This is a genomic window from Serratia sp. H402Y, assembly GCF_051172415.1.
GTDB classification, from domain to species: domain Bacteria; phylum Pseudomonadota; class Gammaproteobacteria; order Enterobacterales; family Enterobacteriaceae; genus Serratia; species Serratia ureilytica.
The window spans coordinates 171,304-285,627 of the sequence record NZ_JBPIYZ010000005.1 but is presented as its reverse complement, the minus strand read 5'-3'; the positions used below and the strand labels follow the sequence as shown (position 1 = coordinate 285,627).

Here is a 114,324-nt window from a genome sequence, read left to right as displayed (position 1 = left end):
CTTCACGCGCGCGTTTTTGCAGTTCTGCCAGGTGGTCGTTATACAAAGAAGCCAGCGTTTCCATCACAGTACCCTTATGCCTTAGCACGAAAGAAGCCATCTTAACACAGCGCTCCGACGCACCAACCTCATCGCGTTGGGCATGCGGAGCAGCTCGCAATTCCCTGCAAATGCCGTTACATCCGCAGCTTAACCATTAACCAGCCGCCCAAACCGAGCAGCGCTATCGCCAGCGCCCACAGGCCATGGTGTTCCAACAACACCGCGCCGGCCGCGGCGACGCCCGCCAGACACTGCTGCAGAAAGCCACACAGCGCCATCGCATAAGCGCCGTACTCTTTGGCATCGCTGACCGCCATCGCCATGCTGTTGGGAAACAGCACCGCCTGGCCAAAAATGGTCAGGCAATACAGCGCGATGAACAGCGCCATGCCGGGAAGGCCGGCCAGGACGCCGCTCCACCACAGCAGCAGGATCGCCGCCGTCGCCAGCGCCACGATGCCGCTGCCGGCCTGCATCAGTTTTTTCCCGCCGAGACGCGCCACCGTACGGTTCACCGTCAGCGCCCCGCTGAAGTAGGCGACGCCGATCACCAGCCCCAGGGCGCCGAACGCCGTGACGTTGAGACCAAACTCCTGCTGCATGACGAACGGACTCACTTCCTGCAGTGTCACCGTGGTGGCAAACCCCAGCCCGCCGACGCAGGCCGGCCAAAAGAACCCAGGCCGCCGCAGGATGGCAAAGTAGGTTGCCGCCATCGCCGGGCGCACGCCCCCAGCCCGTCCCGCCTCCAGCGGCAGCGTCGCCATCAGCGCCAGAATGATCAAACCGGTGGCGCCCATCAGGACGAAGCCCATCTGCCAGTGCGCATATTGGCTCAGCAGGCCACCGATAAACTGACCGCCGCCCAGCGCGGTGATAAAGGCGATGGAGAGCACCGACAGACGCCGCGCCAGTTCGTCCCCGCTCCAGTTATCCCGCACGATGATGCGCGCGATGATCGCCGCACCGCCGGCACCCACGCCCTGCAGCGCACGCAGCGTCAGCAATTGGGCGCCGTTGCTGCACAGCGCCAACAGCCCGCTGCAGCCAATGAAAAGAAATAAAGACAGCGTCAGGGGCGCGCGGCGGCCAAAGCGATCGGCGGCCGCGCCCCAGAACAGCACCGGCAAGGCAGCGCCGATGACGAAGATTGAAATGGACAACTCGGTAGCGCGCCGGCTCATCGCCAGCTCCCGCATCACCGTCGGCAGCGAAGGCAAGTACACGGTCGTCGCCATTTGCGCCATAAACACCAACAGACACGCCAGCGTCATGGTTCTGGCGGGAATGCTCCATAAGCCGCTGCGTTTAACACAAGCCGCCTTAGTCATGCGTAACCTCGTCTGAATGTTCATTCGCTGCGAGCAAGTGTATGAGGGCCGACAAGCTCCGGCAAATGCCGATAGCACATAAAATATAACTTCGTTTCAAATCAAAAAACTAACTTGGCGACATGTGATCAGACCAGCAAAAATGCAATCTCTCATTTGCATATTGTTAACATAAAAACCACACTCCTCTTCATCTGGTCATACCAGATCATACGCTGATTCAGGAGATAGACATGCTCTACCAAGGCGAAACATTACAACTGCACTGGCTCGATAACGGCATCGCCGAGCTGGTGTTCAACGCACCGGGCTCGGTCAACAAGCTGGACACCCGCACCGTCGCCAGCCTGGGCGAAGCGCTCACCGTGCTGGAAAACCAGCCAGAGCTCAAGGGGCTGCTGCTGCGCTCCACCAAAGCCGCATTTATCGTCGGCGCCGATATCACCGAATTCCTTTCTCTGTTCGCCGCGCCGGCTGAAAAGCTGCAGGAGTGGCTGGTATTCGCCAACAACGTCTTTAACCGGCTGGAAGATTTGCCGGTGCCGACCATTTCGGCCATTAACGGCTATGCGCTCGGCGGCGGTTGCGAATGCATTTTGGCGACCGATTTCCGCGTCGCCTCACCGGACGCGCGCATCGGCCTGCCTGAAACCAAATTGGGCATCATGCCGGGCTTCGGCGGCTCCGTCCGCCTGCCGCGCCTGCTGGGTAACGACAGCGCGCTGGAAATCATCGCCGCCGGCAAAGACGTCAGCGCCAAAGACGCGTTGAAAGTCGGCCTGGTCGATGCGGTAGTGGCGCCGGAAAAACTGGCCGAAGCCGCGCTCAACATGCTGCAACAGGCGATCGACGGCAAGCTGAACTGGCGCGCCGCGCGTCAACCGAAGCTGGAGCCGCTGAAGCTCAGCCCGATCGAGGCGGCAATGAGCTTCACCACCGCCAAAGGCATGGTGCTGCAGACCGCCGGCAAACATTACCCGGCGCCGATGACCGCGGTGAAAACCATTGAAGCCGCCGCCAAGCTGGGCCGCGATGAAGCGCTGAAACTGGAAACCGCCAGCTTCGTGCCGTTGGCGCGCTCCAACGAAGCGCGTGCGCTGGTCGGCATCTTCCTTAACGATCAGTTCGTGAAAGGCCAGGCGAAAAAGCTGGCCAAGAATGTGGACGCGCCGAAACAGGCGGCGGTGTTGGGCGCCGGCATCATGGGCGGCGGCATTGCTTACCAATCGGCGTTGAAAGGCGTGCCGGTGATCATGAAGGACATCAGCGACAAATCGCTGACGTTGGGCATGAACGAAGCGGCCAAGCTGCTCAATAAGCAGTTGGAACGCGGCAAGCTGGATGGCCTGAAAATGGCGCAGGTGCTGTCGACCATTCAGCCGACGCTGGACTACGCCGGCATCGAGCGCGCGCAGGTGATCGTCGAAGCGGTCGTGGAGAACCCGAAGGTCAAAGCCGCCGTGCTGTCGGAAGTGGAAAACCTGATCGGCGAAGACACCGTTCTGGCGTCGAACACCTCGACCATTCCGATTAATCATCTGGCAAAATCGTTGAAGCGTCCGCAAAACTTCTGCGGCATGCACTTCTTTAACCCGGTACACCGTATGCCGCTGGTCGAAATCATCCGCGGCGAACAAACCAGCGACGAGACCATCGCCAAAGTGGTGGCCTACGCCAGCCGCATGGGCAAAACGCCGATCGTGGTGAACGACTGCCCGGGTTTCTTCGTCAACCGCGTGCTGTTCCCATACTTCGCCGGCTTCAGCCTGCTGCTGCGCGACGGCGCCGACTTCCGTCAGATCGATAAAGTGATGGAAAAACAGTTCGGTTGGCCGATGGGCCCGGCCTACCTGCTCGACGTGGTGGGCATCGACACCGCACACCACGCGCAAGCGGTAATGGCGGCCGGCTTCCCGGAGCGCATGAGCAAAGACTATCGCGACGCCATTGACGTGATGTTCGACAACCAGCGCTTCGGTCAGAAAAACCAGCTGGGCTTCTACCGCTACAGCCAGGATAGCAAAGGTAAGCCGCGCAAGGACAACGACGAGCAGACCGATGCGCTGCTGGCAGAAGTGAGCCAACCGCGCCAGACCATCAGCGACGAAGAGATCGTTGCGCGCATGATGATCCCAATGATCAACGAAGTGGTGCGTTGCCTGGAAGAGAAGATCGTCGCCAGCCCGGCCGAAGCCGATATGGCGTTGGTCTACGGCATCGGTTTCCCTCCGTTCCACGGCGGCGCGTTCCGCTACCTGGATACGCTCGGCACCGCCAACTACGTTGAGCTGGCCCAGCGTTACGCACACCTCGGCGCCCTGTATCAGGTGCCGGCCGGTCTGCGCGCCAAGGCCGAACGCAATGAAAGCTACTACCCGGTGGCGACACCGCTGTCCGACGTCGCAACCCGCCAACCGGCATGAGGTCATAAAGATGGAAAACGTAGTTATTGTTGATGCCGTACGCACGCCGATGGGCCGCTCCAAGGGCGGCGCCTTCCGCCAGGTGCGCGCCGAAGATCTCTCCGCTCATCTGATGCGTGAAGTGCTGAGCCGCAACCCGGCGCTGAACGCCGACGAGATCGATGACATTTACTGGGGCTGCGTGCAGCAGACGCTGGAACAAGGCTTCAACATCGCCCGCAACGCCGCGCTGCTGGCCGAGATCCCGCACCGTGTGCCGGCGGTGACCGTCAACCGCCTGTGCGGCTCTTCGATGCAGGCGCTGCACGACGCGGCGCGCGCCATCATGGTTGGCGACGCGCACATCAGCCTGATCGGCGGCGTGGAACACATGGGCCATGTGCCGATGAACCACGGCGTGGATTTCCATCCGGGCCTGAGCCGCAGCGTAGCCAAGGCCGCCGGGATGATGGGGCTGACCGCTGAAATGCTGGCCAAGATGCACAACATCAGCCGCCAGATGCAGGATGAGTTCGCCGCGCGCTCCCACCAACGCGCACATGCGGCGACGCTGGCGGGTTACTTCAAAAACGAGATCATTCCGACCAACGGCCACGACGCCGACGGCGTGCTGACCCGTTATGATTTTGATGAAGTCATCCGCCCGGAAACCACCGTCGAAAGCCTGTCGGCCCTGCGTCCAGCGTTCGATCCGGTCAACGGCACCGTCACCGCCGGCAGTTCTTCTGCCCTGTCGGACGGCGCTTCCGCCATGCTGCTGATGAGCGAATCACGCGCCAAAGCGCTCGGTTTGAAAGCCCGCGCCCGCATCCGCTCGATGGCGGTCGTCGGCTGCGATCCTTCCATCATGGGCTACGGCCCGGTGCCGGCCAGCAAGCTGGCGCTGAAACGCGCCGGTCTGAGCGTGCAGGACATCGATCTGTTCGAGCTGAACGAAGCGTTCGCCGCCCAGTCACTGCCGTGCATCAAAGATCTGGGGCTGATGGACAGCATCGACGACAAGATTAACCTGAACGGCGGCGCCATCGCGCTCGGCCACCCGCTGGGCTGTTCCGGCTCCCGCATCTCGACCACCTTGTTGAACAACATGGAACGTCGCGACGCGCAGTTCGGCCTGGCGACCATGTGCATCGGCCTGGGCCAGGGTATCGCCACCGTGTTTGAACGCGTTTAGCTGTGTCTATCTTGGGATGACCGCGTCACCACTTCAAATCGCGGCATCCCGCCAAGTTTAGTTGCCGTTCTTCCCGCCTGTCAGGGGCGGGTTTTTTATGCCTGAAATTTGCCGACGCCCAAATAAAAACGGGGCGACCCTCGGCCACCCCGTTCACTGCGCATCGCCTCTGTCAGATAAACGAAAACGCGTCGCCAAACATATGCGCTTCCTGCGCGCCGCGCTCGGCGCAGAAACGCTCGCGGGCGATTTTCGCCATCTCGAAACGCCCGGCGATGTAGATGTCATGCTCCGCCAACGTGCCGAAATCCTGCAACACCGCGCTGAGCACGGTGCCGCTGCGGCCACGCCATTCCGCCTCCGGCTGCTCGACCACCGGGATCACCTTCAGGTTCGGGTGTTGCACCGACAGCGCTTCCAGCTCGCTCAGATCGTACAGGTGCTTCAGCTCACGCCCGCCCCAGTAGATGGAAATGTCGCGATCGGGCTGCTGCTCCAACGCGGTCAACAGGATTGAGCGCGCATAGGAGAAGCCGGTGCCGCCGGCGATCAGCACCAGCGGACGGCTGCCCTCTTCCCGCAGCCAGGCGTCGCCGTGCGGCATATCGACGGTGATCGCCTGCTCTTTCAGAATGCGATCCATCACCGCCATGGCGTACAGATTCAGCTCCGAAGCACCGATATGCAGCTCGATATAATCTTGCTGCGTCGGGGTTGATGCCAGCGAGAACGGACGTTTGTCGCGCTCGTCCATCACCACCATCAGATATTGCCCTGCCTTGAAAGAAAACGGCTGCTCGGGCACCAGACGTACCCGATAAACCGTATCGGTAATGGCCTCTACCGAGGTCACTTTACAGCTCAATATTGTCATGCGTTCCCTCTGTCGGGTCATCAATGCAAAGCTGAGAACAGGGCCTGACGCTATAACGTCGGTTCCCTGTCACTGAAAATTGCGAGCTCATCCCAGATTTCGTCGACGCGCGCACGTACCTTTTCATCCATCTGAATCGGACGGCCCCATTCGCGATCGGTTTCACCCGGCCATTTGTTGGTGGCGTCCAGCCCCATCTTCGAACCCAGTCCGGAAACCGGCGAGGCGAAGTCCAGATAGTCGATCGGCGTATTCTCCACCAGAACCGTATCCCTTGCCGGATCCATTCGTGTGGTAATCGCCCAAATCACGTCATTCCAGTCGCGCGCATTGACGTCATCGTCACAGACGATAACAAATTTGGTGTACATAAACTGCCGCAGGAACGACCAGACGCCCATCATCACGCGTTTCGCGTGGCCGGCGTACTGTTTTTTCATGGTCACCACCGCCAGGCGATACGAGCACCCTTCCGGCGGCAGATAAAAATCAACGATTTCCGGGAACTGTTTTTGCAGGATCGGCACGAACACTTCATTCAGCGCCACGCCCAGGATCGCCGGCTCATCCGGCGGCCGACCGGTGTAGGTCGAGTGGTAAATCGCGTTGCGACGCTGGGTGATGTGCGTGACGGTGAATACCGGGAACTGGTCGATTTCATTGTAGTAACCGGTGTGGTCACCGTAGGGGCCTTCCGGCGCCATTTCACCCGGCTCGATATAGCCTTCCAGCACGATTTCGGCACTGGCGGGCACTTCCAGATCGTTGGAAAGGCACTTGACCACTTCGGTTTTATTGCCGCGCAGCAGCCCGGCAAAGGCATATTCAGATAGGGTATCCGGCACCGGCGTCACCGCGCCGAGGATAGTGGCGGGATCGGCGCCCAGCGCCACCGCAACCGGGAAACGCTCGCCGGGGTGCGCCTGGCACCACTCCTGGTAATCCAGCGCGCCGCCGCGGTGCGACAGCCAGCGCATGATCACTTTATTCTTGCCCAGCACCTGCTGACGATAGATACCGAGGTTTTGCCGTTCCTTATGCGGGCCGCGGGTCACCGTCAGCCCCCAGGTGATCAGCGGCGCGGCGTCTTCCGGCCAGCAGTGCATCACCGGAATGCGGCCCAGATCGACATCATCGCCCTGCCATACCTGCTCCTGACAAGGCGCGGATCCCAGCACCTTGGTCGGCATGTTCAGCACCTGCTTGAACTTCGGTATTTTGTCGAACAGATCGCGGAAACCTTTCGGCGGCTCCGGCTCTTTGAGGAAAGCCAGCAGTTTGCCGACTTCGCGCAGCGCGCTGATGTCTTCCTGCCCCATGCCCATCGCCACGCGATTGGCGGTGCCGAACAGGTTGCACAGCACCGGCATGTCGTACCCTTTCGGGTTTTCAAACAGCAGTGCCGGGCCGCCCGCCCGCAGGGTGCGATCGGCAATTTCCGTCATTTCCAGGTAAGGATCGATCGGCTGGCTGATGCGTTTTAGTTCCCCTCTCTTCTCCAGCAACGAGAGGAAATCGCGTAAGTCACGGTATTTCATGCTGATCATTATAGCGGCCAGTGGGGAGGGCATTATAAGCCCTCTTCAAGGTTGTTGCTGCAATTTTGTTAACGCCGCCCGCTGCCGGGTGGCTCTCAGCCGCAGTTGAACGGCACCAGCGCAGCCAGTGCGCGCGTATCCTGATATTCGCGCGTCTCTTCGCCGTGGCGGAACACCTTAAAGCCCTGCCCGTTGGCGCTGAAATAATGCAGCGCATTGCCTTCAACGTGCAACAGACTGCCTTCACGCAACGCCACTACCGATTCGCTCGGGTTGATCGCGCAGAACTCCGCGAGACGCTCGTCACGGGTTTCGCCCATGTGGCCGCTGATGTGCGCATCGATGTAATGCGGGTTAATCTGCACCGGGAACAACCCCAGCGCCGGCAACACCACGCTGCAGCGCACCGGCATGTCATTGGTGGTGCGAATGCTCGGCGTCGCCACGTTGCAACCTGCGCTCCAGCCGACGTAGGGCACTTCACGCTCGCGCACCGCGCGCTGGATAGGCACGATCAGGCTTTGTTCGTGCAGCATCTGGTTCAGCAACCAGGTGTTGCCGCCGCTGACCAAAATGCATTCGGCCTGCGCGATCGCCGCCGCCGGTGAAGCGGCGTGGTGAATGCTGGTGACTTCAATGCCCAATGTTTGTGCCAGCTCCTGCGCGCGCCGATCGTAGTCGTAACGGATCAGCGCGTAAGGGATAAAGACGGCGGATTTGATGCCGCGGCGCGCAATCATCGCCAGCAGTTGGCTTTTGGCGTACCCCAGCAGCTCGGCTTCGCCAGACAGCTTGCCGTTGCTCAACAGAAACAGCTCCATTTTTCTCCCCTCGGTCAAAAACGATGAATAGCGTCACAGCCGGCGGCGCAACGCCTTGCCATACTGTGACGGTAACAAATTTTTAGCCCTCTGTTATACCAGCGCCGTATCGATAAGTGTGTGACCCCTCGCTAATAGCCGTAGATTCAGAAAGATAGGCGATGTTACATGCTGAAACTTGCATCACTATGTATCCGGAATAGCTTTTGATATGCTTACCGGCTGGCAGAAAGGCATGTGAAATTATGGAATCCTGGTATCTACTTTATTGCAAACGCGGTCAGCTGTTGCGAGCGCAGGAACATCTGGAGCGGCAGCAGGTAAACTGCCTCAGCCCGATCATCACGCTGGAAAAAATCGTGCGTGGCAAGCGCATCGCGGTCAGCGAACCCCTGTTTCCCAATTATCTGTTTGTGGAATTCGACCCGGAGCGCATTCACACCACCACCATCAGCGCCACCCGCGGCGTCAGCCACTTCGTGCGTTTCGGCGCGCTGCCGAGCGTCATCCCGAGCAAGGTGATCGATGAGCTGCGCACGCACACCAGCGAGACCTACGTCGATCCGGAAACCCCGCAGCCGGGCGATACCGTTCTGATCGTCGACGGCGTATTCGAAGGGCTGCAGGCGATCTACACCGAGCCGGACGGCGAGGCCCGCTCGATGCTGTTGCTCAACCTGATCAACAAACAGGTCAGTCAAAGCATCGACAATCGGCAATTCCAGAAAATGTAATGCAAAAAGGCGCCCTCAGGCGCCTTTTTTACGGTATCGCGCTTAGCGGCGCAGCGCTTCTTCATGCAGCCATTGGGCGACACGTTTGGCGAAGTAGGTCAGCACGCCGTCGGCGCCGGCGCGTTTAAAGCACATCAACGACTCCATCACCGCAGGCTGCTCCTGCAGCCAGCCGTTCTGAATCGCCGCCATGTGCATGGCGTACTCGCCGGACACCTGATAAGCGAAAGTCGGCACACCGAAGGTATCCTTCACCCGGCGCACCACATCCAGGTAAGGCATGCCCGGTTTCACCATCACCATGTCCGCGCCTTCCTGCAGATCCTGCGCAATCTCTTGCAGCGCTTCATCGCTGTTGGCCGGATCCATCTGATAGGTCTTTTTGTTGCCGCCTTTCAGGTTGCCGCTGGAACCCAGCGCATCGCGGAACGGACCGTAATAGCAGGAAGCGTACTTGGCGGAGTAGGCCATGATCTGGGTATTCACCAGGCCCTGCAGTTCCAGACGATCGCGGATCGCCCCGATACGGCCGTCCATCATGTCGCTCGGCGCCACGATTTCCGCGCCCGCTTCGGCATGAGACAGCGCCTGACGCACCAGAATGTCTTTGGTCACGTCGTTAATCACGTAGCCCTGCTCATCGATCACCCCGTCCTGACCGTGGGTCGTGTAGGGATCGAGCGCTACGTCGGTCAGAATGCCCAACTCAGGCACCGCGTCTTTCAGCGCGCGCACCGTGCGCTGCACCAGCCCTTCCGGGTTGTAGGCTTCTTCCGCATGCAGCGACTTCAAGCCCGGTTCAATCACCGGGAACAGGGAGATCACCGGCACGCCGAGTTTGGCGATGGTTTCCGCTTCCTTGACCAGCAGATCGATCGTCATGCGCGATACGCCCGGCATCGAGGCCACTTCTTCCTGGCGGTTGCTGCCTTCCATGACGAACACCGGATAAATCAGGTCATTGACCGTCAGTTGGTTTTCGGCGACCAGACGGCGGCTGAAGTCATGACGGCGCACGCGGCGCATACGGCGACCAGGAAAGGTGCCCGGGAATGCATAGCTCATAGTTTTCTCCTAGCTCAAACCAGCCGGAATAGCCGGCGGGCGTTCTCATCGGTTTTTTGCCCCAGCCATTGCGGCTCTTCCTGCCGCCAGACGGCGACCTGATGCACGATGTGGGGCAGGAAACAGGGTTCGTTGCGGCGAGATGCGGGTTTAGGCTGTAAATCCCGGGGCAACAGATAAGGGGCGTCAGTTTCCAGCAGCAGACGCTCGGCCGGGATCTGCGGCAGCAGGGCGCGCAATTCCAGACCGCGCCGCTCGTCGCATACCCAACCGGTAATCCCGATCGACAGGCCCAGCGACAGGCAGCTTGCTAATTCTTCGGCGGTGCCGGTGAAGCAGTGCACCACGGCCGCGGGCAGTTTATCCAACCACGGCGTCAGTAGCTCGGCAAAACGTGCGTGTGCGTCGCGACAGTGAAGAAACACCGGCAGCGCCAACTCCGCCGCCAGCGCCAGTTGCGCGCTGAACGCAGCTTCCTGCTGCTCCGGCGTCGAGAAGTTGCGGTTGAAATCCAGACCGCATTCACCGATCGCCACCACTTCTGGGCCGGCGGCCAAGGCATAAATCTGCTCAGCGCTGCGTTCATCCCAGCTGCCGGCGTTATGCGGATGCACACCGGCGGTGGACCAGCAATAGCCCGCATGCTGCTGCGCCAGTTTGGCGGCCTCGCGGCTCTCCGGCAGATCGGTACCGGTAATCAACATCCCGGTAACGCCCGCCGCGCGGGCGCGCTCCACCACGGTCTCGCGGTCTTTGGCGAATTGGCTGCTGGTGAGGTTAACGCCGATATCAAACATGGTTTTTTCCAAAGCAAAAGCCGCCCTATGGGCGGCTTCGCAATCAATGTGGATCAGGGCGCTGGGGGTTCGTCACCCTCGTCGTCGTCTTCCGCCTGCGGACGGCGTTTGCCGGTATAGAAGCGAGCGAAGAATACCCCCACTTCAAACAGCAGATACATCGGTATCGCCAGCAGGGTTTGCGAGAACACGTCCGGCGGGGTCAACAACATGCCGACCACAAACGCGCCGACCAACACATACGGCCGTTTCTTCTTCAGGTCTTCCGGCGAAGTGACGCCGCTCCAGCACAGCAGAATGATGGCGACCGGCACTTCGAAGGCGACGCCAAACGCCATAAACAGCGCCATGACGAAATCGAGGTAGTTTTTAATGTCGGTCGCAATGGTCACCCCCATCGGCGCGGTCTTGGCGAAGAAGCCGAAGGCCAGCGGGAACACGATGAAGTAGGCGAAGGCCATGCCGAGGTAAAACAACAGGCTGCTGGACACCAGCAACGGCATCATCAGGCGGCGTTCATGCTTGTACAGCGCAGGCGCGATAAACGCCCATACCTGATACAGGATCATCGGCGCGGAGACGAACACCGAAACGATCATGGTCAGCTTGATCGGGGTGAAAAACGGTGACGCCACGTCGGTGGCGATCATGCTCGCGCCGGCCGGCAACTGCTTGAGCAGCGGCGCAGAAACCAGCTGGTAGATGTCGTTGGCGAAAAACACCAGCACCACGAACACCGCCAGTACGCAAATAATCGAGTTCAACAGCCGCTTGCGCAGTTCTATCAGATGACTGATAAGGGGTTGGGTATCTTCAACAGCCATGTATTAACGATCGCCACTAGGTTGGTGAGACGCTGGGGTTTTATCCGCAACAGGTTCGACAGGAGCAGGCGCGGTTTCCACCGGCGCTTTAGCGGGTTGCGCCGCCACTGGCGCAGCCACGACGGCTTCAGGTTCCACTGCCGGTTTTGGCACGGCGGCGGGCGCGCTGGCGCTGGTTGCCGCTTCCGCCGGCGTCACGCCGTCGTGCAAGGCTTCCGGATCGATGGCCTGCGGGTTATGGATGGTGTTCGCCAGCTCTTCTTTCTCGCCCCGGTAGGTGCGTTTCAAGGATTCCGCCGCGTCTTTCAGCTCATCCATCGACGCCTTCAACTCCGGCGTCAGGTTCTGCAGGCCGGCCTGTTCGGCTTTCTTCAGGCTGTCCTGCAGCTCCTGCAGCTTCAGCTCCTGAGACAGTTCGTGCTGCACCGAGGCCGCCAGCGAGCGCAGCGCGCGGATCCAGCCCGATACCGTTCTGACCGCAACCGGCAAGCGTTCCGGCCCCAGAACAACCAGGCCGATCACCAGCACCAGCAGCAGCTCACTAAACCCAATGTCAAACACGGTTTATACCTGCTCTTTGTTCTTCGACTCTTCCGGTTTCACTTCCGGCTGCTTATCGGTAATAGGCTTGGCCGAGAAATCAGCGTCATCCAGGCTGCTTTTTTCAGCCGTGTTGGGGGTCGACGGCGTATCGTCACCGATCGCTTTTTTGAAGCCCTTGATCGAGGCGCCGAGATCGGAACCCAGCGTGCGCAGTTTTTTGGTACCGAACAGCAGCACCACGATCACTGCGATGATCAACAATTGCGTAATACTAATACCGCCCATTTTAATTACCTCTATTTTAAAGGGTCTTTTAAAGCCAGCCCGCATTATAGAGCCGACTTTACCAGAGTAACGAATTAAATCAGGTGGTTCGCTTCCAGCCAATCACCCAGCATACGATGCCGGCGGCCATCATCCAGGCAGGGAACACCTCGATTTGCCCCAGCAGCAACAGCGTGCCGCTTACCAACAGTGTAGCGCCAACGCCGAACAAATAACGTGACTGCCCCTGACGAACCCGCTGAGCCTGCATCTGGTTGGTCAGCTTATCAACGCTTTGTTGCAACAGTTTATGCTGCTGCAGGCTGTCGTAAAACAGCTCGGGCAGTTCGGGCAGTTTCTCCGCCCAGAACGGCGCTTTCTCTTTCAGCGCGCGCACCACGGCGGGAATGCCGACCTGATCGCGCAGCCAACTCTCGAGGAACGGCTTGGCGGTGGTCCACAGATCCAACTGCGGGTAAAGCTGACGCCCCAGCCCTTCAACATACAGCAAGGTCTTCTGCAATAACACCAGCTGCGGCTGCACTTCCATATTGAAGCGGCGCGCGGTGTTGAACAGGTTCAGCAGCACGTTGCCGAAGGAGATCTCCGCCAGCGGCTTCTCGAAAATCGGTTCGCACACGGTACGGATGGCGAATTCGAAGTCTTCCACGTTGGTGTCGCGCGGCACCCAGCCGGAGTCGACGTGCAGTTCAGCCACCTTGCGGTAATCGCGGTTGAAGAAAGCGATGAAGTTTTCCGCCAGATAGCGTTTGTCATCCTTGTTCAACGAACCGACGATGCCGCAGTCGATGCCGATGTAGCAAGGATCTTCCGGATGTTCGTAGCTGACGAAAATATTACCGGGATGCATGTCCGCATGGAAGAAGCTGTCGCGGAATACCTGGGTAAAGAACACCTGAACGCCGCGTTCCGCCAACAGTTTCATGTTGGTGCCCTGCTGCTCCAGCGTGGCGATGTCCGAGACCGGAATGCCGTAGATACGCTCCATCACCAACACGCTTTCGCGGCAGTAGTCGGAGTAGACCTCCGGCACGTACAGCATCGGGCTGCCGTCGAAATTGCGACGCAGCTGAATGGCGTTGGCCGCTTCGCGCAGCAGGTTCAATTCGTCCAGCAGGGTTTTTTCGTACTCGCGCACCACTTCGCGCGGACGCAGGCGGCGGCCGTCCGGCAACAGCTTCGGCACCCAGCCTGCCAGCCGGTACATCAAGCGCACGTCGGCTTTGATAATCGGCCCGATATCCGGCCGGATCACCTTCAGCACCACTTCCTGGCCGGTGGTTTTCAGCCGCGCGGTATGCACCTGCGCGATCGAGGCGGACGCCAGCGGCTGCTGCTCGAAGTCGTCGAACCAGGTTTCCAGCGGGCCGCCCATCGCCAGCTCGATATGCTTGCGCGCCAGCGCACCGTCGAAAGGCGCCACCCGATCCTGCAGCAGCGTCAGCTGATCGGCAATGTGCGGCGGGAACAGATCGCGGCGGGTCGACATCATCTGGCCGAACTTGATCCAGACCGGCCCCAATTCCTGCAGCGCCAGCCGCAGACGTTCGCCCAGCGGTTTGTCCTTGTGCCGATTAGGCATCCAGAACAGCAGCCGGCGGCCGAAGCGCAGCGGCAGCGTCAAACGCATTGTCGGGATCAGCTCGTCCAGCCCATAGCTGAGAAAAACGCGGACGATAAAATACAAACGACGCAGTTCGCCTGGGGTCATCGCTTGCCCTCCAACTTATCCATGCGGGCAATCAGCGCTTCCGCGCTGCGGGCGAGCGCATCCACTTCTTCATTGAACCACACCACTTCCAGCGGCCCCGGCGCCAGACGCCACTCTTCCGTCAGCGCCTCAGCCATGTCTTGCTGCCGACGCATCAATCCGGCCTTGAGTAACGAAGCACCTTTGCCCAGCGCCTGCGTAATGCCTTGAGCGGCGATATCGCCGATATAGGGCGCCAGCCATTCCGCCGGATCCCACTCCGCCAGATCGAGCAGGCCAACCAGCTGTTGCACCACCTGAATATCCCCTTCCACCGTCAATTCGCCGCTGCGCATCAGCACCGGCAACTGCTGGCGATCGCGCAGCTTCAGTAAGGAGGGAATGCGGCTGCGCACCGTGCAATCGGCGCTGTCTTCAGACTGCCCCAGCACATCCACGCGCAGTTCGCTGAACACCAGCACCAGCGGTGAAGCCAACTCTTCCAGTTCGATGCGCAGCACCTTGCCCGCCAGGCGTTGGCGAGCGGCTTTCATGCTGCGATCGCGAAACAGCAGGTTATTCAGCGAGGTTTCCAGCGCACCGGTCAGCAGAGGGGTAAACAGCATCGGCATCTCCCTCTCAGAACTTGAAGCCGCGATGCAGGGCGACAATCCCACCGGTCAGGTTGAAATAGGTGACGTTTTCAAAACCGGCGTTGCCCATCATGCCCTTCAGGGTTTCCTGATCGGGGTGCATACGGATCGATTCCGCCAGATAGCGATAGCTGTCCGGATCTTTCACTACCAGCTCGCCGATCTTCGGCAGCACGTGGAAAGAGTATGCGTCGTAAGCTTTGCTCAGCGGCGCCAGCAGCGGTTTGGAGAACTCCAGCACCAACAGGCGGCCTCCCGGCTTCAGCACGCGGAACATCGAACGCAGCGCTTTGTCTTTGTCGGTGACGTTACGCAGGCCAAAGGAGATGGTGATGCAATCGAAGTAATTGTCCGGGAACGGCAGCGCTTCGGCGTTGGCCTGCACGTAATTGATGTTGCCGACGATGCCGCGATCGCGCAGCTTCTCGCGCCCCATCTTCAGCATCGAATCGTTGATGTCCGCCAGCACCACCTGCCCCTGCTCGCCAACCATGCGGGAGAACTTGGCGGCCAGGTCGCCGGTGCCACCGGCCAGATCCAGCACGCGCTGCCCGCGGCGCACGCCGCTGCAGTCAATGGTGAAACGCTTCCAGATACGGTGGATGCCGAACGACATCAGGTCGTTCATCACGTCATACTTTGCCGCTACCGAATGAAAAACGTCCGCCACCATGGCCTGTTTTTCGTCTCTAGCGACGGTGCGAAAACCGAAATCGGTGGTTTCCTGCGATTGATCTGCCATTGTCCTGCCTGCTATTCAGTCAATTTTGTGTGGATGAGTGTACCAGAAGCCCGAGGAATACCCCACCTCGCCACGGCCTCAGCCGTGCGAAACGAAGCCCGGTTCCCCGGTGGTATCATCATCGTCGTTCGTCTGCGGCAGCGCGGCGACCTCGTCGTCGTTCGCCTCTTCCGCTTCATCGTGTTGCGCGCCGGCTTGCTGCGCCAGCAGCGGGTTTATCGGCCGCTTGACCTCAACCCCCAGCGCGCGGAAACCTTCAATTTGGCCGATAAGATTACCACGGCCTTCGCTCAGTTTGTTCATCGCCTGACGATAACTGCCCTGCGCCTTGTCCAGGCTCTGTCCCAGCGCAGACATATCGTCCACGAACAGCCGCATCTTGTCATACAGTTTCGCCGCGCGCTCGGCGATGCGCTGGGCATTCTGGCTCTGATGCTCATAGCGCCACAGGTTGGTTATGGTACGCAGCGCCACCAGCAACGTGGTCGGGCTGACCAGCATGATGTTGTGCTTGAGCGCTTCGCTGATCAGCTCCGGCTCGCGATCGATAGCCAGCAGGAAGGCCGGCTCGACCGGAATGAACATCAGCACATAGTCCAGCGAACGCAGCCCCGGCAGCTGCTGGTAGTCCTTGCGGCCCAGCATGCGAATGTGGCCGCGCAGCGAAGCGATATGTTCGCTCAGCGCCGCTTCGCGCTCCGCCTCGTCTTCACCGTTGAAATAGCGCTCGTAGGCGATCAGCGACATCTTGGCGTCGATCACGACATCCTTGCCCTGCGGCAGGCGCACGATCACATCGGGCTGCATGCGACTCTGATGATCTACCCGCACGTTGACCTGCGTTTCATACTCGTGCCCTTCGCGCAGGCCGGAGGCCTCCAGCACCCGGCTCAGCACCACTTCACCCCAGTTGCCCTGGGTCTTGTTGTCGCCTTTCAGCGCCTTGGTGAGGTTGATGGCCTCGCGCGCCATCTGCGCATTCAACTGCTGCAGATTGCGTATCTCGTGCGTCAGCGTATGGCGCTCACGCGCCTCCTGGCCAAAGCTGTCCTGCACCTGCCGGCGGAAACCGTCCAGCTGTTCGCGCAGCGGCAGCAGTAACCGATCCAAACTTTGCTTATTTTGCTCGTCCACCTTGCGGCCGCTGTGTTCAAAAATGCGGTTGGCGAGGTTTTCAAACTGGGTGGTGAGGCGCTGTTCGCTGTTGATCAGCAGACGCTGCTTCTCCTCCGCCGCCATGCGCGTCTCTTCCAGACGGATGGTGACTTCGCGCAGCTCGGCCTCCTGCGCGCTGTTCACCTCGCGCTGGGCGCGCAGCTCTTGGTTGAGCAGCTCGCATTCGTTGCGCCAATGGTTGAGCTGTTGCAGTTTTTCATGTCCGGCCGCCAGCTGGCTGTGCAGGTTGCGCAGCTCCAGCTCGTTCTGGCGCGACTGCTGTTCGTGGCGCTGCAGGGCCTCCTGCCGCACGGCCGTCTCCTGCTGCGCCTGCTGCAACGCTTGCTCCAGCAACCGCAGTTCGGTTTCATGTTGCGCGTTCGTCTGCTGCACTCGCAGACTGGCGATCAGCCACCCTAACAGCATGCCGATCGCGACGCCGCCAATCCCATAAATCAGACTGGTATCCACCCTGCCTCCTGTTGCACCTTGCCGTTCCGGCGTTTCGCACGCCCATTGCCCGTCACGTTAAGGGGAGGCTGTATGGATGTCCAGCCTGATTTTGCCCGCCGCGCACAATATTGCGCGGCGCTGCGCAATTTAGCGAGAAATCAGCCCAGCCACTGGCTGAGCCACTTGATGCCGAACGCCCCCGGCGCCAGAATGCCGAACGCCCAGATCATCGCCGACGTGACGTTGGCCAACTGGAAGTAGCGCTGCGGCATGCCGCAAATGCCCCCCACCAGCGGCACCACGGCGCGCAGCGGGCCGAAGAAGCGGCCAATGAAAATGCCCAGCACGCCCCAGCGCTCAAAGAAGGCGTGGCCGCGCGCCAGCAGCTGCGGATTGCGCGACAGCGGCCACATATGGGCCACCCGATCCTGATAGTGGTAGCCGATCCAGTACGAGAGCCAGTCGCCGAAAAACGCCCCGGCGGCGGCGGCGGCCCAAATCGGCCAAAAGGCGATGCCGCTTTCGCCGATCAGCGCGCCCAGCGCCAGCAGGATCACCGTGGCCGGCAGCAGCAGCGACAAAAACGCCAGCGACTCGCCGAACGCCAGGAAGAAGATGATGGGAATGGCCCAGCCTTCGTGCTGACGCACGACGTCGCTGACCCAGTTAATAACGTCATTGAGGCTCAATGCGGGGCTCCTGATACGCGATGGTTCGCCGCCTAGGATAAGCCGGGGCGAGTTAAACCCCGGCTAAACACGCGGCAATTTACTCGAGGTAGAACGCCCGCAGCACTTCGCGCTGGGCCGCGCCCAGGCCGTATTCCGCTTCCAGCCAGCGGTCGGTGGAGCCGTATTGTTGGCGGATGCAGCCCAGCGCCGTCATCAGGAACTCCTCGCGCGCGCTGAGCACGTAGGCGAATTGCTCCAGCGCCGCCGCATTCAACTTGATAGACAGCTGATCCAGCATCTGCTCGCGGAAAGCGGCCAGCGTGGTTTCGGTCAGCAGATAGTCTTCCAGCACCGTCGCTTCGTCGGCCCCCAGCGCGAACAGCACCAGCGCCGAACCGACCCCGGTGCGATCCTTGCCGACCGCGCAGTGTTGCACGATTGCGCCGCCGCCGGGGTTGCTCAACAGCTGCGCCAACCGCTGATAGGCCGCATTGCCGAACGGCAGGCGGCGATACAGCTCCAGCATGAACGCCCGGGCGTCGAAAGCGGCCAGCGTTTCGTTGGTGAGCTTTTCCAGGTTGGCGTTGACTTCGCTGCTCAGCGGGTTGGCCGGCACGTGGTGATAGTCGGCGCCATTCCACAGAATATCCGGTTTGGCCTGCACTTCGTCGGCATCGCGGTAGTCCAGCACCGAACGCACCGGCACCCCAGCGAGGAAAGTGCAGTCGTTTTCCGTCAGCCGCTCGAGAGAACCGGAGCGGAACAGCAGGCCGCGTTTGATGCGGCGCCCGTCGGCCACGCCGTTGCCGCCGAAGTCACGGAAGTTAATGCCGCCGTCGAGCGGCGCAAGCGAAGGATGAAGCAGGATCTGGGCGGTCATAAACGTCCTCGTTGTTTTTGTTCTGACAACGCGCGGCAGCCATCGGCGCAGCGCTGAGGAGTATCACCGTAACAGATTAGCCGCGAATGGAAAAACGGACCGCGTCGGCGGCCCGTTCAGTCCGTTGACAAAGGAGGAAAAAGCGTGGTTTTTCCTCCTTTGTGGTTATCCGCCGAAAATCAATAAATTGATTTTCCCTGTTTGTTATCCGCTGCTTTCTGCAAACCGGGCAATGGCATGAGGTTTGTCATCAATCTCAACGGACCGCGTCGGCGGCCCGTTGAGGGAAGGCGATTACAGCAGACGGCGGGCGGCGTCCACCACGATCTGCACCGCTTTGCTTTCGGTGTTTTTCATGGTCTCGGCGTTCGGGATCTCTTGCTGGGTGCGGTTAACGATCACCCCGGCCACCATGCCGGCGCGCAGGCCCTGGCTGGCGCACATGGTCAGCAGCGTGGCGGATTCCATTTCATAGTTCATCACGCCCATCGCCTGCCATTCTTCCATCGAGCCTTTGAAACGGCTGACCACGCGGCCAGAGTAGGTATCGTAACGTTCCTGGCCCGGATAGAAGGTATCGGAAGAAGCCGTCACGCCAATGTGGGTGGTGGCGCCGCTGGCTTTGGCCGCTTCCACCAGCGCGGTGGTGCAGGCGAAGTCCGCGACCGCCGGGAACTCCATCGGCGCAAAGTGCAGGCTGGCGCCGTCGAGGCGTACCGCTGCCGTAGTCACCAGTACGTCGCCGACGTTGATGTTCGCCTGAATGGCGCCGGTGGTGCCGATACGCAGGAAGGTGCGGATGCCCAGCTGCGCCAGCTCTTCCACCGCGATAGAGGTAGACGGGCCGCCGATGCCGGTGGAGCAGACGATCACCGCCTTGCCATCCAGCTCTGCGCGCCAGGTGGTGAATTCACGATGGGAGGCCAGATGCACCGGATTTTCCATCAGCTTGGCAATTTTCTCTACGCGCTGCGGATCGCCCGGCACGATGGCAAGCTGGGCCCCTTGTAAATCGTTCTTGGTGAGGCCGAGATGAAAAACATCAGACTGAGACATACGAGACTCCTCATGGATCATGTTTATTGGGAGGAACAAAAAAGCACTCTACTGAAAATCGCCGCTTAATTTCGTGACGATAGTCACTATGAAAAGAGAAACAAATTACATGCTACATATTTTTTGTGATTTTTATCACAAAAAAAGCACTATAAGGCATCCAGAACGCACCGCTAAACCTCAGTCTAGCCGACAAACCTTGCAGCTCCCTGACCGTTGATTGCCGGCTGAAACTATTTAGCTCATCAATTCGAAATACCCCCATCTTATCGGTTGCTTAGGGACAAAAAAGCCCTCTAACGCACCTTATGGCACTTACGCGGGCCAAAACGCGTAATAACATGATAAAAAGCGCTTAAAAATGCCGTAAAGCCAGATAATTAGCCGTTTTTTATCGACTTGTCCGAAAGTGCGCCACGCAGCGCCAATAATGGGTAATCTTTCCTATAGTTAATCTCAGCGCTTTTTTCTATTGCACGGAGACCGCAATGAAAACCGAACATGTGATGACATTAGAACAGGCTCAGGGAGGATTCGCCCCGGCCGCCGCGCCGGTAGCCGCCTCCGCGATTATCACCGATGAACAGGGCATTCACGCCGGGCAAACGACTATTCCTTCCCAGGGAGACGCGCTGCCGGCCTACGTCGCCAAACCCGCCGACCACAACGGCCCCTTCCCCATCGTGCTGGTGGTGCAGGAAATCTTCGGCGTCCATGAACATATTCAGGATCTGTGCCGCCGCCTGGCCAAACAGGGCTATCTGGCGATTGCCCCCGAGCTCTATTTCCGCCAGGGCGACGCCAACGACTACACCGATATCGGCGAGCTGTTCCAGCAGCTGGTGACCAAGGTGCCGGATCGTCAGGTGCTGTCGGATCTGGATCACGCCGCGCACTGGGCTATCCGCCACGGCGGCGACGCCGGCAAGCTGGCGATCACCGGTTTTTGCTGGGGCGGCCGCATTACCTGGCTGTACGCGGCGCACAACCCGCAGTTAAAAGCGGCCGTCGCCTGGTACGGCAAACTGGTGGGTGAAAAAACGCTGAATTCGCCGAAGCATCCGGTCGATGTCGCCACACACTTGTCAACGCCGGTGCTGGGGCTGTATGGCGGGCAGGACAGCGGCATTCCGCTGGATACGGTGGAAAACATGCGTCAGGCGATCCGCGCCGCCAACGCCGATGCCGAAATCGTGGTGTATCCTGGCGTCGGGCACGCATTCAACGCCGACTATCGCCCCAGCTACAACGCCGAAGCGGCGGAAGACGGCTGGCAGCGCATGCTGGCGTGGTTCGCCCAGCACGGCGTCAATTAATTTTTCTCATCCCATCAACCGGTACACTGTAATATTTGAGCTGTACCGGTTTTTTTGCAATACAACACTTTTTAAAATCGAATTATTCGAGCTGAATTATTAACATAGGTTAGCATCAGAATAATCAATAAAAAAATACAAGCGGACATACTTCGGAGAAGATAGAAACGCTGAACAAAAGAGAAACTCTACCACTTACTAAAATCAGGTGCTCATGACTCTTGTCTATCCCCCATCATCCAAGTTTGACCAAATACATATTACTAATATATACAGTAAGATAGAATCATCGTATCATGTCGAGACTTCGTTATTGCTATGACACTCAGGAGTGATTAATTATGAATATAACCCATCTAAAATTAAGGAACTGGAGAAATTTCAGGGAGTTAGACATGCCACTAAAGGAAACTACCTGGCTATTGGGTCCAAATGCTTCCGGTAAATCTAACTTACTTGATGTTTTCCGTTTTTTAAGGGATATCTGTAAGGCTCAAGGTGGGGGATTACAAAAAGCTATTGCTGAGCGTGGAGGGATTCCTAAACTCAGATGCTTACATGCTCGACGCCCACCAGAGGTAAGAATTGATATATCCCTCTCTGAGAATATTGATGACTTAGTCCCAACCTGGAGATACGTCCTTTCATTTATGCCAGAGGGTAAAGGTGCACAAAGGACTTTAATAAAAGAGGAGCAAGTATTCCATAAAGGGAAAAGAATCGTTAATCGCCCTACAGCAGCAGATGAGAAAGACAAAGTTAGATTGACGCAAACATACCTTGAACAAATTCAAACAAATGCTGACTTTAGAGAAATATCAGACTACCTAAGTAATACGACTTACTTACATCTAGTTCCACAATTATTGAAATTCGGAGATCTGATTGGTGGAAAAATTATCGAAGATGATCCGTTTGGACAAGGTTTTCTAGAAAGGCTAGCAAAAACGACGCCGAGAACTCGAGATAGCCGATTACGTAAAATTGAAAGCGCTCTGAGTCTTGCTGTTCCTCAATTTAAACAGTTGAGATTTTCTCAAGACTCTATTACTGGAAGGCCTCATCTTGAAGCTTTGTATACACATCATAGGCCTAACGCTGGCTGGCAGCGAGAGGAGCACTTCTCTGATGGTACATTAAGACTACTTGGGTTATTTTGGTCTATATTAGATGGCAACTCATTATTACTACTTGAAGAGCCAGAATTATCTCTGAATGATGCTATAGTAAGAGAAATTCCCGCTATTTTGCAACGGATGCAAAAAGATAAAAAAAGGAAGCGTCAGCTAATTATAAGTACGCACAGTGAAGCTTTACTTAGCAATCAAGGTATTGATGCCAGTGGAGTAATGATCCTCGAACCTAGTGCCGAAGGGACAAGCATAAGGCAATTGAATCCAACAGAAAAAGATGCGATTAAAAGTGGTTTCTCTGTTGCAGAAGTAGTACTGCCAAAAACTCGTCCACAATTTGCTGAACAACTAGGATTGTGGTAATGAATAGCCAAAATCTTGTGTTAGGAACCGAAGATGAGCTAAGCGAAGCTATTGGTGAAAAACTAGTCTCACTTACAAATGGGAAATTGATAGTAAATCAAAAGCTCCGGCAAAATGGTTTTGGATACTTAAAGAAGAGAATTCATAACTTCTGTCAACTCGCAGAGCGACATCCCGTATTGCTAATCACTGACTTGGATAATGCTGCATGTCCCGAGAAACTTAAATTATCTTGGTTAAAAGAAAGAAAAGAGCCCGACAGTTTTATATTTAGGGTAGCAGTCAGAGAAATTGAATCATGGATACTAGCCGACCACTCTGGATTGAATACTCTTTTCGGTAAGAAAGCAGGTAAATTCCCTGATAACCCTGACCTATTGCCTAATCCAAAAGCGACTTTACTTTCACTCGCAGGAAAAGCACCAAGAGATGTAAAAGAAGCATTAGTAGCAAAAAAAGGGAGTACTGCCATACAAGGGATACAATATAATTCATTGCTATGCGACTTTGTTAAACGGAACTGGAATCCTGAAGAAGCATCTTTGCGTTCAAAAAGTTTAGCTTTGACAATTAATAGTCTAAATAAATTAGCAGAGAATATTTAATTCATCCCAAGCAAAAAAGGGCGCCGAAGCGCCCAATCATCACACCAGTAAATCTATCTGCGGCGGTTTACCCGCCGCACGGCATCACGCGTGCTCGCGCAGGCGCTGCGCCGCCAATACCATGTTGGCCAGCGACTGCCGGGTTTCCGGCCAACCGCGAGTTTTCAGGCCGCAATCGGGGTTGACCCACAGGCGTTCCGCCGGGATGTTCTGCGCCGCTTTACGCAGCAGCGCTTCGATCCATTCCACGCTCGGCACGTTCGGCGAGTGGATATCGTAGACGCCCGGCCCGATTTCGTTCGGGTATTCGAACTCTTTGAAGGCTTCCAGCAGATCCATATCGGAACGCGAGGTCTCGATGGTGATCACGTCGGCGTCCAGCGCGGCGATGGAGTCCATAATGTCGTTGAACTCGCAGTAACACATGTGGGTGTGGATCTGGGTGTCATCCTGCGCCACGGCGGCGTTCAATTTGAAGGCGTCCACCGCCCAGTTCAGGTAGGCGGCCCAGTCGGATTGTCGCAGCGGCAGCCCCTCGCGCAGCGCAGGTTCGTCGATCTGAATGATGCCGATGCCGGCTTTTTCCAAATCCTCCACCTCGTCGCGCAGCGCCAGCGCAATCTGCTTGGCGATCACTTCGCGGGTCACGTCTTCACGCGGGAACGACCAGCACAGGATGGTCACCGGCCCGGTCAACATGCCTTTCACCGGCTTGTCGGTCAACGACTGGGCGAATTTGGCCCATTCGACGGTAATGGCTTCCGGGCGGCTGACGTCACCGATGATCACCGGCGGCTTCACGCAGCGGGAACCGTAGCTCTGCACCCAACCATTCTGGGTAAACACGAAGCCGTCGAGGTTCTCACCGAAATATTCCACCATGTCGTTGCGCTCGGCTTCACCGTGCACCAGTACGTCCAGCCCGAGGCGCTCCTGCTCGACGATCGCCTGTTTGATGTGCTCACCGATGCTGGTGCGGTAGTTGCTGCCGTCCAAACGGCCCTGTTTGAAGTCCAGACGCAGGCCGCGGATTTCGGTGGTCTGTGGGAACGAACCGATGGTCGTCGTCGGCCAGGCCGGCAGCTTGAAACGCTCGCGCTGCGCCCTGGCGCGCTCGGCGTACGCGCTGCGGCGTTCGCAGTCCTGCGCGGTGATCGCGGCCAGACGGCGCTCAACCTGTGGGTTATGCACGCGGTTCGACTGGCGACGGGCGCGGATCGGCGCGCTGTAGGCGTCCAGCTCGGCCTGTTTCGTCGCGTCAGGCGCGTTCAGCGCCGAGCTCAACAGCGCCAGCTCGGCGCATTTTTGCAGGGCGAAGGCGAACCAGCTTTTCACTTCTTCGTCCAGACGGCTTTCCACGCTCAGATCGATCGGGCTGTGCAGCAGTGAACAGGAGGTGCCGATCCACAGCGGGCGCTGCCCCACCAGCGGCTGCAGACGTTCGAACCATCGGCTCAGATCGGCGCGCCAAACGTTGCGGCCGTTGATCACGCCCAGCGACAGCAGCCAGTCTTGCGGCAATGCGGCGCTCAGCGCGGCGATATCGTCATGGCCGGCGACCAGATCGACGTGCAGCCCCTGCACCGGCAGCGTGCGTATGGTGTCGAGGTTGTGGCCGACGCTGTCGAAATACGTGGTCAACAGCAACTTAACCTGCCCCTGCAACGCGTCATACGCCGGTTTGAAGGCGTCCAGCCAGGCTTGCGGCAGCTCCAGCACCAGCGCAGGTTCGTCGATTTGCACCCATTCGACGCCGCGCTTCGCCAGCTCCGCCAGCACCTGCTGGTAAACCGGCAGGATCTCTTTCAGCAGCGACAGGCGGTGGAACGGCTCGCCCTTCACTTTACCCAGCCACAGATAAGTCACCGGGCCAAGCAGCACCGGCTTGATGTGATGCCCCAGCGCCAGCGCTTCGTCCACTTCGTCCAGCAGTTGGGTCCAGCCCAGCTTGAACTGCTGGCCTTGCTGGAATTCGGGCACCATGTAGTGATAGTTGGTGTTAAACCATTTGGTCATTTCCGCCGCGGCCGCCGGCTCGCCGGTCGGTGCGCGGCCACGGCCGATGCGGAACAGCGTGTCCAGATCAATAGAGCCATCCGCATTCTGATGGCGCGCCGGCACGTTGCCCAGCAGCAGGCTGGTGGTCAACACATGATCGTACCAGGCGAAATCGCCGACCGGCACCAAATCCACCCCGGCCTGCCGTTGCTGCTGCCAATGACGAGCGCGCAGCTCGCGGCCAACCGCCAACAGCTCTTCCTGCGTTGAGTTGCCGGCCCAGTAGCTTTCCTGAGCTTTTTTCAGCTCACGTCGTAGCCCAACGCGAGGAAAACCCAGTGTGTGATTCAAAATTGCCATCGTCATATTCCCCATTTAGCCGTCCAGATGTTTACACATCCATAATCAGCAGGTACTGTATTAACCACAAGCGCAATTTATTCACTGTCAATGTGAAGGACTCTCATGATCGAACTGAAACATTTACGGACGCTGCAGGCTCTGCGCAACAGCGGTTCGTTGGCGGGGGCGGCGGCCCAACTTCATCAGACGCAGTCTGCCCTGTCGCACCAGTTCAGCGATCTTGAGCAACGTCTGGGCTTCAAGCTGTTCGTGCGCAAAAGCCAGCCCCTGCGCTTCACCGCCCAGGGCGAGATCCTGCTGCAGCTGGCGGAACAGGTGCTGCCGCAGATCCAGCAGGCGCTGCAGGCCTGCCACGAGCCGCATCAAACCACGCTACGCATCGCCATCGAATGCCACAGCTGCATTCAGTGGCTAACGCCGGCGCTGGACAACTTCCGCCAGCGTTTCCCGCAGGTAGTGATGGACTTCACCTCCGGCGTCACTTTCGACCCGCAGCCGGCCCTGCAACAGGGCGAGCTGGATCTGGTGATGACGTCGGATATCCTGCCGCGCAGCGGCCTGCACTATTCGCCGATGTTCGATTTTGAGGTGCGTCTGGTGCTGGCGCCGGATCATCCGCTGGCCGGCAAGCCGCACATCGAGCCGGAAGACTTGAGCGATGAAACGCTGTTGATTTACCCGGTGCAGCGCCAGCGGCTAGATATCTGGCGGCATTTCCTGCAGCCGGCGGGCGTCAACCCGGCGTTGAAGAACGTCGATAACACGCTGCTGCTGATCCAGATGGTCTCGGCGCGGATGGGGATTGCGGCGCTGCCGCATTGGGTGGTGGAAAGTTTCGAACGGCAGGGGCTGGTGGTGACCAAAACCCTGGGTGACGGCCTGTGGAGCCGCCTGTACGCCGCCGTGCGCGACGGTGAACAGCGCCAGGCGGTGACCGAAGCCTTTATCCGCTCGGCCCGCCAGCACGCCTGCGATCATCTGCCGTTCGTGCGCGACGCGGCACGCCCCGGCGCGACCGGCGCCAAAGCGTTGGCGGCCGGCGTATAAACTGCCGGCCCCCGTTTAGCCGAGCTGTTTCGGCGCCACCCAGCGGCGGTGCACCCACAGCGAAGCGACGATCACCGCCCCGCCGAGGATAAAGCTCGGCCAGTGCGGCTGCTGCTGCCAAATGGCCAGGTTGACCAATAAGCCGGCCGGCACATGCATGTTGTTCATGATGCCGAGCGTGCCCGCATCGACCTGCGTCGCGCCGTAGTTCCACATGAAGTAACCCAACCCCGACGCCACCACGCCCAGCCAGATCAGCACGCCCCACTGCAGATTGGTGGTTGGCAGCTGCTGCGGATTGCCCCACAGGAACCAGGCCACTACCGCCACCGCCGCCGCCCCCAGGTAGAACCAGGAAAAGGCGGTGTGCTGCGGCAAGGGGTGCACTTCCATCAGGCGCTTATAGCCGACCATGCCGATGGCGAAGCTGATGTTCGCCGCCTGCACCAGCAACAACCCCCACCAGAAGTGTTCGCTCAGTTGGTGATAGCGAATGATCGCCGCGCCCAGCACCGCCAGCAGCGCGCTGAAGGCGTAGCCCCAGCGCAGGCGACGGCCGCTCAGCAAGTCGTAGATCAGCGTGATGTACAATGGCGTCAGCACGGTGAACAACAGGAACTCCGGCACCGTCAGATAGAGATAAGCGCGGAAGCTGATGAGGTACATGATGCCCAGCTGGAAGGCGCCCACCAGCATATACAGCAGGATCACCTTGAGTTTGATGTTGCGCCAGCGCAGGAACGGCAGGAACACCAGCGCCGCCAGCCCGATGCGCATCAGCACCGAGAACCAGCTGTCGACATGGCCCGCCAAATATTCGCCGATCAGGCTGAAAGAGAACGCCCACAGAATGGTGGTGATAACCAAGAGCAGCACGATGGGTTCATCCTAGCAATTCATAAACCGCGATTGTAACGGAAGATGGACGCATAAGGGGATGAAAGGCGGTTTACGTCTGAACAAAATACAAACTACCAGCAAAATTTCAGCGCTGAGTTAGGCTTAATAAAAAGGCGAGGTAACCATCATGAAAACTTCTCACATTCTGTTCGCTCTGCTGTTGCTGCCTGGGTTGGCGGCGGCCAACGGCGTAACCGACCTGCGCTCACAGCAGCAGTTACTCAACCAAAACAGCCAGCAGGCGCAACAACAGCGCTTGTTGAACAACCGGCAGATGGATCAACGCCGCCTGCAGCAGCAGCGACAGTTCGACAATCAACGGCAACAGCTGTTGCAAACCGCGCCGAACGGCGGGCAACTGCTGCCTAACGGCAACCAGCCGCGCGATCCGTTCAATCGCACCGCGCCGGCGGTGCCGCAGGCGCCGATGCCGGCTACGCCCGCACGCCCATAACGGTGAGGATCAGCGGCGTGGTGATCGCCGCCAGCACGGTGGACATCACCAGGCTGGTGGCGGCCGGGCCGGTGAGCGTATTGAACTGGCGCGACATCAGGTAGACGTTCACCCCCACCGCCATCGACCCAAGCAGCACCACAACCCGGGTCTCCATCGGCGGCAGATCCATCATCCAGGCCAGCAGCCAAATCACCAACGGCTGTACCAGCAACTTCAGCACGCAGATGGCGCTGCTCAGCTGCCAGCCTTCGCTGATGCGGTACTCGGCGAGCCCCATGCCAAGCACCACCAGCGACAGCGGCGCCGCCACCTGGCCGAGCATGCTGACCGGTCGATCGACGAAGTCCGGCAGCGGCAGGCCGGTCAGGCTAAACAGCGTACCGGACAAAATGCCGACGATCAGCGGGTTGGTCAGCACGCTGCGCGCGGTTTTGGCAAAGCCCCCCAGCGTCGGCGAGCCGTTGCGCGCCCATTCGATCGATACCGTGACCAGCGTCCACAGGATCAGGCCGTTGAACACCAGCACCAGCGCCACCGACGGGATCGCCGCCTGCCCCAGCATTACGCTGGCGATCGGTAAACCGAGCATCACGTTATTGGAGAAAATACCGCCCAGCGCAAACACCGATCCGGCGACGCCATCCAGCCGGAAGAGGTGCCGGGCGACCAGGCGGCCAAGCACGAACACGATCAGGCAACTGCCGAAGAACGCGATCAACAGCCGGGCGTCGACCGCCGGGCGCTGCGAGAAGTCGCACATCATGCGAAACAGCATGGCGGGCAAGGCGAGGGAAAACACGAAACGCGTCAGGCCATCGGTGATGCTGGAGGGCCATTTCCCCCAGCGAATCAGCCCATAACCCAACGCGATCAGGGCGAACAGCGGTAAAGACAGCACGATCTGGTGCCACAGTGACATCATAAAGCCTGGCATCGCATTCCTTCCGTTGGCGCGGCGGCAAGGCTTGTCGTCGCGGGATTTATCGGCGCCGGATTAAAAATCCGAGCCAATCAAATCTATCCGGTCGGTGCAAATGCAGTCAACGCCCCAGTCGAGCAGCAGGCGCGCGCGATCCGGTTGGTTGACGGTATACACCAGAATGCGCAGCCCGGCGTCTTTCAACGCGTTCACCCGCTCGGCGGTCAGCGCTTTGTGGTCGATATGCAGCGAGACGCAGTCCAGACGCTCCGTCAGCTCGCGCCAGTTGTCGTCCCACTCCTCCAGCAGCAGGCCACGCGGCAAATCCGGCACGGTGCGCTGCGCCGCCGCCAACGCTTCCACCGAGAAGGAGGAGAGCAGCGGGTCGGTCTGCCCTTGCCACAGCAACCGCGCCGCCAGCGCCACCACCCGGCCGGTTTCATCGTCGCTGCCGGTGGTCGGTTTGATCTCGATATTGGCCATCAGGCCATGTTCCCGGCAGCGTTCCGCCACCTCCGACAGCAGCGGCAGCCGCTCGCCCTTGAAGGCCGAGCTGTACCAGTTGCCGGCGTCCAGCTGCACCAGTTTATCCCACGGCAGTTCGCCCGCCACGCCCCAGCCGTTGCTGGTGCGATCCAGCGTATCGTCATGCAGCAGGAAAATTTGTCCGTCCTGCGCCAGCTTGGCGTCGAACTCGATCATCTTGTGGCCGTGGCGCGCGCCGACGTCGATCGCCGCCAGAGTGTTTTCCGGCGCCAGAGAACCGCCGCCGCGGTGGGCGACAATATGAGGGTAAGGCCAGGGTCTCGTCATCAATCCATCCGTAATCCGCTGTGGGTGTCAAAGAAGTGCAGCGCCTGAGCAGGCAGCTGCAAATATAGCGTACTGCCCGCCGCCGGCAAGGTTTCATGCGACAACCGCGCGATCACCCCGTGACCGCCCCACTGGCCGTGCGCCAGATTGTCGGCTCCCAGCAGTTCCAGCGTCTGCAGTTGCAGCGGCACGCCCTGGCCTTGCGCCACCAGCTGAATATGCTCCGGCCGAATGCCCAGCGTCAACGGCCGCCCCGCCCACTGCGGCTTGGCCGCCGGCAACGGCAGCGCCATGCCGTCCGCCAGCAGCAGCTGGCCGCCGTCGGCGCTCAGGGTGCCGGGCAACAGGTTCATCGCCGGCGAGCCGATAAAGCCGGCGACGAACAGCGAAGCCGGCCGTTGGTACACTTCGCTCGGGGTGCCGATCTGCTCCGCCACGCCCTTGTTCATTACGATCACCCGCTGCGCCAGCGTCATCGCCTCCACTTGGTCGTGAGTCACGTACAGGCTGGTGGTTTTCAGGCGTCGGTGCAGCTGTTGCAGCTCCAGGCGCATCTGCACCCGCAGCTTGGCGTCCAGGTTGGACAGCGGTTCATCGAACAGGAACACCGCCGGTTCGCGCACGATGGCGCGCCCCATCGCCACGCGCTGGCGCTGGCCGCCGGAAAGTTCGCGCGGTTTACGCTTGAGCAGCGGCTCCAGCTCCAGGATGCGCGCCGCTTCCTCCACTCGCTGGCGGATATGCTCCTTGCCGAAACCGCGGATCTTGAGGCCGTAAGCCATGTTGTCGTACACGCTCATGTGCGGATAGAGCGCGTAGTTCTGGAACACCATCGCGATGCCGCGATCCTTGGGCTCCAGATCGGTCACGCGCCGGGTATCGATATAGATATCGCCGCTGGTGGTGCGCTCCAGTCCGGCCACCATCCGCAGCAGCGTGGATTTGCCGCAGCCGGACGGGCCGACCATCACGATGAATTCACCGTCCGCCACGTCGAGGTCGATCTGTTTGATCACCGGCGTTTTACCGTCGTAAGACTTGGTGACCGCCTGTAGTTTTAATCCTGCCATCGTCGTTATTTCTCGCTATCAACCAGACCGCGCACAAACCAGCGCTGCATCAGAAGCACCACCGCCAGCGGTGGCAATAAAGTCAGAATCATCGCCGCCATCACCTGGTTCCACTGGGTCGGCGCGCCGGAAGTGGAGATCATGCTCTTGATGCCCGCCACCGCGGTGCCCATCGAAGCGTCGCTGGTGATCAGGATCGGCCACAGGTATTGGTTCCAGCCGTAGATAAAGGTGATGACGAACAGCGCCGCCAGATTGGTTTTCGACAGCGGCAACACGATGTCCCAGAAGAAACGCATCGGCCCGGCGCCGTCGATGCGCGCCGCCTCCAGCAGCTCATCCGGCAACGTCATGAAGAACTGGCGCAGCAGGAAGGTGGCGGTGGCCGAGGCCATCAGCGGTAGCGTCAGGCCGGTATAGCTGTCCAGCAGGTTGAGGTTGGAGATCACCTCCACCGTCGGGAAAATACGCACTTCCACCGGCAGCATCAGGGTGAGGAAAATCAGCCAAAAAAACAGGCTGCGCAGCGGGAAACGGAAATACACGATGGCGTAAGCCGACAGCACCGACACCGCGATCTTGCCGCAGGTGATCGCCAGCGCCATGATCACGCTGTTGAGCAGCAGCAGCGAGAACGGCACCTTGAGGTTGCCCACGCCGCCCTGCCAGATATTGCGGATGTTCTCCCACAGGTGCCCGCCGGGCACCAGCGTCATCGGCACCTGAAACACCTGCTTGTCGTCCAGCGTGGCGGCGACAAAGGCCACGTACAGCGGGAACAGCACCACCAGCACGCCGATAATCAGCATCACATGGCTGAAGACATCCAGCCCGCGTCGATTCTCAATCATTGGTAGCGCACCTTACGTTCAACGAAGCGGAACTGGATCACCGTCAGGCCGATCACCAGCAACATCAGGATCACCGACTGCGCGGCGGAACTGGAGAGATCCAGCCCGGCGAAGCCTTCGCGGTAGATCTTGTAGATCAACGTGGTGGTGGACTGCACCGGCCCGCCGCCGGTGGCGGCGTCGATCACCGGGAAGGTATCGAAGAAGGCGTACACCAGATTGACCACCAGCAGGAAGAAGCTCACCGGCGCGATCAGCGGCAGCACCAGATGGAAGAAACGCCGCACCGGGCCGGCGCCGTCGATGGCCGCCGCTTCCACCAGCGAACGCGGGATCGACTGCAGCGCCGCGAGGAAAAACAGGAAGTTATAGCTTATCTGCTGCCATACCGAGGCCAGCACCACCAGGAACATCGCCTGGCCGCTGTTTTGCGCATGATTCCAGTTATAGCCCAGACCATTGAGGAAATGGGTGATCAACCCCAGACCGGGGTTGAACAGAAAGATCCACAGCACCGCCGCCACCGCCGGCGCCACCGCGTAGGGCAGGATCATCAGCGTGCGATAGAGGCGGCTGCCGCGCAGCACGTAGTCCACCAGCGCAGCGAAGAACAGCGAAACCGCCAGCCCGATGCCCGCCACCAGGAAGCTGAAGATCAGCGTGGTGTAGAACGAGTCGAGGTAGTAAGGATCCTGGAACAGCTGTTTAAAGTTATCCAGCCCGACAAACTGGCTGGACAGGCCGAACGGATCGAGGCTCTGCACCGAATACCACAGCGCTTCGCCGGCGGGCCATAAAAAGAAGACGGCGGTAATCAGCAGCTGCGGCAGCACCAGCGCATAGGGCAACCAGCTGCAGCCGAAACCGGGACGGTAAGATGACATAGCAGTTAAACCATTAATCGGGTACGGAAGGAACGGCGTGAAGATGCGAGCCCGGTCTGTCGGGCTCGCGACGCAGGGTTACTTGGTCGATGCTTCGAAGCGGCGCAGCAGCACGTCACCGCGCTGTACGGCGGCGTCCAACGCCTGCTGTGGCGTTTTCTTGCCGGTCCACACGCCTTCCAGCTCCTCATCCACCACGCTGCGGATCTGCGGCATGTTGCCCAGGCGCAGGCCCTTGGTGAACGGCAACGGCGGCTTGTTCAGCATCTGGCGAGTGGCGACGTCGGCACCCGGGTTCTTGTCGTAGAAGCCCTGCTGCTTGGTCAGATCGTAAGCCGCGGTGGTAATCGGCAGATAGCCGGTCTTCTGGTGCCATTCGGCCGCGATTTCCGGCTGCGCCAGGTACTGCAGGAATTCGGCCACGCCCTTGTAGGTGGCGGCGTCTTTGCCGTTCATCACCCACAGGCTGGCCCCGCCGATGATGGCGTTTTGCGGCGCATTTTTCGCGTCGGCGTCGTACGGCATCATGCCGACGCCGTAGTTGAATTTGGCGTAGTGCTTGATGTCCGCCAGCGAACCGGATGAGGCGGTGGTGATGGCGCAGTCGCCGTTATAGAACTTCTCGGTGGATTCGTCTTTGCGGCCGAAATAGGTGAAGTCGCCCTTCTTGTTCATCGCTTCGAGCAGCGCAATATGTTTGACCTGCAGCGGTTGGTTGAACTCCAGCTTGGCGCTGGTGCCGCCAAAGCCGTTGTTTTCACTGGCGAACGGCACGCCATGCCAGGCGCTGAAGTTCTCCAGTTGGATCCAGCCCTGCCAGCCGCTGGCGTAACCGCACTTCATGCCGGCTTCGCGCAGTTTGGCGGTATCCGCCGCCAGTTCCTGCCAGGTTTTCGGCGGTTGATCCGGGTTCAGGCCGGCCTTTTTGAAGGCGTCTTTGTTGTAGTACAGCACCGGCGTGGAGCTGTTGAACGGCTGCGACAGCAGATGGCCGCTCTTGTTGTCGGTGTAATAGCCGGCCACCGTCGGCACGAACACCGACTCGTCGAAGTTGATGCCGGCCTCTTTAAACACTTCATAGACCGGCTTGATGGCTTTGCTGGCCATCATGGTGGCGGTGCCCACCTCGTAAACCTGCAGGATCGCCGGCGCCTTGCCGGAGCGGTAAGCGGCGATGCCCGCCGCCAGGCTCTGTTCGTAGTTGCCTTTATAAACCGGCACAATCTTGACGTCGCTGTGCGACTGGTTGAAGCGATCCGCCAGAGAGTCCACTTCTTTACCCAGTTCGCCTTCCATCGAATGCCAGAACGGGATTTCTGTCGCCGCCAGCGCCTGTGCGCTGACCGCCAGGGTCAATGCGACGCACAGCGTGGTTTTGCGAATAGCGTAGGTGAGCATGCCTAACTCCTGAAAAAGCTGGTGTAAAAGCGCGTGAGCGAAAAGAATCAGTTTTTTGTTCGGAAGCTAACATGCCATGCGCGGATGACAGAAAAATAACCGTTAGATGACAGCCACATGACGGCAAGGTGAAGTGAAGATGGCGGTTTGATGTCGGCGGCGGGCATGGGCTCCGCCGCCGCGAGGATTACAGCGAACGGCGCAGGCGCGCGACCGCTTCTTGCATCTGCTGCTCGGTGGCGGTGGCGAACGACAGGCGGAAGGTCGAACGATCCGGGTTGTCGGAGAAGAAGTATTCCCCCGGCACGAACACCACGCCCTGCTGCAGCGTGGTGTTCAGCCATTCGGTGGCGTTGAACGGCTGGCGGAAACGCGCCCACAGGAACATGCCGCCCTTCGGTTTATCGAAGGTGATGTAGTCGCCCAGCTCCTGCTCCACCAAACCGGCCAGGATCTCGCCCTTCTGTTTGTAGGCGGCGCGGATCTTGTCGATCTGCGCCGGCAGGCGATCCAGGCCAAGGTAGCATTCGACGATGCTTTGCGACAGGGCGCTGGCGTGCAGATCCGCCGCCTGTTTGATGATCGCCACTTTATGCAGCAGGAACGGCGGCAGGATCGCCCAGCCCAAACGCAGGCCCGGCGCCAGGATCTTGGAAAAGGTCGAGGTATAGATGATGTGGTCGGTGTTGCCCAGCACCTGCTGCGACACCTGATGCAGCGTCGGGTGGCGCTCTTCGGTGAAACGCAGCTCGCCGTACGGATCGTCTTCGATGATCAGGAAGTTATGTTCGGCGGCCAGCTTCACCAGCAGTTCGCGGCGCGCGGCGCTGAGGGTGATGCCGCTGGGGTTGCCGAAGTTCGGCACCACGTACACGCCCTTGATGCGCTGGGTTTTCAGCAGCTCGGCCAGCTCTTCCACCACCATGCCGTCGCTGTCGGACGAGACCGACATGATGTTGGCCTCCGCCAGTTCCAGCGTTTGCAGCGCCGCCAGGTAGGTCGGGCGCTCCACCACGAACACGTCGCCCGGGTTGACGATGGCGCGCATCACCAAATCCAGGGCCTGCTGAGAGCCGGCGGTGACCATCACCTCTTCTGCGCGCGCGGTGACGCCGCGCTCGGCGCACAGCGCGCAAATGCGCTCACGCAGCAGCGGGCTGCCCTCGGTCAGGCCATACTGGAATGCGCTTTTCGGCTGTTCGGTGATCGCCTGCTGGGTGGCGATGCTCAATCCTTCGAAATCGAACAGCGCATCAGAGGGGATGCCGCCCGCCAGCGAAATGACGTGTTCCATCTTGCTGTGCTTAAGCAATTCACGGATGGCCGAACTTTTTACGTTAACGATGCGCTGCGCGAGTAACCCTTCTGTCTTCATTTCTTCTTCTCGTACCTGATTATTTTAATTCGTAGGGGGCGGATTAACCGCCCAGATACGCCGACCTCACTGCTTCGTTGGCTAACAATGCAGCCCCCGTATCTTCCAACACCACGCGGCCGTTTTCCAGCACATAACCGCGGTCCGCCAATTTCAGCGCCTGATTGGCGTTTTGCTCCACCAGGAAGATGGTCATGCCCTCTTCCCGCAGCTGCTGAATGATGTCGAAAATCTGCTGGATGATGATGGGCGCCAGCCCAAGCGAAGGTTCGTCGAGCAGCAGCAGCTTCGGCTGGCTCATCAGCGCGCGGCCGATGGCCAACATCTGCTGTTCGCCGCCGGACATGGTGCCGGCACGCTGGCTTCGGCGCTCCAGCAGGCGCGGGAACAGCGTGAACACCCGTTCGATGCGCTGCTGATATTGGTGACGATCGGCGAAGAAGCCGCCCATCGCCAGATTTTCTTCCACCGTCATGCGCGAGAAGACGCGCCGCCCTTCCGGCACGATCGCCACCGCTTCGCGCATGATGCGCGAGGTTTGCCACTGGGTGATGTCCTGCCCCTGGAAGACGATGCTGCCTTCGCTGGCGCGCGGTTCGCCGCACAGGGTGCCGAGCAGCGTGGTTTTACCGGCGCCGTTGGCGCCGATTAACGTCACGATTTCGCCCTGACTAATCGTGAGACTGACCTGATGCAGCGCCTGGATTTTGCCGTAATGGGCGGATACCTGATTGAATGACAACATATTATTATTCGCCCAAATAAGCCCGGATCACGTCCGGATTGTTGCGGATCTCCGCCGGTGTGCCCTGCGCCAGCGGCGTGCCCTGATTCACCACGTAAATGCGATCGGAGATGCCCATCACCAGCTTCATGTCGTGCTCGATCAGCAACACCGAGACCTTATGCCGATCGCGCAGCTCGACGATCAGATGATCCAGCTCGTCGGTCTCTTTCGGGTTCAGACCGGCGGCCGGTTCGTCCAGCATCAGCAACTCCGGCCGGGTCACCATGCAGCGGGCGATCTCCAGCCGACGCTGCTGCCCGTAGGCCAGATTGCCCGCCGAACGGTTGGCCATCGATAGCAGGCCGACGCGCTCCAGCCACTCCGCTGCGTGCGCCAGTGCCTCGGCTTCGGCGCGGCGGAAGGCCGGGGTTTTCAGCAGCCCGGCGAACACGCCGCTTTTCAGGTGCTGATGCTGCGCCACCAACAGGTTCTCAATCACCGTCATTTCACGGAACAGCCGCACATGCTGGAAGGTGCGCACTACGCCCATACGGGCGATGGCCTGCCCCGCCAGCCCTTCCAGATGGCGATCGCGCAATTTGATGGTGCCGCCGCTCGGGCGGTAGAAACCGGTCAGGCAGTTAAACACCGTGGTTTTACCGGCGCCGTTGGGGCCGATCAGCGACACGATTTCGCCTTCATTGAGCGTCAACGCGACATTGTTGACCGCCAGCAGCCCGCCAAAACGCATTGACAGGCCTTCCACCTGCAGTAAAGGTTGAACGCTCATGCCTGTTCCCCCTTGCCCGCGTGAATGTCCGCCGCCTGCAGCTTCAGCTGCGGCCGTTTCATCGGCAACAGCCCCTGCGGCCGCCAAATCATCATCAGCACCATCAGAGCGCCCAGCAGCAGCATGCTGTATTCATTCAGATCGCGCATCAGCTCGCGCGACACCACCAACAGGATCGCCGCCAGAATGACCGCGAACTGCGATCCCATGCCCCCCAGTACGACGATCGCCAACACGAAGGCCGACTCGACGAAGGTGAAGGATTCCGGGCTGACGAAACCCTGGCGCGCGGCAAACAGCGTGCCGGCAAACCCGGCGAACGCGGCGCTGATGGTAAAGGCGGTCAGCTTGATGCGCGTCGGGCTGAGGCCCAGCGAGCGGCAGGCGATCTCATCTTCGCGCAACGCTTCCCAGGCGCGCCCGAGCGGCATGCGCAGCAGGCGGTTGATGACGAACAGCGTCAGCACTACCAGCAGCAACGCCACCAGGTACAGAAATACGATGCGATCGCTCGGATCATATTTCAGGCCGAAGACGTTATGGAAGGTATCCCAGCCGCCGTCGCGCACGCTGCGGTTAAACTCCAGGCCGAAGAAGGTCGGTTTCGGGATCTGGCTGATGCCGTTCGGCCCGCCGGTGATCTCGGTATTGTTCAGCAGCAGGATGCGCACGATCTCACCGAAGCCGAGCGTCACGATCGCCAGATAGTCGCCGCGCAGCCGCAGCACCGGGAAACCGAGCAGGAAGCCGAAGGCGGCGGTGACGATGCCCGCCAGCGGCAGGCTCTCCCAAAAGCCGAGGCCGTAATAATGATTCAGCAGCGCATAAGTGTAGGCGCCGATGGCGTAGAAACCGCCGTAGCCGAGCACCAGCAGACCGGACAGGCCCACCACCACGTTGAGGCCGAGGCCCAGCATCACGTAGATCAGCGTCAGGGTGGCGATATCCACCGTGCCGCGCGACACCAGGAACGGCCAGGCGACCGCCGCGACGAGCAGCAGAGCCGCCAGCAGCTTTTGCCGCGGCGTGGTGCCGTCGAAGCTCGGCAGCACGAACGCCGGGCCGGAGACCTTTTTCAGGCCCTGCTGCAGCAGCGGGCGCAACAGCTGGAAGAAAAAGACGATGACGCAGCCGATGCCGATCCACATCCAGCGCACTTCCGCCGCGCCGTGCACCACCAGTTTGGTGCCGTCCAGGCTGAGCTGCATGCCCATCAGGAACGACGCCATCACGAACAGCACCGCCGTGGCGATCAGCGCATCGAGCAGATTGAGTTTCATACTTTCTCAACCTCCGGACGCCCGAGGATGCCGGTCGGCATGATCAGCAGCACCACGATCAGCAGCGCGAACGACACCACGTCTTTGTATTCGGTGCTCAGGTAGGCGGAGGTCAGCGCTTCCGCCACGCCCAGCACCAGGCCGCCGATCATCGCGCCCGGAATGCTGCCGATGCCGCCCAGAACTGCGGCGGTGAAGGCTTTCATACCGGCCATAAAGCCGATGTAAGGGTTGATGACGCCGTAGAACTGGCCGAGCAACACCCCGGCCACCGCCGCCATCACCGCACCAATGACGAAGGTCAGCGAGATCACCCGGTCCGTGTTGATGCCCAGCAGGCTGGCCATCTTCAGATCTTCCGCACAGGCGCGGCAGGCACGGCCCATGCGCGAATAGCGGATAAACAGCGTCAGCGCCAGCATCGCCAGGAAGGTCACGAGCCAGATGGTCAGCTGCATGGTGCTGATGGTGGCGGCGAAGCCGTTGCTTTCCCCCAGCACCCACTGGCCGGTGACCAGGCTGGGCAGCGCCAGATCGCGTGAGCCCTGCGTCAGGCTGACGTAGTTTTGCAGGAATATCGACATGCCGATGGCCGAGATCAGCGCAATCAGGCGCTTGGAGTTGCGCACCGGCTTGTAGGCCACCCGCTCGATGCTCCAGCCGTAGGCGCTGGCGATGACAATAGAGACCAGGAACGCGGCGCCGATCAGCAGCCAGCCGACGTCGATGCCGAGCATCATCAGGGCGGCGATAACGATAAAGGAGACATAGCTGCCGATCATGTACACCTCGCCGTGGGCGAAGTTGATCATGCCGATGATGCCGTAAACCATGGTGTAACCGATGGCGATCAATGCATAGGTGCTGCCCAACGTTAAGCCGTTGAACATCTGCTGCAGAAAATAGAGGAGCTGCTCTGACATACTCTGAACCCTTGGCTGCGAAACCCGCCGGCGGAGAACCGGCGGGTAAAGGGAGACGGGGCCGACAAGCCGACCCGCCGGGCGCAGCGGGCTGCGCCCCACCCTAATCATTATGGCTTATTTGATCGGTGTGGACGTGCCGTTGGCATGCCACTCGAACACGCCGAACTCGAAGCCTTTCAGATCGCCCTTGTCATCCCAGGTCAGCGGCCCCATCACGGTCTCCACCGGCTTGCCGGTTTTCAGATCCTTGACGATGTCCGCCGGCTCCTGGCTGCCGCTGCGCTCCATGCCGGTGGTCAGCGACTGCAGCGCGGCATAGGTGGTCCAGACGAACGGGCCGGTCGGATCCAGCTTCTTGGCTTTCAGCGCATCGACGATCGGCTGGTTGGCTGGCACCTGATCGTAGCGTTTCGGCAGCGTCACCAGCATGCCTTCCGAAGCGGCGCCGGCGATGTTGGACAGTGAGGAGTTGCCCACGCCTTCCGGCCCCATGAAGCGGGTAGTCAACCCGGCCTGTTTGGCCTGACGCAGGATCTGGCCCATTTCCGGGTAGTAACCGCCGAAGTACACGAAGTCGATATTCTCTTTCTTCAGGCGCGCCACCAGGGTGGAGAAGTCTTTGTCGCCGGCGGTGATGCCTTCGAACATCGCCACTTCGGTGCCCTGTTTTTTCAGGCTGTCGCGCACCGAGCGCGCCAGGCCTTCGCCGTATTGCTGCTTGTCGTGCACCACGGCGATGCGCTTCGGCTTGATGTCGCTGAGAATGTATTTGGCAGCGGTCGGGCCCTGATCCGAATCCAGACCGGTGGTGCGCAGGATCATCTTGTAGCCGCGGGTGGTCAGATCGGCGTTGGTGGCCGCCGGGGTAATCATGATCACGCCTTCGTCTTCATAGATATCGGACGCCGGCTGGGTGGAAGAGGAGCACAGGTGGCCGATCACGTAGCGAATGCCGTCGTTGATCACCTTGTTGGCGACCGCAACCGCCTGTTTCGGGTCGCAGGCGTCGTCGTATTCCACGCCGACCAGCTTGTCGCCCTTGATGCCGCCCTTGGCATTAATGTCGGCAATCGCCTGGCGCGCGCCGGTAAATTCCATGTCGCCATACTGCGCGACCGGGCCGGACATTGCCCCGACGATCGCCACCTTGATGTCTTTCGCCATGGCCGCCTGGCTCATGGCCATCGCAATACAACCCGCCAGCAGTGCCTTACCTGTTGTTAATTTCATCCGCAAATCCCCATCTGTCGTTGTGAACGTACCTGTTGTGTTTGCCTGCGCCCGATCGTTATTGACCGCTTTTGTTATAAGTAATAATGATTTAGGCGTTTTGTTGGCATTATTTTCTAATAAGACTTTATTTTTCATACCATTAAACAGGAATTTTCTGCTGCAAATCAACTTCATCCGGCAGAAACAAGCGGTGTAAACAGGATAAAATTCGAATTAAATCTGCGCTGTTTACCTTGAGGCGTAGCGCGTTGTGCTGGTTAACAATCCGTTTACTAACTATTTACTCGGAAAATGCCCCGTGCAAAAAACATATTGCACAGTAATCGTACAGAAAAACTTACACAACGCTCTGCACAAGATCTATTACACTGTCGGCATCATTTAGCTGCGCGGAAATTCTGCATGAAACTGACCATCGAGCGCCTGACCGCGCTGTCCCCGCAAGACCTTATCGACCTCGGTAAAATTTGGCCGCACCAGCAGCCGGAACAGTGGCAGAGCTGGCTGAGCGGCGGCAAGGCGCTGTTCGCCGCCCGCTTCAACGAGCGTCTGCTGGGCGCGGTGAAAATTGCGCTGCAGGACGACCGCGCCGAACTGCAGGATCTGCTGGTACGCGAAGTGACGCGCCGCCGCGGCGTCGGTCTTTACCTGGTGCAAGATGCACAGCGTCAGCTGCCGCAGGTCGCCCATTGGCAGCTGTCGACCGCCGGTCTGGCGCCGCGCGAACGTGGGGAAGTCGATAACTTCATGCGCGCCTGCGGCTTCGCGCCGCAGGGCGATCTCTGGCAAAAATGAAACGCCGGCTGGCGGCGCTGGTCTTGATTGCGCTGGGGTTGGCGGCCTGGTTCGCCGGGCGTCAGCAGGCGCTGCGCCAGGCCTCAGGCGGGGATCAGCAGGTTTACGTTTGGCAGCGGGTTTGGACGCCGCAACACGCCGATGCGCTGGCGCGCAGCCGCGATCTGTTCGCCGGGCTGCGGGTGTTGGCGCTGCAGGTGCATCCACGCGAGGGCTGGCGGGAAATCCCGGCCGATCTCAGCCTGCTGAAGCAGGACGGCCGCCCGCTCTGGCTGGTAGCGCGCCTCGACGGCCAGCTGGCGCAGCTGGACCAAGAAGCCATTATCCAGCGTCTGCTGGCGATCACCCAGCGCTGGCAGGCGGCCGGGCTGCCCGTCACCGGCGTCGAGATCGATCATGACGCCGCCACGGCTCGCCTGCCTGATTACCAACGTTTTCTGCAGCGGCTGCGCCAACGGCTGCCCGCCGCTTTGCAACTCGGCATCACCGCCCTGCCTGCCTGGATCGGCTCGCCCAACTTGCCCGGCGTACTGCAACAGGTCGACAGTTCCGTTCTGCAAGTGCATGCGGTGCTCTCGCCGCAGCAGGGGCTGTTTGACGGCTCCTTGGCGCTACGCTGGGTGCGGCAGTACGCCGCCGTCACACCGAAACCGTTTCGCGTCGCGCTGCCGGCCTATGGCATGGCACTGCTGGGTTTTGATGCACAGGGCGCGCAGGTGGAGAGCGAATCCTCGCTGCGCGTGGCCGGCAACGGCCGCGAACTGACGGTCGCGCCGCAGCAGATCGCCGATTTTCTGCAAACGCTGGCGCAGCAAACGCCGCCCCGGCTGCGCGGCATTATCTGGTTCCGCTTGCCGCTGGCGGACGATCGGCGCGCCTGGTCGCTCGCCACGCTGCGAGCGGTGATCGAACGGCGGCCGCTGAATGTCGACTGGCAGGTAAAATTTAGGCCTCAGCCACAGCAAAACGGGCTGTATGATCTGATAATTCATAACAACGGGCCGGTGGACGCCCCGCTGCCGCAAGAAGTCATCATCCGCGCCGACGACTGCCTGGCGGCGGACGCGGTCGGCAACTACCGGCTGGAATCCGCACCGCAACGGCAACGCTTTATTCGCATCAGCAGCGACCAGCTGCGAGCCGGGCAATCCCGGCCGTTGGGCTGGCTGCGCTGCCAACAACTGACGCCAGGAGGCACCCTTGTCACACCTTGATTCGCGCGCGGCACGGAACACCCGCCGCCTTCTTCCGCTGGCCATGCTGATCGGCGCCGCACTGCCGCTGGGCGGCTATGCCTGCGGCCCGGATTTTCCTAACCGGCTGCTGATCGATCGCAACGGCACCCTGCTGTATATGCCGGAGGGCAATTTCGCCTTCGAAGCCGGCCGGCTGGTGCCGACGGATAAACAGTTGCCGCACTGGCAAGCCCCGCCGCCGCCGATGCCGCCGAAACCGATGCCGCAATCGCCGGAAACGATAGCGATAGGCAAAATGCGCGCCGCCAAAACGGTGGAAGAGGCTGACGCCGTCAATACGCAGGGGTTGTCCAACGCCGCGCGTCTCTATCAACTGGGCGCCGTGGCTTTCGCCAGCCACGATCCGCGCGCCGCAGACTATTTCCAGCAGGTGCTGAAGCTACCGGCCGCCGAACAGGGCGACTGGGGACTGCGGGCGCAGTATTCGCTTGGCCGCGTACTGATGGCTGACCACGGGACGCCGGTAAACGAATCCGGTGAAGCGGCCCCCGCCGCCGAGCACCCGCCAAAAGCCGCGCTTGAACAGGCGCTGACGGCATTCCAGCAGGTGATCGACCGGGTGAAAAGCGGCGCCGCCGATCCCGATCAGTTGGCGCTGAGCAGCCTTGGGCAGCAGGCGCGCATCCACCTGTGGCTGGGTGACGTCGCCCCCGCCGCCCATCTGTACGCGCAACAGGCGGCGCAGGGCGATCCGAGCGGCGGGCAGTCGCTGCAGTACGTCTCCAGCTTCCTGGTCAATCCCGACCATTTGGACACGCTGAAACAGATTATCGGCGATCCGTTGATCCAGCAGCTGGTGACCATTGAGCTGTTCGCCCGCAGCGGCAACCTGCAAATGGCGGATACCGACGGCAACGGCCGCTCCGCGCAAATCATCAACCAGATCCTGACGCTGCTGGACGGCTCAGTGAAAAGCGGCTTCGCCGGCAGCGATCGGCTGGCGGCGCTGGCTTACCGTTCGGGGCAGTACCCGATGGCGGCGAGCCTGCTGAAAAACGCCGGCGACAGCGGCCTGGCGTGGTGGCTGCGCGCCAAAATGGCGCTGCGCGACGGTGACGTGAAAGCCGCCACCGCCGCCTACGCCAAGGCGGCAAGCGCGTTCCCCGCCGACGAAAGCTGGGGTGAACAGCGCAACGCCGACTTCGTCGCGGAAACCATCGTGCCCGAGTGCCGGGTGGCCGGCGAACAGGCCATCCTGGCGCTGAACCGAGGCGACTATCTGCAGGCGATGGACCTGCTGTATCGCGGCAAAGCGCTCTACTGGGCCGACGTGGCCGACGTGGCGGAACGGGTGCTGACCGTCGATGAGTTGAAAGGCTTTGTCGATAAGCACGCCCCGGCGCCGACGACGCCGCTCAAGCCGGTTAATCCGGACGATTACGGCGGCCAGCAGATCACGCCGGAGGTGCAGCTGCGCGAACTGCTGGCGCGGCGGCTGATGCGCGTCGGGCGAGCGCCGGAGGCGCTGGCCTACTTCGATATCCCCAACTACCGGCAAGCGGCGCAGCAGTTCACCGACGAGCTGAAGGCCGCCAAGGACAAATCCGCTGCGCCGCTGGCGCGCGCGCAGGCTTACTATCGCGCCGCCAACCTGCTGCGCGCCCAGGGGCTGGAGTTTACCGGCTATGAGATGACGCCGGATTACGCCATCTATGGCGCCGGCTATTCCTATCTGGGGGATGCGTTCGATACCCGCGAACTGAAGCATAAAAGCTGGATCGACAGCGCAGAAGCGGCGCGCGCCAAGGCGGCGCTACCGGAGGAAGACAACCGTTTCCTGCACTATCGCTGGCAGGCGGTGGGACTGGCGCAACAGGCGGCCGATCTGCTGCCGCCGAAGAGCCAGGCCTATGCCGCCGTGCTGTGTAACGCCGCCAGCTGGGTTATCAAACGCGATGCCAAAACCGGCCGGGCGCTTTATCAGCGCTATATCAACACCGGCACCCGTTATCCGTGGGCGACGAAATTCGGCTACGACTGCCCGGCGCCGGACTTCGCCGCCGTGGCGCCATAACGCCGAATTTCAGGCACTAAAAAGCCCGGCTTGCCGGGCTTTTTTTATCGAATCTCGCATCGACTCAGGCTTCGATCGCCATTTTCAGTTTCTTCATGGCGTTCTTTTCCAGCTGGCGCACGCGTTCGGCGGAAACGCCGTACTGATCGGCCAGCTCCTGCAGCGTCGACTTGTTGTCGTCATCCAGCCAGCGGGCACGGATGATATGCTGGCTGCGCTCGTCCAGACCTTCCAGCGCATAGGCCAGTTTGTCTGCGGCGTTGCTTTCCCAGTTATCTTCCTCGATGCCTTCGGCGAAGTCCGAGCTCTTGTCCTGCAGGTACAGCACCGGCGCCATCGACTGGCCATCGCGGGCCTCGTCGTCCGGAGTCGGATCGAACGTCATGTCCTGCGCCGCCATGCGCGATTCCATCTCGCGCACGTCTTTGCTGGTGACGCCCAGCTCACGGGCCACCAGTTCCACTTCGTCCTGGTTGAACCAGCCCAAACGCTGTTTGGTTTTGCGCAGGTTAAAGAACAGCTTGCGCTGCGCTTTGGTGGTCGCCACTTTCACGATGCGCCAGTTGCGCAATACGTACTCGTGGATTTCCGCCTTAATCCAATGCACCGCAAAGGAAACCAGACGCACGCCGACTTCCGGGTTGAAGCGGCGAACGGCTTTCATCAGGCCGATGTTGCCTTCCTGAATCAGATCCGCCTGCGGCAGACCGTAGCCTGAATAGTTGCGGGCAATATGAGCGACAAAGCGCAGGTGAGACAGGATGAGCTGCTTAGCGGCATCCAGATCGCCCTGATAATGCAGCCGTTCAGCCAGCTCCCGCTCTTCCTCTGCCGTCAGCATCGGATAGGCGTTGGCTGCCCGGATATAGGCTTCCAAGCTACCTTGGGGTACTAAGGCTAAAGTTTGCATTTCTTTGGTCATTCAAACCCTCTCTATGAGAATACAAAATCATGCAGGTGATTATTACAGCGGGGAAATGATTGATTCTACGGCAGTTGCTGAAGCAAAAGCGGTTCCACACGCCGGGCACCTTAACATTTGCTGCAATTTTTGACCGTACTCCGCCCTAAAAGTTCACCCTTTTTTGCAAGCATTGTTGCTGACAATACGTGACGAGGGTGCAGGCCGATAGGGAATTTGTGCGCTAAGAAGAGAGGGATGGTGCTGACTTCGCTTGAGGTCACTCTTCTCCCGCAACGCGATCAAAAGCAGCAGGAGAAGAGTATACCAAAAAAATCTTACTGTGGTGTAAATCGGCGTAAATGTTGCACCGTCGCCAGCCAGGCGGCGATCCAGCCGATCATCGCGGAGATGATCAGCAGCAGCAGCGCCTCATCCCAGCCCAGCCCGTGCAAGGTGAAGGTGGTGCCGAATACCTTGGCCACCCCGGCGACCACCGACTCCAGCTGCCACACCAGCGCGCCGGACAACACCAGCGACAGCAGCGCGCCGGCAAAACCCAGCATCGCCCCGCCGTTGAGGAACGGCCGCAGAATAAAGCCGTCGGTGGCACCGATCAGCTTCATCACGTTAATGGTGTCGCGGCGGCTGAAGATGCTCAGACGCACGCTGTTGCCGATCACCAGGAACACCGCCACGATCATCAGCACGCCGATGATCGCCGCGATCTGACCCGCCAGCCCGGTCAGCGCCGCCAGGCGGGCAAACCAGCTGTCATCCATACGCACTTCTTCCACGCCCTGCACCGCCGCTACGCGATCGCGCAGGGTGTTGAGGGTATCCGAACTCTGGAAGCTCATCTTCGGCGTGACGATCGCCACCGCCGGCAGCGGGTTCTCTTCCAGCATGTCCAGCGCGCCGCCAAAGCCCGACCAGTTGCGGAACTCGCCGCGCGCTTCTTCACGCGACAGGTAATTGACCTTCTCCACGCCGGCTTCCGCCTTGATGGCGTCGAGCACTTTCAGCGCGGCGTCGTCATCGAGCGATTTATCCAGATAAACGGTCAGCTGCGGCGTTGGATACCACTGGCTGGCCGCGGTGCTGACGTTTTTCCACACGATGTAGCACACGCTCGGCAGCGTCAGGGAAATGGCGATCACCATCACCGTCAGCAGCGTCGCCAACGGCTGACGCAGCATGTCTTTGATGGCGTTCATCCAGGCGTAACGCCACTGTTCGCGCCAGCCGCCGCGCAGCGCCTTGCTCTTGGCGGTTTTTGCGTTATTGGCCATGGTGAGCGCCCCCTTGCATGCGGCCCTGGCTCAGCGTCAGGATGCGGTAATTGCGGCGGGCGATAAGCCCGGTGTCGTGCGTCGCCATCAGTACGGTCACGCCGACGCGGTTGAATTCTTCAAACAGGCGCAGAATGCCTTCCGACAGCGCATCATCCAGGTTACCGGTCGGTTCATCCGCCAGCAGCACCGCCGGCTTGTTCACCACCGCACGGGCGATGCCCACGCGCTGCTGCTCACCGCCGGACAGCTGAATCGGGAAGTTTTTCGCTTTATCCAGCAAACCGACCTTGTCCAGCGCGGCGGAAACGCGGCGGCGGATATCTTCGGTGCTGGCGCCGGCGATGATCAGCGGCATCGCCACGTTGTCATACACCGTGCGATCCAGCAGCAGGTGGTGATCCTGGAAGATCATGCCGATCTGCCGACGCAGGAACGGCACCTCGCGGTTTTTCAAGCGACTGATGTCGTGACCGCCAAACCAGATGTGGCCGGCGCTGGGCCGTTCGATACCGCAAATCAGTTTCAGCAGGGTACTTTTCCCCGCGCCGGAATGGCCGGTCAGAAACGCCATCTCCGCTGGGCGCAGATGGAAATCAACCCCCTGCAGCGCTTGCCGTCCGCCCAGATAAGCTTTACTGACCTGTTCAAAGCGAATCATCCGTATTAATCCTCTCGGGCAAAAAGTGCCTCAATAAAATCGTCAGCCTTAAACGGCCGCAAATCTTCGATGCCTTCCCCGACGCCGATATAGCGGATCGGGATACCGAACTGATCGGCGATGGCGAAGATCACCCCGCCCTTGGCGGTACCGTCCAGTTTAGTCAGCGTGATGCCGGTTAAGCCCACGGCCTCATTAAATAATTTCGCCTGACTGACCGCATTCTGGCCGGTGCTGGCATCGAGCGTCAGCATAACCTCATGGGGGGCCTGGTCGTCCAGTTTTTTCATGACGCGGACGATCTTCTTCAGCTCTTCCATCAGGTGCGATTTGTTCTGCAGACGGCCGGCGGTATCGGCGATCAACACATCAATGCCGCGCGCCTTGGCGGCCTGCACTGCATCGAAGATCACCGAAGCGGAATCCGCGCCGGTATGCTGCGCCACCACCGGAATGCGGTTGCGTTCACCCCACACCTGCAGCTGCTCCACCGCGGCGGCGCGGAAGGTATCCCCCGCCGCCAGCATCACCGACTTGCCTTCCGCCTGGAATTGACGCGCCAGCTTGCCGATGGTGGTGGTTTTACCCACGCCGTTCACGCCGACCATCAAGATGACATACGGGGTTTTCCCGCTGACATCCAGCGGCTGATCGACCTTGGCCAGAATTTCGGACATTTCCTCCTTCAGCTTGCCGTACAGCGCTTCGGCATCTTTCAGCTGCTTGCGGCTGGCGTGCTGGGTCAGGGAGGTGATGATTTTGCGCGTGGTATCCACGCCGACGTCAGCGATCAGCAGCTGTTCTTCCAGCTCGTCGAACAGATCGTCGTCGATCTTTTTACCGCGGAACAGCCCCATAAAGCCGGAGCCGAGGTTTTGTTTGGTCTTCAGCAGGCTGCGTTTCAGGCGGGCGAAGAAGCCTTCTTTGGTCGGCCTTTCCTGTTCTTGCGCCGCGGCCGGCACCACCGGCTCAAGCGGTTCTTCTTCCACTTCCGGCACGGATTCAGGTTCAACGACCGGCTCAGGCTCGACGACCAGCTCAGGTTCAACGACCGGCTCAGGCTCAACAACCGGCTCAGGCTCGACGACCGGCTCGGGTTCAACCACCGGCTCGGGTTCAACCACCGGCTCAGGCTCAACGACCGGCTCAGGCTCGACGACCGGCTCGGGTTCAACCACCGGCTCGGGTTCAACCACCGGCTCAGGCTCAACGACCGGCTCAGGCTCGACGACCGGCTCAGGTTCAACGACCGGCTCAGGCTCAACGACCGGCTCAGGCTCAACGACCGGTTGCTGTTGCACCGCCACCTGTTCGGTGACGCTGACGATCTCTTCGGCCAGCGCTTGCGCCGCCGGCTGTTCAGCCGCCGCCGGCAGGTTTTCCGCGATTTGCTCGCCGGCCTGACCGTTATCCCACTCTCCCGGGGTGTCGACGGAGGCGGCAGGTTCAGATTCCTGGGCGGGGAGCTTGTCGTCCAGCTTGGCGGCGGCCGGTGCAGCCGGCGTCTCCGCGGCCTGAGCTTCCGCCTGCTCTACCGGCTGCTCAGGTTGCTGTTGCTCTTCTTCCTTTTCCTTCTGGCCAAAGCCCAGCCAGGAGAAAAACCCACGTTTCTTATCTTTTGCCATGTTATGACTCTACTCCGTACCGAAGGCTCGCTTACCCTACATACCTGAAGGATATATGCTGACAATAATCCGCCGAGTCTATCACTTTCCCTCGCGCAGCAACACGCATCCGGCATGCTTTCCGGTGTGAAAGCAGACAACAAAGTTTTACCGTTCCCCCCGACGCCCGTCACCGGTAGAATAGGGACAACTTTTCGTTAACCTCTGCGGCCCCGCGCCGCAAAAGAAATCAAACAACGCTTATGACAAGACTCTCGCCACGGGCGGCGGCCAAAAAACCGCCCCAGGCCGCAGCCGGACAGATCCGCATCATCGGCGGCCAATGGCGCGGCCGTAAGCTCCCGGTGCCGAACAGCCCGGGGCTGCGCCCCACGACCGATCGGGTACGCGAAACCCTGTTCAACTGGCTGGCGCCGGTGATTCAGGGCGCGCGCTGCCTGGACTGCTTCGCCGGCAGCGGCGCATTAGGGCTGGAAGCGCTGTCGCGCTATGCCGGCAGCGCCACGCTGTTGGAATTCGAGCGGCCGGTGGCGCAGCAGCTGGAAAAAAATCTGGCGCTGCTGCAGGGCAAAGGGGTGGTTATCAACACCAACGCGCTGAGCTGGCTGGCGGGCGACGGTCAACCGTTCGACGTGGTGTTCCTCGATCCGCCGTTTCGCAAAGGCCTGCTGGCGGAGACCGTCTTGTTGCTGGAGCAGCGGGGCTGGCTGGCCGACGAGGCCTGGATCTATGTAGAAGCCGAGGCGGAAAGCGCCGCGGCAGACGTGCCTGCCAGCTGGCAGTTGCACCGGGAGAAGGTCGCCGGCCAGGTGGCTTATCGCCTTTATCTTCGTTCGCAAGAGAAAACCGATCATGCTGATTAATCTGGGCCGCCTGCTGATGCTGTGCGTATGGGGCTTCCTGCTCTCTAACCTGTTCCATCCGTTTCCCAAGCCGCTGAAGTATTTCATCGACGTGGCGCTGTTCTTTATGGTGGTGATGCACGGCCTGCAGCTGGTGCTGTTGAAATCCACCCAGCCGAAGGATCAGCCGATCAGCTACTGGCAAGAGGCCAAGATCTTTATCTTTGGCGTGTTCGAGCTGCTGGCCTGGCAAAAGAAACAGCCGCCCATCAAGAAAAAGTGACCGCTACGGCTGAACGGTGAACGAGACGAAGCGCGTGCCCTGCATGTTTAACGTGCCCTGCGCGCCTTTTTCTATCGGGTTGTACTGCCATTGCTTCAGCCGCAGCGTAATGTTTTCACCGCCCTGGTTAGGGCTGAACACCACCTCGTAATACATCGGCTCGTTGACCAACGGCTCGCGCTGCGGCGCACGGGTCTTGGCGACCGGGAAGCTCCGCTTGTCACTCACCGTCACCTGCAGACTGCGCATCGGCGCGCGATCGTTTTCCGCCTCCTGCTGGCGCTGTTTGAAGTAACGTTGCGTGGCCAGCACGGCGATCAACGCAATGACGGCGACAAAAAATAACGGTGGCTTACTCATCGGTTTCCCATTTCCTTCACGGTCAAATCGGCGTAAACATAGCATTCTCAAGAAAGCATTGTCGATCGTCGGCAGGCTACCTACACTGAAATGAAGAAGTGACATGGGTGACAGTTTGGAGCCGGTGGTTGCGGCTCCCTCCTACATAAGGAAGACATAAATGAGTTGGCCGTTCCTTGCCGTATTCTTTTCCGGTTGGCTGTTCGTCGACGCCTCTTACCGTGGGCCGCGCTGGCAGCGTTGGGTGTTCAAACCCGTCACGCTGCTGCTGCTGTTGCTGTTGGCCTGGCAGGCGCCGGTGCTCAGCGCCGCGGGCTATCTGATCGTACTCGGCCTGCTGGCGACACTGATCGGCGATGCGCTGCTTCTGTTGCCGCGCGAGCGGGTGCTGTACGCCATCGGCGCCTTTTTCCTGTCCCACTTGCTGTACACCCTGAGTTTCGCCAGCCAGATGACGTTCAGTCTGTTCTGGCCGCTGCCGCTGGCGCTGCTGGCGATCGGCGCATTGCTGCTGGCCGCCCTTTGGACCCGGTTGGAAGAGATGCGTTGGCCGATCGTCACCTATGTGGCGATGACGCTGCTGATGGTCTGGCTGGCGGGCGAGCAATATTTCCTGCGCAGCACCGATTTCGGCTTCTCGCTGCTGACCGGCACCTCGCTGCTGCTGCTGGCCAACGTGGTTTGGCTGCTCAACCGCTACCGCTTCACCTTCCGCGCGGCGGACGCCATCGTGGCTTTCTGTTACTTCTCCGGCCACTTCCTGATCGTGCGTTCGCTCTACCTGTAGAGACCTGCCGCGGGTTCGGCGCGCCGAACCCGTTTCTTCATCAAGCCAGCGCTTTCAACGTCAGGGCATCACCCGCACCCAGCTGATTGCGGTACAGATCGCCGTCGCGCGAGAAGAACGCCAGCGTGCTGCCATCCGCCTGCAGCAGGGCGATGCCGTCCGGCGCCGGGCGCCAGCCCACCACCTCGGCCGCAAATACGCTTTGCAGACAACGCTGCCGATCCACCAGCTGGTAGCCGTTGGTCTCGCTTTGCTCATTGGCCAGAAACTCGATTTGGCATTGCCGTTCGCTGTCGGCTACCTGCCATTGCCCCGCCAGCGACTGCGCGGTCGGCAGCGCCAGACTGCCGGCCATCACCGCACTCGTCACCATCATGCCTCCCGCCGCCAGGGCGGCGCGCGTTAAAGTACCTTTCATACCGGCTCCCACATCACGCCCGGCCGAGACTGCGCCGGGCGCTCCGTTGCTGCGTTACACGATAAAGTCAGTGGCGACGTCTACCTGACCGACGATTTTCACCAGGAAGTCCGGCGCCTGATGACCCCCGATGTTCACCGACAAATCGGTCACGTTGTTGGACGCGTTGTAGCTCAGCAGCGCTTCACCCGCCGCGCCGCTGAAGTGATCGACGAAGTGAATGAAATCGCTGCTCTGCGCCTCTTTGTTGAAGAACGACAGATCAATCTTGTCGATCCCTTTCTGGAAGTCGCGGATCCAGTCTGAAGCGCCCGGCGCGGAATCGCTGGCGGCAGAGAACACGAAGATGTCTTTACCGGCACCGCCCCACAGCTCATCCGCCCCGCCGCCGCCGAACAGCACGTCGTTACCCGCGCCGCCTTTCAGCACGTTATTGGCCGCGTTGCCGACGATCACGTCGTTGCCGGAACCGCCAATGGCGTTCTCGATGGTCACACCGGCGGCGATCGAGACGTTGCCTTTCAGGCCGCCCACGTCGGAGAACGACTTCTCGTTCAGGTTGATGCGCTGGTTAGCGGTATAACCGGAGAAGTCGAAGGTATCGTTGCCGCCCGCATCCCACACCGCAAAGATCAGTTTTTGCGCGTTGCTGGTGGTGCTGAGGAAGTCACGACCGGTGTTGGAGTTAAAACCGTACACGGTGTCGCCGGTGCGGGTCGACAGGTTGGCGCCATACAGATGTTGAATGGCGGCAATGTCATCCAGCAGCGGAGCGGCGGCGTAATGACCGCCGTTATCGCCACCGGTGTTGGTTTCGCTCCAGTAGCTCATCAGGCTGAACTGGCGGGTGTCTTCCGCATAAGTGACGTCGCGATAGGTCGGGTTGCCTTCACCGGCGTTGTAATCGCCCGGGTGGCTCAGACCCAGCGCATGGCCAATCTCATGGGTGAACGTCTGGCGGCCGTAGTCTTCGGTCGCCGGATGCTTCACGTTGGACTGGTTGACGTTGTACCAGGTCTGGCCTCCCAGATCCTGCCCCTGCCAAATGGTGTTCGGCAGGAAGGCGTAGGCCTGGGTGCCGTAATCATAGTGGCCGGGACGATCCTGGCTGTAGTTACCGAAGGTGATGTTGGCCTTTTGTCCGGCCGCCACTTCGGTAAAGGTGATATTGGCGACGTCGGCCCAGGACTGCAGCGACAGCTTAGCCTGCTGCTGCTGTTCCGCGCTGAACTTGCTCAGCCCGGTGTCGCCGGCGACGTTGGTGGAAGAGAACTTATAGTCCGGGAAGGAGAAGGTTAATTTGACCGGCTGGCCAAATACCTTGTAACCGTTCCAGGTTTGGTTCTCACGGGTAATAAACAGCCCAGCTTGCTCGTTAGAAAATGAATCCTTGCCATTAATCTGAATCCCGTTGCCCCGCTCATGATAATGCAACAGGTCGTCTACAGCATCGTAGCCGGTTGTGGCGGCCGCGAAGTTGGATTCAGTAATTTCAATTGCCTTTTTAGTAGATTGCATTGGTTCGATTCCACTCATTACCTGATTGATATCAATCAGACAGATAGACATAACCTCCCCGTAAGCCACGGTTAATGAACCTTAAGCTTGCTGGAAGGGGCTTATGCGCCGTTGCCGGCAGTGTGTTTGGTAGAATTAATGCATATATATCAGCAAATAAGATCACCATTAAAAATGGTAATCGATTCCAATTATAGGCAGGACCGCAAAACTGCACATAAAATAATCAACCATTTATTATCGCAACGAAAGTTTGTTATGCTACTTTTTGCGCTTATTTACAAAACAAATGAAACTTAGAGAGGAGAAGTTGGCACCAAACTTCAATAGCAATGCGGCTTGCAGACACAAGCGAATCATGCTGGCTAATTAGGCGCCAAAAGATAAATTTTGCTAACGCGTCATAGATAAATAACTCTTTATTATTAGACCGGGCGACTTTTTAGTTTCTATAGGAATATTATTTTCTTATTTAAACTAACGGCGGCGAGACTTTTTCTCGAAATAGGTAATAAGAAAAAGCAATAGATTAAAATTCGCATTATTCATTATTGAATGAATCCCCCCATAACGCCTGAACGCCGTTAGCAATAATTCTCATCCGGCGCTTGACTCTGGAGTGGACTCCAGGGTGTAGAGTCAGCTGAGCAAACCCGGTTAACTGCCCGAAGGGGGACGTTATGCACAATCAGCAAAATCATAATCATCAGGAACATCACCACGCCGAAGGCGGATGCGGCTGCAACCACAGCCACAGCAAAACCCAGCATGGCTGCAGCAGCGAGCCGAAAAACGCCGCTGCGCAGACCGAACACGCCCATCACCATCACGATCATGGCGAGAGCGGCTGCTGCGCCGCCGCCCACGACGATCCGGACGAGGAAAGCGACAGGCTGGCCGCCGCTCCCCCTTCCGGCAGCCAACGTTTCAGCTGGAAAGTCACCGGTATGGACTGCCCCAGCTGCGCCAAGAAAATCGAAAATGCCGTCACCGCGCTCCCCGGCGTTGACAGCGCACGCGTATTGTTCGCCACCGAAAAACTGGTGGTCGACGCACAGTCCGATATCAGCCTGCGGATCCAGGACGCGGTCGCCCAGGCCGGTTTTACCCTGCTCGGCGCTCAGACAGCCAAAGATGCCGCGCCAAAAGCCTCGCGCTTCGGCGAATTTGCGCCGCTGCTGTTGTTAACCACCCTGATGGTGGTCAGCTGGGTGCTGGATCGGATTAACCCGGAGCTGGGTCGCATCGCCTTTATCGCCACCACACTGGTCGGGTTGGCGCCGGTCGCCGCCAAGGCGCTGCGTCTGATTCGCTCCGGCACGCCGTTCGCCATCGAAACGCTGATGAGCGTGGCGGCCATCGGCGCGCTGTTCATTGGCGCCACCGCCGAGGCGGCGATGGTGCTGCTGCTGTTTATGGTTGGCGAGCTGCTGGAATCCTACGCCGCCAACCGTGCGCGGCGCGGGGTGAAGGCGCTGATGGAGCTGGTGCCGGAAGATGCGCTGCTGCTGCAAGGCACGGAACGCAAACGCGTGCCGGTCGCCAGCCTGCGCCCCGGCGACGTGATTGAAATCGCGCCCGGCGGGCGTCTGCCGGCCGACGCCGAGCTGCTCAATCCGTTCGCCAGCTTCGACGAAAGCGCCCTGACCGGCGAATCGGTGCCGGTCGAGCGTCAACGGGGGGAAAAAGTGGCCGCCGGCAGCCTGTCCGTCGATCAGGCGGCACAGATGAAGGTGATCTCAGAGCCCGGCAAAAACGCCATCGACCGCATTCTGCAATTGATTGAAGAGGCCGAAGAGCGCCGCGCGCCGATCGAACGCTTCCTCGATCGCTTCAGCCGCTACTACACCCCGGCCATCATGCTGCTGGCCGTCGCGGTGATCCTGGTGCCGCCGCTGCTGTTCTCGCAGCCGTGGGAGACCTGGATCTATCGCGGCCTGACGCTGCTGCTGATCGGCTGTCCATGCGCGCTGGTGATCTCGACGCCGGCGGCCATCACATCTGGGCTGGCCGCCGCCACGCGGCGCGGCGCGCTGATTAAAGGCGGTGCGGCGCTGGAGCAACTGGGCCAGATTCAAACCATCGCCTTCGATAAAACCGGCACCCTGACCGAAGGCAAGCCGACGGTCACCGACGTGCTGCCCATCGGCGCGCTGACCGAACAACGGCTGTTGCAGCTTGCCGCCGCGGTAGAGGCCGGTTCGCATCACCCGCTGGCGCAAGCGATCATTAACCGCGCCGCCGCCAGCGGGGCCGAGCTGCCGCTGGCGCAGGCGCGCCGCGCGCTGGCCGGCGTCGGTGTGGAAGGGATCGTGGACGGCAAGACCGTGCTGATCAGCGCGCCGGGCAAGCTGGCGCCGGGCCTGCTCGCCACCCAATGGCAGAGCCAGGTAGACAAGCTGGAAAACGCCGGTAAAACGGCGGTGGTGGTGCTGGAAGACGGCGCGCCCATCGGCTTGCTGGCGCTGCGTGATACGCTACGCAGCGACGCCAAACAGGCGATAGCCGAACTGAACGCGCTGGGTATTCGCGGCGTGATGCTGACCGGGGACAACCCGCGCGCCGCCGCGGCGATCGCCGGCGAGCTGGGCCTCGACTATCGCGCCGGTCTGTTGCCGGAAGATAAGGTCGCCGCGGTTACCGAGCTGAACGAACTGCGCCCGACGGCGATGATCGGCGACGGCATCAACGACGCCCCGGCGATGAAAGCCTCCAACATCGGCATCGCCATGGGCAGCGGCACCGATGTGGCGCTGGAGACCGCCGACGCCGCCCTGACCCACAACCGGCTGGTGGGCGTCGCGGAAATGATCCGCATCTCGCGCGCCACCCACGCCAATATCCGGCAAAACATCACCATCGCGCTGGGATTGAAAGGGGTCTTTCTGATCACCAGCCTGCTGGGGTTAACCGGGCTGTGGCTGGCAGTGCTGGCGGACTCCGGCGCCACCGCGCTGGTCACCGCCAACGCGCTGCGGCTGTTGAGAAAGCGCCAATAACGTGACGCCAGGCCGGGTTCCTCAATGGGAACCCGCCATTATCGATTGCAGCGAAGATACTAAGGATATTGTCGGCGCGTATGTAATACCCGCAACACCCGGATGTGAGTTTCCAGCACCTGGTAAATCAGGAGATAATGGGGATGCAAGGGGATTTCATGCGTGCCGTCCACTCTGCCACGCCGGAAAATTCGAGGATGCCTGGCGGCGGGAGTGACGGCCTCCATGATGAGAACCTTCATTTTTCTGGCCGCCAGAGGGTTATCGTTGGCGATGAATCCCACAATCTCCGCCAGATCCTGACGTGCGGCTCGAGTCCATTCGATGTTGAGCATTATGCCTGCTTCGCGTTGATCCTGGCTTCTGCAGCAGCGATAACAGCATCCATTTCAGCCATCACGTCATCATGAGGAATACCGGGCCACGGCTCATCCATGGCTTCCTGAACTCTTTCAAGAAACCAGCGCTCATAGCCCTGTGTGTGTTCCTCATTTTCCATCTTGGCAACCGTAGGTAGTAGTAAAATACTCATCATCGTTTGTCCCTTTCGAACGCTCCCCAATCGCAGGGAGCTTATCTTACGAGACGATTAAAAACTATACACCTTTACGTAACAGATAACGGTATGGCGCCTGCTCGGTCTCCTGCGCCACCAGCGTGTGCTCCATAAAGCGGCAGAACCCCGGGATATCGCGGGTAGTGGCCGGATCGTCGGCGATAATCAGCAGCGTTTCGCCGTTGTCCATATGGCGCACGGTTTTGCGCACCATCATCACCGGTTCCGGGCAACGCAGCCCCAGCGCGTCGAGCGTCTGGTCTGCCTGGGCAAATAAGTCAGTCATGCAATTTTTCTCGTTCAAAAACGATCGGCGAACGCTCGCCGCATCTCATTAGCGCCTAGTTTACGCCGGTAGTTTTTCTGCGCAAGATGCGTTAACGTTTGCGTTAAATTTAACCATTGCATTGGTTGCGCAAACGCGTATCATGCCGCCGCGCAGCGTTTTTTGCTGTTTTGACAAGACACACTGGGTTCCCTCACCCCACTGCTAAAAAGGCTACAAGTATGTATTCGTTTACCGCACAGCAGCGCTTCACGGCGTTGGTCTGGCTTTCGCTGTTTCATATCGCCATCATTACCTCCAGCAACTACCTGGTGCAGCTGCCGATCAGCGTTTTCGGCTTCCATACCACCTGGGGCGCCTTTACCTTCCCGTTTATCTTCCTGGCGACCGATCTGACCGTGCGCATCTTCGGCGCGCCGCTGGCGCGGCGCATCATCCTGGCGGTGATGGTGCCGGCGCTGTTCATCTCCTACGTGATCTCCACCGTCACCTATCAGGGAGAATGGCAGGGCTTCGCCGCGCTGAGCAGTTTTAACCTGTTCGTGGCGCGCATCGCGGTGGCCAGCTTTATGGCCTATGTGCTCGGCCAGATCCTCGACGTACACGTCTTCAACCGCCTGCGTCAACGCAGCGCCTGGTGGGTGGCGCCGGCGGCGGCGATGTTCCTCGGCAACATCAGCGATACGCTGGCGTTCTTCTTCATCGCCTTCTATAAGAGCAGCGATCCCTTCATGGCCAACAACTGGGTGGAGATCGCGCTGGTGGATTACAGCTTCAAGGTGATGATCTGCCTGCTGTTCTTCCTGCCGATGTACGGCGTGTTGCTGAACATGCTGCTCAAACGCATCGCGGCGCGCAGCGGCAGCCTGCAGCCGGGCTGAGTCGTGTTATTCTGGGCGGCCCTATCCTTTGGAGGCCGCTCATGACCCCAATCGTCCGCACCGCCACGCTCGAAGAAATCCACCGCCTTTACCAACGCATCCCCGAATTCGGCGGCCTGCACAGCCTGGCCGATCTGCAGCAACGTATCGGCGCCGCCCCCGCCAGCCTGTTGATCGCCGAGATAGGCGGGCAGCCGGCCGGTTTCAAACTCGGTTATCAACGGCAGGAAACGGTGTTTTACAGCTGGCTGGGCGGCGTGCTGCCGGCATTCCGTCGCCACGGCGTGGCGCAGGCCTTGTTGGCCGAACAAGAGCGCTGGGCGCGGGCGCAGGGCTATCGCCAACTGACGGTCAAAACCCGTAACCGGTTCCGCGCCATGCTGACGATGCTGCTCGCCCATCACTATCAGATTGTTCATCTGGAAAAGAAAGGCGAAGTGGCTGATTATCGGCTATTACTGGAAAAAAACTTGTGACAACATCTGCCTTGCATTTCAACCTGGAATAGGTTGCGATACGACAGTGAATCCCTACCGGAAAGGAAGAAGGAAGCCCGATGCGTAAAGTAGCGAAATTGATGGGTATCAGCCTGCTGGCGCTTGGCCTCGCGGCCTGCGACGGCAACACCAAAGACACCAAGGCAGCGCCAGATGGCGCGGCGGCCAGCGCGCCGGCCGGGCAGCAAGTCAGCCTGCTGGACGGTAAACTGGCGTTCACCCTGCCGGTCGGCATGGCGGATCAGACCAGCAAGTTGGAAAAACCGGCCAACAACATGCACGCATATGCTGACAGCACCAGCCAGCGCCTAGTGGTTGTGATCCTCGGCGACAAGACCGCCGACAGTCTGGAAACCCTGGCCCAACGGTTGGAAAACAACCAACGCGCGAACGACGCCAATCTGCAGCTGATTACCAACAAGGCTATCGAAGTAGACGGCGTGCCGCTGCGTCAGCTGGACAGCATCGTCACCAACAGTGGCAAGAAAGCTTACTCTTCCATTCTGGTTGGCGCACTGAACAACAACTTGCTGACCATCCAGATCTCGCTACCGGCGGACAATCAGCAGCAGGCGCAGACCGAAGCCGAAGGCATCATCTCCACCCTGAAACTGAAGCAGTAATCCCGCAGGGGCCGGTTCGCCGGCCCCTGAGTCTTTATGCCAACGCCTGCGCCAGCAGGGTGATCGGGTGTTCGCAGCGTTTGCTGGTGGACATTTCGATCTGCCACTTGCAGGTCTCGCAGTCGGTCACCACCAGATCCACTCCGCTCTCTTCTATCTGCCGGAACAGCGGCGCGCCAATGCCTTGCGACGTGGCGTAGTTCTCCGATTTGAACCCGTAAGTGCCGGCGATGCCGCAGCACTGCGAATCCAGCACCACCAGCTCCAGCCCCGGTATCTGCCGCAGCAGCTCCAGGGTATAGGCGGTCCAGCCCATCTTCTCCATATGGCAAGGCGTGTGATAAGCCACCCGCAGCGGCGTGCGCTTGAGCGGCAGGCTGCGCCCCTGATTGATCAGGCGATAGAGATAGCGCGTCGCCAGCTCCACCCGATCGCGCACCGCAGTGGTGTCTACGTCCAGCAGATGAGGGTATTCGTCACGCAGGGTGAAGGTGCAGCTCGATGAGGTCGCCACCACCGGAATGCCGCGCTCCAGCACCGTTTCATGCAGCGATTCGGCATTGACCCTGGCCTGCTTTTTAGCCTGCTCGATAAATCCGTTGGCGATCAGCGGCACGCCGCAGCATTTCTCGCGTTTCAGCAGTTGCACGCCGATATCCAGCGCGTTGAACACCCGGACCAAATCCTTGCCCAGCTGCGGGTGGTTATAGTTGACGAAGCAACCGTGGAAAAATGCCACCTGCTCGGCGTAACGCTGCTGAGCCTGCGCCTGTTGCCGGTACCAGCGGCGGAAGGTGCCGAAGGAATATTTCGGCAGTTCGCGCCGGTGGTCGATCTTCAGCGCCTTGTCCAGCAGCTTGCGCACCGGTTTCAACCCGGTGGCGGCGTTGACGATCGGCGCAAACGGCGTCGACAGCGATCCCATGATATCGGTATGGCTGAGGATGGCATCGCGCAGCGTCGGCTTGCTCTGGGCGAAGTCGGCGCGGGCGCGCTGAATGATGTCGCCGATTTTGACGTCGGACGGGCAGGCCACTTCACAACGCTTGCAGTTGGTGCAGTATTTCAGCGCTTCGTCGTACAGCGCCGGGTCTTTCAGCCGCAGCCGCTCACCGTCCGGCCCCGCCTGTTTCGGTCCCGGGTAAAGCGGGTTCACTTTGGCGACCGGGCAGTAAGTGGTGCAGACGGTGCATTTGATGCAGCTTTCAAAGCTGTGGTCCCGATGCAGGCTCATACGTTCTCCTCCGCGGCGATCTGCTGCGCGACGTGCAGCGCGCCGATCAATGACACGCCGGCGCCGCAGCCCTGCTGCAGCGGGTCGTAGCCGCCGGCGACCGCGCCGATGGCGTACAGGTTGTCGAACGGCACTCCCTGCTTCATCGCCCGCAACCTGCCGTCGGTACGCACGCCGAACTGCAGGTAAGGCTGCGGCGCGAACAGCTCGCGTCGGCTCCAGTCGGCGCGATCCGCCCGACTGTGTACGTCCAGCCCGAAGATCGGTTCGCGCACCCCGTCGAAATCGGCCACCAGTCCATTGCTGAAGAAGCTGCCGCTGGCCAGCACCACCTGCTGCGCCCGCAGCGGAATATCGCCGTGGTTGCGGGTGTACAAACCGGTGACGCGGCCGGCCTCGCTCTCGGCGCGCAGCACGCTGTCGCCCGGCATGAAAACGCCGCCCAACTGCTGGAAACGCCGCCGCAGCGCCTGATGCAAGCGCATGCCGGGCACCGAAGGCGGCAACGTCGGCAGCAGTCGGATCGGCTTGCCGACCGCATCCTGCAGCACCGCCAGCGACGCGTCGTCCTCCAGACCCAGACAGGCCGGCAGGAAGAGCGCCTCGGCCTCGCCCGCCAGCCGCCGCAGCTCTTCGGCCATCGGCGGCAGGCTTTCCATCAAATCCAGTACCCGGGCGATGTTCACCGCGCGGAACTCGCTGGGATTATTGCGCAATCTGTCCAGCGCCGGCATGTGCAGATAGGCCACGTCCGTCTGCACGCCGAGCTCGCGGCTCAGGGCGTCGGCGGCCATCTGCGGTTGGAAGTCGAGGAACCCTTCGATGCCGATCACCGCAATACGCCGCCACGGCAGTTGGCCGGTCAGCGGCAGCGTCGGGATCGCCTGCGGGCTGAGCCAGGTGGCGCGGCGCGTGCCGAGCGGCGTGATGCGCAGATGGTTGTTCACCCCCTCGCCCTGCAGATTCAACCCGCAGCGTTCCAGCAGCCGCTGCGCGGCGGCGGACAGCGCCGCCACCCGGCCGGGCCCGATCAGGGCGTACGGATGCTGCGGCGCCTGTTGCGCCAGCTGCGGCAACGCCGCCAGCGGCATCTCGACCGGCGTGCCGTCCGGCAATCTCGCCAGCAGATCGAGCGAGCCGGAGGAGAAGTAGAGCGCGCTCTGGCCAGAACTAACCACCGCGCAGCGCTTGCCCTGTTCGGCCACGGCAATGGCGCAGCTCAGGCCCGCCAGACCACCGCCAATCACCACAACGTCAAATCGCATCATCCGCCTCCTGCTCCTGGTCGGCCTGGGCTTCAAGCCCGCATAATCCCTGGTAAACCCAACTGGTGAATTCGCTCTCGCGCAGCGCATCGCCCCAGGCGATCGGCCGTACGCCTTTCCAGCGTTCGTTGAGGAACTGCGACAGCTGCGCGATGGATTGCTGCGGCGTGCTGACGTTAAAGCGCGTCAACAGCCCGGCGGCGCGGCAGGCGCAGAGTTCGCCCTGGCAGGTGCCCATGCCGACACGGGTGCGGCGGCGCAGATCCACCAGGTTATTGACGGTCAGCGAGTTGACCGCATAGCGCACTTCCCCGGCGGTCACCGCCTCGCATTCGCACACCAGGCTGGTGTCGAGCCGATCGGCCGCCGGCACCTGGCTGGCGCGATCGCCGTGCCGATAGATCGCCGAGCCGCGAATGCTGGCGGGCAGAGAAACCACGCTGCGCACCGTTTCCTCCGCCGACTGACGGGATCCGGGCAGCGCGTCCTGCGCGGTGGTGCACGGACTATTTACGCCGAGCTTTTCGCATACCTTGTCGGTGGCCCACTCCGCCATCAGGCGGTAGGTCATCAGCTTGCCGCCGGTAATGGTGATAAACCCTTCCAGCCCGTCGCGGGCGGCGTGATCGAGCAGCACGATGCCGCGGCTGACGTTGCGCCCGCTGGGATCGTCGTCGCTGGCCACCAGCGGCCGCACCCCGGCATAGGCGCGCAAAATGCGGGTCTGCGCCAGGGTGGGCGCCAACAGCGCCCCTTCGCGGATCAGAATGTCCACCTCCTGCGGGGTCACCAGCATGTTGTCAATTTGGTCGTAGTCGATATGGGTCGAGGTCGTGCCGATCAGCGAGATGGTGTCGCCTGGCACCAGGATGTCGGCGTCCGCCGGTTTGCGGCAGCGGTTGATCACCATGTTGTTGATGCGATGGCCGAGGATCAGCAGCGCTCCCTTGGCCGGGAACATACGGATGCGCAAATCGGCGTATTCGGCGATCTGCTGGCCCCAGATACCGGCGGCGTTGACCACCACCGGCGCGTGCAGCTCATAGCGCCGCTGATTCTGATGGTCGTAAACGCGCACGCCCGTCACCCGATCGCCGCTGCGCAGCAACCCCACCACCTGATGGTAGGTCAGGATCTGCGCGCCGTGCTCGCGCGCGTCCAGCATATTGGCGGCGGTCAGCCGGAAGGGATCGACGGTGCCGTCCGGCACCCGCACCGCGCCGATCAGCGCCGGGTTAGCCGCCGGCTCCAGCCGCAGCGCCAGCTGCGGGTCTATCGCTTCGGCGTCGATGTCGGCCTGGCGACAGGCGGCGATAAACTGCTGCTGATAGTCCAGCGAGTCTTGCGGCAAGGTGATGAACAGCCCGTCGGTGCGCTCGATACAGTGATGCGCGATGCGTTTCAGGATGCGGTTCTCTTCTATGCATTCGCGCGCCGACTCGCCGTCGGTCACCGCATAGCGCGCGCCGCTGTGCAGCAAACCGTGGTTGCGGCCGGTGGCGCCGGTGGCGATGTCGTGGCGCTCCAGCAAAATGCATCGCAAGCCGCGCCGCGCACAGTCGCGGGCAATGCCTGCGCCGGTGGCGCCGCCGCCGATGATGATCACATCCGTTTCGCCGCCGTCAAAATAGCTGCTCATGTCGCTCCCTCAGGATCGGTAGTTATGAGCCTATTGAGCCACGGTTATTGGGGTCTTTGTTTGATAAGGAACAATAACGAACATGAAACGAAATAAAAATGTCCACAAAAAACCATCAATGTGATCATAATCACGATTTTTGGACGTTTTTCTATTTCATAACGTTAACGAATCGCTCAAAATCCGCCGTGGTTTCATGAAAGTGTAACAATTGCGCCATTCGTCACAGCGACACCAGGCGTATTTGATGACAATGGCGCTCGTTATGGAACACAAAAACACCACATTCGATATCCGCTCAATCATCAAATGAACGTAAAAGGTCATATTGATGTGATAACAGATAAAGCCATCGGAGGCGCTCATGTTGAGTATTTTTAAGCCGGCCGCACACATCGCCCGTGTGCCGAGCGATAAGGTAGACCCGCTCTACCGTAAGCTGCGCTGGCAAATTTTCCTGGGGATCTTCTTCGGTTACGCCGCCTACTATCTGGTGCGTAAGAACTTCACCCTGGCCATGCCTTACCTGATCGAACAAGGCTTCAGCCGCGGTGACCTCGGCTTCGCGCTGTCGGGCATCTCCATCGCCTACGGCTTCTCCAAATTCATCATGGGTTCGGTCTCCGACCGTTCCAACCCGCGAGTGTTCCTGCCTGCCGGCCTGATCCTGGCGGCGGCGGTGATGTTGTTCATGGGCTTCGTGCCGTGGGCAACCTCCAGCATCGCCATCATGTTCGTCCTGCTGTTCCTGTGCGGCTGGTTCCAGGGCATGGGCTGGCCGCCGTGCGGCCGCACCATGGTGCACTGGTGGTCGCAGAAAGAACGCGGCGGCATCGTCTCCATCTGGAACTGCGCCCACAACGTGGGCGGCGGCCTGCCGCCGCTGCTGTTCCTGCTGGGCATGGCCTGGTTCAACGACTGGCACGCGGCGCTGTACATGCCGGCCTTCGGCGCCATCCTGGTAGCCCTGATCGCCTTCGGCCTGATGCGCGACACCCCGCAATCCTGCGGCCTGCCGCCGATTGAAGAGTACAAAAACGACTACCCGGACGACTACAGCGAAAAAGACGAAGAAGAGCTGACCGCCAAGCAGATCTTCATGCAGTACATCCTGCCGAACAAGCTGCTGTGGTACATCGCGGTCGCCAACGTGTTCGTCTACCTGCTGCGTTACGGCATTCTGGACTGGTCGCCGACCTACCTGAAAGAAGTGAAGCACTTCGCGCTGGACAAGTCTTCCTGGGCCTACTTCCTGTATGAATACGCCGGTATCCCGGGCACCCTGCTGTGCGGCTGGATGTCGGACAAAGTGTTCAAAGGCAACCGCGGCGCCACCGGCGTGTTCTTCATGACGCTGGTGACCATCGCCACCGTGGTGTTCTGGATGAACCCGGCCGGTAACCCGACCGTGGACATGATCTGTATGCTGGTCATCGGCTTCCTGATCTACGGTCCGGTGATGCTGATCGGCCTGCACGCGCTGGAGCTGGCGCCGAAGAAAGCCGCCGGCACCGCCGCGGGCTTCACCGGCCTGTTCGGCTACCTGGGCGGCTCGGTTGCGGCCAGCGCCATCGTCGGTTACACCGTAGACTTCTTCGGTTGGGACGGCGGCTTCATGGTGATGATCGGCGGCGGCGTGCTGGCGGTTATCCTGCTGCTGCTGACCATGCTGAACGAGAAGAAACACCACGCGGAAATCGCTGCCGGCAAGCGCAGCTAACCGTCACACGACTTTTGCATGATTTAAAGGCCGCCCTGCGGCCTTTTTACTACCCTGCCCCCAACAACACGGAGAAAACGGAATGCGGACTCAAGTCAAAGCCCTGCTGACAGGGATCATTCTCGCCACCTCAATGGTCAGCGCCGCACAGGCGACGGACAAAGTGGTGATCGCCCACCGCGGCGCCAGCGGCTACCTGCCGGAACACACCCTGCCGGCGAAGGCGATGGCCTACGCGCAAGGCGCCGATTACCTCGAGCAGGATCTGGTAATGACCAAGGACAACGAGCTGGTGGTGCTGCACGACCATTACCTCGATCGCGTCACCGACGTCGCCGAACGTTTCCCGAACCGCGCACGCAAAGACGGCCGTTATTACGCCATCGACTTTACGCTGGCGGAGATCAAATCGCTGAAGTTCACCGAAGGCTTTGACATCGAAAACGGCAAGAAGGTACAGGGCTACCCTGGCCGCTTCCCGATGGGCAAATCCGACTTCCGCGTCCACACCTTCCAGGAAGAGATCGAGTTCGTACAGGGTCTGAACCATTCGACCGGCAAAAACATCGGCATCTATCCTGAAATCAAAGCGCCTTGGTTCCACAAGCAGGAAGGCAAAGACATCTCCAGCAAAGTGCTGGCGGTGCTCAAGCAGTACGGCTACACCGGCAAAAACGACAACGTCTACCTGCAGTGCTTCGACGCCAACGAGCTCAAACGCATCAAGAACGAGCTGGAGCCGAAGCTGGGCATGGATCTGAAGCTGGTGCAGCTGATCGCCTACAACGACTGGCAGGAAACCTACGAGCAGAAAGCCGACGGCAAGTGGGTGGAATACGACTATGACTGGATGTTCAAACCGGGCGCGATGAAGAAAATCGCTCAGTATGCCGACGGCATCGGGCCGGACTACCACATGCTGGTGGTGGCGGATCAATCCAAACCGGGCCACATCGTGCTGACCGACATGGTGAAAGAAGCGCACGCCAGCAAGCTGGCGGTGCATCCGTTCACCATCCGCGCCGATGCGCTGCCAAAGTACGTGACCGACGTGAACCAACTGTATGACGTGATTTACAACCAGGCCGGCGTCGACGGCGTGTTCACCGACTTCCCGGACAAGGGCGTGCAGTTCCTGCAGAAGCAGGGCCAGCACAAGTAATGCCAAGGGCGCCGCAAGGCGCCCTTGTTATTTCAGAGGAACATCTTGCGCAGGTAGTGCGGTACCGCGTTGTCGGCATTGGAACCGATCACCTCCAGCTCCGGCAGCATATCCTTCAGGCGCTGATGCGCATCGCGCATGATGCAGCCCTTGCCGGCCATCGACAGCATCTCCAGATCGTTCATGCCGTCGCCGAAGGCGATGCACTCTTGCAGCGTATAACCGATGATCTTGGCCACTTCTTCCAGCGCATGCCCTTTCGACACGCCGCCCGCCATCACTTCCAGGCAGGTCGGGAACGAGAAGCTGACGTTGACCCGATCGCCCCAGCGGGCGTTGATGGCGTCTTCCACCTGCAGCAACCGCTCGTGGTCTTCACAGGTGAAGTAAACCTTGCAGACGCCGTCGGTTTCCAGCAGGCCCGGCTCAAACAGCTGATATTTGAACACCGACTCCTGGAAGTACTCTTCCTGCTCCGGGCTTTCGCGGTTGGTAAACCAATCGTCGTTGCGGTAGACGTTAGTGGTGATCTGCGGATCGTCGTGCAGCATGCCGTACAGATCGCGGGCGATATCCCCATCCAGATTATGGCTGAAGATCAGCTCGCCGGCCGTGTTGTGCACCCGCGCGCCGTTGGAGGTGATCATAAAGGCGCTGATTTCCAGGCTGTCGCGGATCTGCGCCACGTCGATGTGGTGGCGGCCGGTGGCGAACACGAAATGCACGCCTCGCTGGGTCAGCAACTTCAGCGTTTCTTTGGCGTACGGCGACAGGGTATGGTCGGGAGACAGCAGCGTGCCATCTAAATCGGAAGCGACGACGTGATACATAGCGTTATGTTCTAACCTCTGATGGAGTTGTCGGCGGCAGCGCGCCGCCTAAGTGTTGAGCAAAGAAGCGCAGGATTGCGTTCAGTGCTTCGGCGCGCATCGCGTCCCGCTCGAACAGGATCTCATGGCGTGCGCCGTTGATAACCCACGGAAGCCCCCCTTCGCAAGGGCGCCCCGCGTCTGACAGAGCCTGACAAAAAGCCTGGTGCGAACGGTTGTCAACCACCCGTTCTTCACCGGCCTGCAAAAGCAACAGCGGCGTTGTGATTTTCCCGGCCTGCGCGATGATCTGCCGGCCGGCGCGGATGCTCTCACGCACCCAATGGTAAGTCGGCCCGCCCACCTGCAGCTCGGGATAGTCGGCGTAATAACGCAGGCTGCGCCGGTAGCGCTCGCGGCTGTGGGTCAACACGTTGACCACATAGGGCAGCGGACGCCACTGGCCGGTGCCCACCGCGTAATAATCACGGATCGCCGGGCGTGTCTCCACCCAGTCGAGAATGCGGTCGGCCAGCCAGCCCGGCATCGGCAGCTGGATGCCGAACATCGGCGCGCAAAACGCCGCCGCGTCGAACGCCTGCGGCCGGCGCTGCAGGAACTGCGCCAGGATCGCGCCGCCCATCGAATGCGCCAGCGCGAAACGCTGCCGGTAACCGCGCGACTCGACCTCGCGCAGCCACAGCTGCTCGAAATCGTCCACGTAGTCGGCAAAGTTTACCACATGACCGCGGTGCGTATCCGCCAGTAAACGCCCGGAGCGCCCCTGGCCGCGATGATCGACGATCACCACGTCGTAACCGCAGTGGAACAGGTCGTAGGCCACCTCAGGGTATTTCACGTAGCTTTCGATGCGGCCGGGGCTGACCACCACCACCCGCTGATGCCGCGCGGAACGGAAACGCACAAAGCGGATCGGCACGCCGTCCACGCCGCTGAACTCGCCTTCTTCGCGCTGCCGCCAGAAATCCAGCAGCGGCCCGGTGGCGAAGGCAGCGAACTGCGTTTCACGCGTTAACCAGTCATCGGAGCTGAGAGTGAACGAGGTCATCGAGAGCGTTTTCCCTGTGGAGCCGGCGGAAAATGTGACCGCTGGCACAAGAAATCATACTAGCGTATTGTGATTCAATTCTGACAAAAAACGGCGCCGCCTCGGCGCATTGTGGCACAAAACGACACTTTCAGGGAGCCGAGAACCATGACCTTGGACTGGTGGTTAACCTACCTGCTGACCACGCTTATCCTTAGCCTCTCCCCCGGATCCGGCGCCATCAACACCATGAGCACCGGCATCAGCCACGGCTATCGCGGCGCCGCCGCGTCGATCGCCGGGCTGCAGGTCGGGCTGAGCGCGCACATCGTGCTGGTGGGCATCGGCCTCGGCGCGCTGATATCGCAATCGCTGCTGGCGTTCGAGCTGCTGAAATGGCTGGGCGCCGCCTACCTGGTGTGGCTCGGCATCCAGCAATGGCGCGCCGCCGGCGCGCTGGATCTGCATGCGCTGGCGGGCAGCATGCCGCGCCGCCGCCTGTTCCGCCGCGCGGTGCTGGTCAACCTGACCAACCCGAAAAGCATCGTGTTCCTCGCCGCGCTGTTCCCGCAGTTCATCTTGCCCCATCAGCCGCAGGCCGAACAGTATCTGGTGCTCGGCGTCACCACCGTGGTGGTGGATATTCTGGTGATGATCGGTTACGCCACCCTGGCGACGCGCATCGCCGGCTGGCTGAAGACCCCGCGTCAAATGCAGCTGCTCAACCGGGTGTTCGGTTCGCTGTTCATTTTGGTGGCGGGGCTGCTGGCGACCGCCCGCAAAGCCTGACAAAAAAGGCCGGGCATCGCTGCTCGGCCTTGGGCATTTCACTGCCGGTTAGCGGGTAAAGATCAGGTGTAACCCGAAGCCGGTAAACAGCACGCCCGCCATCCCGTCTATCCACTTGGCCAACCGCTGATAACCGCGGCGCATCGCCGGCAGCGCGAACACCACCGCCACCAGGCTGAACCAGACGAAGGTCTCGGCGACGATCAGCAAGAACAGCCCCCAGCGCGCCCCGGCGCCGACGCTGTCACCGACGAACAGCGAGAACACGCTGCCGAAATAGATCACCGCTTTCGGGTTGGACAGGTTGGTCAAGAAGCCGCGAATAAAGCTGCGCCCGGCCTTCGGCAACGCCACCTGGGCCTCTGCCGCCGGCGGAGCTTGCTGCGCCCGCGCGGAACGCAGCAGTTGCCACCCCATCCAGCACAGGTAAATGCCGCCGCCGACCATGATTATCTGATGCAGCCAGGCCATCTTCTGCAGGATCAGATGCAGCCCCATCAACGCCACGCCGGCCCATACCACGATGCCGAGCGAAATGCCGACCACGCCCATCATCGCCTCGCGGCGCGAGCGGCTGGCGGCGGTCTGCGACACGAAAAAGAAGTCCGGCCCCGGGCTCATCAGCGCAATCAGATGCACCAGCGCCACGGTGAGAAACAGCATCAGCATGATTTATCGCCCTCAGTCTTCGTCATTGTCGAGATGGTCGCGGATCATCGCCATAAAGGGCGCGCCGAAACGCTCCAGTTTGCGCTGCCCCACGCCGTTGACGCTCAGCAGATCGCCGGCCTTGATCGGCATCTGTTCGGCCATTTCCAGCAGCGTGGCGTCGTTGAACACCACGTAGGGTGGAATGTTTTCTTCGTCGGCGATCGACTTGCGCAGTTTGCGCAGCTTGGCGAACAGCTTGCGATCGTAATTGCCGCCGTAGGATTTCTGGTTGGCGCTGCTGCGCGACTTCAGGCTCTGAATGCGCGGCACCGCCAGCTGCAGCGCCACCTCGCCGCGCAACACCGGACGCGCCGCCTCGGTCAATTGCAGCGCCGAGTGCATGGCGATGTTCTGGGTGATAAAGCCCAGGTGGATCAGCTGACGCAGCACGCTGGTCCAGTGCTCCGTGGTTTGATCGCGGCCGATGCCGTACACCGGCAGCTTGTCGTGACCGTATTCGCGAATGCGCTGATTGTTGGAGCCGCGCAGCACTTCCACGATGTACCCGAGGCCGAAGCGCTGGCCGACACGGTACACGCAAGACAGCGCCTTGCGCGCGTCCTCCAGCCCGTCGTAGCGCTTGGGCGGATCGAGGCAGATATCGCAGTTGCCGCAGTTTTCGTGCTTGCCTTCGCCGAAGTAGTTGAGCAGCACCAGGCGACGGCAGGTTTGCGCCTCGGCGAAAGCGCCCATGGCGTTCAGCTTGTGACGCTCGATGTCCAGCTGTTGCCCGGCGGGTTTCTCCTCCAGACAGCGGCGCAGCCAGGCCATGTCGGCCGGATCGTACAGCAGGATGGCTTCGGCCGGCAGGCCGTCGCGCCCGGCGCGGCCGGTCTCCTGATAATAGGATTCGATATTGCGCGGGATGTCGAAATGCACCACGAAACGCACGTTGGGTTTGTTGATGCCCATGCCGAAGGCGACGGTGGCCACCACCACCTGCAGATCGTCACGCTGGAACGCCTCCTGCACCTGGGCGCGGCGATCGTTGTCCAGCCCCGCGTGGTAAGCGCCGACGCTCAGCCCGCGGCTTTGCAGGCGCGCGGCGGTGTCTTCCACCTTGGCGCGGCTGTTGCAATAGATAATGCCGCTCTTGCCGCGCTGATCCTGCACGAAGCGCCACAGCTGGTCGAGCGGTTTGAATTTTTCCACCAGCGTGTAGCGGATGTTCGGTCGGTCGAAGCTGCTGACCTGCACCAGCGGATCCTGCAGCGACAGCAGACGCACGATATCGCCGCGCGTGGCTTCGTCGGCAGTGGCGGTCAACGCGATCACCGGCATCGACGGGAAGCGCTGTTTCAACTGCCCCAGCGCGCGGTATTCCGGCCGGAAGTCGTGGCCCCATTGGGAGATGCAGTGCGCCTCATCCACCGCCAGCATCGCCGGCGGGCAGTGATCGAGCAGGTTGAGGAAGCTTTCCATCATCAGCCGCTCCGGCGCGATGTACAGCATCTTGATGGTGCCGTTGCGGCAGCCGGCCATGACGTCCAACTGCTCCTCGCGGGTTTGCGTCGAGTTGTAGCAGGCGGCGGAAACGCCGTAGGCCAACAGTTGGTCGACCTGATCCTTCATCAGCGAGATCAGCGGAGAAACGACCAGCGTCAGGCCGTCCATCACCAGCGCAGGGATTTGGTAACACAACGACTTGCCGCCGCCGGTCGGCATCACCACCAGGCAATCCTGCCCGCCGATCGCGGCATTGATAATCGTTTGCTGCCCCGGACGGAATTGCTGGTAGCCGAAGGTATCGCGCAATACCTGCTCGGCCAGCAACTCTCTGTTAATCACTGCTGCGGTTGACACACACTTCCCCATTTTTTCATCGGTACACACCCACCGGGTATGATTACACAATATCGTTCAGCATGACACCAACGCGCGCGTGACTCTTTTGCCTAAACGGGCTGGTAAGCAACAAAGGTTAAGCATAAAATCAACATTCCATTAACCTGGACTGACCAGTTAGCTCCCTTAAAACGCAAAAGAAAAACGGAAACCCGCTATGTCGACAACACCACTGACCCTGGAAGCCGCCCGCCGCAAGATCGGCGAAATTTTTGTCTACCACATGCCGTTCAACCGCGAGCTTGGCCTGGAGCTGCGCCGCTTCGACGATGACTACGTCGAGCTGAGCTTCACCAACCAGCGCAAGCTGGTCGGCAACGCCGCGCAGGAAATTCTGCATGGCGGCGTGATCGCCGCCGTGCTTGACGTCGCCGCCGGGCTGGCCTGCGCCGGCGGCGTGCTGACGCGCCTGGAGCCGCTGGTCGAAGAGGAGATCGCCGCCAAGCTGTCGCGCATGGGCACCATCGACCTGCGCGTCGACTACCTGCGCCCCGGCCGCGGCGAGCACTTCGTCGCCTCCGCCAGCGTGCTGCGCAGCGGCAACAAAGTCGCCGTCGCGCGCGTAGAACTGCATAACCACGACGGCCTGCATATCGCGACCGCCACCGCCACCTACCTGGTCGGCTGATGATTGTGTGCGGTGAGCGTCTTCAGTACACTCACCGCATCTTAAGTTCCCCACCAGAGTGACGTCATGGACGCAAAGCAAACGCGTCAGGGCATTTTCTTTGCCCTGGCCGCCTATTTTATGTGGGGCATCGCCCCGGCTTATTTCAAACTGATCCAGCAAGTGTCCGCGGATGAGATCCTCACCCACCGGATCATCTGGTCGTTTTTCTTCATGCTGGCGCTGATCACGCTGGGCCGCAACTGGCCTAAAGTGCGCGCCGCCTGCCAAAATCGCAAACGGCTGCTGTTGCTGGCGGTCACCGCGCTGTTGATCGGCGGCAACTGGCTGCTGTTCATCTGGGCGGTGAACAATCACCATATGCTGGAAGCCAGCCTGGGCTACTTCATCAACCCGCTGGTTAACGTGCTGTTGGGGATGCTGTTTCTCGGCGAACGTTTCCGCCGCATGCAGTGGGTGGCGGTGGCGCTGGCGTTCACCGGGGTGCTGGTGCAGCTCTGGCAGTTCGGGTCGTTGCCGATCATCGGTCTGGGGCTGGCGTTCAGCTTTGCCTTCTACGGCCTGCTGCGCAAGAAAATCGCCATCGACGCGCAGACCGGCATGCTGATTGAGACGCTGTGGCTGCTGCCGGTGGCGGCGGCCTATCTGTTCCTGTTCGCCGACAGCCCCACCAGCCACCTGAGCGCCAACCCGTGGTCGCTGAACCTGCTGCTGGTCGCCGCCGGCATCGTCACCACCGTGCCGCTGCTGTGCTTCACCGCGGCGGCTACCCGGCTGCGCCTGTCGACGCTCGGTTTCTTCCAGTATCTCGGCCCGACGCTGATGTTCCTGCTGGCGGTCACCTTCTACGGCGAGACCGTCGGCCAGGACAAGCTGGTGACCTTCGGCTTTATCTGGGCGGCGCTGATCCTGTTCACCCTCGACGCGCTCTATACCCAGCGCAAGCTGCGCTGAGCCCGGCGTCGCCGGGTTACAGCCAGTTCTTGCGCTTGAAGTACAGGTAAGGGGCCAGGCCCGCCAGGATCATCAGCGTGATCGCGCCCGGGTAGCCGAACGACCATTTCAGTTCCGGCATGAATTCGAAGTTCATGCCGTAGCTGGAAGCCACCAGCGTAGGCGGCAGGAACACCACCGACACTACCGAGAAGATCTTGATAATACGGTTCTGTTCGATGTTGATGAAGCCCATCGCCGCCTGCATCAGGAAGTTCACCTTCTGGAACAGCGATTCGTTGTGCGGCAGCAGGGATTCGATGTCGCGCAGCACTTCACGCGCCTGCTCCAGCTGGCCGGTCGGCAAACGCGCCTTGCGCACCAGGAAGTTGAGCGCACGCTGGGTATCCATCAGGCACAAACGCACCTTCCAGCCGATATCTTCCAGCTCCGCCAGCGTCGAGAGCGCGGCGTCGTATTCGTCGCCCTGATGCCCTTCCATGATCACCCGGCTGAGCTGTTCCAGATCGCTGTAGATATTCTCTATCTCGTCCGCCAGCTGTTCAATCTTGGTCTCGAACAGATCCAGCAGCAGTTCGTAAGCGTTGCCTTCGAGCATCGTCTGGTTGCGGGCGCGCATGCGGTACAGGCGGAACGCCGGCAGTTCACGCTCACGCAGGGTATACAGGCGGCCGTCGCGGATGGTGAACGCCACCGTGGAGTTGCCGGCGTGATCTTCCGCATCTTCAAAGTAGAAGAAAGAGTGGATATGCAGACCGTCTTCGTCTTCGAAGAAACGGGCGGAGGCTTCGATGTCGTCCAGTTCAGGACGCGTCGCCAGGCTTTGTCCCAGCTCATTCTGCACGCGCTCACGCTCGCCCTCTTCCGGCTCGACCAGATCAACCCACAGCGATGACGTGAGATCATCTGAGTCGTCCAGTTCCAGACGGGACAAGCGGCGGTTATCTAATTTAAAAGCGCTCAGCATGTGCCAAAACTCCGTGAAGGTAACGGGTGCGGACAACGCGTTGAAGCACAGAAACAGAGGGAGATGCGTATCACCGATTTGTTTCAGACCATGAAGAGATCTGACTCATAGCGACACTTTGCGGGGTCGCCGACAACCACGAAGGCTATCAGCAAAAACGGAGAGCCTTAGAAGTTATACCTGCGGCGCAGGTCAGTGAGCCAGTATCTACTGGGTGTGTCCAAGGCGTCTGTCCTCAATGATAATAGTGCGCGCATGTTACGCCGAGAAGAAAAAGCCTGTCAACACGTTAGGCGGGATAATTGCGCAACAAATCATCACGATGATCAATAGCAGAAATGGGGCTTAAACCGTACTGAAAAAGTCGCGGCGATCGCTTACCGCCACCAAGAATGTTGCTAAGATGACATCACCCTAATGGTACGACAAGCATGCGGATTTAAATGATGAAACAGATTACCGCCCATGAACTGACCGCGATGAGCGAACAGGCCGCCAGCGTGGCCCGCCTGCGCGCGCACCGCACCTTACACGAAGAGCTGAGCGACCCGGTGCAACGCCTGGCTATCGCCATGGAACCCGGCACCTATATCCGCCCGCACCGCCACCCGCAAACCTGGGAGCTGCTGACGCCGCTGCGCGGCCGCTTTGTGGTGCTGCAGTTCAACGATGACGGCGTCGTAACACAGCGCACCCTGCTTGGCGAAGAAACCAAAGTGCTGGAGATGCCGGCCTTTACCTGGCATGCGGTGCTGTCGGTCGATGCCGGCGGCGTAGTGTTCGAAGTGAAGCAGGGCCCGTATCAGGCGCTGACCGAAGAAGACTGCATGCAGTGGGCGCCACAGGAAGGCGGTGAAGGCACCGAAGCGGTGATGCGCTGGTATGCCACCGCACAGGTCGGCGACCGGTACCCTCACTGATCGTGAAAGGTTGCAGGGGCTGGCCCCTGCAACGCCTCTCTCTTTATACCGTTTCCAAACGCGCGTAGGCCGCCACCAGCCATTTGATGCCTTCACCCGGGAAGGCGATCTGCAGCCGGCTGTGCTCGCCGCTGCCCTCCAGATTGACGATGGTGCCTTCGCCAAACTTGGGATGACGCACGCGCTGGCCCAGCTTGTAACCGGTGTCGTTCTCGCTGATCGGCGTGCCCATGCGGCGGTGATTGACCGGGCGCGATACGCTGGCGCGCAGGCGCACTTCTTCCACGCACTCCTCCGGCAATTCGCCGATAAAGCGCGACGGCCGGTGATAAACCTCTTTGCCGTACAGACGGCGCGTTTCGGCATAGGTCAGCGTCAGTTTCTGCATGGCGCGCGTCACGCCCACATAGGCCAGACGGCGCTCCTCCTCCAGACGGCCGCCTTCGTCCAGCGACATCTGGCTCGGGAACATGCCTTCTTCCATGCCGACGATAAACACCAGCGGGAACTCCAACCCCTTGGCCGAGTGCAGGGTCATCAGCTGCACCGCGTCCTGATAGGCGTCGGCCTGGCCCTCGCCCGCTTCCAGCGCCGCATGCGACAGGAATGCCTGCAGCGGCATCAGATCCTGATCTTCTTCCTGATAGCTGAACTGGCGCGTCGCCGTCACCAGTTCCTCAAGGTTTTCGATGCGCGCCTGTCCCTTCTCGCCCTTTTCCTGCTCATACATGATGAACAGCCCGGAATCGCGGATCACCCGATCGGTCTGCACGTGCAGCGGCATATCGGCGGTTTCATGCGCCAGCGACTCCACCAGCTCGATGAAGCGCTGCAGCGCCGACGCGGCGCGGCCGGCCAGAACCTTGTCCTGCATCAGTTCGCGCGTCGCCTGCCACAGCGTCAGCTGGCGATCGCGCGCCGCCTGGCGCACTACGTCGAGGGTTCGATCGCCGATGCCGCGCGTCGGGGTGTTGACCACGCGCTCGAAGGCAGCGTCGTCGTTGCGGTTGGAGATCAGGCGCAGGTAAGCCAGCGCATCCTTGATTTCCTGACGTTCGAAGAACCGCTGGCCGCCGTAGATGCGGTACGGCATCGCCGTCTGCAGCAGCGCCTCTTCCAGCACGCGCGACTGGGCGTTGCTGCGGTACAAAATGGCGCAATCGTTCAGCGCGCCGCCGTTGTCTTGCCAGGTCTTGATGCGGTTGACCACAAAGCGCGCTTCGTCGAGTTCGTTGAAGGCGCAGTAGAGGGAAATCGGCTCGCCTTCGCCGCCTTCGGTCCACAGGTTTTTACCCATGCGCCCGTCGTTGTTGGCGATCAGGGTGTTGGCCGCTTTCAGGATGTTGCTGGTGGAACGGTAGTTCTGCTCCAGGCGGATGGTTTCCGCGCCGGGGAAATCCTTCAGGAAGCGCTGGATGTTTTCCACCTGCGCGCCGCGCCAGCCGTAGATCGACTGGTCATCGTCGCCGACGATCATCACGTTGCTGTTGCCGCCCGCCAGCAGGCGGATCCAGGCGTACTGGATACTGTTGGTATCCTGGAATTCGTCCACCAGCACGTTGGTGAAACGTTCGCGATAGTGGTTGAGGATATGCGGCTTGTTCAGCCACAGCTCGTGCGCGCGCAGCAGCAGCTCGGCGAAATCCACCAGCCCCGCGCGATCGCAGGCTTCCTGATAGGCCTGGTAGATGCGCAGCCAGGTGGCCTCTACCGGGTTGTTGTAGGTCTCGACGTGCTGCGGGCGCAGGCCTTCGTCTTTCTTGCCGTTGATGTACCACATCGCCTGACGCGGCGGCCACTGTTTCTCGTCGACGTTCAGCGCCTTGATGATGCGCTTGAGCAACCGCAGCTGGTCGTCGCTGTCGAGGATCTGGAAATCCTGCGGCAGGTTGGCTTCCAGATGATGAGCGCGCAGCAGGCGGTGCGCCAGACCGTGGAAAGTGCCGATCCACATGCCGCCCTGGCTGGTGCCGATCAGATGTTCGATACGGTGGCGCATTTCCGCCGCCGCCTTGTTGGTGAAGGTCACCGCCATGATCGAATACGGTGAGCAGTTCTCCACCGACAGCAGCCAGGCGATGCGATGCACCAGCACCCGCGTCTTGCCGCTGCCCGCTCCGGCCAGAACCAACAGGTTGCTGCGCGGCGCCGCCACGGCTTCACGTTGTTTTTCATTCAGGCTGTCGAGCAGATCGGAGACGTCCATAGGCACCACTAATGGTTAAGGAAAAACCCGCCGGCGACGGGTTTTTCACTGGAAATTTATACAGAGTTCTGGCAGGGATTATAACAATGCTGTCAGCGATGCCAACTGCGAAATCTCAATATGCGGCAGCAGGCGGCTGTCGGCGGCCTGCATCAGGCTGCGTTGCCGATCGTTGATCCAACAGGCCTGCAGCCCCGCGCGCAGCGCGCCGGCCACGTCGGTGGTCAGATCGTCGCCCACGTGCAGGATCTGCTCGGGCGCCACGCCCAGCCGCTCGACGGCCAGGTGATACATGTCCTGATACGGCTTGGCGCGCCCGTCCGGCCCGGAACGCAGCACAAACTGAAAGTAGCCGTCCAGGCCGCACTGCGCCGGATCGGCGTTGCCGTTGGTGATCGCCACCAGCGGGTAGCGCGCCGCCAGCGCCTTCAGCGTGGCATGGGTCGCTTCCGGCACCTCGATACGGCTGCGCCACAGCGCGAAATTCTGCATCGCCGCATCGGCCCCGATCGCCGCTTCGGCGTCGCGCAGCCCCTGCCGGCTCAACGCCAGATGAATGGCGCGCCAGCGCCACTGGGTGACGTCGTGGTAGATCTCCGGATCCTGCTCGCGCAGTTCCTGGCGCAGGCGGTGGAAATCCGCCGACTGGAAGCCGTTCAGGCCGGGATGGTAGCTCTGCAGGAAGGCCACCGACTGCTGCTCGGTTTGCCGGATCACCGGACGGTTGTCATACAGCGTGTCGTCCAGATCGAAAGTCAGCGCCGCCAGCGGGCGCAGCGGGCGATAAAAATGCATCAGGATTTCCCCCGTTTGGCGCGCGGATGTGCGGCATCGTACACGTTCGCCAGATGTTGAAAGTCGAGGTGGGTATAAATTTGCGTGGTGGTCAGGTTGGCGTGGCCGAGCAGCTCCTGCACCGCGCGCAGATCGCCACTGGACTCCAGCATATGGGTGGCGAAGGAGTGGCGCAGCTTGTGCGGATGGATATGGCTATTGACGCCCTGCTTCACGCCCCATTCGGCGAAGCGTTTTTGCACGTTGCGCGTCGAGATGCGTCGCCCCTGATTGGACAGGAACATGGCGTCGTCCTGCGGCCCAAACAGATCGCGCATCGCCAGCCAGTGTTCCAGCCAGGTGACGGCGGTGCGCCCAATCGGCAGTTTGCGTTCTTTGCTGCCTTTCCCCATCACCCACACCTCGCCCGCCGCCATATCGACATGGCGGCAATCCAGCCCCACCAGCTCGGAGAGGCGCAGGCCGGCGCCGTACATCACCTCGAGCATGGCGCGATCGCGCACCGCCAGCGGATCGTTGAGATCGATCTCCAGCAGCTGGTTCATTTCATCGACGTCGATGTTTTTCGGCAGATGGCGGCCGCTGCGCGGCGTGCGGATGCCCTTGGCGGGGTTGGCGTGCAGCACGCCCTGGCTGACCAGCCAATCGAGGAAGCTACGCAACGAAGAGAGCCGCAGCGCCAGGCTGGCGGACTGCAGACCGGCGCGTTTGCTGCGCGCCGCCAGCATGCGCACCCGGGCGGCGTCCAGCGTCGTCCAGTCGGTGACGCCGATCTCCTGCGCCAGGCGCATCAGCGCCGTCAGCTGGCGTGAATAGCTGAGCTGCGTCAGCGGGCTGAGTTGCCGTTCTACCTTGAGATAACGCAGAAAAGCGTCCACCGGCTGCTGCAGGCTGGGCGCAATCGGCGTCATGCGCGTTCGATCCAGCGTTCCAGCAGCGCCGGCAGCATGCGCGCCAGCTGATTGAGCATCACCGTGCCCATGCCCTGCTGATAATGTTGCGTATCGCGGCTGCTGAAGATCACCATGCCCAGCTCGCCGTCGTCGCCCAACATCGACAGCGCCACCGAGCCAATTTGGCCAATCTGTTTGGCCTGCGGCAACAGCAGCAGCAGCTCGGGGCCGTTCAGGCTGCCGAGATAGTGTTGTTCGCTGCCCAGCCGCTGAATGCGGAACGGCTCGAACGCCGAACGCGTCAGCGCCAGGTGGGTGAAATCGGAAGGCGCGCCGATATTCCAGCGCTCGGCGAACAGCCGAACCGTGGCGCCGGCCAAACCGAAGCCGCGCGCCCAGCGCTGCAGCCGGTTTAGCATGTCCTGCAGGCTGTCGGCGGTGGCCAGATCGGCCTGCAGGTGCAGCAGCCTGGCGAACAGCCCTTCGTTGGCGCTGGCCTGCTCCATCAACAGCGTGATCTCTTCTTCCAGCCGTTCGATGTGATTGCGCTGGCGAGCCAGATGCCATTCCACCAGCGAAACGGTGCCGCGCACCGGGTGAGGCACGCGCATCTGCTCAACCTGGCGCGCGTTGCGAATAAAGAAATCCGGGTTCTGCAGCAGGTACTGCATCACGGCGTCGTCATCCAGCGCCAGGCCGGCGACGCTCTGTTCTTCTACGCTTTTCATAGATGAATAAATCCGTCATAGACATGGGTTGCCGGACCGGTCATAAACAGCGGATTGCCCGGCCCTTTCCAGCGAATATGCAGGCTGCCGCCCGGCAGTTCTACATGCACCTCTTCTGACAGCAATTCCTGTTGGATCCCGACCGCCACCGCCGCACAGGCGCCGCTGCCGCAGGCCTGCGTTTCACCGGCGCCGCGCTCGTAAACGCGCAGCTTGATGTGATCGCGGCTGACCACTTGCATAAAGCCGATGTTGGCCCGTTCCGGGAAGCGCTCGTGCCCTTCCAGCACCGGCCCAAGCAGCTCCACCTTGGCGGTTTTTACATCATCCACCTGCAAAACACAATGCGGGTTGCCCATCGACACCACACCGCACAGCACGGTATGTTCCGCCGCGCGCATGATGTAGGTCTTTTCCGCCTTGGCGGCGCGGAACGGCACCGCCTGCGGATCGAAATTCGGCTCGCCCATATTGACGCACACCAGATCGTCGTCGGTGACGCTGAGCACCATGCGCCCGGTTTGGGTGCTGACGCGGATATCGCGCTTGTTGGTCAGCCCTTTCAGCCGCACAAAGCGCGCAAAACAGCGCGCGCCGTTGCCGCACTGCGCCACTTCGCTGCCGTCGGCGTTAAAAATTCGGTAGTGAAAATCCAGCTCGGGATCGTAAGGCGGTTCTACCACCAGCATCTGGTCAAAGCCGACGCCCAGGTGCCGATCGGCCAGCCGGCGGATCAGCTCAGGTGAAAAATAGACATTCTGTGTAACGGCATCGACCACCATAAAGTCGTTGCCCAGACCGTGCATTTTGGAGAACTGCATATCATACTCCGCTATCTGGACGCGCTATCCGTCTTGATTTTGCGGCGGCGCTCGCCACCGCAAACCGGGTGTTACTGGGCAACCATCGACGGTTTTTGCTGAGAGCCAGACTGCTCCTGCTGGTTCTTTTGCACCTGATCGCCCGTTTGCACCGGCGGTTTGGCCGGTTTTTGGCCGGCGGAGTCGGCAGGTGGGAAGTAAAGCGGGCCTTTCAGACCACAGCCGGCGAGGCCGGTAACCAGAACGGCCATCAGCGCATAGCGTAGTTGTTTTTTCATTTGCATTAATGCCTGTAATTCATGCGTCCAAGGTCTCTATAATCGCAGGTGGATCATGAAAAGCAATAGGAATTGAATATGAACGACAGTGAGTTTCACCAGTTGGCCGACCAGCTGATGCTGAATATTGAAGAGACACTGGACGATTTTGACGGCGATGCGGATATCGATTACGAAACCAATGGCGGCGTGATGACGCTGAGCTTCGAAAACGGCACCAAAATCGTCATCAACCGCCAGGAGCCGCTGCACCAGGTGTGGCTCGCCACCAAGGCCGGCGGTTACCACTTCAACTACCGCGACGGCGTCTGGGTATGCGATCGCAGCGGGCAGCCGTTTTACCAACTGCTCAGCGAAGCGGCCAGCGCGCAGGCCGGCGAGGAACTGAGTTTTTCCTGAGGCTAAGCAGGGCTCGGCAACCGAGCCCTTGCGGCGTCAATGCAGCTGGAACTGCTGCTTCAGCGGCTGAGCGGCGCCGTCGGCCACCGTTACGCACAGGCTGGACAGCACGTTGCTGCGGAACGGGATCACCTGCGTGCGCCCGTCGAGCTGCACGATTTGATAGAACTGCGGCAGGTTGAAGTTGATGAAGCTGGAGCCGTAGGTAAAGCGGTCGTGCGACGAGGAATAGAAGCGGCTGACGTCGCGCACCAGCTCCTCTTTGCTGCCCTCGCAGTGGTGATACACCTCCACCCGATTCGACTCATCCAGAATATAGATGTTGAAGCCCTTGTCGTCTGAGGTGTCTTCGAAGAAGAACTGGATGATCCCTTCGCTGGCGAAGCCGTCCACCACCGGCGGCAGATGCACCTGATCGGTTTCCACCTTGATAGACAGGCCGTGCAGCTTGTTGTTGGAGATGGCGCCGTAAAACTCCACCGCGTTTTCCAGCTTCTGCACCGACACGCTCAGGCGCTCGAAGAACAGCCCCCAGGTTTGCCCGGCGACGCGCACCGCCTTGAAGCGGCCGGGTTCCAGCCGGGTGCTGGACAGGCGCAGCTCGATGCACTCCGACACCAGCTGCTGAATGCGGGTGCGAATAAGGCCGCGCAGGTGCTGACTGTAGCAGAACACTTCCACCGACTCCGGCGGCGCGGCGTCCTGGTGCATTTTGCCGAGAATGGTTTTCAATGCTTCCAGCACCGACTGCTCGCCGCTGAAATGCAGGGTGCGCACTTCGTTCCAGGAGTTGCGGTACAGCAGATCGATGCTGCCGACCAGGCATTGCTGTTGCTGACCAAAGCTGAACACGTCCAGCTTGCGGAAATCGAAGTGCACCACCTGATTGCGGAAGGCGGCGGTCGGATCGTTTTCCAGATTGACGATGATCGCCAGATGGCGAATCTCGCACGGGCTGTACAACGCTTTCGGCGTCGGCGCCGGCAGGCGCAGCGGGAAGTGATGGGAAACGTCGGCCACCAGCTCCTGCAGCTTGGCGGTGTCACACAGATTGCCGCTCTTGATGTGCAGGCGGGTCTGCGGCGTCAGCAGGCCGTTGAAATAGGCCCAGGCCACCAGCTTGTTCAGGTAGCGGTTATATTCCAGCGGCTGATGGCTGACGATCGAATCCATGGCCGGCGCCTGATTGTACAGGTACCAGCCGGTGCGGTTGGCGCGGCCAACCGGCACATGAATAAAGGTTAAATCGTTTTCCGACAGGTCCGGCGAGATCTGCGGGTTCACCAACGTCACCTTGCCGGGCAGCGCTTCGAACGCCGCATACAGTTTGCGGGTCAGCACGCCGATATCCTGCGGGCTGGCGCTGACGCTGAGGTTGTTGCGGCGGGCGAAACGGATCAGGTTGCGGTAGCTCTGCATCATCGCGTCAAGCAGTTCGTTGTGCGCTTCGCGCACTCGCTCGATCTTCCAGTTGGCGCGGTTGTCCAGCATCGCCAGACGCTCTTCGCTCCAGCCCCACTCGCTGACCAATTGGCTGAGGATCTCGCGCCGCCAGCCGACGCAGGCCTTGGCCAGCGACAGCTTTTCACACACTTTCAGGTAGAAACAGCGACGGGCCAAATCGAGGCGGGTGGTGTCGTTGATGTCGGTCAGGTAGCGGGTGACGCGCTCGAGCATCATGCAGTAGGCGTCGAGCCCGAAGCTGACGATCTCGCCCTGGTGCAGGCGATGTTTGATGTCCGTCGCCAGCAGTTGGGTATTGGGGTATTCCCAGGAATAGGCTTCCAGCAGCAGTGTTTTCAGCACCGCCTTGTAAGGCGAATCGATGCTCTTGTACAGCTGCCACAGGCTGGCGCCGAAGTACTCTTCCGCCGACAGCGAACTCAGGCCGCCGAGATCCAGCCACTCGTTCGGCGTCAGCGCGCCCTGCGCGTACAGCGACAGCACGTATTCATCGTAGTGCGCTTCTTCTTCGCCCGGCACCATGTTCCACAGGATGCGTTTGCCGGCCAGGCGCACTGCGGTGCGGTAGAACTCGTCCAGCAACAGGATGTGCTGCGTCGAGCCGCAGTCTTCGCCGCCCAGGCTGCCGCTTTCATTATGGCGGAAGCGGTTTTCGTCGATCAGGAAGAAGCTGACTTCCACCCCCATCGACGCGGCCCACTTCTCAAGCAGGCTGCATTTTTGCTGCAGGCGGGTGCGTTCTTCGTTGTCCAGCCAGGACTGGTGGCAGACCCAGATATCGAGATCCGAGCTGCAGCTTTGGCCGATAGACGAGGTGCTGCCCATCGAATAGACGCCGGTGATCGGCAGCTCGCCGCTGGCCGGTTTGTCAAACGGGCTGCCCCATTTGTCTTCTAAATCGTTCAGGTAATCTTGTTGAGTTTCATCAGGCGTGTAGAGGCAAATGCCGTGGGGAACGTTACCGTTCAGGTAACCCGGCATCAGCGGGTGGTGGTGGTGCAGTAAGGTGGGCAGCAGACTGTATACCCGTTGAAACGCGGGCTTCATAGCCGCCAGGGCGCGATCGACGCGTAGCTGATTGATCGCATCCAGTCTCTGCTTCAATGTCTCGATGTAGAGGTACAAGACGTCTCGCCTGATTATCCCGGTGTTTAGAAAAAAACCCGTATTCCATAAGCGCCGTTAGTGTAAGAAGAATATTTGGCGACTTATTGCTGGAAACGTGATCAATTTAACACCTTGCTGATTGACCGTAAAGGAGGTAACGCTTCACAATTATTGTAGCGCTTCCCTAAACGATTTACCCGCAGTGTTAACTGCCCCAAAGCACATCACACGTCCCTTTGATTCCGTTGTCCTTTTTCCGCCTCCGGCTTCTTGCACTGACAGTATTGACTCTCAGTGGTAGGATGGATGGCGAAATATAAAAACGGTAACAAGCATGTTAGACAAAATTATTCGAATTGCCACCCGACAAAGCCCGCTTGCACTTTGGCAAGCACATTATGTGCAGCAACGTCTGATGGCCTGCCATCCCGGCCTGCAGGTCGAGTTGGTGCCGATGGTCACCCGCGGCGACGTTATTCTGGATACGCCGTTGGCGAAAGTCGGCGGTAAAGGCCTGTTTGTTAAAGAACTCGAGCTCGCGCTGCTGGAAGGCCGCGCCGACATCGCCGTGCATTCGATGAAAGACGTGCCGGTCGATTTCCCTGCCGGGCTCGGTTTGACCACCATTTGCGAACGCGAAGATCCGCGCGACGCTTTTGTTTCCAATCGTTTCGCCTCGCTCGATCAGCTGCCGCTGGGCAGCGTGGTCGGCACCTCCAGCCTGCGCCGTCAGTGCCAGCTGCGTGAACGCCGCCCGGATCTTGTCGTGCGTGACCTGCGCGGTAACGTCGGCACTCGCCTGGCCAAGCTGGACAACGGCGACTACGACGCGATTATCCTGGCGGTGGCCGGCCTGAAGCGTTTAGGCCTGGAGCAACGCATCCGCAGCCCACTGAGCGCCGAAGAGTGCCTGCCGGCGGTCGGCCAGGGTGCGGTCGGCATTGAATGCCGTCTCGACGACAGCGTCACCCGCTCGCTGCTGGCGCCGCTGAACCATGCGGCCACCGAAACCCGCGTGCGCGCCGAGCGGGCGATGAACACCCGCCTGGAAGGCGGCTGCCAGGTGCCGATCGGCAGCTATGCCGAACTGGATGGCGACAGCCTGTGGCTGCGCGCCCTGGTCGGCGCGCCGGACGGCAGCCAGATGGTGCGCGGCGAACGCCGCGGCCCGGCCGCCGAGGCCGAACGGATGGGCGTTGAGCTGGCGGAAGAGTTGCTGGCGCGCGGCGCGCGCGAGATCCTGCGCGAGGTTTATCAGGGAAATCCGCCGGCATGACGATCCTGGTAACCCGCCCATCGCCTTCGGGGGAGCGGTTAGTGAGCCGGCTGCGCGCACTCGGCCGGGTTGCCTATCATGCACCGCTGATCGACTTCGCGCCGGGCGGCGATCTGCCGAAGCTGCCGCAGGCGTTGCAGCAGCTTAGCGCCGGCGATCTGGTCTTCGTGCTGTCGCAACATTCGGTGAGTTATGCCGATTCGGTTATCGGCCGCGCCGGGTTGAGCTGGCCCGCTCACCTGGCTTATTACGCCATCGGCCGCACCACCGGGCTGGCGCTGCACCGCATCAGCAGTTTGCCGGTGGAATACCCGCGCGAACGCGAGATCAGCGAAACGCTGCTGTTGCTGCCGGCGCTGCAAAAATTGGCGGGCAAACGCGCGCTGATTTTACGCGGCAACGGCGGCCGCGAACTGTTGGGGTCGACGCTGAGCGAGCGCGGCGCCGACGTCAGCTATTATGAATGTTATCAACGCAGCCCGGTGCACTACGACGGCAGCGAGCAAAGCGCCCACTGGCAGCGCGCCGGTGTGGATACGCTGGTGGTGACCAGCGGTGAAATGTTACAACAGCTCTATACTTTAGTTCCTGATTACTATCGTTCTTCATGGCTGCTGCGTTGCCGCCTGGTAGTAGTGAGCGAACGCCTGGCTACCCTCGCCCGGGAATTGGGCTGGCGTACGATTCGGGTAGCTGACAACGCCGATAATGACGCGCTGATCCGCGCGCTACAATAATCTGACTATGGGATGTGCCACTATGACGGAACAAAATACCCCAGCCGCCCCGGTTGAAGAACCCACCACCGCGGTTGAGAGCTCCCAGCAGCCAGCCGCTGCCAGCCGCAAAGGCAAGAACACCGGCCCGGTGCTCGGCGCGATCGCTATCGTGCTGGTCATCGCCCTCGGCGCGGGCGGTTATTACCATACGCACAAGCAGGCACAACAGCTGATCGCCGCCAATCAGGCGCTGCAGCAGCAGCTTGACGGCGTGAAGCAGAGCCAGCAGCAGGAAAGAAATGCGCTGGAAGGCTTGTTGCAACAGCAGGGTAAAACCCTGGACGCCGCCGATCGCGAGCAGGCGAACCTGGCGCGCCAACTGAGCGAGCTGCAGGAAAAAGTGGCGACCATCTCCGGCAGCGACGCCAAAACCTGGCTGCTGGCGCAGGCCGATTTCCTGGTGAAAATGGCCGGCCGCAAGCTATGGAGCGATCAGGACGTGACCAGCGCCGCCGCGCTGCTGAAAAGCGCCGACGCCAGCCTGGCGGACATGAACGATCCGAGCCTGCTCGACGTGCGCCGCGCCATTACCGAAGACATCAGCACGCTTTCTACGCTGACCCAGGTCGATTACGACGGCATCATCCTCAAGGTCAATCAGCTGTCCAATCAGGTGGATAACCTGCGCCTGGCCGATAACGACACCGACGAAGCGCCGATGGATCAAAACAGCAGCGAGCTCTCCGGCTCGATCGGCGAATGGCGGCAGAACCTGGCCAAGAGCTGGCGCAATTTCATGGCCGACTTCATCACCATCCGCCGTCGCGATACCAGCGCCGAACCGCTGCTGGCCCCGAATCAGGACATCTACCTGCGCGAAAACATCCGTTCGCGCCTGCTGGTGGCCGCACAGGCCATTCCGCGTCACCAGAACGAGACCTACAAGCAGTCGCTGGAAACCGTCTCCACCTGGGTGCGCGCCTATTTCGACACCACCGATCCGGCGACCAAGGCCTTCCTTGAAGAGCTGGACAGCCTGAGCCAACAGTCGATCTCGATGGACGTGCCGGATCAGCTGAAAAGCCAGCCGCTGCTCGAAAAAGTGATGCAGACCCGGGTGCGCAACCTGATGACCCAGTCCCCTGCCGCTCATCAGGAGGGTTAAGCCATGTTACGCGTGCTATTTCTGTTCCTGGTGGTGATCGCCAGCGTGGTGCTCGGGCCGATGTTGGCCGGGCATCAGGGCTATGTGCTGATCCAGACCGATAACTACAATATTGAAACCAGCGTCACCGGCCTGGTGATCATGTTGGTGCTGCTGTTCGTGGTTCTGCTGGCGATCGAGTGGATCCTGCGCCGCATCTTCCGTACCGGCGCCCGCACGCGCGGTTGGTTTATCGGCCGCAAGCGCACCCGCGCGCGTCAGCAAACCAAAGCCGCGCTGATCAAACTGGCGGAGGGCGACTACAAGCAGGTTGAAAAGCTGATGACGCGCAACGCCGATCACGCCGAACAGCCGGTGGTGAACTATCTGCTGGCCGCCGAGGCTGCGCAGCAACGCGGCGATGACTTCCGCACCAACCAATATCTGGAGCGGGCCGCCGAAGCCGCCGATACCGATCAGCTGCCGGTGGATATCACCCGGGTTCGCATCCAGCTGGCGCAGGGCGAGAACCACGCCGCGCGCCACGGCGTCGATCGCCTGCTGAACCAGGCGCCGCGCCATCCGGAAGTGTTGCGCCTGGCGGAACAAGCCTATCTGCGCACCGGCGCCTATGCGTCGCTGCTGGAAGTGCTGCCGTCGATGCGTAAAATCGAACTGCACAGCGAAGAGCAGCTGCAGGCGTTGCAGCAACAGGCTTACATCGGGCTGATGAATCAGGCGATGGCGGACGAAGGCAGCGAAGGCCTGAAGCGCTGGTGGAAAGATCAGAGCCGCAAGACGCGTCACGAAGTGCCGCTGCAAATCGCGATGGTGGAGCACCTGATCGAATGCAACGACCACGAACTGGCGCAGGAGATTGTGCTCGACGGCCTGAAACGCCAATATGACGAGCGCCTGGTGCTGTTGCTGCCACGGCTGAAGTCCGGCAACCCCGAGCAGCTTGAGAAAGCGCTGCGTCAGCAGATGAAGCAGCACGGCGCGACGCCGCTGTTGAACAGCACGCTGGGGCAGTTGCTGATGAAGCACGGCGAGTGGCAGCAGGCGGCCGACGCCTTCCGCGAAGCGCTGAAACAGCGTCCGGACGCCTACGATTACGCCTGGCTGGCCGATACGCTGGAGAAACTGCATCGTTCGGATGAAGCGGCGCAGATGCGGCGTGAAGGACTGATGTTGACGCTGAAACAGAACGGCGGCGAATAACCGCCCGCCCGGCAGAGAAAGCGTGGCCTCGGTGCCGCGCTTTTTTTTGCCCGTTAGCTTGCTGAAGCGCAAAAAAAAAAACACTTGCCGCATGGCAAGTGTATAAAGAAGCAATCAGGTCTAGGACAACAGGGGCGGTGCCTCACTCAACGTTTTGCCCTGAGCGTGATGACGGGTTAGTCATCGTTCTCGTGGGCGATAGGCACCCTAAATCGGCTCTGCGTCATTCCCAGGGTTTATGAAGCCTAAGGCGAACATAAGAAATGGAATGAGCATCTACGCTGTAGGTATTGCACTTGGCGTGCCAACTTTCAGATTCAGGAAAGTCGCTATAAAAAATAGCATTCAATTGATTGAAAATATTGAATTTTTATTTACGCCTAACTTTCTCTCAGCATGCCGTCCCCTGTCGTTCTTTACCCACGGCCGATCTGACGCTGTCGCCGCAAAACGACGACTTAAGCCAAAGCCACTTTTAATGTTTAAAATCAATGCATTATGTGTCTCAAACTGGCGACAACGTCGAACCACATTGTCGCTGAAAACCTACACACGTGCCGGTTGAAACAAAATGCCAATGTTCAGATACGCAAAAACCCGTGCAATGCTGCACGGGTTGGTCGCTATGCGTTTCGTCGCGGCGGGAAGGACTTACCCTCATAAACAGCGGACGTAAAAAAACCGACTTACGTCGGTTTCTTTGAAACTGGTCAGCGAGAGAAAGATGACGCGCGCCCCAGGATGTAACGCCCTGCGGGCCGTTGCTAAAGCAACGTCGTCTCGCTTCGCGAGGCTCGAACCTCCTGCGGAGGTGCTCATCCTCATAAACCGCAGGCGAAAAAAAACCTGCTTTAAAAGCAGGTTTTTCGAATGGTGGTCGGCGAGAGAGGATTCGAACCTCCGACCCACTGGTCCCAAACCAGTTGCGCTACCAAGCTGCGCTACTCGCCGATTTGTGTTGCTCATACTACCCGATTTATCAGACCGTTGTCCATATAAATCTTATATTTATCAGATATTTTGCGTGGTGCGAAGAGAGGGACTTGAACCCTCACGTCCGTAAGAACACTAACACCTGAAGCTAGCGCGTCTACCAATTCCGCCACCTTCGCACTGTCACAAAATACTGCTAAATCTTCACTTCGCTTAGGAAGTGGGGTGGCTAATGGGACTCGAACCCACGACAACTGGAATCACAATCCAGGGCTCTACCAACTGAGCTATAGCCACCATTGCTACTTCTTCTTACTCACGCGGTAATATTACCACCGCAGCTCCTGCGCACAAACTTAATGGCGCGCCCGACAGGATTCGAACCTGAGACCTCTGCCTCCGGAGGGCAGCGCTCTATCCAGCTGAGCTACGGGCGCGTAGCGCCGTTGCGGGAGGGGATACTACGGATTTACGCCAATCCTGTCTAGTGCTTTTTCGCAGAAATGTTGCGTTTGATTACGCTTTGCTCACTCCTGCGCAGGAAAGCGCACTCCGTAGCCCCTTTTCACCGTTTATTGCCGCGTTTCTACCCGATTTTCAGCCGGATGATGTTTCTTATGCATGCCGAAAGCGAAGTAGCACAGGCTGACGCCCGCTAAGAAAATCGCCCCGACCAGCAGGGAAATTCGCGTATCCGGGTTGATTCCCATGCCGACCAGCACGCAAACCAGAAAAGCGATGGTCAGATAGTTCACATACGGGAACATGATCGACTTAAAGCTGTGGTTTTTGATCGCTTCCTTGTGCGCGCGGCGGAAATAGAGTTGGCTTATCAGCACCACGAACCACGGCACCATGCCCGGCAACACGCTGGCGCTGTAGACATAGACGAACACCTGCTCCGGATTGGGGATGATGTAGTTCAGCGCGGAGCCCACCAACAGGCAGCCGATGGTGACGGCGATGCAGTTGACCGGCACGCCGCTGGCGGAAAGCTTGGTCAGCGCCGCCGGCAGTTGGCGATTCTTGGCCAGGGCGTACAGCATGCGGCCGCCGCTGTACATGCCGCTGTTGCAACCGGAAAGCGCGGCGGTCAGTACCACAAAGTTAATGATGCCGGCAGCGGCGACGATGCCGATCTTGGCGAAGGTCAGCACGAACGGGCTGCCGGTAGTGCCGATGCCGTTCCACGGGAAGATGGTCACGATGACGAAGATCGCGCCGACATAGAAGATCAGGATGCGCCACAGGATATTGTTGATCGCGCGTTTCAGCGTCACCTGCGGGTTTTTGGCTTCACCGGCGGTGATGCCCACCAGCTCAACCCCCTGATAGGACGCCACCACGATGCACAGCGCAAACAGGAAGCCCTTCCAGCCGCCGGCAAAGAAGCCGCCGTGCGCCGTCAGATTGGCGAAACCGATAGGTTCACCGCCGTTGCCGAAACCGAAGAAGATCACCCCCAGCCCCACCAGAATCATCACGATGATGGTGGTGACCTTGATCATGGCGAACCAGAACTCCAGCTCACCGTACAGGCGCACCGCCGCCAGGTTGGCCAGCGCCACCATCGCCACGGCGATCAGCGCGGGGACCCACTGCGGTATTTCCGGGAACCAGAACTGCACATACACCCCGATGGCGGTGATCTCCGAAATGCCGACGGCGATCCACATAAACCAGTACCCCCAGGCGGTGAGGTAGCCGAAATAGGGATTCATGTATTTATGCGCGTAAACGGCGAACGACCCGGCGACCGGCTCGAGGAACAGCATCTCCCCCATCGAACGCATAATGAAGAACACGAACAGCCCGGCGATGATGTAAGCCAGCAGTACCGACGGCCCGGCCCATTTCAGCGTACTGGCCGATCCCATAAACAGGCCGACACCAATGGTGCCCCCGAGAGCGATAAGCTCGATGTGCCGGGCCTCAAGGCCTCGGTGTAGCCCTTGCGGTTTCTCTTTGTGTGCCATAAATCCTCAATAATTTTTCTCGGGTTGTGTTTGCCTGCCGGCCGCTGCCGGTCGTTATTGTCATTATTAAAAGAATAAATCATCCCCTGCCGTTCGGGTTGGCATCAACGGGTAGTCGGAGCGAAGTTACCGTGAGAAGAACATCGTTCAGCGCTGTCGCATCAGGCTTCAGCGGCCAGGGATAATTTCCGGGCGGTATCGTTTCGCATTTCGTCGCTATAAGCAAACCGCAATTTAAAACTTTATGGAATAAATGCGGCGACGTTTAGGGCTGGGGGTTATAGATATGCGGGAGAAATAGGCAAAAGCAGATTATTGGTACAGCAGACCGGGGCGAACCGACACATTCCCCCCCGGATAAGCGATTACATTTTGCCGCTGTAGTAGTAGCCGACAAACTTCAACAGCTTCAGCTGCCGGCCGATGCGGCTGGGCTGGCTAAGCAGGCGGTAAAGCCACTCCAGACCGAGGTTCTGCCACACCTTGGGCGCACGCTTCACATGGCCGGTAAACACGTCGTAGGTGCCGCCCACGCCCATATACAGCGCCTGCGGATGCACCTTGCGGCAGTCGCGCATTAGGATCTCCTGCTTCGGCGATCCCATCGCCACCGTCACGATGGCGGCGCCGCTGGCGCGAATACGCTCGAATAGCGCCTCTCGCTGCTCCGGTTTGAAATAGCCGTCCTGGCTGCCCACCAGGTTAACGTTCCACTGGCTGCGCAGCTTCCGTTCGGTTTCCGCCAGCACCTCCGGCTTGCCGCCGACCAGGAAGACCGGCGTGCCTTCACGGCCGGCGCGCTGCATCAAGGCTTCCCAAAGATCGGCGCCCGCGACGCGCGAAACGTCCGCCGCCGGGTATTTGCGGCGAATCGAGCGCACCATGCTGATGCCGTCGGCGTACTTGTACTCCGCTTCATCCAGCAACGCATGCAGCGCCGGGTCCTCTTCCGCCTTCAGGATCTTTTCCGCATTCATGGCCACCAACGTGCCCTGTTTGACCCGGCCGCCGTCGAACAGAAAGTCCATGCAGTGCGCCATATCGCGAAAGCCCCACAGGCTGAAACCGCGCAGCTCATACTGCGGCACCGAAATCTTTGTTTCCATCGTCGTCATTACCCTTACAAAAGACCGTCCGCCCGTGGGGGAGAGGCCAGCGCGCGGGCGCGCGTCACTCTGGCCTTGATGAGCCCGGCGGTATCGAACAGCCAATACAGCAACTTCGCCAGCACCAGACAGGCGCCGAAAATAATGCAGAAGAACACCACGCGCGAAACGAATGAGTCCACCCCTTCGCGCGCCAACACGATCATGTTGAACACCGCGCCGAAGCAGAATCCTTGCAGGATAGCCGCCTTATAGCGGTTCGGTTCGGTTTTGCCCAACTCATACAGCCAGTCGAACCACTTGATGATCATGCCCACCAGAATCGCGCCGAGCGGGATGAACAGCGCGCCGCCCATCACCACCAGCGAACCGATCAGCGTCGGGGATATCGCCAGCCCGGAGTGGTTGTTCAGCACTTCCCAGGTGAAATAGTTGGCCGAGTTCAGCACCACGTCCGGCCGGCCCGGCCATAGCCACGTTGGGATAAAGACGTAGAAATCACGCAGGATCGGCGCCAGGCCCTGGAAATCGATCTTGTCGTAATTTTGCAGCAGCAGCGCCAGATTTTCCCACGGCGAGAAGGTGTCTCGGGTCAGATAGAGGAAGGTATAAAACGCTTCCGCGCCGCTGACGTCCAGGCTGTAGCGCTTCAACGCCAGCCAGAACATGCCGACCACGCCGAATATGCCGGCCGCCGCCAACATCCACAGCGTGATCCAGCCGCGCACGATACCGATAAACAGGAACAGCGCGAAGGCGATGATGATATTGGCGCGGGTGCCGCCGACGATCACGTAGGTCAAAATGCCGAACGCCACCGTCGCCACCAGGAACAAGAACCAGGCGCGCAGATCCTGCCGCAGGAAATAGACCACCAGCATCGCCGGAATGAAGAAGTAGAAGAACCGTTTGAGCGCCACGCCGGACACGTCGCTGGAGAAGATCTGGCTGTAGGAATTGAGCTTGAACAGCAGGAAGCCGTTCTGCATGAAGAAGATACCCACGGTCCCGATCGCCACCAGCGCCAGCAGCACCCAGGTCATATGGGTTTCCACCCGGTTCATGGTGAACAGCGCCGCGCGCGGCTGAGAGCGGCGCTTGCGCAGCCGGGTCTTGTAGGTGACGTAATAGATGGCGTAAAACGCCGTCGCCGACAGCAAGGCGTACAGCAGAAACTCCACCGGCACCACCTCGACGTCAAACTGAAACACCAGCAGACAGGTCAGCGGGAAGCCGAAATAAAACGTCAGCAAATACAGCAGCGAGAAGAAGACGTTGAAGTTAAAGCGCACGCGCCGAAACTCCTGGTAGGTCAGCGTCAGAATAAACGTCAGGCTGACCAGGTAGACGACGAACAGGCCGCCGAATTGCGCCAACGTCATGAGTGCTCTCCCGCCGCCAGCGCCAGGGCTTGCTGCCAGCCATCGACATAGTTCGGATTAAAGAAGGCGATCGTCTGCTTGTCCACCGCCGCCAGCTGACGCTGCGCTTCGCGCACCACCGCCTCGTCGAGCGAGTCGCCGTAGAACAGCACCGGCAGGTGCTGTTCCGCCAAATCCTGCCAGAACGGGTTCTGCCGGCTGAGCACGAAAGGCACGCCAAACTGAATCAGCAGACACAGGGTGCCTATCCCCTGCTGGCGATTGAAAATGAAATAACCCAGATCGCAGGCGCGCAGGATGTTGAGGTAGTCCTCAAACGCCACCTGCTGCGTGAGCAGCTGCAGGTTTTTCTCGCCGAACAGCGGCAACCCGGCGGCGCGCACCTGCTCGATGTAGGCGTCGTTATGGGCCGGATAGCCCATCGGCAGGATCACGCGCACGTCGGCGCCGAACTGCTGATGTATCGCCTGCAGCGCTTCGATATGCCGGTTGCTGCGATCGCCGGAGTTGCCCACCAGAATCGTCATCGGCCCGGCCAGATTTTTCTCGACGTGAACGTCGGTCAGCGCCGGATCCATCCGCGTCGGGAAGTACAACAACGAGGCCGGCACCCGCGCATGGCGCTGCTGATAGTGGATCACGTCGCCGCGGGTGGCGAACACGTTCCCCACTCGCCCCTGCGCAATGCGGCGCAGCAGGTAAAACAGCCGAAATTTCCAGCTGGTGGCGTCTTCGTACAGATCGGCACCCCAAATATGCCAACTGACCTGATGCGCCTTGATCTTGCCGCTCAGCAGCGCCAGCCACAGCCCCGGGTTAAACTGACCGTGCAGGAAGAAGCGCGCATCGCGATCGGCCTGGGCGCGGGCGATCACCGCCGCCGCCAGGCTCTTCTTGTCGGCGTAAGGCTCAATGTTCAGGGCGGGGAAATCCCCCAGTGCCGCCACATCCTTGGCCGCCACCATAAAATGCCGCGTCTGCTCAGCCGGCAAACGCGGCGCCAGCACGTCGTTGAAGAAGCGCAGCACCGTCTGGTTATGATGCGGGATATCGGATCCCAGAACGTGAATCAGTGTGGTCATACTCGTCTACGATAAATAAGAAACACGCAGCTACAGAGCGCGAAATACACGATGTAGGTTGCCATATAGGCCTGAGCCGCCCCCAGCGCGCCGCGCAGCGGGATCAGCCAGTGCGAGAACAGCGTCAGCAGCAGAAACTGGCTGACTTCCGTCAGGATATAAAAGCGCAGCGACGCTTTGGCGATCACCAAATAGCCGAACACATAGGCCCCGACTTTCAGCACGTCGCCCACCAGCTGCCAGGCAAACAGATCGCGCATGGCGACGAACTTGTCCGAGAACAGCAGCCAGATGGCGAAATCACGCAGCAACCACACCGTAAAGCTCGCCGCCGCTACCGCCGGCAGCACGAATTTCAGCGAGCGCACGATCTCCCGCGAGATGGCGCCCTTGTCCGTCAACCGCGACAGCGTCGGCAGCAGATAGACGGTAAACGAGGCGGTGATAAACTGCAGATAGGCATCGGAAATGCTGCTGACGCCTTGCCAGATCCCCACCTCATCCCAACCGTAATGCGCGGCCAACAGGTTACGCATCATCACGTAGGCCACCGGCAGCGTCACCGAGGTGATCAACGCCATGAGGGTGAATTTGCCGAGGTTGCCGGCCACCCCTTTGTCCCAGCGCGGAGTCAGGTAGCGCAGCGGCAACGTTTTGCGCCGCCACAGCATCAGCCCGGCCGGCACCACCACCAACGCCGGCACCAACGCCAGCCCTGCCAGCGCGCCTTCATAGCCGCCCAGCGTGAAGCACAGATAATAAGCCACCACGCCGATCAGGCTGCCGCCGATCACCGCCAGCGCGTTGCCCATCGCGTCGCGATAGCCTTTCAGCACCGCCATGAACAGGTTGGCGTAGGCGATGCCCATCTGAATGAAGGCGACGGCGCGCACCACGCCGACGTAATCGGCATGCCCGAACAGCCCGATGCTGATCGGCTCGGCGGCGAACAAAAACACCAGCGCCAGCAAGGTCGAAAAGCCCAGCACGATGCTCGACGCGGTGCCGACCGCCAGACGCAGACGCTGCGAGTCCTGGTGGTACTCCGCCACGTATTTGGTGATGCCGTTAAAAATGCCCGCGCCGGACAGCACGCCCAGCACGGTGATCAACTGGCGAAAGTTACCCGCCTGCCCCACGCCGCTGGGGCCAAACGCCACCGCCAGCAATTTCACCACCAATAGCCCCACGCCAATTTTGATCAGCGTAGAGCCGGCGGTCCATATCGATGCTTTTGCCAACGACATATCAGGCGAAGAAGCTCAGAATGGTATTGATTACCGTACGCTGATTGACATCGGACATATTGTAGAACAGCGGCAAGCGCACCAGACGCGCACTTTCCTGCGTGGTGTAACGGTCTTCGCCGGCAAAGCGGCCAAACTGTTCGCCGGCCGGGCAGTCATGCAGCGGGATATAGTGGAACACGGCCATGATTTCGGCTTCCTTCAGGTAGTCGATAAAGGCCGTGCGCTCTTCGATATCGCGCAGCTTGATATAGAACATGTGCGCGTTATGCACGCAGTCCGCCGGAATGCTCGGCAACTCGATACGGCCTGACCGAACCAACGGCAGGAAACTGTCGTAGTACTTCTGCCACAGCGACAGGCGGCGCTGGTTGATGCGCTCCGCCACTTCCAGCTGCCCCCACAGGTAGGCGGCCTGCAGGTCAGACATCAAGTAGCTGGAGCCGATGTCGCGCCAGGTATATTTGTCGACCTGGCCACGGAAGAACTGGCTGCGGTTGGTGCCTTTCTCGCGGATGACTTCCGCCCGATCGATCAGGGCCGGATCGTTCACCAGCGTCGCGCCGCCTTCGCCGCCGGCGGTATAGTTTTTGGTTTCATGGAAGCTGAAGCAGCCGATATGGCCGATGGTGCCCAATGCCTTGCCTTTATAGGTCGACATCACGCCCTGCGCGGCGTCTTCCACCACGAACAGGTTATATTTCTTCGCCAGCGCCATGATGGTATCCATCTCGCAGGCGACGCCGGCGTAGTGTACCGGCACGATCGCGCGGGTTTTATCGGTAATCGCCGCTTCGATTTTGGTTTCGTCGATGTTCATGGTGTCCGGACGCAGATCAACGAACACCACTTTGGCGCCGCGCAGCACAAAGGCGTTGGCGGTTGAAACGAAGGTAAAGCTCGGCATGATCACTTCGTCGCCCGGCTGAATATCCAGCAGGATGGCGGCCATTTCCAACGACGCGGTGCAGGAAGGCGTCAACAGCACTTTCGCGCTGCCGAAATGCTGTTCCATCCACTGCTGGCAGCGACGGGTAAAACCGCCGTCGCCGCACAACTTGCCGCTGCCCATGGCAGCCTGCATATATTCCAGTTCAGTGCCAACAACCGGTGGTGCGTTAAATGGAATCATGTCTACCTCTGTATAACCAGTACGCGGTGCTTTCAATCACGGCACCCTGTCGTTGATAGAGTCGTAATGCGGCGATATTGCCTATCTGGGTCGCGACCCGCAGGTGCTGCATCCCCTGACGCCGGGATTCGGCGATCGCCGCCGCCATCAGCCTGGAACCAATCCCCCGGCCGGATGCGCCGGGGAAAGCTGCCAGCAGGCCGATGCGTGTTTCCCGTTCGCCCAAATTGCGCAGGCTGACGAATCCTTCTGGGTGCCCCTGTTCGTCCAGCGCCAACAGGCACTGATGATCGAAGGTGCCCAAAACGGCCTTTTCGATCCACAAAGCATAAAACCGGCCGCTGTCATCAGGTTGATACCAGGGCGCACGAAAGCGGCTGGCGGCGAATGCCTGAGCCGCCGCGCTACGCAATGCGGGGATATCGGCCTCGGTCGCAAAGCGTATCGCCTGTACGCGGTCACCAAATTCAAGCATCGGTCTGTTATCAAGCGCCAAAACCAAATCGACCTCGCCCTCAACCAGGCGGAAGCCTAAATCGGCCAGGCCATCCGCCAAGGCCAATTGCTGTGCGGAAACTTTGGCCTGCACCAGGGCATAAGCCGCCACGTCGGCCTCAGCCAGAACCGGGGCTGAGGAGGAGAAGATGAGTTTCGCGCTGTCCAGCGCGAAAAACTCACTTTCCCATGACAAAGGCTCAATAATGGCGTGGACGCACATGCAGCAAATCCAGCAAATACTTGCCATAGCCGGTTTTGGACAAGGAGTGGGCGGCACGTTTGACGCCCTCATCATCCAGCCAACCGTTGCGCCAGGCGATCTCTTCCAGACAGGCGATTTTAAATCCCTGACGTTTCTCGACCGTCTGCACGAAGCTACTGGCTTCCAGCAGGCTGTCGTGAGTCCCGGTGTCCAACCAGGCAAAACCGCGCCCCAGCAGCTCGACGGTCAGATCACCGCGCTCCAGATACATCTGGTTGATGCTGGTAATTTCCAGCTCGCCGCGCTCGGAAGGCTTCACCTGCTTGGCGAACTCCACCACCTGGCTATCGTAGAAATACAAGCCGGTTACCGCCCAATCGGATTTCGGTTTTTTCGGTTTTTCTTCGATCGACAGCGCGCGGAAATTGTCGTCAAACTCCACAACGCCAAAGCGCTCAGAATCCATCACCTGATAACCAAACACGGTGGCGCCCTCGGTTCGGGCCGCAACGGTTTTTAATTTCGGGCTGAAAGACTGGCCGAAGAAGATGTTATCTCCCAACACCAGGCAGCAAGAATCGCCGTTGATGAACTCCTCGCCGATCAGGAACGCCTGGGCCAGGCCTTCCGGCTTAGGTTGCGCGGCGTAGCTGAGATTGACGCCAAACTGTTCGCCATTACCCAGCAAACGTTCGAATGACGGCAAATCCGCTGGGGTCGAGATGATTAAAATGTCGCGAATCCCCGCCAACATCAGCACCGACATCGGATAATAAATCATCGGTTTGTCATAGATCGGCAACAGCTGTTTGGACACGCCGCGCGTGATCGGATGCAAACGCGTGCCGGAACCGCCGGCCAGAATAATACCTTTCATACTAGCTCCCAAATCCGCAGCACCTTATAAGGACAGCACTGCGCTACATTCAATCGGACAGCCCCAAACGCTCGCCGGCATAAGAACCGTCTTGCACCCGGCGCCACCAGACTTCGTTATTCAGGTACCAAACCACGGTTTTGCGAATGCCGCTTTCGAACGTTTCCTGCGGCCGCCACCCCAACTCACGGTCGATCTTGCCAGCGTCGATGGCGTAACGCATATCGTGGCCCGGACGATCCTTGACGTAAGTGATCAGATCGCGGTAGTGCGCCACGCCCTGCGGTTTGTTCGGCGCCAGTTCTTCCAGCAGGTCACAGATGGTCTGCACCACTTCGATATTCTTGCGCTCGTTATGGCCGCCGATATTGTAAGTTTCGCCCACCACGCCTTCGGTCACCACCTGATAGAGCGCACGCGCGTGATCCTCGACATACAGCCAGTCGCGCACCTGCGCGCCGTTGCCGTATACCGGCAGCGGTTTACCGGCGACGGCATTCAGGATAACCAGCGGGATCAGCTTCTCCGGGAAGTGATAAGGGCCGTAGTTGTTCGAACAGTTAGTCACAAGGGTCGGCAAACCGTAGGTGCGCAACCAGGCACGCACCAGATGATCGCTCGACGCCTTGGAGGCGGAATACGGACTGCTCGGCGCATAGGGCGTGGTTTCGGTGAACAGATCGTCGGTGCCGTGCAGGTCGCCGTACACTTCGTCGGTGGAGATATGATGGAAACGGAAAGCCTGCTTCTTCTCCGCCGCCAACGGCTGCCAATAGTGGCGCGCCGCTTCCAGCAGGGTGTAAGTGCCGACCACGTTGGTCTCGATAAATGCCGCCGGGCCGTCGATAGAGCGATCGACGTGACTTTCCGCCGCCAGGTGCATCACCACATCCGGCTGATAGCGGGCAAACACCCGATCCAACCCGACGCGATCGCAGATGTCGATCTGCTCGAAGGCATAACGATCGCTGTCGGCCACTACCGCCAGCGACTCCAGGTTACCGGCATAGGTCAGCTTATCCACCACCACTACGCTGTCGCCGGTGGCCTCGATGATATGTCGCACGACCGCAGAACCGATAAATCCGGCGCCACCGGTGACTAAGATACGCTTCAACGCCAAACTCCTTTGGTATCCACCACCCAGCTTTGCTTAATCTCTTCCGGCCGGATGGCCTTGAACTGCTGATGATCGACCAACATCACGATCACATCGGCCTGCTGCAACGCCTCAGCGATCGTTTTCAACGCCACATGACCCACCAACGATGCCGGCAGGTGTTCGACGTTAGGTTCCACGACCAGCGTTTCCCCCGAATGCCAATCAGCAATCAAATGGGCAACTTCCACCGCCGGGCTTTCACGCAGATCGTCGATATTCGGCTTGAACGCCAGGCCGAAGCAGGCGATTCTCAACTCGGACGCGCGCTTGTTAGTCGCGGCCAGGCAATCGGCTACCGCCGCTTTCACACGGTCGACTACCCACAGCGGTTTACCGTCGTTTACCAGGCGCGCGGTGTGGATCAGACGCGCCTGCTGCGGATTTTGCGCCACGATAAACCACGGATCGACGGCGATGCAGTGGCCGCCGACGCCCGGGCCAGGCTGCAGAATATTCACTCGCGGATGACGGTTCGCCAAACGAATCAGTTCCCAGACGTTGATCCCCTGCTCGGCGCAAATCAACGACAGCTCGTTGGCAAAGGCAATGTTCACATCACGGAAGCTGTTTTCCGTCAGCTTGCACATCTCGGCGGTTCGCGCATTAGTCAGTACGCATTCACCCTCGAGAAAAATCTTGTATAGCGCACTGGCGCGCGCCGAGCACTTCGGCGTCATACCGCCGATCACACGGTCGTTTTTAATCAGCTCCACCATCACCTGCCCCGGCAACACGCGTTCCGGGCAGTAGGCAATATTCACGTCCGCCGCTTCGCCCGCTTGCTGCGGGAAGCTGAGATCGCTGCGCGTTTCAGCCAACCATTCCGCCACCTGCTCAGTGGCGCCCACCGGCGAAGTGGACTCAAGGATCACCAGATCGCCTTTTTTCAGCACCGGTGCCAGCGACTTCGCCGCTGTCTCGACATAGCTCAGGTCGGGTTCATGATCGCCCTTGAACGGCGTGGGCACCGCGATCAGAAACGCATCGGCCGGCTGCGGTTTGGTCACCGCCCGCAGATAACCGCCCTCAACGGCGTCCTTGACCACTTTATCCAGATCCGGTTCGACGATGTGGATCGCGCCACGGTTAATGGTATCTACCGCATGTTGGTTTACATCAACGCCCACCACTTTTTTCTTGCGTGAGGCAAACGCCGCCGCCGTTGGCAAGCCGATATAACCCAGACCAATGACAGAAATAGTGTCAAAGCTCATAGTGTCACCTGATGATTCTTTAAGGCTTCGAGGATACGCTGGCAGGCATGTCCGTCACCGTATGGGTTATGCGCCCGGCTCATCGCTTGATATTCGCTTTCGTCCGTCAACAACCGAGTTACCGTATCAACGATTTTGGTCACATCGGTCCCAACCAGACGCACCGTTCCCGCATCCACCGCCTCCGGACGCTCGGTGGTATCGCGCATCACCAGCACCGGCTTGCCTAACGAGGGCGCCTCTTCCTGAATGCCGCCGGAATCGGTCAGGATCAGGTGCGCTTTGGTCATCAGATAAATAAACGGCAGATAATCCTGCGGTTCGATCAACATGATGTTATCGATACCTTTCAGAATACGGTTGACCGGCTCGCTGACATTCGGGTTCAGGTGCACCGGATATACTACCTGCGCCTCCGGGTGGTTGCGGGCTATTTGAGCCAACGCGCTGCAGATCCGCTCAAAACCGCCGCCGAAACTTTCCCGGCGATGGCCGGTGACCAGAATCAGTTTTTTGTCGGCGTCGAGGAACGGGTAACGCTGCGCCAGGCTAGCCTGCAGAGCGGCATCGCTCATCACCCGATCGCGCACCCAAAACAGCGCGTCGATTACCGTATTGCCGGTCACGAAAATCTGATTATCCGGCAGTGTTTCGCGCAGCAGGTTTTGACGTGAATTTTCGGTCGGCGCGAAATGGAATTTCGCCAAATGCCCCGTCAGAGTTCGGTTGGCTTCTTCAGGCCAAGGGGAGTACAGATCGCCAGTACGCAATCCGGCTTCCACATGCCCGACAGGAATTCGCTGATAGAACGCCGCCAGGCTGGTCGCCAGCGTGGTGGTGGTATCGCCGTGCACCAGTACCACATCAGGTTTGAACTCTTCCAACACCCCTTTCAGCCCTTCCAGGATGCGACAGGTGATTTCCGTTAGCCCCTGGCCAGGTTTCATGATGTTCAGGTCGTAATCCGGTGTAATCTCAAACAACCGCAATACTTGATCCAACATCTCACGATGCTGCGCCGTTACACAGACCTTTGCGTCAAAGGCCTCATCCTGAGCCAAAGCATGTACCAGCGGCGCCATTTTAATGGCTTCAGGTCTGGTGCCGAAAACAGTCAACACTTTCACAGAGAATCTCTTTTTGGTCAGTTAAGCGCAGGCGTACCTGCGAACCGAGCGCACTAAGCGCCCATCGGTAAGTTAAATCTATGGTTACTTCGGCTGCCGACGCGCCAAGGCCACACCGGCGCCAACCAACGCGCCCATCGCGCCCCACAAAATCAGCCAGAAGACCCGGCGTGGGCTGTCGCGTTTTACCGGCTCTTCCGGCGTGCGCAAATAGCGATAGGTCTGGAACTTCTCATCCAACGTCGGGCCAACGTTCAGCGTCGCCAGCATTGCGCGGTTCTGATCGTAATCCAGATCGTAGGTCGGGCCGGAGGCCTGCAGGCCTTCCAGACGCGCCTGCAGCATTGGCCGGCCCAGCAAGAACAGATCCGAATCCGGCAACTGTTCGGCCGGAGTGTCGGTTTGCGTACGGCTGATCCCCTGGCTCTCGGCAATTTTCAACGCCTGTTGCGTGGTGTTCAGCTCGCGCTTGTAAACCGACTCCGCGACCGCTTCCTGACGCTTGACCTGTGCCTTCATCGAGGTGGTGCGAGCGGCCCACGCGCCCTGGATCTCTTCGTTCAGGTGCAGGGCTGCGCGGTGGCTGGCGAAGGCCACGTATTGGCGCAGCAGGCGGTTGGCGTCCGCGGCGGTTTCCGCCGTCAGCTTCACGCCGTCGTTCGGGACTTTTTTGTCGTCGCGCGGCGTGAACAGGATGTTATTGATCAGCTCGTCGAGCAATGCCGCATCGGCACGCGCATCCCCTTCCTGACGCTGTTTGTAGTAATCGCTCTGCAGCCAGAAATCGCGACGCGTGTCGTAAGCCGCCAGCTGCATGATGAATTCATTGTACGCTTCATCCGCGATGCTCGGCTGATCGCCGGCCGCCGCCGCCGGCAGCGTGCGCACATCCAGATTGCGCAGGAACTGCTGCTGGGAGTAATAACCGCCCAGCGCATTCACCGTCGGCCTGTCGGTGATCGCGGTGGCGCTCCACTCTTGCTTAACCAGGTAAGAAACGATCAGCGCGACCGCCGCGAACAGCACCGCAATGCCGATAATCCACGGTTTGCCGCGCCACAGGGTGCAGCACAGGCCGCGGATATCGAGTTCGTTATCCACCGCCGGGGTATGCTTGTCAGACGTTGTTTCTGGATTCATCACAGCCAAAAAGCCTCTGGTCTCTGGTTAAGGTACTTGCTTGTTATCGCCCGAACGCCGCAGCCGGCGCTTGATACGCTTAATGTACCGCGCAACCCGCCAGGCGCGCTTGATGCAGTAACCGTACAGGAAGAAGGCAAGCAAGAATAATGCCAACATAACCCACTCAGGGATAAAAGTCAGGCGTTCGCCGATCACGCCCACCGCAGCCAGCAACGCGGCCGCCAGGGTGATCAGCACGAAAGCCTGCCGCGGCGTAAAGCCGGCGCGCATGATCAGGTGGTGAATATGTTGACGATCGGGAGAGAAGGGGCTCATCCCCTTGCGTAAACGACGATACATGATTGCTATCATGTCCATCAGCGGAATAGCGATGATCCACAGCGCGGTCACCGGGTTGATCGAGTGCGCCTTTCCCTGTGAACTTTGCAGCAGCAGCCAAATGGCGGTAAAACCGATCAGGGTGCTGCCGGCATCCCCCATAAACACCTTATAACGGCGGCCGAGGATGCCGAGATTGAGCAAAATATAGGGAACGATAGTGGCGATCATCGCAAAGCACCAGAACGCCAGCTCATGATGGCCGCTCAGGTACAGCAGCAGGCCCAGCGCCCCGAAGGAGACGCACGACAAACCGCCCAGCAGACCATCGATGCCGTCGACCATATTGAAAGCGTTGATCGCCGCCCATACCGCGAACAGCGTCACCAGATAGCCGAACGGCCCCAGCAGCATCTCCCAGTCACCCAGCACATGGCCGAAGCTGCGCAGATACAGACCGGCGAACACCATCATGGCGATGCCGACCAGCGCCTGCACCAGGGCGCGAATTTTAACGCTGATATCGAAACGATCGTCGAGCGCCCCCACAAACACCAGAATACCGGCGCAGGTGAGATAAAGCTTGGCGTGTGCGATGGGTTGTTCAGAGATCCAAAACGCGAAGCACAACCCGGCATAAACGGAAATACCGCCGACCAGAGGAATCAGCCCCTGATGGCGTTTGCGATAATTGGGTTTATCTACCAGACCAATACGTTTTGCCGCCTTGCGGGCAACAAAGAGAAAAGCCAAAGAAAACAGGAAAACAAATAGAATTTCAGTACTCATAGTGAGTAAGTTCACAGTTAACAGATCTCTGTAGAAGATAAGGCAGCTTACCACGGGCTAAGGCTTGTGCCATCGGCCCCCGCTACCTTTCGGTCATTTCCTATGACAACGGTGATTCATGCCTATTTTCTTCGCATCGACTGACAAAATGACAGCAGCAAAGCCGACCGGCGCGAAACCGACCGACAAACAAGATGAATTCTCAATAAGTCGAGGAAACAACTTACTTTTCCATTACTGCTACTTATCGTATCCGCCAAAAGCGAAAAACGCCACGACTAGGCGTGGCGTTCAGCGAATTTTTTAACGAATTATGAGCGTTTCATCATATCGAAGAATTCATCGTTGGTTTTAGTCATCGCCAACTTATTAATGAGGAACTCCATCGCGTCGATTTCACCCATCGGATGAATGATTTTGCGCAAGATCCACATTTTTTGCAGCTCTTCAGAGGTGGTGAGCAGCTCTTCTTTACGGGTACCGGAGCGGTTGTAATCGATAGCCGGGAATACGCGTTTCTCGGCGATTTTACGCGCCAGATGCAATTCCATGTTGCCGGTACCTTTAAATTCTTCGTAGATCACTTCGTCCATCTTCGAACCGGTATCAACCAGCGCGGTCGCGATGATGGTCAGGCTGCCGCCCTCTTCCACGTTACGCGCCGCACCGAAGAAGCGCTTCGGACGATGCAGGGCGTTGGCGTCCACACCACCGGTCAGCACCTTGCCCGAGGCCGGCACCACGGTGTTGTAGGCGCGCGCCAGACGGGTGATGGAGTCGAGCAGAATGATCACATCTTTCTTGTGCTCAACCAGGCGCTTGGCCTTCTCGATCACCATTTCGGCCACTTGTACGTGACGCGAAGCCGGCTCGTCGAAGGTCGATGCGATCACTTCGCCTTTCACCAGGCGCTGCATCTCGGTCACTTCTTCCGGACGTTCGTCGATCAGCAGCACCATCAGCACGCAGTCTGGGTGATTGTAGGCGATGCTCTGCGCGATGTTCTGCAGCAGCATGGTTTTACCGGCTTTCGGCGGTGCCACGATCAGGCCACGCTGGCCGCGGCCAATTGGCGCCGCCAGATCCAGTACGCGCGCCGTCAAGTCTTCGGTCGAGCCGTTGCCGCGTTCCATCCGCAGACGGGAATTGGCGTGCAGCGGCGTCAAGTTCTCGAACAGGATCTTGCTGCGGGCGTTTTCCGGCTTGTCGTAGTTGACTTCGTTGACTTTCAGCAGGGCAAAATAGCGCTCGCCTTCTTTTGGCGGACGAATCTTACCGGAAATGGTGTCACCTGTGCGGAGGTTGAAGCGGCGGATTTGGCTAGGGGATACGTAGATGTCGTCGGGACCGGCGAGGTAGGAACTGTCTCCAGAGCGGAGGAAACCGAATCCATCCTGCAATATCTCGAGCACGCCGTCGCCGAAGATATCTTCTCCGCTTTTCGCATGTTGCTTCAGAATGGAGAAGATGATGTCCTGCTTGCGCATGCGGGCAAGGTTTTCCAGCCCCATATTTTCGCCGAGAGTAATCAGCTCAGAAACCGGCGTATTCTTTAATTCGGTAAGATTCATAGTGGTGGGTTCTTAAACTCGGGGTATGTCTCGAACTTGTATCGTGAATGGTATGGCAGCGAGATGCGTGCCTGTTTACTGGACGTTCGATCACCGGGCGCAGAGCCGTCGCGGTAAGAAATGGCTTACATCGGGCGCACGCATTGACGGTTGAAGATCGAAGGTACCTTAAAAATGATTTTTGCAAAACCGTTTGATTGCCAAAACACGGGTTGAGTTCAGTTTACTTTCAACGCCGGTGGTTCGACACAGAGTATAGCTTTAGATTCAAACTCTTTAGATTTAAAACTTCGGGCAAGTTCTATATGCAGTGTGGTTAAACTTAACACGCTTCTTGGCAGGCGTCTAGCGGTGAATTGAACATCACCGCCAGGCGCCTGATACTGGGCTTCCCGCCCGATTACAGATTCGCGTTCAGGAAATCTTTGAGCTGACCTTTGGACAACGCGCCAACCTTGGTCGCGGCCACTTCACCGTTCTTGAACAGCAACAGCGTAGGGATGCCACGGATACCGTACTTAGGCGCGGTAGCCGGGTTCTGATCGATATTCAGCTTGGTGATGGTCAGTTTGCCTTCGAACTCTTCGGCAATCTCATCCAGAATCGGAGCAATCATCTTGCACGGCCCACACCATTCAGCCCAGAAATCGACCAGGATCGGCCCTTCCGCTTTCAGCACGTCAGCTTCGAAGCTGCTGTCAGTCAGGTGAATAATTTTATCGCTCATGTTCTACTCCACAGGATTATGTCTACCTTGTTGGTGTAGCATTAACCAACTCAAGGTGATTTTATTGCACCGCGTTTATTTCAACGGATGTGCTTTCGTAAAGCAATAGTTAGCTGATATTCTACCACACTATGAGCAAAACACACTTGACTGAACAGAAGTTTTCCGACTTCGCCCTGCACCCGTTAGTCCTTGAAGCCCTTGAGAAAAAAGGGTTTCACAATTGCACGCCCATCCAGGCGTTAGCATTGCCGCTCACGCTCTCCGGGCGTGACGTTGCAGGTCAGGCGCAAACCGGTACCGGAAAGACGCTGGCGTTTTTGGCGTCTACTTTTCACTATTTGCTGACCCACCCGGCGAAACAGGATCGCCAGACCAATCAGCCGCGCGCCTTGATCATGGCGCCTACGCGTGAACTGGCGGTGCAAATCCACTCCGATGCGGAAGCCCTCTCCCAGAGCACCGGCCTGAAGCTGGGCCTGGCCTACGGCGGCGACGGCTACGACAAACAGCTGAAAGTGCTGGAAAGCGGCGTGGACATTCTGATTGGCACCACCGGCCGTTTAATCGATTACACCAAGCAGAACTATGTCGATCTCGGCGCGATGCAGGTTGTCGTGCTGGATGAAGCCGATCGCATGTACGATCTCGGCTTTATCAAAGACATCCGCTGGCTGTTCCGCCGCATGCCTGCGGCCGATCAACGCCTGAACATGCTGTTCTCCGCCACGCTGTCCTATCGCGTACGCGAACTGGCCTTCGAGCAGATGAACAACGCCGAATATGTTGAAGTGGAACCGGAACAGAAAACCGGCCACCGCATTAAAGAAGAGCTGTTCTACCCGTCCAACGAAGAAAAAATGCGTCTGCTGCAGACGCTGATCGAAGAAGAGTGGCCGGATCGCGCCATCATCTTCGCCAACACCAAGCACCGCTGCGAAGACATCTGGGGCCACCTGGCCGCCGACGGTCACCGCGTCGGCCTGCTGACCGGCGACGTGGCGCAGAAAAAACGCCTGCGCATCCTCGACGACTTCACCAAGGGCAATCTGGATATCCTGGTCGCCACCGACGTCGCCGCGCGCGGTCTGCACATTCCCGCCGTCACGCACGTTTTCAACTACGATCTGCCTGACGACTGCGAAGACTACGTGCACCGCATCGGCCGTACCGGCCGAGCAGGCGCCAGCGGCCACTCCATCAGCCTGGCTTGTGAAGAGTACGCGCTCAACCTGCCGGCGATCGAGACCTATATCGATCACAGCATTCCGGTGAGCAAGTACAACAGCGATGCGCTGCTGACCGATCTGCCGGCACCGAAGCGCCTGTCGCGTCCGCGCGGCGGCAACGGCCCACGTCGCAACTCCGCGCCACGTCGCGGCGGCGCGCCGCGCAGCAACCGTAAACGCTCGAGCTGATCGCCATGCTCAGCTCCAGCACGCTTTATGCTGCCATCGATCTCGGCTCCAACAGCTTCCATATGTTGGTGGTGCGCGAGGTGGCCGGCAGCATTCAGACTCTGGCGCGGATAAAGCGCAAGGTGCGCCTGGCGGCCGGGCTGGATCAGCACAATCACCTGTCGCATGAGGCCATGCAACGCGGCTGGCAGTGCCTGCGGCTGTTCTCCGAACGCCTGCAGGACATCCCGCGCGAGCAGATCCGCGTCGTCGCCACCGCCACGTTGCGCCTGGCGTCCAACGCCGATGAGTTCCTGCAGGCAGCCGAGCAAATCCTCGGCTGCCCGGTGCAGGTCATCAGCGGCGAAGAAGAAGCGCGGCTGATTTATCATGGCGTCGCGCACACCACCGGCGGGCCGGATCGGCGGCTGGTCGTCGATATCGGCGGCGGCAGCACCGAACTGGTCACCGGCACCGGCGCACAGGCATCGCAGCTGTACAGCCTGTCGATGGGCTGCGTCACCTGGCTGGAGCGCTACTTCAGCGATCGCAACCTCGGGCAAGAAAACTTCGAGCGCGCCGAACAGGCCGCGCGCGACATGGTGCGGCCGATCGCGCCGCAGCTGCGCCAGCACGGTTGGCAAATCTGCGTCGGCGCTTCCGGCACCGTACAAGCACTGCAGGAAATCATGGTGGCGCAAGGCATGGATGAACGCATCACCCTGCCCAAGCTGCGCCAGTTGAAACAGCGGGCCATTCAGTGCGGCAAGCTGGAAGAGCTGGAGATCGAAGGGTTGACGCTGGAACGCGCGCTGGTCTTCCCGAGCGGCCTGTCCATTCTGCTGGCCATCTTCCAGGAGCTGGGCATCGAAAGCATGATGCTGGCCGGCGGGGCGCTGCGTGAAGGCCTGGTTTACGGCATGCTGCATCTGCCGGTGGAGCAGGATATTCGCATCCGCACCATCCGCAACCTGCAGCGTCGCTACCTGATCGACACCGAGCAGGCCGAGCGCGTCAGCCAGCTCGCCGCCAACTTCTCGCAGCAGGTCGCCAACGAGTGGCAGTTGGATGCGCGATGTCGCGAGCTGTTGCACAGCGCCAGCCTGATCCACGAACTCGGCCTCAGCGTCGATTTCAAGCAGGCGCCGCAACACGCCGCCTACCTGATCCGCCACCTGGACTTACCCGGCTTTACCCCCGCGCAGAAAAAACTGCTGGCCACCCTGCTGCAAAACCAGAGCAACACCCTCGACCTGTCGCTGTTGAACCAGCAAAACGCCCTGCCGCCGCGCACCGCGCAGCGTCTGTGCCGTATTTTGCGCCTGGCGATCATCTTCGCCAGCCGCCGCCGCGACGACACGCTGCCGGCGGTGCGTTTACGCGCCAATCAGGACGATGAACTGACGGTGATCTTGCCGCCGGGTTGGCTGGAGCAGCATCCGCTGCGCGCCGAGGCGCTGGAGCAGGAAAGCCACTGGCAGAGCTACGTCCACTGGACGCTGCGATTGGAAGAACAACGTTGAAATAGCATGGGCGCGATGAGCGCCCTTTCTTTTTAATTCCCGCCTTTGGCCTTGGCCAGCTGGGCGCGGATATTGGCCAGATGGCTCTGCCCCTTCTGCATCCGCTCCTGCGGGCTCACCACTTTGCGCTCGGTTTCCCACGCCAAATCGTCCTGCGGCAGCTCCAGCAGGAATCGGCTCGGCTCCGGCCGCACCAACTCACCGTACTGACGGCGTTCGCGGCACAGGGTGAAGATCAGCTCTTTTTGCGCGCGGGTGATCCCCACATAGGCCAGACGCCGCTCTTCATCGACATTGTCTTCGTCGATGCTGCTCTGGTGCGGCAGCAGCCCTTCTTCCATGCCCACCAGGAACACGTAGGGGAACTCCAACCCTTTGGAAGCGTGCAGCGTCATCAGCTGCACCTGATCCAGCTCCTCTTCGCTTTCACCGCGCTCCATCATGTCGCGCAGGGTGAAGCGCGTCACGACCTGGGTCAGCGTCATCGGCTCGTCCAAATCGTTGCCTTCCAGCATCTCCGTCATCCAACCGAACAGCGTATTGACGTTTTTCATCCGCATTTCGGCGGCCTTCGGGCTGGTCGAGGTTTCAAACAGCCAGCTTTCATAATCCACGCCGCGGATCAGATCGCGCACCGCCGCCACCGGCTCACGCTCCGCCTGTTGGGCGATGCCGCCCAGCCAGTGGGTGAAGCGCTGGAGCGATTCCAGCCCGCGCCCGGTCAAGTGCTGGCTCAGCCCCAGATCGAAACTGGCGTGGAATAAACTCTTGTTGCGCTGGTTGGCCCATTCGCCGAGCTTCTGCAGCGTCGCCGGACCGATCTCGCGCTTGGGGGTATTGACGATGCGCAGGAAGGCGCTGTCGTCGTCCGGATTGGTCAGCACCCGCAGGTAAGCCAGCAGATCCTTGATCTCGGGGCGAGAGAAGAACGACGTGCCGCCGGAAATCTTGTACGGGATGCGGTTCTGCATCAGCATCTTTTCAAACACCCGCGACTGGTGGTTGCCACGGTACAGGATCGCATAGTCGCCGTAGTTGGTTTTTTTCACGAAGTGGTGGGCGATCAGTTCCCCCACCACGCGCTCGGCTTCGTGATCCTCGTTGTTGGCGGTCACCACCTTCAGCTCTTCGCCATACCCCAGCTCGGAAAACAGCCTTTTTTCAAACACGTGCGGGTTATTGGCGATCAGGATATTGGCCGCCTTCAAAATGCGCTCGCTGGAACGGTAGTTTTGCTCCAGCTTGATCACCTGCAGCGCCGGGAAATCTTCCTTCAGCAGCACCAGGTTCTGCGGCCGCGCGCCGCGCCAGGAGTAAATCGACTGATCGTCGTCGCCCACCACGGTAAAGCGCGCGCGATGGCCCACCAACAGCTTCACCAGCTCGTATTGGCTGGTGTTAGTATCCTGATACTCATCCACCAGCAGATAGCGGATGCGCTGCTGCCAGCGTTCGCGCACCTCTTCGTTGCGTTGCAGCAGCAGCGTCGGCAACAGGATCAAATCGTCGAAGTCCAGTACGTTGCACGCCCGCATATGGGCGTGGTAAAGGCCGTAGCAGTGGGCGAACAGCTTGTCGCGCTCCGAGCGCGCCAGCTCCGCCGCCCGCTGGGGATCGATCAGGTCGTTTTTCCAGTTGGAGATGGTCGAAATCAGCTGCGCCACCAGCGTCTTATCGCTTTCCAGCCACTTTTCGGTCAGCTCTTTCAACAGCGCCAGCTGATCCTGGTCGTCGAACAGCGAGAAGTTGGACTTCATGCCCAGCGCCACATATTCCCGCTTGATGATTTCCAGCCCCAGAGTGTGGAAGGTGGAAATCATCAGCCCGCGCGCCTCTTTGCGTCCCAGGGTTTGCGACACACGCTCTTTCATCTCGCGCGCGGCTTTGTTGGTAAAAGTCACGGCGGCGATGTGCCGCGCCTGATAGCCGCAGTGGTGGATCAGGTGGGCTATCTTATTAGTGATAACGCGCGTCTTGCCGGAGCCGGCACCGGCCAACACCAGGCAGGGCCCGGTAACGAATTCGACGGCTTGTTGTTGGCTGGGGTTTAATCGCATGGCGCTGACTTGCTCGACTGTAAAACGTGGAAGGGAATTGTAGCAGAAAGCGCCGATGAGATTTAGCGGGTATAATCAGCGCAATTTTCGCATCGACAAAGGCAATACCATGGCAAAAACGGCGTGCGCCCTGCACATTCTGGTAGACAATGAAAAGCTGGCCAACGAGCTGCTGGCCAAGCTTAAGCGTGGCGTCAGCTTCGACACGCTGGCGCGCAAATACTCGAGCTGCCCGTCAAAACGCAACGGCGGCTCGCTGGGCGAATTCAACAAAGGCGCAATGGTGCCTGCGTTCGATAAAGCGGTGTTCAGCATCCCGCTGCTCAAACCTTACGGCCCGGTCAAAACCCAGTTCGGTTACCATATCATCAAGGTGCTGTACCGCAACTGAGGGGGCCTGAGCCCCCTGCCACGAATTACTGCGCGCCAGCGGCGTCCGTCGCCGGCGAAGCGACTGCGGTGTCCGCCGGTTTGGCTTCTTCCGTCACCACCGCCGGCGGCGGCATCATGATGCCGTTATAGGTATCCTGCAGCTGCTTCATGCTCATTTCCGGCTCGCCCTTCGGCTGCATCAGCACCAGCGTCGCGTCCTGAGACAACTGCAGCTTCAGCGCCTGATTCAGTGTCTCCAGCGTCAGGCTGGACAGGAACTCCTGGCGCAGCTTCTGGTACAGCTCCGGCGCGATATCCACCACCCCGCTCTGCTGCGACCGCAGACGCTGGCTCATCAGCACGTCGGTGTCGGTACGGGCGTAGGTCGCGAACAGCTTGCTCAGCTGATCGTTTTTCTGCGCCAGCAGCGCATCGAATTCCTCTTTCGACAGGCCGTTGTCACGCACGTTGGCCAGTTCGCGGGCAATGAAGCCCAGGCTGCCGTTCAGATTGTTGTTCGGCGTATCCAGGTGGATGGCGCACTGCCCGCGCTGGTACTGCACGCGGCAGTCAAAGCCCAAATGCAGGTTTTTCTGGTCGCTTTTTTCCAGCGTCTGCTGGAGGTGCCAGAACAACGCCTCGCGGGCGAGATCGCCACGCCAGTAGCGCAGCAGGCTTTGCGAATCGCGAATCGGGTGCCACGGCGAATCCCACATGATCGACAGCGTATCCTGCTTCACCTGCTCGCTGATCAGGCTCACCGGCTGCTGCGGCAGCGGCGTCAGGGTCGGCATCGGAGCCGGGGTTTCACGTTTGCCCTGCAGCGGCGAGAAAGCCTTGTTGATCTGCTCGACCAGGCTGCGGCTGTCAACCTTGCCGACCACGAACAGCGTCATGGCGTCCGGTGTGTACCACTGCTGATAGAATTTCTTCAACTGCTCAAGGTTGACCGGCCGTTTCGCCGGCTGCGCCGGATCGTGCGCCAGCAGCGTCGAGCCTTTCAGGCGGTAACGCCACCAGGCGTCTTTGGTATTGGGTGGGAAAGTGCCGACCGGATTGATGCTGGAATTCATCACCGCGTGCACCGTGTGCTCGTCGATCGCCAGTTTGCCGGTCGTGTCCGCCAGCCAGGCCAGCGCTTCTTTCAGCAGATCGGGCCGGTTGTTCGGCAAGCTGAGGTTATACATGGTGAAATCGTACGAGATGATAGCCGGCGGCAGCGGCCGCTCGTTATCTACGCTCTGCTGCCACAGCGCCCGCAGCTGCGGCGCCGTGAAGCTTTCGCTGCGCGTCAACGCCAGCCGCGGCAGCAGGTGGGCAAAGCCGGTCTGCTGCGAAGACTCCACCAAAGAGCCGGTATTGACGATCAGCCGCAGTTCCACGCGGTCGCTCGGCCGCTGCGGCGTATCGAGAATCTGCCATGAAAACCCGTTGGCCAGCGCCCCCTGCTGCCAGGCAGGATCGGGTTGTAGTGCTTCAGCCTGCACGCTGCCACTGGCTGCCGCCAGTAGCAGCCCACCAACTATAAGATGAATTCTGGTGCCCTGCATGTGAACCCCTACTTAATGACTATCCAATTTCTTATGCAAATGCGTGTATTCCATTCAATGGAATCATAAAAATACGCCCTGAGTTTCACGGTGGGGCGGAAAGCAGAAAGTGTACCATCGTGTTAGACCGCGCGCCTTTGCGGATGTCACTCATTAGAGTGAAAAATAATAGATTGCGGGGTTTTTAATGCAAAAAATCGTTACGAGGCAGGGGAAGAAGCTCACCGGCCGCGGATGCGGCCGGTGATTTACCGCCGAAATCAGGCGGAAGGCAGCGTTTTGTCCGCGCCGGTGTTTTTGTTGTTCAGGGTGTCTTTCAGCTGCTTCTCATCCAGCTGATTACACCATTTGGCCACGACTACGGTCGCCACGCCATTGCCCACCAGGTTGGTCAGCGCGCGGGCTTCCGACATAAAGCGGTCGATGCCGAGGATCAGCGCCAGGCCGGCCAGCGGCAGGTGGCCCACGGCGGAGATGGTGGCGGCCAACACGATAAAGCCGCTGCCGGTCACGCCCGCCGCCCCTTTGGAGGAGAGCAGCAACACCACCAGCAGGGTAATCTGATGCATGATATCCATGTGGGTGTTGGTCGCCTGCGCGATAAACACCGCGGCCATGGTCAGGTAGATAGAGGTGCCGTCCAGGTTGAAGGAGTATCCGGTCGGGATCACCAGACCCACCACCGATTTCTTGCAGCCCAACTTCTCCATTTTATCCAGCATGCGCGGCAGCGCGGATTCAGACGACGAGGTCCCCAGCACGATCAGCAGCTCTTCTTTGATGTAGTTGACGAATTTGAAGATGCTGAAGCCGTTGGCGCGGGCGATGCTGCCCAACACCACCACCACGAACAGGATGCAGGTGATATAGAAACACACGATCAGCTGGCCGAGTTGCACCAGCGTGCCGACGCCGTATTTACCGATGGTAAACGCCATGGCGCCGAAGGCCCCCAGCGGCGCCAGGCGCATGATCATGTTGATGATGCCGAAAATCACCCGCGAGAAGCTGTCGATCACGTTGTAGATCAGCTGCCCTTTGTCGCCCAGACGATGCAGGGCGAAGCCAAACAGCACCGCGAACAGCAGCACCTGAAGAATGTTGCCGCTGGCGAACGCGCCGATCACGCTGCCGGGGATGATGTCCAGCAGGAACGGAATGATGCCCTGCTGCTGCGCTTGCTCGGCGTAGATCGCCACCGCTTTGGCGTCCAGCGTACCGGGATCGACGTTCATGCCGGCGCCCGGTTGCACCAGGTTGACGATCACCAGGCCGATAATCAGCGCGAGGGTGCTGACGATTTCAAAATACAGCAGCGCGATGGCGCCGGTGCGCCCCACCGCCTTCATGCTTTCCATGCCGGCGATGCCGGTCACCACGGTGCAGAAAATCACCGGGGCGATA

General features: G+C 60.0%; 106 protein-coding genes, 4 tRNA genes and 1 other RNA gene (2 of these 111 cut by a window edge). 32 read left to right on the top strand and 79 right to left on the bottom strand.

The features are described from left to right. Positions 1-64: the 5' end (the start) of a Xaa-Pro dipeptidase gene (gene pepQ / locus ACSBQS_RS21415; RefSeq protein ID WP_197752396.1), read on the bottom strand. It extends 1,268 nt beyond the left edge of the window; only the first 64 of its 1,332 coding nucleotides appear in the window; its start codon is at positions 62-64; the stop codon falls past the left edge of the window. Positions 65-176: 112 nt separating this feature from the next. Continuing rightward, on the bottom strand, positions 177-1,373 hold the full coding sequence (locus ACSBQS_RS21410) for an MFS transporter (protein ID WP_168177236.1): 1,197 nt from the start codon (positions 1,371-1,373) through the stop codon (positions 177-179). A gap of 233 nt (positions 1,374-1,606) precedes the next feature. Here ACSBQS_RS21410 and fadB point away from each other — a divergent pair, with 233 nt between their 5' ends. Together fadB and fadA are read left to right on the top strand one after the other, a co-directional pair. Further along, positions 1,607-3,796 (top strand): fatty acid oxidation complex subunit alpha FadB, encoded by a 2,190-nt coding sequence (gene fadB / locus ACSBQS_RS21405; RefSeq protein ID WP_047573093.1) that lies wholly within the window; start codon positions 1,607-1,609, stop codon positions 3,794-3,796. 10 nt (positions 3,797-3,806) lie between these two features. After that, the gene (fadA, locus tag ACSBQS_RS21400) at positions 3,807-4,970 is read left to right on the top strand and encodes an acetyl-CoA C-acyltransferase FadA (RefSeq protein WP_033644961.1); all 1,164 of its coding nucleotides are present in this window, start codon (positions 3,807-3,809) and stop codon (positions 4,968-4,970) included. Between the two features lie 172 nt (positions 4,971-5,142). Here the strand turns inward: fadA and fre are convergent, their stop codons facing one another. The 3 genes from fre to pepE form a co-directional block, all read right to left on the bottom strand. Beyond that, the gene (gene fre / locus ACSBQS_RS21395; protein ID WP_033644962.1) at positions 5,143-5,844 is read right to left on the bottom strand and encodes an NAD(P)H-flavin reductase; all 702 of its coding nucleotides are present in this window, start codon (positions 5,842-5,844) and stop codon (positions 5,143-5,145) included. Positions 5,845-5,894: 50 nt separating this feature from the next. Next, complete coding sequence (gene ubiD / locus ACSBQS_RS21390) at positions 5,895-7,415, bottom strand: 4-hydroxy-3-polyprenylbenzoate decarboxylase (protein WP_033644963.1); 1,521 nt, start codon at positions 7,413-7,415, stop codon at positions 5,895-5,897. Positions 7,416-7,477: 62 nt separating this feature from the next. Then, on the bottom strand, positions 7,478-8,203 hold the full coding sequence (pepE, locus tag ACSBQS_RS21385) for a dipeptidase PepE (protein WP_047025943.1): 726 nt from the start codon (positions 8,201-8,203) through the stop codon (positions 7,478-7,480). A gap of 245 nt (positions 8,204-8,448) precedes the next feature. Between pepE and rfaH the strand changes: the two genes are divergently transcribed. Beyond that, positions 8,449-8,937, top strand: coding sequence for a transcription/translation regulatory transformer protein RfaH (gene rfaH, locus ACSBQS_RS21380; protein ID WP_033644965.1), 489 nt, complete (start codon positions 8,449-8,451; stop codon positions 8,935-8,937). A gap of 42 nt (positions 8,938-8,979) precedes the next feature. On the opposite strand, the gene hemB is transcribed toward rfaH, so the two are convergent. The 12 genes from hemB to udp form a co-directional block, all read right to left on the bottom strand. Beyond that, complete coding sequence (gene hemB, locus ACSBQS_RS21375; RefSeq protein ID WP_042783470.1) at positions 8,980-10,002, bottom strand: porphobilinogen synthase; 1,023 nt, start codon at positions 10,000-10,002, stop codon at positions 8,980-8,982. A 14-nt stretch (positions 10,003-10,016) separates the two neighbouring features. Beyond that, the gene (tatD, locus tag ACSBQS_RS21370; RefSeq protein ID WP_042785623.1) at positions 10,017-10,799 is read right to left on the bottom strand and encodes a 3'-5' ssDNA/RNA exonuclease TatD; all 783 of its coding nucleotides are present in this window, start codon (positions 10,797-10,799) and stop codon (positions 10,017-10,019) included. Positions 10,800-10,852: 53 nt separating this feature from the next. Continuing rightward, a complete protein-coding gene (gene tatC / locus ACSBQS_RS21365) occupies positions 10,853-11,623 on the bottom strand; it encodes a Sec-independent protein translocase subunit TatC (protein ID WP_033644968.1) in 771 nt (256 codons plus the stop codon). Positions 11,624-11,626: 3 nt separating this feature from the next. Beyond that, positions 11,627-12,184, bottom strand: coding sequence for a Sec-independent protein translocase protein TatB (gene tatB / locus ACSBQS_RS21360; RefSeq protein WP_033644970.1), 558 nt, complete (start codon positions 12,182-12,184; stop codon positions 11,627-11,629). A gap of 3 nt (positions 12,185-12,187) precedes the next feature. Further along, positions 12,188-12,451, bottom strand: coding sequence for a Sec-independent protein translocase subunit TatA (gene tatA / locus ACSBQS_RS21355; RefSeq protein WP_004934452.1), 264 nt, complete (start codon positions 12,449-12,451; stop codon positions 12,188-12,190). A 79-nt stretch (positions 12,452-12,530) separates the two neighbouring features. Further along, a complete protein-coding gene (gene ubiB, locus ACSBQS_RS21350; protein WP_033644971.1) occupies positions 12,531-14,162 on the bottom strand; it encodes a ubiquinone biosynthesis regulatory protein kinase UbiB in 1,632 nt (543 codons plus the stop codon). Continuing rightward, a complete protein-coding gene (ubiJ, locus tag ACSBQS_RS21345; RefSeq protein ID WP_033644973.1) occupies positions 14,159-14,767 on the bottom strand; it encodes a ubiquinone biosynthesis protein UbiJ in 609 nt (202 codons plus the stop codon). The genes ubiB and ubiJ overlap by 4 nt, the downstream gene beginning before the upstream one ends. A 13-nt stretch (positions 14,768-14,780) precedes the next feature. After that, positions 14,781-15,536, bottom strand: coding sequence for a bifunctional demethylmenaquinone methyltransferase/2-methoxy-6-polyprenyl-1,4-benzoquinol methylase UbiE (ubiE, locus tag ACSBQS_RS21340; protein ID WP_004934443.1), 756 nt, complete (start codon positions 15,534-15,536; stop codon positions 14,781-14,783). Between the two features lie 78 nt (positions 15,537-15,614). After that, positions 15,615-17,162 carry a DNA recombination protein RmuC gene (rmuC, locus tag ACSBQS_RS21335; protein ID WP_033652654.1) on the bottom strand — a complete coding sequence of 516 codons (1,548 nt, stop codon included), beginning with the start codon at positions 17,160-17,162 and terminating at the stop codon, positions 15,615-15,617. A 140-nt stretch (positions 17,163-17,302) separates the two neighbouring features. Next, a complete protein-coding gene (locus tag ACSBQS_RS21330) occupies positions 17,303-17,833 on the bottom strand; it encodes a DedA family protein (protein ID WP_004934438.1) in 531 nt (176 codons plus the stop codon). Positions 17,834-17,912: 79 nt separating this feature from the next. Continuing rightward, entirely contained in the window at positions 17,913-18,695 is a 783-nt protein-coding gene (locus ACSBQS_RS21325) for a tyrosine-protein phosphatase (RefSeq protein ID WP_033644975.1), read from the bottom strand. 294 nt (positions 18,696-18,989) lie between these two features. After that, positions 18,990-19,751 (bottom strand): uridine phosphorylase, encoded by a 762-nt coding sequence (udp, locus tag ACSBQS_RS21320; RefSeq protein WP_004934432.1) that lies wholly within the window; start codon positions 19,749-19,751, stop codon positions 18,990-18,992. A 488-nt stretch (positions 19,752-20,239) separates the two neighbouring features. Between udp and ACSBQS_RS21315 the strand changes: the two genes are divergently transcribed. The 3 genes from ACSBQS_RS21315 (at position 20,240) to ACSBQS_RS21305 (ending at position 23,168) form a co-directional block, all read left to right on the top strand. Continuing rightward, positions 20,240-21,067: a dienelactone hydrolase family protein gene (locus tag ACSBQS_RS21315; RefSeq protein ID WP_342164406.1), complete on the top strand. Its 828-nt coding sequence runs from the start codon at positions 20,240-20,242 to the stop codon at positions 21,065-21,067. A gap of 341 nt (positions 21,068-21,408) precedes the next feature. Then, positions 21,409-22,563 (top strand): AAA family ATPase, encoded by a 1,155-nt coding sequence (locus ACSBQS_RS21310; RefSeq protein ID WP_085058465.1) that lies wholly within the window; start codon positions 21,409-21,411, stop codon positions 22,561-22,563. Further along, positions 22,563-23,168 carry a DUF4276 family protein gene (locus ACSBQS_RS21305; protein ID WP_147881555.1) on the top strand — a complete coding sequence of 202 codons (606 nt, stop codon included), beginning with the start codon at positions 22,563-22,565 and terminating at the stop codon, positions 23,166-23,168. Before ACSBQS_RS21310 ends, ACSBQS_RS21305 begins: the two co-directional genes overlap by 1 nt. Positions 23,169-23,252: 84 nt before the next feature. On the opposite strand, the gene metE is transcribed toward ACSBQS_RS21305, so the two are convergent. After that, the gene (gene metE, locus ACSBQS_RS21300) at positions 23,253-25,541 is read right to left on the bottom strand and encodes a 5-methyltetrahydropteroyltriglutamate--homocysteine S-methyltransferase (RefSeq protein ID WP_197666753.1); all 2,289 of its coding nucleotides are present in this window, start codon (positions 25,539-25,541) and stop codon (positions 23,253-23,255) included. A 90-nt stretch (positions 25,542-25,631) separates the two neighbouring features. Here metE and metR point away from each other — a divergent pair, with 90 nt between their 5' ends. Continuing rightward, the gene (gene metR / locus ACSBQS_RS21295) at positions 25,632-26,576 is read left to right on the top strand and encodes an HTH-type transcriptional regulator MetR (RefSeq protein ID WP_016929455.1); all 945 of its coding nucleotides are present in this window, start codon (positions 25,632-25,634) and stop codon (positions 26,574-26,576) included. 15 nt (positions 26,577-26,591) lie between these two features. Here metR and ACSBQS_RS21290 read toward each other — a convergent pair whose 3' ends face one another. Next, positions 26,592-27,452: a carboxylate/amino acid/amine transporter gene (locus ACSBQS_RS21290; protein ID WP_033652651.1), complete on the bottom strand. Its 861-nt coding sequence runs from the start codon at positions 27,450-27,452 to the stop codon at positions 26,592-26,594. A gap of 151 nt (positions 27,453-27,603) precedes the next feature. On the opposite strand from ACSBQS_RS21290, the gene ACSBQS_RS21285 reads away from it, so the two are divergent. Next, entirely contained in the window at positions 27,604-27,930 is a 327-nt protein-coding gene (locus ACSBQS_RS21285; RefSeq protein WP_434991334.1) for a hypothetical protein, read from the top strand. Here ACSBQS_RS21285 and ACSBQS_RS21280 read toward each other — a convergent pair. The 12 genes from ACSBQS_RS21280 to ACSBQS_RS21225 all read right to left on the bottom strand — a co-directional run bounded on the left by ACSBQS_RS21280 (position 27,911) and on the right by ACSBQS_RS21225 (position 40,196). Beyond that, positions 27,911-28,867: an AEC family transporter gene (locus ACSBQS_RS21280; protein WP_016929458.1), complete on the bottom strand. Its 957-nt coding sequence runs from the start codon at positions 28,865-28,867 to the stop codon at positions 27,911-27,913. The two genes, ACSBQS_RS21285 and ACSBQS_RS21280, sit on opposite strands and share 20 nt — an antisense overlap. A 60-nt stretch (positions 28,868-28,927) precedes the next feature. Then, entirely contained in the window at positions 28,928-29,665 is a 738-nt protein-coding gene (gene ugpQ / locus ACSBQS_RS21275; RefSeq protein ID WP_016929459.1) for a glycerophosphodiester phosphodiesterase, read from the bottom strand. Continuing rightward, positions 29,665-30,735 carry a sn-glycerol-3-phosphate import ATP-binding protein UgpC gene (locus ACSBQS_RS21270; RefSeq protein WP_197799053.1) on the bottom strand — a complete coding sequence of 357 codons (1,071 nt, stop codon included), beginning with the start codon at positions 30,733-30,735 and terminating at the stop codon, positions 29,665-29,667. The genes ugpQ and ACSBQS_RS21270 overlap by 1 nt, the downstream gene beginning before the upstream one ends. Positions 30,736-30,740: 5 nt before the next feature. Next, positions 30,741-31,586 carry a sn-glycerol-3-phosphate ABC transporter permease UgpE gene (gene ugpE, locus ACSBQS_RS21265; protein WP_033638989.1) on the bottom strand — a complete coding sequence of 282 codons (846 nt, stop codon included), beginning with the start codon at positions 31,584-31,586 and terminating at the stop codon, positions 30,741-30,743. Beyond that, entirely contained in the window at positions 31,583-32,470 is an 888-nt protein-coding gene (gene ugpA, locus ACSBQS_RS21260) for a sn-glycerol-3-phosphate ABC transporter permease UgpA (protein ID WP_197666752.1), read from the bottom strand. Before ugpA ends, ugpE begins: the two co-directional genes overlap by 4 nt. Positions 32,471-32,548: 78 nt before the next feature. Further along, positions 32,549-33,868: a sn-glycerol-3-phosphate ABC transporter substrate-binding protein UgpB gene (ugpB, locus tag ACSBQS_RS21255; RefSeq protein ID WP_004934396.1), complete on the bottom strand. Its 1,320-nt coding sequence runs from the start codon at positions 33,866-33,868 to the stop codon at positions 32,549-32,551. 187 nt (positions 33,869-34,055) lie between these two features. Beyond that, positions 34,056-35,243 carry a PLP-dependent aminotransferase family protein gene (locus tag ACSBQS_RS21250; protein WP_047569778.1) on the bottom strand — a complete coding sequence of 396 codons (1,188 nt, stop codon included), beginning with the start codon at positions 35,241-35,243 and terminating at the stop codon, positions 34,056-34,058. 43 nt (positions 35,244-35,286) lie between these two features. After that, positions 35,287-35,988 (bottom strand): high-affinity branched-chain amino acid ABC transporter ATP-binding protein LivF, encoded by a 702-nt coding sequence (livF, locus tag ACSBQS_RS21245; protein WP_015376292.1) that lies wholly within the window; start codon positions 35,986-35,988, stop codon positions 35,287-35,289. Between the two features lie 4 nt (positions 35,989-35,992). Further along, on the bottom strand, positions 35,993-36,760 hold the full coding sequence (gene livG / locus ACSBQS_RS21240) for a high-affinity branched-chain amino acid ABC transporter ATP-binding protein LivG (protein WP_069100525.1): 768 nt from the start codon (positions 36,758-36,760) through the stop codon (positions 35,993-35,995). Next, entirely contained in the window at positions 36,757-38,040 is a 1,284-nt protein-coding gene (locus ACSBQS_RS21235; RefSeq protein ID WP_197666750.1) for a high-affinity branched-chain amino acid ABC transporter permease LivM, read from the bottom strand. Before ACSBQS_RS21235 ends, livG begins: the two co-directional genes overlap by 4 nt. Further along, the gene (gene livH / locus ACSBQS_RS21230; protein ID WP_015376290.1) at positions 38,037-38,963 is read right to left on the bottom strand and encodes a high-affinity branched-chain amino acid ABC transporter permease LivH; all 927 of its coding nucleotides are present in this window, start codon (positions 38,961-38,963) and stop codon (positions 38,037-38,039) included. The genes ACSBQS_RS21235 and livH overlap by 4 nt, the downstream gene beginning before the upstream one ends. Positions 38,964-39,080: 117 nt before the next feature. Beyond that, entirely contained in the window at positions 39,081-40,196 is a 1,116-nt protein-coding gene (locus ACSBQS_RS21225) for a branched-chain amino acid ABC transporter substrate-binding protein (RefSeq protein WP_025304902.1), read from the bottom strand. Between the two features lie 405 nt (positions 40,197-40,601). Between ACSBQS_RS21225 and panM the strand changes: the two genes are divergently transcribed. The 3 genes from panM to ACSBQS_RS21210 are packed head-to-tail and all read left to right on the top strand — an operon-like array spanning position 40,602 to position 44,264. Continuing rightward, positions 40,602-40,994, top strand: a complete 393-nt coding sequence (panM, locus tag ACSBQS_RS21220) for an aspartate 1-decarboxylase autocleavage activator PanM (RefSeq protein WP_004934355.1) — start codon at positions 40,602-40,604, stop codon at positions 40,992-40,994. Next, positions 40,991-42,208 carry a DUF3142 domain-containing protein gene (locus ACSBQS_RS21215; protein ID WP_434991333.1) on the top strand — a complete coding sequence of 406 codons (1,218 nt, stop codon included), beginning with the start codon at positions 40,991-40,993 and terminating at the stop codon, positions 42,206-42,208. Before panM ends, ACSBQS_RS21215 begins: the two co-directional genes overlap by 4 nt. A 43-nt stretch (positions 42,209-42,251) precedes the next feature. Then, complete coding sequence (locus ACSBQS_RS21210; RefSeq protein ID WP_405052873.1) at positions 42,252-44,264, top strand: hypothetical protein; 2,013 nt, start codon at positions 42,252-42,254, stop codon at positions 44,262-44,264. Between the two features lie 64 nt (positions 44,265-44,328). Here ACSBQS_RS21210 and rpoH read toward each other — a convergent pair whose 3' ends face one another. From rpoH to ftsY, 4 genes are all read right to left on the bottom strand, one after another. Beyond that, complete coding sequence (rpoH, locus tag ACSBQS_RS21205; protein ID WP_004934345.1) at positions 44,329-45,186, bottom strand: RNA polymerase sigma factor RpoH; 858 nt, start codon at positions 45,184-45,186, stop codon at positions 44,329-44,331. A 317-nt stretch (positions 45,187-45,503) separates the two neighbouring features. Beyond that, complete coding sequence (ftsX, locus tag ACSBQS_RS21200; RefSeq protein ID WP_033636680.1) at positions 45,504-46,457, bottom strand: permease-like cell division protein FtsX; 954 nt, start codon at positions 46,455-46,457, stop codon at positions 45,504-45,506. Beyond that, positions 46,447-47,118, bottom strand: a complete 672-nt coding sequence (ftsE, locus tag ACSBQS_RS21195; protein ID WP_004934337.1) for a cell division ATP-binding protein FtsE — start codon at positions 47,116-47,118, stop codon at positions 46,447-46,449. The genes ftsX and ftsE overlap by 11 nt, the downstream gene beginning before the upstream one ends. 5 nt (positions 47,119-47,123) lie before the next feature. Then, complete coding sequence (gene ftsY, locus ACSBQS_RS21190) at positions 47,124-48,743, bottom strand: signal recognition particle-docking protein FtsY (RefSeq protein WP_197750138.1); 1,620 nt, start codon at positions 48,741-48,743, stop codon at positions 47,124-47,126. A 242-nt stretch (positions 48,744-48,985) separates the two neighbouring features. Between ftsY and rsmD the strand changes: the two genes are divergently transcribed. Together rsmD and ACSBQS_RS21180 are read left to right on the top strand one after the other, a co-directional pair. Then, on the top strand, positions 48,986-49,606 hold the full coding sequence (rsmD, locus tag ACSBQS_RS21185; protein WP_042783457.1) for a 16S rRNA (guanine(966)-N(2))-methyltransferase: 621 nt from the start codon (positions 48,986-48,988) through the stop codon (positions 49,604-49,606). After that, entirely contained in the window at positions 49,596-49,868 is a 273-nt protein-coding gene (locus ACSBQS_RS21180; protein ID WP_004934327.1) for a DUF1145 family protein, read from the top strand. The genes rsmD and ACSBQS_RS21180 overlap by 11 nt, the downstream gene beginning before the upstream one ends. A 3-nt stretch (positions 49,869-49,871) precedes the next feature. Here ACSBQS_RS21180 and ACSBQS_RS21175 read toward each other — a convergent pair whose 3' ends face one another. Next, positions 49,872-50,228, bottom strand: coding sequence for a DUF2500 domain-containing protein (locus ACSBQS_RS21175; protein WP_033644996.1), 357 nt, complete (start codon positions 50,226-50,228; stop codon positions 49,872-49,874). Positions 50,229-50,388: 160 nt separating this feature from the next. On the opposite strand from ACSBQS_RS21175, the gene ACSBQS_RS21170 reads away from it, so the two are divergent. After that, entirely contained in the window at positions 50,389-51,015 is a 627-nt protein-coding gene (locus tag ACSBQS_RS21170) for a lysoplasmalogenase (protein WP_033644998.1), read from the top strand. 40 nt (positions 51,016-51,055) lie between these two features. On the opposite strand, the gene ACSBQS_RS21165 is transcribed toward ACSBQS_RS21170, so the two are convergent. Continuing rightward, complete coding sequence (locus tag ACSBQS_RS21165; RefSeq protein WP_025304893.1) at positions 51,056-51,433, bottom strand: AprI/Inh family metalloprotease inhibitor; 378 nt, start codon at positions 51,431-51,433, stop codon at positions 51,056-51,058. A 54-nt stretch (positions 51,434-51,487) separates the two neighbouring features. Further along, positions 51,488-52,951 carry a serralysin family metalloprotease gene (locus tag ACSBQS_RS21160; RefSeq protein ID WP_033652421.1) on the bottom strand — a complete coding sequence of 488 codons (1,464 nt, stop codon included), beginning with the start codon at positions 52,949-52,951 and terminating at the stop codon, positions 51,488-51,490. Between the two features lie 680 nt (positions 52,952-53,631). On the opposite strand from ACSBQS_RS21160, the gene ACSBQS_RS21155 reads away from it, so the two are divergent. Further along, positions 53,632-55,950: a zinc/cadmium/mercury/lead-transporting ATPase gene (locus ACSBQS_RS21155; RefSeq protein ID WP_172755802.1), complete on the top strand. Its 2,319-nt coding sequence runs from the start codon at positions 53,632-53,634 to the stop codon at positions 55,948-55,950. Between the two features lie 59 nt (positions 55,951-56,009). Here the strand turns inward: ACSBQS_RS21155 and ACSBQS_RS21150 are convergent, their stop codons facing one another. The 3 genes from ACSBQS_RS21150 to tusA form a co-directional block, all read right to left on the bottom strand. Continuing rightward, entirely contained in the window at positions 56,010-56,285 is a 276-nt protein-coding gene (locus ACSBQS_RS21150) for a type II toxin-antitoxin system RelE/ParE family toxin (RefSeq protein ID WP_033645001.1), read from the bottom strand. Continuing rightward, positions 56,285-56,485: a type II toxin-antitoxin system RelB family antitoxin gene (gene relB / locus ACSBQS_RS21145; RefSeq protein ID WP_223524348.1), complete on the bottom strand. Its 201-nt coding sequence runs from the start codon at positions 56,483-56,485 to the stop codon at positions 56,285-56,287. The genes ACSBQS_RS21150 and relB overlap by 1 nt, the downstream gene beginning before the upstream one ends. A gap of 61 nt (positions 56,486-56,546) precedes the next feature. Then, the gene (gene tusA, locus ACSBQS_RS21140; RefSeq protein ID WP_025304890.1) at positions 56,547-56,792 is read right to left on the bottom strand and encodes a sulfurtransferase TusA; all 246 of its coding nucleotides are present in this window, start codon (positions 56,790-56,792) and stop codon (positions 56,547-56,549) included. Between the two features lie 221 nt (positions 56,793-57,013). Here tusA and ACSBQS_RS21135 point away from each other — a divergent pair, with 221 nt between their 5' ends. The 3 genes from ACSBQS_RS21135 to ACSBQS_RS21125 all read left to right on the top strand — a co-directional run bounded on the left by ACSBQS_RS21135 (position 57,014) and on the right by ACSBQS_RS21125 (position 58,793). Beyond that, positions 57,014-57,673 (top strand): 7-cyano-7-deazaguanine/7-aminomethyl-7-deazaguanine transporter, encoded by a 660-nt coding sequence (locus ACSBQS_RS21135; protein ID WP_033652423.1) that lies wholly within the window; start codon positions 57,014-57,016, stop codon positions 57,671-57,673. 41 nt (positions 57,674-57,714) lie between these two features. Then, a complete protein-coding gene (locus ACSBQS_RS21130) occupies positions 57,715-58,149 on the top strand; it encodes a GNAT family N-acetyltransferase (protein WP_033652424.1) in 435 nt (144 codons plus the stop codon). 80 nt (positions 58,150-58,229) lie between these two features. Further along, complete coding sequence (locus ACSBQS_RS21125; RefSeq protein ID WP_129993498.1) at positions 58,230-58,793, top strand: DcrB family lipoprotein; 564 nt, start codon at positions 58,230-58,232, stop codon at positions 58,791-58,793. Positions 58,794-58,827: 34 nt separating this feature from the next. Here the strand turns inward: ACSBQS_RS21125 and glpC are convergent, their stop codons facing one another. Genes glpC through glpA form a run of 3 tightly spaced genes read right to left on the bottom strand, consistent with a single transcriptional unit; the run spans position 58,828 to position 62,931 of the window. Beyond that, positions 58,828-60,027, bottom strand: coding sequence for an anaerobic glycerol-3-phosphate dehydrogenase subunit GlpC (glpC, locus tag ACSBQS_RS21120; protein WP_122016886.1), 1,200 nt, complete (start codon positions 60,025-60,027; stop codon positions 58,828-58,830). Then, on the bottom strand, positions 60,024-61,292 hold the full coding sequence (gene glpB / locus ACSBQS_RS21115) for a glycerol-3-phosphate dehydrogenase subunit GlpB (protein WP_038874127.1): 1,269 nt from the start codon (positions 61,290-61,292) through the stop codon (positions 60,024-60,026). The genes glpC and glpB overlap by 4 nt, the downstream gene beginning before the upstream one ends. After that, positions 61,282-62,931 (bottom strand): anaerobic glycerol-3-phosphate dehydrogenase subunit A, encoded by a 1,650-nt coding sequence (gene glpA, locus ACSBQS_RS21110; RefSeq protein ID WP_033645008.1) that lies wholly within the window; start codon positions 62,929-62,931, stop codon positions 61,282-61,284. The genes glpB and glpA overlap by 11 nt, the downstream gene beginning before the upstream one ends. A 364-nt stretch (positions 62,932-63,295) precedes the next feature. Between glpA and glpT the strand changes: the two genes are divergently transcribed. Continuing rightward, positions 63,296-64,651: a glycerol-3-phosphate transporter gene (glpT, locus tag ACSBQS_RS21105; RefSeq protein ID WP_197666745.1), complete on the top strand. Its 1,356-nt coding sequence runs from the start codon at positions 63,296-63,298 to the stop codon at positions 64,649-64,651. 82 nt (positions 64,652-64,733) lie between these two features. Further along, entirely contained in the window at positions 64,734-65,813 is a 1,080-nt protein-coding gene (glpQ, locus tag ACSBQS_RS21100; protein WP_072626507.1) for a glycerophosphodiester phosphodiesterase, read from the top strand. Between the two features lie 32 nt (positions 65,814-65,845). Here the strand turns inward: glpQ and yigL are convergent, their stop codons facing one another. Further along, a complete protein-coding gene (gene yigL, locus ACSBQS_RS21095) occupies positions 65,846-66,643 on the bottom strand; it encodes a sugar/pyridoxal phosphate phosphatase YigL (RefSeq protein ID WP_033645010.1) in 798 nt (265 codons plus the stop codon). A 4-nt stretch (positions 66,644-66,647) separates the two neighbouring features. Continuing rightward, positions 66,648-67,691, bottom strand: a complete 1,044-nt coding sequence (gene pldB, locus ACSBQS_RS21090) for a lysophospholipase L2 (RefSeq protein WP_033645012.1) — start codon at positions 67,689-67,691, stop codon at positions 66,648-66,650. A 147-nt stretch (positions 67,692-67,838) separates the two neighbouring features. Between pldB and rhtB the strand changes: the two genes are divergently transcribed. Continuing rightward, positions 67,839-68,459, top strand: coding sequence for a homoserine/homoserine lactone efflux protein (gene rhtB, locus ACSBQS_RS21085; RefSeq protein WP_033645013.1), 621 nt, complete (start codon positions 67,839-67,841; stop codon positions 68,457-68,459). Between the two features lie 48 nt (positions 68,460-68,507). Here the strand turns inward: rhtB and rhtC are convergent, their stop codons facing one another. Together rhtC and recQ are read right to left on the bottom strand one after the other, a co-directional pair. Then, a complete protein-coding gene (rhtC, locus tag ACSBQS_RS21080) occupies positions 68,508-69,128 on the bottom strand; it encodes a threonine export protein RhtC (RefSeq protein WP_060660075.1) in 621 nt (206 codons plus the stop codon). Between the two features lie 12 nt (positions 69,129-69,140). After that, positions 69,141-70,973 (bottom strand): ATP-dependent DNA helicase RecQ, encoded by a 1,833-nt coding sequence (gene recQ / locus ACSBQS_RS21075; protein ID WP_046688049.1) that lies wholly within the window; start codon positions 70,971-70,973, stop codon positions 69,141-69,143. A 199-nt stretch (positions 70,974-71,172) separates the two neighbouring features. Between recQ and ACSBQS_RS21070 the strand changes: the two genes are divergently transcribed. Both ACSBQS_RS21070 and rarD read left to right on the top strand, forming a co-directional pair. Next, positions 71,173-71,643, top strand: coding sequence for a thioesterase family protein (locus tag ACSBQS_RS21070; RefSeq protein WP_033645017.1), 471 nt, complete (start codon positions 71,173-71,175; stop codon positions 71,641-71,643). Positions 71,644-71,709: 66 nt separating this feature from the next. After that, positions 71,710-72,597 carry an EamA family transporter RarD gene (rarD, locus tag ACSBQS_RS21065; protein WP_033645018.1) on the top strand — a complete coding sequence of 296 codons (888 nt, stop codon included), beginning with the start codon at positions 71,710-71,712 and terminating at the stop codon, positions 72,595-72,597. Positions 72,598-72,613: 16 nt separating this feature from the next. Here the strand turns inward: rarD and corA are convergent, their stop codons facing one another. Continuing rightward, a complete protein-coding gene (gene corA / locus ACSBQS_RS21060; RefSeq protein WP_004934262.1) occupies positions 72,614-73,564 on the bottom strand; it encodes a magnesium/cobalt transporter CorA in 951 nt (316 codons plus the stop codon). 446 nt (positions 73,565-74,010) lie between these two features. Between corA and ACSBQS_RS21055 the strand changes: the two genes are divergently transcribed. Beyond that, positions 74,011-74,484, top strand: a complete 474-nt coding sequence (locus tag ACSBQS_RS21055) for a WbuC family cupin fold metalloprotein (RefSeq protein ID WP_025160392.1) — start codon at positions 74,011-74,013, stop codon at positions 74,482-74,484. A 43-nt stretch (positions 74,485-74,527) separates the two neighbouring features. Here ACSBQS_RS21055 and uvrD read toward each other — a convergent pair whose 3' ends face one another. From uvrD to lptM, 6 genes are all read right to left on the bottom strand, one after another. Further along, positions 74,528-76,690 carry a DNA helicase II gene (uvrD, locus tag ACSBQS_RS21050; protein ID WP_025304874.1) on the bottom strand — a complete coding sequence of 721 codons (2,163 nt, stop codon included), beginning with the start codon at positions 76,688-76,690 and terminating at the stop codon, positions 74,528-74,530. A 78-nt stretch (positions 76,691-76,768) separates the two neighbouring features. After that, the gene (gene yigB / locus ACSBQS_RS21045; protein ID WP_033636653.1) at positions 76,769-77,485 is read right to left on the bottom strand and encodes a 5-amino-6-(5-phospho-D-ribitylamino)uracil phosphatase YigB; all 717 of its coding nucleotides are present in this window, start codon (positions 77,483-77,485) and stop codon (positions 76,769-76,771) included. Continuing rightward, positions 77,485-78,396: a tyrosine recombinase XerC gene (xerC, locus tag ACSBQS_RS21040; RefSeq protein ID WP_033645020.1), complete on the bottom strand. Its 912-nt coding sequence runs from the start codon at positions 78,394-78,396 to the stop codon at positions 77,485-77,487. Before xerC ends, yigB begins: the two co-directional genes overlap by 1 nt. Next, positions 78,393-79,106, bottom strand: a complete 714-nt coding sequence (locus ACSBQS_RS21035) for a DUF484 domain-containing protein (protein WP_033645022.1) — start codon at positions 79,104-79,106, stop codon at positions 78,393-78,395. Before ACSBQS_RS21035 ends, xerC begins: the two co-directional genes overlap by 4 nt. Beyond that, complete coding sequence (dapF, locus tag ACSBQS_RS21030; protein ID WP_004934244.1) at positions 79,103-79,927, bottom strand: diaminopimelate epimerase; 825 nt, start codon at positions 79,925-79,927, stop codon at positions 79,103-79,105. Before dapF ends, ACSBQS_RS21035 begins: the two co-directional genes overlap by 4 nt. A 71-nt stretch (positions 79,928-79,998) precedes the next feature. After that, positions 79,999-80,205 (bottom strand): LPS translocon maturation chaperone LptM, encoded by a 207-nt coding sequence (gene lptM, locus ACSBQS_RS21025; RefSeq protein ID WP_080273427.1) that lies wholly within the window; start codon positions 80,203-80,205, stop codon positions 79,999-80,001. 78 nt (positions 80,206-80,283) lie between these two features. Between lptM and cyaY the strand changes: the two genes are divergently transcribed. Further along, a complete protein-coding gene (gene cyaY, locus ACSBQS_RS21020) occupies positions 80,284-80,604 on the top strand; it encodes an iron donor protein CyaY (protein ID WP_033645025.1) in 321 nt (106 codons plus the stop codon). A gap of 36 nt (positions 80,605-80,640) precedes the next feature. On the opposite strand, the gene ACSBQS_RS21015 is transcribed toward cyaY, so the two are convergent. Continuing rightward, positions 80,641-83,193: a class I adenylate cyclase gene (locus ACSBQS_RS21015; RefSeq protein ID WP_019452546.1), complete on the bottom strand. Its 2,553-nt coding sequence runs from the start codon at positions 83,191-83,193 to the stop codon at positions 80,641-80,643. A 316-nt stretch (positions 83,194-83,509) separates the two neighbouring features. On the opposite strand from ACSBQS_RS21015, the gene hemC reads away from it, so the two are divergent. From hemC to hemY, 4 genes are read left to right on the top strand one after another with little or no spacing between them, the layout of a single operon-like run. Continuing rightward, complete coding sequence (gene hemC, locus ACSBQS_RS21010; RefSeq protein ID WP_047025955.1) at positions 83,510-84,451, top strand: hydroxymethylbilane synthase; 942 nt, start codon at positions 83,510-83,512, stop codon at positions 84,449-84,451. Then, on the top strand, positions 84,448-85,188 hold the full coding sequence (gene hemD, locus ACSBQS_RS21005) for a uroporphyrinogen-III synthase (RefSeq protein WP_197666743.1): 741 nt from the start codon (positions 84,448-84,450) through the stop codon (positions 85,186-85,188). Before hemC ends, hemD begins: the two co-directional genes overlap by 4 nt. Before the next feature lie 22 nt (positions 85,189-85,210). Then, entirely contained in the window at positions 85,211-86,335 is a 1,125-nt protein-coding gene (hemX, locus tag ACSBQS_RS21000) for a uroporphyrinogen-III C-methyltransferase (RefSeq protein WP_033645029.1), read from the top strand. A 3-nt stretch (positions 86,336-86,338) separates the two neighbouring features. Continuing rightward, a complete protein-coding gene (gene hemY / locus ACSBQS_RS20995; RefSeq protein WP_033645031.1) occupies positions 86,339-87,535 on the top strand; it encodes a protoheme IX biogenesis protein HemY in 1,197 nt (398 codons plus the stop codon). Between the two features lie 708 nt (positions 87,536-88,243). Here hemY and ACSBQS_RS20990 read toward each other — a convergent pair. From ACSBQS_RS20990 to trxA, 20 genes are all read right to left on the bottom strand, one after another. Then, a non-coding RNA gene (locus ACSBQS_RS20990) (RtT sRNA) lies at positions 88,244-88,372 on the bottom strand. Between the two features lie 37 nt (positions 88,373-88,409). Beyond that, a tRNA-Pro gene (locus tag ACSBQS_RS20985) sits at positions 88,410-88,486 on the bottom strand. A 74-nt stretch (positions 88,487-88,560) separates the two neighbouring features. Further along, positions 88,561-88,647: transfer RNA gene (locus ACSBQS_RS20980), tRNA-Leu, on the bottom strand. Positions 88,648-88,689: 42 nt separating this feature from the next. Continuing rightward, positions 88,690-88,765: transfer RNA gene (locus ACSBQS_RS20975), tRNA-His, on the bottom strand. A gap of 63 nt (positions 88,766-88,828) precedes the next feature. After that, a tRNA-Arg gene (locus ACSBQS_RS20970) sits at positions 88,829-88,905 on the bottom strand. Between the two features lie 135 nt (positions 88,906-89,040). Beyond that, a complete protein-coding gene (thrP, locus tag ACSBQS_RS20965) occupies positions 89,041-90,444 on the bottom strand; it encodes a bifunctional threonine/serine APC transporter ThrP (RefSeq protein ID WP_004934226.1) in 1,404 nt (467 codons plus the stop codon). A 365-nt stretch (positions 90,445-90,809) separates the two neighbouring features. Then, positions 90,810-91,550 (bottom strand): lipopolysaccharide N-acetylmannosaminouronosyltransferase, encoded by a 741-nt coding sequence (wecG, locus tag ACSBQS_RS20960; protein ID WP_047025958.1) that lies wholly within the window; start codon positions 91,548-91,550, stop codon positions 90,810-90,812. A gap of 14 nt (positions 91,551-91,564) precedes the next feature. Then, positions 91,565-92,932, bottom strand: a complete 1,368-nt coding sequence (wzyE, locus tag ACSBQS_RS20955) for an ECA oligosaccharide polymerase (protein WP_033631481.1) — start codon at positions 92,930-92,932, stop codon at positions 91,565-91,567. Continuing rightward, a complete protein-coding gene (locus ACSBQS_RS20950; RefSeq protein ID WP_047025959.1) occupies positions 92,929-94,014 on the bottom strand; it encodes a TDP-N-acetylfucosamine:lipid II N-acetylfucosaminyltransferase in 1,086 nt (361 codons plus the stop codon). The genes wzyE and ACSBQS_RS20950 overlap by 4 nt, the downstream gene beginning before the upstream one ends. Next, positions 94,011-95,261, bottom strand: a complete 1,251-nt coding sequence (gene wzxE, locus ACSBQS_RS20945; RefSeq protein ID WP_434991332.1) for a lipid III flippase WzxE — start codon at positions 95,259-95,261, stop codon at positions 94,011-94,013. Before wzxE ends, ACSBQS_RS20950 begins: the two co-directional genes overlap by 4 nt. 1 nt (position 95,262) lies before the next feature. Continuing rightward, positions 95,263-96,393 (bottom strand): dTDP-4-amino-4,6-dideoxygalactose transaminase, encoded by a 1,131-nt coding sequence (gene rffA / locus ACSBQS_RS20940; RefSeq protein WP_033631478.1) that lies wholly within the window; start codon positions 96,391-96,393, stop codon positions 95,263-95,265. Then, positions 96,380-97,111, bottom strand: coding sequence for a dTDP-4-amino-4,6-dideoxy-D-galactose acyltransferase (gene rffC, locus ACSBQS_RS20935; RefSeq protein WP_197666742.1), 732 nt, complete (start codon positions 97,109-97,111; stop codon positions 96,380-96,382). The genes rffA and rffC overlap by 14 nt, the downstream gene beginning before the upstream one ends. Further along, a complete protein-coding gene (rfbA, locus tag ACSBQS_RS20930) occupies positions 97,089-97,970 on the bottom strand; it encodes a glucose-1-phosphate thymidylyltransferase RfbA (protein ID WP_033645039.1) in 882 nt (293 codons plus the stop codon). The genes rffC and rfbA overlap by 23 nt, the downstream gene beginning before the upstream one ends. A gap of 49 nt (positions 97,971-98,019) precedes the next feature. After that, complete coding sequence (rffG, locus tag ACSBQS_RS20925) at positions 98,020-99,087, bottom strand: dTDP-glucose 4,6-dehydratase (protein ID WP_033645040.1); 1,068 nt, start codon at positions 99,085-99,087, stop codon at positions 98,020-98,022. Next, positions 99,084-100,346, bottom strand: coding sequence for a UDP-N-acetyl-D-mannosamine dehydrogenase (gene wecC / locus ACSBQS_RS20920; protein WP_094141806.1), 1,263 nt, complete (start codon positions 100,344-100,346; stop codon positions 99,084-99,086). Before wecC ends, rffG begins: the two co-directional genes overlap by 4 nt. After that, positions 100,343-101,473, bottom strand: a complete 1,131-nt coding sequence (gene wecB / locus ACSBQS_RS20915) for a non-hydrolyzing UDP-N-acetylglucosamine 2-epimerase (protein ID WP_033645042.1) — start codon at positions 101,471-101,473, stop codon at positions 100,343-100,345. The genes wecC and wecB overlap by 4 nt, the downstream gene beginning before the upstream one ends. A gap of 84 nt (positions 101,474-101,557) precedes the next feature. After that, complete coding sequence (gene wzzE, locus ACSBQS_RS20910; RefSeq protein WP_033645043.1) at positions 101,558-102,613, bottom strand: ECA polysaccharide chain length modulation protein; 1,056 nt, start codon at positions 102,611-102,613, stop codon at positions 101,558-101,560. Between the two features lie 27 nt (positions 102,614-102,640). Beyond that, complete coding sequence (wecA, locus tag ACSBQS_RS20905) at positions 102,641-103,738, bottom strand: UDP-N-acetylglucosamine--undecaprenyl-phosphate N-acetylglucosaminephosphotransferase (RefSeq protein WP_025160399.1); 1,098 nt, start codon at positions 103,736-103,738, stop codon at positions 102,641-102,643. 296 nt (positions 103,739-104,034) lie between these two features. Then, the gene (gene rho, locus ACSBQS_RS20900; RefSeq protein ID WP_004934188.1) at positions 104,035-105,294 is read right to left on the bottom strand and encodes a transcription termination factor Rho; all 1,260 of its coding nucleotides are present in this window, start codon (positions 105,292-105,294) and stop codon (positions 104,035-104,037) included. A gap of 400 nt (positions 105,295-105,694) precedes the next feature. Continuing rightward, positions 105,695-106,021 carry a thioredoxin TrxA gene (trxA, locus tag ACSBQS_RS20895; protein WP_004934187.1) on the bottom strand — a complete coding sequence of 109 codons (327 nt, stop codon included), beginning with the start codon at positions 106,019-106,021 and terminating at the stop codon, positions 105,695-105,697. Positions 106,022-106,152: 131 nt separating this feature from the next. Between trxA and rhlB the strand changes: the two genes are divergently transcribed. Together rhlB and ppx are read left to right on the top strand one after the other, a co-directional pair. Continuing rightward, a complete protein-coding gene (gene rhlB, locus ACSBQS_RS20890) occupies positions 106,153-107,439 on the top strand; it encodes an ATP-dependent RNA helicase RhlB (RefSeq protein WP_033645045.1) in 1,287 nt (428 codons plus the stop codon). A 5-nt stretch (positions 107,440-107,444) separates the two neighbouring features. Then, positions 107,445-108,941 carry an exopolyphosphatase gene (gene ppx, locus ACSBQS_RS20885; protein WP_042783439.1) on the top strand — a complete coding sequence of 499 codons (1,497 nt, stop codon included), beginning with the start codon at positions 107,445-107,447 and terminating at the stop codon, positions 108,939-108,941. A gap of 32 nt (positions 108,942-108,973) precedes the next feature. Here ppx and rep read toward each other — a convergent pair whose 3' ends face one another. Then, entirely contained in the window at positions 108,974-110,998 is a 2,025-nt protein-coding gene (gene rep, locus ACSBQS_RS20880) for a DNA helicase Rep (RefSeq protein WP_033645047.1), read from the bottom strand. 109 nt (positions 110,999-111,107) lie between these two features. Here rep and ppiC point away from each other — a divergent pair, with 109 nt between their 5' ends. Beyond that, complete coding sequence (ppiC, locus tag ACSBQS_RS20875; protein WP_004934175.1) at positions 111,108-111,389, top strand: peptidylprolyl isomerase PpiC; 282 nt, start codon at positions 111,108-111,110, stop codon at positions 111,387-111,389. A gap of 25 nt (positions 111,390-111,414) precedes the next feature. On the opposite strand, the gene ACSBQS_RS20870 is transcribed toward ppiC, so the two are convergent. Together ACSBQS_RS20870 and ACSBQS_RS20865 are read right to left on the bottom strand one after the other, a co-directional pair. Then, on the bottom strand, positions 111,415-112,920 hold the full coding sequence (locus ACSBQS_RS20870) for a M16 family metallopeptidase (protein ID WP_434991331.1): 1,506 nt from the start codon (positions 112,918-112,920) through the stop codon (positions 111,415-111,417). Between the two features lie 260 nt (positions 112,921-113,180). Further along, on the bottom strand, positions 113,181-114,324 hold the 3' portion of the coding sequence (locus tag ACSBQS_RS20865) for a dicarboxylate/amino acid:cation symporter (protein ID WP_033645049.1). Its footprint extends 143 nt past the window's final position; the window shows 1,144 of its 1,287 coding nt (coding positions 144-1,287); the start codon falls outside the window, past its right edge; the stop codon is at positions 113,181-113,183.

Coding starts and splice junctions, on each gene's coding strand:
- ACSBQS_RS21410 (WP_168177236.1), bottom strand. CDS start 1,373: ATGACTAAGGCGGCTTGTGTTAAACGCAGCGGCTTATGGAGCATTCCC.
- fadB (WP_047573093.1), top strand. CDS start 1,607: ATGCTCTACCAAGGCGAAACATTACAACTGCACTGGCTCGATAACGGC.
- fadA (WP_033644961.1), top strand. CDS start 3,807: ATGGAAAACGTAGTTATTGTTGATGCCGTACGCACGCCGATGGGCCGC.
- fre (WP_033644962.1), bottom strand. CDS start 5,844: ATGACAATATTGAGCTGTAAAGTGACCTCGGTAGAGGCCATTACCGAT.
- ubiD (WP_033644963.1), bottom strand. CDS start 7,415: ATGCCCTCCCCACTGGCCGCTATAATGATCAGCATGAAATACCGTGAC.
- pepE (WP_047025943.1), bottom strand. CDS start 8,203: ATGGAGCTGTTTCTGTTGAGCAACGGCAAGCTGTCTGGCGAAGCCGAG.
- rfaH (WP_033644965.1), top strand. CDS start 8,449: ATGGAATCCTGGTATCTACTTTATTGCAAACGCGGTCAGCTGTTGCGA.
- hemB (WP_042783470.1), bottom strand. CDS start 10,002: ATGAGCTATGCATTCCCGGGCACCTTTCCTGGTCGCCGTATGCGCCGC.
- tatD (WP_042785623.1), bottom strand. CDS start 10,799: ATGTTTGATATCGGCGTTAACCTCACCAGCAGCCAATTCGCCAAAGAC.
- tatC (WP_033644968.1), bottom strand. CDS start 11,623: ATGGCTGTTGAAGATACCCAACCCCTTATCAGTCATCTGATAGAACTG.
- tatA (WP_004934452.1), bottom strand. CDS start 12,451: ATGGGCGGTATTAGTATTACGCAATTGTTGATCATCGCAGTGATCGTG.
- ubiB (WP_033644971.1), bottom strand. CDS start 14,162: ATGACCCCAGGCGAACTGCGTCGTTTGTATTTTATCGTCCGCGTTTTT.
- ubiJ (WP_033644973.1), bottom strand. CDS start 14,767: ATGCTGTTTACCCCTCTGCTGACCGGTGCGCTGGAAACCTCGCTGAAT.
- ubiE (WP_004934443.1), bottom strand. CDS start 15,536: ATGGCAGATCAATCGCAGGAAACCACCGATTTCGGTTTTCGCACCGTC.
- ACSBQS_RS21325 (WP_033644975.1), bottom strand. CDS start 18,695: ATGACCGCCCAGATCCTGCTTCATCCTTCGCTTGCGCCGCTCGACGGC.
- udp (WP_004934432.1), bottom strand. CDS start 19,751: ATGTCTCAGTCTGATGTTTTTCATCTCGGCCTCACCAAGAACGATTTA.
- ACSBQS_RS21315 (WP_342164406.1), top strand. CDS start 20,240: ATGAAAACCGAACATGTGATGACATTAGAACAGGCTCAGGGAGGATTC.
- ACSBQS_RS21310 (WP_085058465.1), top strand. CDS start 21,409: ATGAATATAACCCATCTAAAATTAAGGAACTGGAGAAATTTCAGGGAG.
- ACSBQS_RS21305 (WP_147881555.1), top strand. CDS start 22,563: ATGAATAGCCAAAATCTTGTGTTAGGAACCGAAGATGAGCTAAGCGAA.
- metE (WP_197666753.1), bottom strand. CDS start 25,541: ATGGGGAATATGACGATGGCAATTTTGAATCACACACTGGGTTTTCCT.
- metR (WP_016929455.1), top strand. CDS start 25,632: ATGATCGAACTGAAACATTTACGGACGCTGCAGGCTCTGCGCAACAGC.
- ACSBQS_RS21285 (WP_434991334.1), top strand. CDS start 27,604: ATGAAAACTTCTCACATTCTGTTCGCTCTGCTGTTGCTGCCTGGGTTG.
- ACSBQS_RS21280 (WP_016929458.1), bottom strand. CDS start 28,867: ATGCCAGGCTTTATGATGTCACTGTGGCACCAGATCGTGCTGTCTTTA.
- ugpQ (WP_016929459.1), bottom strand. CDS start 29,665: ATGACGAGACCCTGGCCTTACCCTCATATTGTCGCCCACCGCGGCGGC.
- ACSBQS_RS21270 (WP_197799053.1), bottom strand. CDS start 30,735: ATGGCAGGATTAAAACTACAGGCGGTCACCAAGTCTTACGACGGTAAA.
- ugpE (WP_033638989.1), bottom strand. CDS start 31,586: ATGATTGAGAATCGACGCGGGCTGGATGTCTTCAGCCATGTGATGCTG.
- ugpA (WP_197666752.1), bottom strand. CDS start 32,470: ATGTCATCTTACCGTCCCGGTTTCGGCTGCAGCTGGTTGCCCTATGCG.
- ugpB (WP_004934396.1), bottom strand. CDS start 33,868: ATGCTCACCTACGCTATTCGCAAAACCACGCTGTGCGTCGCATTGACC.
- ACSBQS_RS21250 (WP_047569778.1), bottom strand. CDS start 35,243: ATGAAGACAGAAGGGTTACTCGCGCAGCGCATCGTTAACGTAAAAAGT.
- livF (WP_015376292.1), bottom strand. CDS start 35,988: ATGTTGTCATTCAATCAGGTATCCGCCCATTACGGCAAAATCCAGGCG.
- livG (WP_069100525.1), bottom strand. CDS start 36,760: ATGAGCGTTCAACCTTTACTGCAGGTGGAAGGCCTGTCAATGCGTTTT.
- ACSBQS_RS21235 (WP_197666750.1), bottom strand. CDS start 38,040: ATGAAACTCAATCTGCTCGATGCGCTGATCGCCACGGCGGTGCTGTTC.
- livH (WP_015376290.1), bottom strand. CDS start 38,963: ATGTCAGAGCAGCTCCTCTATTTTCTGCAGCAGATGTTCAACGGCTTA.
- ACSBQS_RS21225 (WP_025304902.1), bottom strand. CDS start 40,196: ATGAAATTAACAACAGGTAAGGCACTGCTGGCGGGTTGTATTGCGATG.
- panM (WP_004934355.1), top strand. CDS start 40,602: ATGAAACTGACCATCGAGCGCCTGACCGCGCTGTCCCCGCAAGACCTT.
- ACSBQS_RS21215 (WP_434991333.1), top strand. CDS start 40,991: ATGAAACGCCGGCTGGCGGCGCTGGTCTTGATTGCGCTGGGGTTGGCG.
- ACSBQS_RS21210 (WP_405052873.1), top strand. CDS start 42,252: ATGCTGATCGGCGCCGCACTGCCGCTGGGCGGCTATGCCTGCGGCCCG.
- rpoH (WP_004934345.1), bottom strand. CDS start 45,186: ATGACCAAAGAAATGCAAACTTTAGCCTTAGTACCCCAAGGTAGCTTG.
- ftsX (WP_033636680.1), bottom strand. CDS start 46,457: ATGGCCAATAACGCAAAAACCGCCAAGAGCAAGGCGCTGCGCGGCGGC.
- ftsE (WP_004934337.1), bottom strand. CDS start 47,118: ATGATTCGCTTTGAACAGGTCAGTAAAGCTTATCTGGGCGGACGGCAA.
- ftsY (WP_197750138.1), bottom strand. CDS start 48,743: ATGGCAAAAGATAAGAAACGTGGGTTTTTCTCCTGGCTGGGCTTTGGC.
- rsmD (WP_042783457.1), top strand. CDS start 48,986: ATGACAAGACTCTCGCCACGGGCGGCGGCCAAAAAACCGCCCCAGGCC.
- ACSBQS_RS21180 (WP_004934327.1), top strand. CDS start 49,596: ATGCTGATTAATCTGGGCCGCCTGCTGATGCTGTGCGTATGGGGCTTC.
- ACSBQS_RS21175 (WP_033644996.1), bottom strand. CDS start 50,228: ATGAGTAAGCCACCGTTATTTTTTGTCGCCGTCATTGCGTTGATCGCC.
- ACSBQS_RS21170 (WP_033644998.1), top strand. CDS start 50,389: ATGAGTTGGCCGTTCCTTGCCGTATTCTTTTCCGGTTGGCTGTTCGTC.
- ACSBQS_RS21165 (WP_025304893.1), bottom strand. CDS start 51,433: ATGAAAGGTACTTTAACGCGCGCCGCCCTGGCGGCGGGAGGCATGATG.
- ACSBQS_RS21160 (WP_033652421.1), bottom strand. CDS start 52,951: ATGCAATCTACTAAAAAGGCAATTGAAATTACTGAATCCAACTTCGCG.
- ACSBQS_RS21155 (WP_172755802.1), top strand. CDS start 53,632: ATGCACAATCAGCAAAATCATAATCATCAGGAACATCACCACGCCGAA.
- ACSBQS_RS21150 (WP_033645001.1), bottom strand. CDS start 56,285: ATGCTCAACATCGAATGGACTCGAGCCGCACGTCAGGATCTGGCGGAG.
- relB (WP_223524348.1), bottom strand. CDS start 56,485: ATGATGAGTATTTTACTACTACCTACGGTTGCCAAGATGGAAAATGAG.
- tusA (WP_025304890.1), bottom strand. CDS start 56,792: ATGACTGACTTATTTGCCCAGGCAGACCAGACGCTCGACGCGCTGGGG.
- ACSBQS_RS21135 (WP_033652423.1), top strand. CDS start 57,014: ATGTATTCGTTTACCGCACAGCAGCGCTTCACGGCGTTGGTCTGGCTT.
- ACSBQS_RS21130 (WP_033652424.1), top strand. CDS start 57,715: ATGACCCCAATCGTCCGCACCGCCACGCTCGAAGAAATCCACCGCCTT.
- ACSBQS_RS21125 (WP_129993498.1), top strand. CDS start 58,230: ATGCGTAAAGTAGCGAAATTGATGGGTATCAGCCTGCTGGCGCTTGGC.
- glpC (WP_122016886.1), bottom strand. CDS start 60,027: ATGAGCCTGCATCGGGACCACAGCTTTGAAAGCTGCATCAAATGCACC.
- glpB (WP_038874127.1), bottom strand. CDS start 61,292: ATGCGATTTGACGTTGTGGTGATTGGCGGTGGTCTGGCGGGCCTGAGC.
- glpA (WP_033645008.1), bottom strand. CDS start 62,931: ATGAGCAGCTATTTTGACGGCGGCGAAACGGATGTGATCATCATCGGC.
- glpT (WP_197666745.1), top strand. CDS start 63,296: ATGTTGAGTATTTTTAAGCCGGCCGCACACATCGCCCGTGTGCCGAGC.
- glpQ (WP_072626507.1), top strand. CDS start 64,734: ATGCGGACTCAAGTCAAAGCCCTGCTGACAGGGATCATTCTCGCCACC.
- yigL (WP_033645010.1), bottom strand. CDS start 66,643: ATGTATCACGTCGTCGCTTCCGATTTAGATGGCACGCTGCTGTCTCCC.
- pldB (WP_033645012.1), bottom strand. CDS start 67,691: ATGACCTCGTTCACTCTCAGCTCCGATGACTGGTTAACGCGTGAAACG.
- rhtB (WP_033645013.1), top strand. CDS start 67,839: ATGACCTTGGACTGGTGGTTAACCTACCTGCTGACCACGCTTATCCTT.
- rhtC (WP_060660075.1), bottom strand. CDS start 69,128: ATGCTGATGCTGTTTCTCACCGTGGCGCTGGTGCATCTGATTGCGCTG.
- ACSBQS_RS21070 (WP_033645017.1), top strand. CDS start 71,173: ATGTCGACAACACCACTGACCCTGGAAGCCGCCCGCCGCAAGATCGGC.
- rarD (WP_033645018.1), top strand. CDS start 71,710: ATGGACGCAAAGCAAACGCGTCAGGGCATTTTCTTTGCCCTGGCCGCC.
- corA (WP_004934262.1), bottom strand. CDS start 73,564: ATGCTGAGCGCTTTTAAATTAGATAACCGCCGCTTGTCCCGTCTGGAA.
- ACSBQS_RS21055 (WP_025160392.1), top strand. CDS start 74,011: ATGAAACAGATTACCGCCCATGAACTGACCGCGATGAGCGAACAGGCC.
- uvrD (WP_025304874.1), bottom strand. CDS start 76,690: ATGGACGTCTCCGATCTGCTCGACAGCCTGAATGAAAAACAACGTGAA.
- yigB (WP_033636653.1), bottom strand. CDS start 77,485: ATGCATTTTTATCGCCCGCTGCGCCCGCTGGCGGCGCTGACTTTCGAT.
- xerC (WP_033645020.1), bottom strand. CDS start 78,396: ATGACGCCGATTGCGCCCAGCCTGCAGCAGCCGGTGGACGCTTTTCTG.
- ACSBQS_RS21035 (WP_033645022.1), bottom strand. CDS start 79,106: ATGAAAAGCGTAGAAGAACAGAGCGTCGCCGGCCTGGCGCTGGATGAC.
- dapF (WP_004934244.1), bottom strand. CDS start 79,927: ATGCAGTTCTCCAAAATGCACGGTCTGGGCAACGACTTTATGGTGGTC.
- lptM (WP_080273427.1), bottom strand. CDS start 80,205: ATGAAAAAACAACTACGCTATGCGCTGATGGCCGTTCTGGTTACCGGC.
- cyaY (WP_033645025.1), top strand. CDS start 80,284: ATGAACGACAGTGAGTTTCACCAGTTGGCCGACCAGCTGATGCTGAAT.
- hemC (WP_047025955.1), top strand. CDS start 83,510: ATGTTAGACAAAATTATTCGAATTGCCACCCGACAAAGCCCGCTTGCA.
- hemD (WP_197666743.1), top strand. CDS start 84,448: ATGACGATCCTGGTAACCCGCCCATCGCCTTCGGGGGAGCGGTTAGTG.
- hemX (WP_033645029.1), top strand. CDS start 85,211: ATGACGGAACAAAATACCCCAGCCGCCCCGGTTGAAGAACCCACCACC.
- hemY (WP_033645031.1), top strand. CDS start 86,339: ATGTTACGCGTGCTATTTCTGTTCCTGGTGGTGATCGCCAGCGTGGTG.
- thrP (WP_004934226.1), bottom strand. CDS start 90,444: ATGGCACACAAAGAGAAACCGCAAGGGCTACACCGAGGCCTTGAGGCC.
- wecG (WP_047025958.1), bottom strand. CDS start 91,550: ATGGAAACAAAGATTTCGGTGCCGCAGTATGAGCTGCGCGGTTTCAGC.
- wzyE (WP_033631481.1), bottom strand. CDS start 92,932: ATGACGTTGGCGCAATTCGGCGGCCTGTTCGTCGTCTACCTGGTCAGC.
- ACSBQS_RS20950 (WP_047025959.1), bottom strand. CDS start 94,014: ATGACCACACTGATTCACGTTCTGGGATCCGATATCCCGCATCATAAC.
- wzxE (WP_434991332.1), bottom strand. CDS start 95,261: ATGTCGTTGGCAAAAGCATCGATATGGACCGCCGGCTCTACGCTGATC.
- rffA (WP_033631478.1), bottom strand. CDS start 96,393: ATGATTCCATTTAACGCACCACCGGTTGTTGGCACTGAACTGGAATAT.
- rffC (WP_197666742.1), bottom strand. CDS start 97,111: ATGTGCGTCCACGCCATTATTGAGCCTTTGTCATGGGAAAGTGAGTTT.
- rfbA (WP_033645039.1), bottom strand. CDS start 97,970: ATGAAAGGTATTATTCTGGCCGGCGGTTCCGGCACGCGTTTGCATCCG.
- wecC (WP_094141806.1), bottom strand. CDS start 100,346: ATGAGCTTTGACACTATTTCTGTCATTGGTCTGGGTTATATCGGCTTG.
- wzzE (WP_033645043.1), bottom strand. CDS start 102,613: ATGAATCCAGAAACAACGTCTGACAAGCATACCCCGGCGGTGGATAAC.
- rho (WP_004934188.1), bottom strand. CDS start 105,294: ATGAATCTTACCGAATTAAAGAATACGCCGGTTTCTGAGCTGATTACT.
- trxA (WP_004934187.1), bottom strand. CDS start 106,021: ATGAGCGATAAAATTATTCACCTGACTGACAGCAGCTTCGAAGCTGAC.
- rhlB (WP_033645045.1), top strand. CDS start 106,153: ATGAGCAAAACACACTTGACTGAACAGAAGTTTTCCGACTTCGCCCTG.
- ppx (WP_042783439.1), top strand. CDS start 107,445: ATGCTCAGCTCCAGCACGCTTTATGCTGCCATCGATCTCGGCTCCAAC.
- rep (WP_033645047.1), bottom strand. CDS start 110,998: ATGCGATTAAACCCCAGCCAACAACAAGCCGTCGAATTCGTTACCGGG.
- ppiC (WP_004934175.1), top strand. CDS start 111,108: ATGGCAAAAACGGCGTGCGCCCTGCACATTCTGGTAGACAATGAAAAG.
- ACSBQS_RS20870 (WP_434991331.1), bottom strand. CDS start 112,920: ATGCAGGGCACCAGAATTCATCTTATAGTTGGTGGGCTGCTACTGGCG.